Consider the following 115,343-nt stretch of genomic DNA (forward strand, 5'->3'; position numbering starts at 1 on the left):
GAATTGTACAAAGATGTATATGTACAACAAGACTATCCATTTATTTTAGATTAATACTCTTTAACTTGATAATATAATAAAGAATGGCTGAAGTAGTAAGAATGCCGAAAATGAGCGATACAATGACCGAAGGGGTCATCGCGAAATGGCACAAAAAAGTTGGTGATAAAGTAAATTCTGGTGATTTAGTAGCTGAGATTGAAACAGATAAAGCTACGATGGACTTTGAGTCTTACCAAGAAGGAACTCTTTTATATATTGGTCCTAAAGAAGGCGAAGCAGTAGCTATTGATGCTGTTATTGCTGTTTTAGGTGAGCCAGGTGAAGATTTTCAAGCATTGTTGAGCGGTGATGCGCCTGCAGCTGAAAAAGCACCGGAAAAAACAGAAGAAAAAAAAGCAGAAGAAGTTTCTGGTCCAGAATCTTCGGCTAGTACTGTAACTCCTGAGGAATTGGGATGTACGGTAATTACAATGCCTTTGTTAAGTGATACCATGAAAGAGGGTGTCATTGCGCAATGGAACTTCAAAGTTGGTGATACGATTAAATCTGACGATGCTATTGCTGATGTAGAAACTGATAAAGCGACAATGGAAGTTACAGCTTATGCTGATGGTACTTTATTATATGTTGGCCTTGAAGCTGGACAAGCGGCAAAGGTTAACGACATCATCGCGATCGTTGGTCCTGCAGGAACTGATATCACACCTTTGTTAAATCAAAAATCTGCACCTGCAAAGGCAGAAACTGCTGAAGCTCCTAAAGCTGACTCAGCTGCTGCTGTAACTGCCGCACCGGTAGCATCGACTTCAAGCGATGATTCTCGTGTGAAAGCTTCTCCTTTAGCACGTAAAATTGCACAGGAAAAAGGTATCAACTTAAGTGATATCAAAGGTTCTGCAGATGGTGGCCGTATTGTGAAGAAAGACGTAGAATCATTTGTTCCTGTTGCTGCACAACCTGCGGAAACAAAAGCTGCAGCCGCTCCTGCAACAGAAGCAAAAGCAATCACTTTACCTACATTTGTTGGTGAAGAGCGTTATACTGAAAAACCAGTTAACCAAATGCGTAAAACTATTGCGCGTCGTCTAGCAGAGTCATTGTTTACAGCTCCACACTTCTATTTGACTGTATCAATTGACATGGACAATGCAATGGCTGCTCGTGCGCAGATTAATGAGGTTGCTCCAGTAAAAGTTTCTTTCAATGATATCGTTGTAAAAGCTGTTGCTGTTGCCTTGAAAAAACATCCTGCCGTAAACTCTTCATGGCAAGGTGATAAAATCCGTTTCAATGAGCATACCAACATTGGTGTTGCAATGGCTGTTGAAGATGGTTTATTAGTTCCTGTTGTGCGTTTTGCAGATGGTAAATCATTGTCGCATATCTCTGCAGAGGTGAAAGACTTCGCTCAAAAAGCGAAAGCTAAAAAATTACAGCCTGCGGACTGGGAAGGATCTACATTTACAGTGTCCAACTTAGGTATGTTTGGAATTGACGAATTTACATCCATTATCAACTCACCAGATGGAGCAATCCTTTCTGTTGGTGCTATTCAAGCAGTTCCTGTTGTTAAAAACGGTGCTGTAGTTCCTGGTAATGTAATGAAAGTGACATTGGGTTGTGATCACCGCGTGGTCGATGGTGCAACTGGAGCTGCATTTTTGCAAACATTAAAATCTTTGGTTGAAAATCCAGTAAGATTATTAGCATAATCCTTTAGTTGAGGAATTAAAAGCCACTTTAGTAATAAGGTGGCTTTTTTTATGGCCTTAATTGGTTAATCTTATGATAGGGAAAAGTTTTTTTACCTATAGTTTTCCATCGTTATCCATTTGTTTGAAGTAAGCCCAGGTTGTCCGTTGCTAGAGTGAAAGAGACTGCGCACATAAAAAAGGTAACATATCCGATGAATATCAATTATTGTGGTGAAAAATTCGTTTTTTTATACTAAAATCTTCATTTTAGCATTATTATCAGTAGGCTGGTCCTTCTATTACGAGCTTCAATAATTTGATGTTGTTTAGAACAAAGGAAATAGGAGGTATTTATTGATAAACAATACATAAAACACAAAAATCCGGGAGACTTAGTATAGTGAAATTATTTTTTTTAAAGGGAATGGTCGCTCTTTTGATGGTATCTACAGTGGCTTGTAGTTCAAAAGAGAAAAAACAGAAGGAAGCAGCAATAGCGCAGGCAAAAGTAGATAGCACAAGACTCGTCTATAATCCAAATAATGCAGATCAGAAAATCGATGCTTTTATGAAAAACCTTCATTCAAAAGCTGCATTCAATGGGAACGTTCTTGTTGCTAAAGATGGGAAAATCTTATATCAGAATACATTCGGCTGGGCCAATTACTTAAAACGGGATAGTCTAAAAATAGATGACAAATTTGAACTCGCTTCAGTTTCTAAACCGTTAACAGCTGTCGGAATTTTGAAGTTAGTGGAGGCAGGAAAGCTACGTCTCGATCAAACGATCAATGACTTCTATCCGGATTTTCCTTATCCTGGTATTACCATAAAAATGTTATTGACACACCGCTCGGGATTACCTAATTACGTTTATTTTTCGGAGGAACATTGGCCTGATCGCAAGAAAGGAATGACAAATCAAGATGTGATGAAAATGCTGACCGAATTTAAGCCTAATCGCTATGGTGCGCCAGGAGGCCGTTTCTTTTACAATAATTCGAACTTTATGGTCTTAGGGGCCATTATTGAAAAGATATCAAAGCAAGATTATGCGACGTATATGAAAGATAGCGTATTCAATGTTGCCGGAATGACAAATACAGCCGCACTCTCTAAGGCCGTGTATGATAAAATTCCGACCAACGTTATCGGGCATGATAAGGTATGGCGAAGATCGGTGGTGCAAAATTTTCAGGATGGACCGCTTGGTGACAAAGGAATTTATAGTACAGTGCGTGACCTTTATCGTTTTGATCTGGCTTTGAGAGATGGACGATTGTTAAAGCAGTCAACATTGGATTCAGCATACCGAGGATATCCCGATGCCAAAAAGGGAATTTTTAGCTATGGTTATGGTTGGCGTACCTTTGAGCATGGTAATGATCATATCGTATACCATACAGGCTGGTGGCACGGTTTTAGACATATTTATGTAAGAGATTTAAAAAGAAACATTGTTATTGTTTTACTTTCTAATATGACCAATGGAAGCTTGGTCAAATTGGATGAGCTTTATAAAATCATGGGAATGCCGGTATTGCGTAAAAATGCCTATAGCACCCATGGTGATTTTATCATCGATGAGTAATTTCTGAGCGATGCTACTCGGAGCATTTAGATTATCTTTTTTATCGTAAACTAGAATGCAGAGAAGATAATCTAAATGCCTTGAGTGAGCGTGTAATAAGTAAATACAAAAGATATATAAAGGGATGAAAAAAACATTGATTTTGGGTGCTAGCACCAATCCATCACGTTATTCGAATAAAGCGGCAAATATGCTTCATAAACATGGGCATGCAATCGTCAATATTGGCTTGAGTGGAGGAGAAGCCGCTGGAGTTGCCATTGAAAAGAAAGGTGAGATCTATACAGATATTGATACGGTGACAATGTATCTTAGCGAGCCTAATCAGAAAGAATATTACGATTATATATTAGCGACGAAGCCAAAAAGAATAATATTTAATCCAGGTGCAGAGAATTCAGCATTGGAACAGCTCGCGATGGAGCATGGTATTAAGACAGAAAGAGCCTGCACTCTTGTTTTGTTGAGTACAGGGCAGTTTTAGATTTTGGATTTATGAAGCAACTCAACCGACAGATACTTCGTGATAAAATAATTTGTAAGTCCCACGGTATTGCTGTCGAGATTTAGGCTTGACACTTTTATGTCACAATGTTCCTTCAATATTGCCATGGTATAAGAATTGATGGCTTGCTGTATCGGAATCGTGATCAGTTCATTTGCTTTTGCAATTTTCCCCCCCAATACGATCAATTCGGGGTTGAGGAGCTGTATCAAGGATGCAAATGCTTTCCCTAGATTTGTCCCTAGTTTTGAAATCTGGTTTATTGCAAATTGATCACCTTTGTTTGCAGCTTCAATAATATGCGTTGGTGTTAAATGTTGTAATTCATCGGGTTGCAATTCGTTTAATTTAGTCAGCTCTCCTTTCTGGATTTCCTGTTTCGCATTGTTGACTAAAGCAATTCCGGAAGCTACGGTTTCCAAACAACCTCTTTTCCCACAGTAGCATAGTTCGCCATTATCGATAAAGGGCATATGTCCCACTTCGCCGGAGTAGCCATCACGTCCCAGATAGACTTCGCCATTGGACACAATTCCTAAACCAATCCCCCAATCCATTAAGATAATTAAACTGTTTTTTGTGTTTTTTGCCAATCCAAATTTCAATTCAGCATAAGCAGCGCCTTTGACGTCATTGAGAATGAAGACCGGTTTTTTATATATACGCTCAAAGTAACTTGTTATGGATTGATTGTCGTCATGTAAAAAAGTCTCGTTGGTACCTTCTTCAGCGTTGATTAGCCCAGGCATACCAATGATAATCCCTGTTAGGTTCTCGATATCAACTGATTTATCGATAAGATATTGATCAACGATTTGTGTGATAGCAGCTAGATTTTCTCCATTGCGAGATAATTCATTATCCAGCTCAACAGTTTCAGCAATAATGTTCTGGTTGTTGTCCATTATGCTCATCGTGATAGAGAAACGTTGGAGCTCAATCGAAAGCACCTGAAACAATCCATCACATAGCTTATATAAATTGGGTTTACGTCCGCCAATAGATTCTCCTTTGTCAAATTGACGGATAAAATCATCTTCCAGCAACTCTGCAATGAGGCTATTCACCGTAGGCAGGCTTAAATAGAGGTTTTTTACAATGTCATTTACCGATACAGATCCTAATTCGGCTATTAATTTTATAATGGAGATTTTATTGAACAGATTTTTCTTTTCAGGTTTACTCTCCAATTTTTTGTTAATCAGTAAGTTTACGGCTTTAGTCATAAAACATCATATTTTGAAATAGAATCCTCAGGGCTTTAATTTAGCAAAAGTTTTGGAATCATTTGGTTATTTTTCTCACTTGACAAACAAGTGGGCTAATTAGCAAAAAGGGGATAAGATTCCTTATCCCCTTTCTACGTATAAGTTAAGACTATTTGAGTTTTTTTACTCGAATATCTTTAAAGAATACTTCGGTACCGTGTCCAAGGAACCCGATATGACCAGAGGTTCGTTTAAGTCCAGGATGTTGTTTGCCATCCAAGGTTCCGTTTTTGCTTGCCTCGGCGATATCCGCATCAACAATAACAGCGCCATTTAGTGTAACTTTGATACGATTTCCTTTCACGACTATTTCCTCGGAGTTCCATTCACCTACAGGTTTTAAATGACCTTTTTTGGCAGGAACAACACCATAAATCGAACCGTGATATTGGTATTGCTTCAAGTCTTTATAAACATCTGCGCCATCATCAAGTACCTGGATTTCCATTGCCTCATATGCGGCGTCCCCCTCTAGAGGAGCCCTTATTCCCACACCATTGTTGGCACCAGGGGTCAATTTGAAGTCGAAGCGATAAATGAAGTCTGCGTATTCTTCTTTTGTGTAGAGGTTTCCACCAAATTTTGCATTTGGATACACCCAGATATAACCTTCGTCATTGATGACATAGGCTTGGTTTTCTGTCCACTTGTCGAGGTTTGTTCCATCAAAAAGTACTTCAAAACCTTCTTTTTTCTCTTGATCGCTCAATTTAAAGATTTGCTTTCTTGGGAATTCCTTGATAAAAAGATCTCTATAATAAACAACTGAACCATGCGCTTGTAACTCAATTTGTTCGGTAGGGAAAATGGATTGGTTTCTATCCCAATAGTTTTCAAGAGGAATATTATCGGTTACTAACTGTCCATTTAACCAAACCGTGACTTTATCGTCTACCATTTTGATTTTAAACGTATTCCATTCGCCGGTAGCATTGTCGGCAACCTTCAATGGTTTGCTTTCATTTTTCTGGTTGTTATATAATCCACCAGAGCCAACTTGGGCACCGACTCTTGTATTCGCAATATCCCAAATCTGTACTTGTGGAGTACCTCTCAAGTAAATACCGGCATCACCTTCTATACCACCATAGTTCTCCAATTTCCAATCTACAAGCATTTCAAAATCGCCATATTTTTTTACGGTAGCCAGGTTATCTCCTTTACCACTGAAGATAATTTCGCCATTGGATGCTGTCCAGCCTTTGCGCATGATGTCATCGGCTTTAGCTTGTTCTGCTGCTAAAGTTTTCTCGTTCATCTTACTACGTTTGATCGGATCCGCTACCAAACCTTTCCAGCCACTTAGGTCTTTACCATTGAACATCGAAACGTAACCCTCTTTGATGGGCATTTCAGCGAGATAGCGAACAACGGCTTCTTTAAGGTATCCACTTTCACTACCCGACAATTTACCGATTACCTGTTCAAGAACCTCTCTGACCTTTTTTCCATAGAACTTGTTGTCCATTGCAATGTTCATTGCTACATTGGCAGCAGTTCCGCCCAGTTGTGCATCGTTCATTAAGTCGGCGGCAAAAACTAAAGACTGGTATGTTCCTGTAGGTTGTAACGCCGATAATGCTGCTTTTTTCTGATCTGCTGTTTTGGCAACGCTGAATGCATCTCTTAATAACAACGTTTTCTGTTCAGGCGTATTCGAAGAAGAAGAAATTGATTTAATTAATCCCCGGTATACCGTATTGAACAGATTATCGTCTTTTTCTGTTCGGGAAAGAGATACCAATTCTGGAAGTGCGTTGGAGGAAGACCAGCCAGCCAAAGATTCAATTGCTGCTGACCGTAGACTTGTATTATTATTGTTAAGGTATGCAGTTACAGCTTTCAATGACTGTGCGTCACCAAGCCCAGCAAAAATAGGGAAATATTTAGCGGTATTAGGCGCTGCTGATTTCGCTATATTAGTTGCTAGTTTTTCTGTTAATCCTTTTGAATTTGTGCTTGACTGAATCACATTGACAATGGCACGCTGCAATAGAACGGCAGATTTATTATCTGTCGTATTGTTTAGCCTATTGAATAGTTCTTCTAAATCCGACTCCTGGGCAACATTGGGAAGTGCTTTGTTGATCGCTTCTTCGACAGCAGGATTTGAACTCTTTATTGCTAATACAGCTTTGGATGACGCATTGTTGGAACGTTTACTTAAAATATCCAGTAATTGAATCTTTTTGTCGTCATCTACCGTGGCGAGCGCATTGTTGACATCGGTAACAACATTTGCATCTTTAGATGATAGGATCAACGCCTTTACCGAATTGTTGAACTGTTGATCTGTGTTGAGAGCCTGGATTAAAGTATTGGTTTCTTTTCCCTGTGATAGTGTATTTAGTGCACTTAATCCAGCTAATTTAGTTACTGGAGATTGTGTTTTATTTACTAACGCCTGGATTAGTTTTAAACTGCTTGCCGAACCATTGTGGGCTAAGTAGTTCAATACACTTTCTTGAACTTCAGGCGTACCCTTGCTTGCTAAAGCAAGCAAGCTTTTTGCGTCGCTGCCCTTTCCGTATTTTCCGAGTAATTGTAAAGCAATGTTACGGTAAGCACCATTATCGCTCTTAACTGCTGCTAATAAGTTCTTTTGTTGTTTCGCCGGGTCAAGAGTTGTCAATAATTTAAGCGATGCAATTTGACCGTTGATTGATTTGGCTTTTTGGGATTCTTGGAAAAATTTGTTCAGAAACTTGATTGCATCTTGATCATGCTTATTGTCGATCAATGCTTGGGCATAGTCGATACCAAGACCAACCGCATCAAATTTGTCATAGCTGTAACCTGCAGCAGTTAGTTTTTCCTGAAATAGCGATTCAGAAGCTGTGCCACCTATTTTGCTTAATGCGATTAATGCTGTCCGTTGAAAACCGTCCGAATTATATTTTTTGGTCAATCCCAAAATAGCATTTTCAGCATTTTTATCCTTTAAATCTCCGAGTGCAGTAACTAAGGCAATAGCAGTTTTCTCTGTCGTTGACGCAGCTAAAGCTTTTTCTAATGCTGCTGTCGACTCAGGGGTACGAATAGATACCAGAGTTCTCGCTGCAGCATCGGCAAGATAATCGTTTGCCAAGCAATTTGCGACAGCGGGTATAGCGGTATTATCTGCACATTGACGTAATAGGCGTAGTGCAAAGACCTGATTTGTTGGTTCACTCAATTGCGAGATGGATTTTGCCAAACCTTCAACAAAAACTCTTTTATGCTGTTCTTTACCTGGTTGATTTACATAGAATGAATAGCTGTTTGCTGCAAATTCTATCGGAGCATTATTGCTTCCCGGTGCTTTAAGTCCCTTGAGGAAAGTGACAACGTCGTCAGACGAAAAACCTTCCAACTCATGCATGGCAAGCAAAAATTTTTCTTTTTCTTCGGCAGGCTGCTGTGCCAATACGTCTGCTATTTTGGTTGCAGTCGTTCTATTTTGTGGTTGCTGAGCGTAAGTTGCACTAGATATAAGAAGCAATACAGTCAGCGAATTGAATATTCTTTTCATTGGGATTTCTTTTTAAATAGACCAAGGGCCTCTCATTGGTTGGTGAATCAATCTATTTGCGGCGTCATCATTAATAAATAGCTCGTTTTGAGAGTCGTATTTTAATGATCTGTTTAGTCGCAATGCTGCTAACCCCATGTTGACCAAAGTACAAGAACGGTGTCCATTGATTTCATTCAGTGCAAACTTTTCTCTTGTGCGCACAGATTCCAGGAAGTCGGTAATCTGTGGTGCTGGTTCAGGATATTGTGCAAGTTTTCTTTCCAAATCTGGTATATCTGATTGAAACCCTCGATATAATTTACCTTTTGGACCTTCAATATAGGCTGCCTTTTCATCTTTCGCTTCACCATCTAGAATGATCTGACAACCATCGGCATAGGTAAATGTAATTCGTCTCCATGTGCCCACGGCATCCGGATGTTGCTGCGGAGCATCAACGTCAACAGTAACGGGACTTTCGTTGTCTTTTCCTAAGAAGTATTGAACAGGATCCATATAGTGTTGTCCCATATCTCCTAGGCCGCCGCCATCATAATCCCAATATCCTCTAAAGGTCGTATGTACACGGTGCTTATTATAAGGTTTGTATGGTGCTGGGCCTAGCCAAAAATCGTAGTCAAGTTCCGCTGGTACTTTCTCTTCCGGTAGGTTTTCCTTTCCTACCCAATAAAATTTCCAGTCAAAGCCCGTATGTTTGCTTATCGTCACTTTCAAAGGCCAACCCAACATCCCTGTATCAACTAATTTTTTGATTTTGCTTACGGGAACATTCATTCCATAAAAATCATCCTTAAAACGAAACCAGGTATTTAAACGAAAGATATTACCATGCTGTGCAATGGCTTCTTTCACTTTTTTACCTTCACCGATAGTGCGTGTCATCGGTTTTTCACACCAGATATCTTTTCCTGCTTTTGCCGCTTCAATGGACATCAGTCCATGCCAATGTGGCGGAGTAGCAATATGTACGATATCTACTTCCGGAGATTTAATCAACTCCCTAAAGTCATGGTATTCCTTCACACCACCGCCTAAGTCTGCTTGTGCTGCCGCCAGATGGGTTTTGTCCACATCACAAATAGCTACTGTTTTAGTTCCGGCGTAGCCAAAGTGTCCACGCCCCATATTGCCGACACCAATTACACCTTTGGTTAGATGGTCGCTCGGAGCAAGATAGCCCTGTCCTCCGAGTACAAAGCGTGGTACAATAGAAAATGCCGCAGCACCGACCACGGATTTTTTTATGAAATCACGCCTTGATGAATTCTGTTCTTTCATTTTGGTTGGATTAGTTGTTTTATAATTGATCCACTATTAGGCTGTTAAAAATAACGGCATTGGATATTTAATCTTAAAAATAGATAAAAAACTGATAAATGTAAACTGATAACTAAAATTTTACGTATTGTTTATTTGTGTTTTATTAAAAAATAACAAAAGAATGCTGCTGAATTCATTTCTTTCATATATAGCCACCCCATTATTGCCTATGCTTTGTTGTTTTATCTGCTAAATTGTTACATTTCAGCTTGGTAACCGACCTGTGGATAGATTCGGAAAGCCCTACCGATCAATTTTTCTCAATCGTTTTCGTAAAAGAGGCTTGATTTCAGTCGAATAATCCAGCATCTTTATGGTCGCTCTGATAGCATTAAATCCTAATGATGAATCTAAGAATACTATTTTTTCTCATTTGCGCGCTATTCCAGTCGATTTCTGGTTCAGCACAATTTAGAATTCCCGCATTGGGTCATACCATTTATGAAGGTGTATTTACCGGGAATGGTCTACTGGGAACAATGACTTATTTAGCCGGTAAGAATTCCATGCGCGTTGATATTGGGCGAACTGATGTTTATGATCATCGCGCGAATTCGGCCGATAAATTGTTTGATCAGGCGCGTATGTCGTTAGGTCATTTTGAAATGGAATTTGAAAGCCCGATTGTACAGGCACAAGGAGAAATTTATTTAAAAGATGCTTATGCAGAGGCGAAAGTCAGCACGGATAAGGGCATGATGAGAATTCGGACAACCACCTTATCGAATGACAATATTATCTTGCTGGAGGTATTTAAAAAAGATTTTAACGGGAATTACCAGCTTACATGGAAACCCGACGAAGCCATCAGCCCAAGGATGGGATTCAGCTATACGCAAAAACCGAAAAACTATCCGACAAATCCAAAAGGCAGTTTTGGTACACAAGGCGGAATTAAATATTTTGACCAGCCTCTCTTAGCGGGGGGAGGGTATGTAACGGCTTATTGGAGCAAATCTGATAAAGAAGTGGATACCTATTTAATTACTGTAGATTATAGCCAGCATGGGACTGCTTATTTCAAAAAGGCGATTCATTATGTTCGGAATTTTAATGCGCAACAGTTAACGAAAGGACTGGCATCCCATCGCAAGTGGTGGACAAACTATTTTAAGGCATCGACGCTAGAATTGCCAGATACGGTTTATCAGCGGTTTTATGATATGCAACTTTATAAGCTTGCCAGTGCAACAAGGTCAGATAAACCCGCCATGGATTTACAGGGGCCATGGACGAGTCCAACTCCTTGGCCAGCTTACTGGCTTAATCTTAATATGCAACTTGCTTATTCACCAGTTTTCAAAGCCAACCAGCTCGGTATTGCAAACTCGTTGATCCAGATGATTGATCGAAATAAAGATAATTTAAGACAGAATGTTCCCGAGCCTTATCGCTATAATAGTTTGGCTGTAGGTCGCTCCTCGGGACCAAGTTTATGGAGTCCGGTTCTTCTGGCAAAAAATGTTGCGCTGGAAGGCGCTTCCGATGGAGAAAAAGAATTGGGAAATCTCGTTTGGCTTCTGCATAGTTATTATCAGTATTATCGAGCGACCCTTTCTCAGGAAGTATATGATCGCTTGTTCCCGCTACTGAAGGAAGCTATAAATTATCATTTGCACTTATTGCAAAAGGACCAACAGGGTAAATACCATATCGGGGTGAAAACCTATTCACCGGAATACCCTAAAGGTTATGCTTATGATACAAATTATGATCTTTCCATTTTCAGGTGGGGACTCAAGACACTTATAGAGCTGGATCAAGAAAGAGGCGGCAAGGATAAACTTTATGCGGTCTGGAAAGACGTGTTAGCCAACTTGATTGATTATCCACAAGATGCCGATGGCTTTATGATCGCAAGAGACCTTCCCTATGGTGAGTCGCATCGTCATTATTCGCATCTCATGATGATTTATCCGTTTTACGACATAAACTGGGATCAGGCAAATAACCAAGCGCTTATTGAACGTTCTATTGCACATTGGCAGAGCAAAAAGCAATGGTTACAGGGCTATTCATTTACGGGTGCTGCCTCAATGTATGCCATGATGGGGAGAGGAGATTCGGCTTTGGCTTCGCTGGATGTTTTGTTACAGAAATATATTAAATCCAATACACTATATGCCGAAAGCGGTCCGGTGATAGAAACCCCACTCGCAGCGATGGCGAGTATTCAAGAACTGTGTATGCAGTATTGGAATGGCATATTACGTGTGTTTCCTGCAATTCCTTCTAAATGGAAGGATGTTTCCTTTACCAATTTTTTGACAGATGGTGGAAATCTCGTATCAGCGGAGCGTAAAAATGGAAAAACGGTCGGCATCCAAATCCGAAGTCAATATGGCGGTCGTCTACGTTTAAAATCCGATATCGGAACACCAGAGGTAAAAATACAGGGAAAAGGTACGTTTACTGTAGCGCAAGATGGAATAATTGATCTGCAGCTCGATAAGGGAGCAGTCGCTTTGATCAACGCACATGGATAATCGAGCTTAGAGAAAGGAAGACAGGAAAAGCTGGATAGGCAGATGCTTTGAACCCACGCTCCATATTAAAATGGAGAAAAGAGCTGATTATTTAACTATAGAATTGACGCGCTCATGCGCTGACCAAATAAAAATAAACGAATAAAAAATAATGAAATTAAAACAACTTTCTGTGTTATTATTGGCCGTTTTGGGCACTTCGACTGTCGTTCAGGCCCAAACAGCAAAACCGAATCTATCCAAAGAGTTCATTCAGCAACAGTTAGATGCTGCAGCAAAGCAAATAAAAGTCCTGGTGAATGAAACGCCGGCAGAAAAGTTTCCAAAAACTTTCGAAAATGGGAAAGAGGTATTTTCTTCATCCAGTTGGTGGTGTTCGGGCTTCTATCCGGGGACATTGCTGTATTTATATGAAGGCACCAAAGATGAGGGATTATTAAAGAAAGCAACTGAGAAATTGACGTATCTGGAGAAAGAAAAGAACAACAAGGGTACGCATGACTTAGGATTTATGTTATTCTGTAGTTTTGGAAATGCACTTCGTCTCACGGGAGATACGCAAAAGTATGAGCCGATACTCAGCACTGGTGCGAATTCCCTAGCATCTCGCTATAGTCCCGTTACCAAAACAATTCGTTCTTGGGATCACGGATCATGGCAATATCCTGTAATCATTGATAACATGATGAATTTGGAATTTTTGACACAGGTATCTAAAATGACTGGAGATAAAAAATTCTATGACATTGCGGTAGCTCATGCCGAAACAACCTTGAAAAATCACTTCAGAAAAGATTATAGTTCCTACCATGTGATCGATTATGATAAGAAGACTGGTAAGGCTATTGGAAAAAAAACACATCAGGGTGCATTTGATGAATCGGCATGGTCAAGAGGGCAGGGATGGGCACTCTATGGTTATACGATGATGTATCGCGAAACCAAGAAGAAAGAATTTTTGAAGCAGGCACAGCAAATCGCAAAATATATCTTAAGTAACCCAAATATGCCTGCTGATCTGGTTCCTTACTGGGATTTTGATAAAGATAAAATTGCGCAGTCGGACAAAATGTATCCAAATAAGGACCTTCGGGATGTGTCGGCAGCGGCATTGTATGCATCGGCTTTATTAGAACTTTCGCAATACACAAAGGGAAGTGAGGCTGTGAACTATTTTAACAAAGCAGAAATTATTCTTAAAAACCTGTCGAAGGCGCCTTATCTTGCTCCTTATGGTCAAAATGGCGGTTACATTTTACAACATAGTGTTGGAGCGTTGCCATTGAATTCCGAAATCGATGTGCCTTTGACTTATGCAGATTATTACTATGTTGAAGCCTTGGTGCGTTATCAACGCCTATTGTCAGGAGAGCCAATGATCAAAGAGATCGCTAAATAGGACCATCAAAGAAAGCTTGTCGTTGATAAATTAACTCGTTTTAAGTACACAGGTATAGATAAAAAAAGAGATGTTAGAGACATCTCTTTTTTTATGGGATAGGATCTAGACTACTTTGAAATATCACTAAGTTTCAGTGGTCTGGCTAGAATTTGTTGTTTGCTCTGACGGATTGTATCCGAACTGTTTTTTAAATTCCTTACTGAAGTATTTCCTGTCGGAAAAGCCTACGGCATAAGCGATTTCACTGATATTCATTGCGGATGTTAGTAACTCTTTCGCTTTGTTTAGCCTATACGTTTTTACATAATTGTTGAGTGACAAATTGGATATGGCTTTTAGCTTGCGATAGAGGATTGGTGCGCTCATTCCCATTGTTCGCGCTATAAAATTGACATCAAAGCCATCTGATTGGATATTTTCTTCAATCAACTGATTTAGGGATGAGATAAATTGTGCATCGAGTTCATTGTAGAATATAGCCGTTTTGACTTCAAATTCCTTGCTTCTTTTCTGACTGACCGCTATGAGATTTTGTGCAGAAAGAAAAAGCTGTTTATTGTCGAAAGGTTTTGTCAAATAGATGTTTGCGCCATGCTCTAAGGCCAAAGTTTGGGAATCGTTGTCGGTTACAGCAGTCAGCAAGATGAATGGTATATGGCAGGTCGTCATATTTGTTTTAATGGCCTGGCATAGCTGAGCACCGTCCATGTAAGGCATCATCAGATCCGAAATAATCAGATCAGGGATATATTCCAATGCTTTAGAAAGGGCTTCCTCACCATTGACAGCAGTAATAATGCTGAAGCTCTCCTCAAATAGACTGACAACGGCTGCTAATAATTCGCTATTGTCCTCTACAATCAAGATGGTCTGCTTTAAGGAAATATCCAGCGTGCCTAAGTTCGTTGTGTTTGCTTCCTCTGTCTCTTTTGTTAATATTTCTAGCGGTATAACTCCGGTTTTTTGGTTTATTTGCTTGGGGAGACTAACAGTAAATACAGTCCATTGGCCTTTTTCATCATTCATCGTTGAGCAGCGAATATCTCCTTCGTGCTGCTGCACAATTTGTTTGGTAAGTGCTAGACCAATACCTGTTCCGATCACGTCATTAGCCTGTTCTTCACGATAGTACTCTTCAAATATTTTAAATTGGTTGTCGGTAGCGATACCGATACCATTATCGATAATACTGATCGCTATTGTGTGATCATTTTCGATAAGATCCAGATAAACTGTGCCATGTTCTGGTGTGTACTTGATCGCATTTGATAAGAGGTTAAACATGACTTTATCAAATTGTACAGTATCTATGGATTGTAGCCCCACAGCATCCAGCTGCCGGATATAGTAGTTGAGGTGTTTTGCTTTTGCAAGGTCATTTAATAGGTAGAATGTATCTTCTATATATTCCCGAAAAGAGATGTCTGTTTTCTTCAGTACAAAGTGTTTGTCATCGAATTTTTTAAAATCCAGTAGCTCGTTGATAACACCCAGGAGTTTACTGGCATTCTTTTTTATCCGTTTTACCTTGTTCTGGGTAGAAGTAAGATTGGCTGTTTCGGAAATAATTTCATCCAAAGGAGCCGTTATCAAAGTCAGTGGTGTACGGATTTCGTGGGATATCTGTGTGAAGAACTTTATTTTCTTTTCCTGTTCCCGTTCTGAGTTGATCAACATCTCACGTTCGACAACAAACTTGATAACAAAATGTACACCGAGAGTAAACAAGCCGGCATACAAAAGATAGGCCCACCAGGTCCTCCAAAAGGGAGGTTTAATATCGATATTGATCCGCAGGGGTATGCTGCTCCAGATACCATCGTTGTTACTGGCGAAAATGGTCAAGGTGTGCATACCTGTAGGAATATTGGTATATCGTATAGAGGGGGTATTTGTTTCAACCCAATCCTTGTCGAAACCTTCGAGCTTATAGCGGTATCTGTTCTTCTGCGGTTTGATGAAATTGGAACCTGAGAAATTAATCGTTACAAAGTTTTCATCGTGTCGGAGTTTGAGCTGGTAGCTGTTGGGGTCTGACGTTTTCTGTAAACGTCCGTAGTTCAATGGCGTGTCTTCGAGAAAGATATTTCGAAAGAGTACTTCGGGGATGTTCTGATTAAAGATAATTTTTCGGGTATCTAGAGAAACTACACCATTTAGTGTCGTGACGAATAGTGTTCCTGCTTTGCTGGCAAAGACTTTGGCACCAAGTAGATTTTTGACCGGTAAACCGTCATATTGATTCAGGAGGTAACGCTGTTTTGTTTTGGGATTGTAGCATATTAATCCATTTTTACTTGTAAGCCACACTTGATTGTTCACAATGATGGGCCAGCCTAAGGAATTGTTTGGAAAACGTGATATTTTGGTAAGCTTATCGTACTGATCAAGATGATAGAGATCTTCTTTTGACGTCAGCCAGATGTCACCATTCGGATGCACATAAAATCCACCCAGGGCTAATGTATCAAGCTGTTTTATTGGTCGTATGTTTGATTCATTCGGTTTTTTGCGAAAAAGTGTCCCGCCTCTAAGAAAATAGGTCTGCTGTTTATGATCAGCTTGGATATCATCAATTGTACCTGTTTTTAATGCAGCATGATACGTTGCAGGTTTTCCTGGCTCCACGATATAGAGCCCTTTGTTGGTTCCAAGGTAAATACGGTGTGTCGGATCGACGTAAATGCTGTAGATGTTATTTTTGAGATTTAGGAGTTCTTTTTCGAGGTAAAAATGCTGTGCATTTCCAGATTGTGCATCGATAATGGAATAGCCGCCGCCATATTGTGCCGCGTAGATTTTATTATCGCGAACATAGAGGTCCTTGATCAGGTTTGACTGGGTTAATTTTGATAAAGGTGAAGTTACTCCAGTTATTTTGTCAATTTTGTTGATTCCTTCTTCTTCTGTTCCGATCCAAAACGCATTTTCTGACTCAGCAAAACTGCCGGTGATATCGCTACTGAGGCTGAGAGCAGTGCGCGAACGTGTTGAGTAATGCTGTATGGGGATGAGATCGGGGTAGATGGCATTGATTCCTCCAAAATAAGTTCCTATCCAAGTGATCTGTTGGCGATCTATGAAGATATCATAGATGGAATTTTGACTCAATGAGTTTTTGACGGAGGTATTGTGTTTATAGTTTAGGAAATGTGGCGAGCCGTTAAAGATGGAGAGTCCTTTTAGTGTACCGATCAAGAGATCTCCTTGTTTGGTTGGGACTATTTTTCTGATGTTATTGCTCAGTAGGTTGCTGTTTGATTCTGTTAAGTTATTCCATTTTTTATCAATGAAGTTGTATTGGAATATTCCGTGCAATTTTGTGCCAACCCACAAGATACCTTGATGGAAATATTGGGCACTGAAAATACGTTCTTTTAACGGCAGCGGGGGAAACATCAGATTCTGGATATGGAAGATCTGATTATTTTGCCATGAAAAAGACTCGATGCCCTTATAACTTGCTACTGTATAGGTGTTGGGGCTGGTTTGGATGATCGATTGCACTCGGGGGCGGTCGAGGATTCTCTTGAGATTGTAGGAGCCAGCTGTCGGGATTGCCTGATAAAGCCCCTTGTCAGTGCATAGAAATATCTGGTCTGATAAAAACTGGATGTCGGTGATGACAATTTTTTCCTGAAAAGGTTTTCCTTGTTTAAATACAGCTTTACGTTTATCGATGTCGAAAATGAATAGTTGGGTTGCCGTAGCGATGAAAAGATGATTCTTTGCATTGATGCCAATCTTATTAATATAATCTACCTTTTTAAAGACGGTATCCTGTACCAAAATATTGGTGATATTCTGGGAGTCATATACAAATAGGTTGGCGCCACCACCGAACCAAAGTTTACCCTGTTTATCCTGCGCAATTGTTAATACTGCCTGTTTATCCAACACATTCTCCTGGCTCAGTGTCTCAAACTTAAGATCCTGAGCATGACAAAGGGAAATGATGGATATCAACAGCAGAAATTGTCGCGATAAAATAGGCAATATGTTCATGGTTATGGGGTATTTGGATCAAATTTAAGATTTTACCCCCAAATATTTATGAATTTCACCCCTCTTAATTTGCGTATAGGCCCATCTTTGACCTAGTTAAACAACCAATTTTTATTATAAAGCTAATTTCCTAAAGTATGGCAAAGTTTTACAAAGTTGGACTGTCTGCTATGATGATGTTTACTGTGGGTGCGAGTATGGCACAGCAGAAAATTTCGATTACGGGGCGGATTACAGACAGTCAAGGTGCACCTTTAGCGGGTGTAACGATTCGAGAAAAGGGTGGAAGTGCTTCTACTTCTACAAACGCTACTGGTACCTATTCATTGTCCGTGAGTTCTAGTGCGACAATTGTCATTTCTTATGTCGGCTATCAAAACCAAGAAGTTGTTGTCAATGGGCGCAATGTCGTCAATGTGACTATGGACGGCACAAGTTCGGTTATTGACGAGGTTGTTGTTGTGGGGTATGGAACACAGAAGAAATCTAATTTAACAAGTTCAGTTTCTACTATTGATCAAAAGACTTTAGAATCTCGTCCTATTTCTAATGTGATGTCGGCCATGCAAGGAGCCGCACCAGGGCTTGTTGTAACAAGGTCTGGTGGACAACCTGGAAGCGAAGGTTTTTCTGTTAATATCAGGGGTGATTTATCGACAGGGGGATCGAGTCCTTTAGTACTAATTGATGGCGTTCCTGGGTCATTGACGTATACAAACCCTGATGATATCGCTAATATATCAATCTTAAAAGATGCGTCCGCTACAGCAATTTATGGTTCGAGAGGGGCCGCTGGTGTCGTTTTGGTAACTACAAAATCTGGGCAAGGAAAACTAAAAGTGAATTACCAAGGAATGTGGACTGCGAAAAAGATGGGGTTATTCCCAGAACGGATTAATAGTTGGGAAGAAGCAGAAATGCAAAATCTTGCGCGTATTAATGCAGGGCAGTCTCCAGACTGGAGTCATGAATTAATTGCTTTGATGAAAGATCCAAATCAATACTATAGAGTAAATCCTACAAATCCAACAGCCTATCAATATTTTGGTAATTACAATTATCCTAAAATCCTATTAAAGGATAAGGCAACGCGTTTAAACCAGAACCTCTCGATATCGGGTAGTACTGATAAGGATAATTATTTGTTTTCATTAGGTTATGTAAGTGACAAGGGCATTTTTAGATATGGCCCTGACGATTATAAAAAATTGAATGGACGTTTTAATTATCATAGGGAATTATCAAAGATATTCAGCTTGGATTCCAAAATCATCTATAGCAGATCGGAAAGAAATTCGAGTGTTTTGGGAGCGAGTAACGATTATGGATTGATCTATAATATTGTTTCGTCGAGAAGTATTAGTCCTATATATCTTCCCGAAAGCGGCGATACAAAATATGCTGCAGGCAGTGCTGGGGGCGAAACTGTTGCGTTGTTGAAAGAGGGGGGACGTAATAATAATGTGGTTCATGAGATTGGTGGTAGTTTTGAGTTGGGAGCTAAAGACATCTTTACGGAGGGACTGAAATTACGTCTATTGTATAGTCCAAGGATATTAGTTGATAATGACAACAATACGCGTTTACCTGTCCCGATGTATAATCTGACTGGACAATCGGGCTGGGCTGGTGGCAACAACTTCAGTTTGAATCAAATTCTTAAAGGACGCGGGCAGGCTTTGACAAATAACTGGCAAGCAGTAGGGGAATATAATCGTACGTTCAGTGATAAACATGAAATATTAGCACGTGGAGGATATCGTTATGATGATTATCGTTATGATTATATTATTGCGTCAGCAGCGAATTTGCCAACAGATGATGTTTTAGCGTTAAGGCAAGCGGGGGATAAAAATAACACTTCTGTTAATGATAATATACAGACGAATACATTGATTTCTTTCTTTGGAACGGCACAATATGTTTTTGATAAAAGATATATCGTACAAGGAACCTTAAATAGGGAAGGAAGTTCTAGACTATCACCCGCGAATCGTTGGATTACATTGCCCGGTGTTTCTGCAGGTTGGCGTGTAAATAACGAATCTTGGTTTGGTGAAGCATCTAAAATATTTAATGAGTTGAAATTGCGGGCAGCTTGGGGTAAACAAGCGAATGATCCAAATAGTGATAATCCACGTGCAAACAACTACGATTACATCAATTCACTTTCTAAGGGGGACGCTTATCCGTTTAATAATGTTCGTAATACCTATTATTGGATTGGAAGCGCTGCATCGCCATTACGGACTTGGGAAAAGGTGACTAACACGGATGTGGGTTTGGATTTTGCGATGTTGAATAGAAAATTGGAAGGTTCATTTTCCTATTTCTGGCGTAAGACAAAAGGTACTTATGGAACTGTGACACAACCGGGAGTATTTGGAATCGGAAGTCCTAGTACAAATATCGGTGACTTTAAGTCATGGGGATGGGAATTGAGTCTAAATTGGAAAGACAAAATTGGACAGGATTTTAACTATTCGGTAGCAGCAAATGTATCAGATAACAATAATAAGGTTATATCATTCCTGAACAGAAGAAATTTGAGTGGTGGACTAGTCTCCCTTTTGGAGGGCTATGCTAAAAATTCAATCTTTGGTTATCGTACTGACGGTTATTTCCAAAGTGCCGAGGAAATAGCGAATAATAAGGTAAATCATCAGAATCCAACTCTAGGTCCTGGCGATATTCGTTATGTGGATATCAATGGTGATAATATTATTTCTTCGGGTAAAGGTAACTTAGACGATCCCGGTGATTTGGTTTATCTCGGTACCCAAAATCCACGCTATTCATTTGGTCTAAACCTAGCTTTTGAATACAAAGGATTTGATTTTAGTGCGTTTATTCAAGGTGTTGGTAAAAGAGAATTTTTATTACCATCGATCTTGACACTTCCTTATACTGAGAGTTGGCGTCAAGCTTGGGCGATACACAAAGATTATTGGACACCGGAGAATCCAAATGCAATGTTTCCTCGCCCTGTGATGGGAGGAGGAAGTAATACAAGAATATCGGATAAATGGGTAGTAAATGGTGCTTATGCTAGGATGAAAAATATTCAGTTGGGTTATACATTACCTAAAACCTTAACTACCAAGGTAAAGATAGATCGCTTACGAGTCTTTTTCTCAGGGGAAGATTTATTTGAATTCAAAAAATCATGGAACCCGTACTATGATCCTGAAACTCCCAACGGTCAAGCCTTTGGATATCCGTTCTTTCGCTCATTTACAGCGGGTGTAAATATCACATTTTAAACCGAAGAAAGTTATGAAAATACAAATAAAGAAATCAGAAATTCTTGTAAAGAGAGTTGCTAAATTGGGGGTGCTAATTGCGTCAGCCAGTGTTGTCTTCTCTTCATGTATGAAAGATTTGGATAATAAGTTTGATGAAACACAAGTAACTGATGCTTCTTTCTGGAAAACGGAGGCGCATTTGCTCATGGGCGTGAATTATCTATATACATTTTTACCTGGAATAGGTGAGAACAATGCAGCAAATTGGTCGGATGATTCGAGATCAACAGGTAACAATTCAATAAGTGACGGCTCTCGTTTAGTGCCAAGTAGCACGGGAGATTATACAGGGAACTATCAGCTAATACGTGCCGCTAATACTGTGGTGGAAAAAGCAGGTCAGATGAGCTTGAATCCAAGTATTATTAATAAGTATAGTGCAGAGGCACGTTTCTTTCGGGCGTACGCTTATGGTGAATTGCTAAAAAGATTTGGTGGAATGCCAATTATAACGCGCACTATGGGACTTGACGATGAACTTTTGCAGGCTCCGAGAGGCACACGTGAGGAGGTTGTTAATTTGATCTATGAGGATCTGGATTACGCCATCCAAAATTTACCGGAGGCTAAAGATACCAAATCTACGGATTACGGACGAATCAATAAGAGTGTTGCGCAAGCACTAAAAGTGAGAATAGCACTTTTTGAAGGAACCTTTGAAAAATACCATAAGATTGGGGATCCCAAAAAGCATCTTACAATAGCAAAAAATGTAGCGAATGATATTATTTCTACGGGTTATTTTAAGCTCTTTAATTACTCAGCTGACCCTGCAAAGAGTTATTATTATTTGTTCCAAAAAGAGGCAAACGGATATGCTAATAAAGAGAATATTTTGCCAAGATTGTATGGCAAGGATATGACGGACAAGATTTCGACACATAACTATAGCCGAAATCTAGAACAGGGAGCTATTACACCTACGCGTTATTTGGTGGATGCCTATCTATATGTAGATGGTTTGCCGAGAGAGGGTGCAAATAGATCTCCTTATTATAAGCCTAGTGTAAGTACATTGACAGAATTTGAAAATAGAGACCCTCGGTTGGCAATGACTGTTTTTAAAAGGGGAGATCTTTATATTAATGGAGCCAATTATCAGCCTATGTTTTCGTTCACTCAAACAGGATATAAAACTTTTAAATATTTTAATGCGGTAGATTGGAGGGAGCAAATAAGCTTTACCGAACACAAGGTCATTCGTTATGCAGAGGTATTATTGTCATATGCGGAAGCCGCATATGAATTGGATGGAAATATTTCAGATAGTGATCTTAATAGATCATTAAACCTAGTTCGCGAACGAGCAGGTATGCCTAAGCTGACTAATGCATTTGTTTCCGATCATCAGATGAATATGTTAGAAGAGATCCGTAGAGAGCGAAGAGTTGAGTTTGCGCTTGAGGGAGAACATCGCTATTGGGATATAATTCGGTGGAAAATAGCAGAGAAGGTACTGCCGTTGCCTACATTGGGTATTCAGTATTTTGAAAATGAATATGCGGAAAAGCCCTCCGTTAAACTCACTCCTGAGGGATATGTTATTGCTCAAACTGCTGCAACTAGAAAATTTGATCCAGCGAGAGACTATTTATGGCCTCTGCCGATTACAGAACTCGGTCTAAATCCGAATTTGCAACAAAATCCGGAGTGGAAGTAAAAGATCTAGTGTAAAAAAGCTGTTATCAATCGCTCATGCAATCGTTTGCTAGAGCGATTGATTTATTTAGGTTTGTTTTTTTAGGTTAAATTAAAGATTTTTAATGTTTTGTGCAGCATTATCAAGCTCACATTAATTTATAAACCATTATCGAATGAAGAGAAGATTCCTATTAAAATTGTTAGGCGGAGCTGGAGTTGGCGCATTAACTGCATCTCTACCAATAAAAGCAGAGGCAAGCAGTTTGGACAATAAGACAAGCGTTAACGAAAACGATCGCGCCTATTGGGTATCTGTCTTACATAAGATGGCTGCTCCAATATTAGGTAATATCAGCAAGCAGCAGTGGCGTAAAAATATGCCGATGGAGGTGAGCCCGACTTTTGATAGTAGGGACCCTGGAGTCGGATACCTAGAAGCGTTTGGACGTTTGCTGGCAGGAATGGCACCCTGGTTGGCATTACCGGATGACGTCACTGAGGAAGGAAAATTGCGAAAAAAATTACGCGATCAAGCATTACTCGGTATACAGTATGGTGTAGATCCTAAATCACCGGATTATTTTACCTGGCGAGGTCCGTCGTCTCAAACACTCGTAGATGCAGCACATCTTGCGCTGGCTTTTCTGAGAGCTCCAAAAGCTTTATGGGAACCATTGGACCCAATTACAAAGAAAAGAGTGGTCGAAGAGTTTAAACTGCTGCGTAAGATTAAGCCGAATGAGAGCAATTGGCTGCTGTTTGCTGCAATGACAGAAACATTTCTTTACAGCATAGGTGAGGAATGTGCGCGAGAAAAGATCGATTATGCCGTCAATAAATTTGATCAGGAATGGTATGTGGGAGATGGCTGGTATAGCGATGGCGCCCATTTTAGTTTTGATCACTACAACGGGTACGTAATCCATTGCATGCAGGTTGAGTCGCTGCGTCATAATATCCCAGCGGGTGGAAAATACAAAGAGATGTATGAGCGGGCATACAAACGGATGCAGCGTTATGCGCATCATTTGGAACGCATGATTTCCCCAGAAGGCCATTATGTTGTCGTTGGCCGTTCATCAACTTATAAGAATGCTGCTTTTCAGCCGCTAGCAACAGTTGCTCTAGAAAATAAGTTGCCCGAAGACATCTCGAAGGGTCAGGTCAGGGCAGCGTTGACGACTATACTTCGACATATTTATATTGACAAAACCTTTGCGCCATCTGGATGGCTACGTATGGGCGTGGTGGGTGATAAACAATCCAATCTCGCAGATTATTATACAAATGCAGGTTCAATGTATGTAGCTTCCTTGTCGTTTTTGCCATTAGGACTACCAGCAAACGACGAGTTCTGGACCTGTGCTCCACAACCATGGACCTCCCAAAAATGCTGGAATGCTGAGCAATTTCCCAAAGACTATTATGTAAGTTATTAAACGAAAAAGAATAAAAAGCAAAAGATTAAGGATTGGATAAAATGAAGATACAACACTATATTACGGGAGCTTTAATGATCGGGCTAGGAATGCAGGGAATTTCCTGTTCCAGTCAGCGAAACCTAGGAGCAGTGAAATTGGGACTTGACAAAGAATTTGTTCGCACAAATTTGGAAGATGCACATAAACAAATCGCCTACCTTGCCGCATCGATCAATGAATCGGATATGCCGACGACGTATAAAGATGGTAAATATGTGAATTGGGGTTCAAGTTGGTGGTGCTCGGGCTTTTATCCCGGTACAGTGTTATACTTATACGAGTATACCAAGGATGAAAAACTTTTGACGGAAGCAAAAAGCAAATTAAAAGAACTCGAGAAGGAAAAGAACAACAAGGGAACACATGATTTGGGCTTTATGTTGTACTGCAGCTTTGGGAATGCGTTACGCTTGACGGGAGATTCGGCTGCATATAAGGAAATTTTAAGTACTGGAGCAGCCTCGTTGGCAACACGCTTTCACGAAGCACCCAAAACTATCCGTTCATGGGACGGTGGAAAAAACTGGGATGGGCAGCCTTGGACCTATCCGGTAATCATCGACAATATGATGAACCTGGAGTTTTTGACGGAAGTTTCCAAGATGACAGGTGATAAGCGCTATCGTGATATCGCTATAACGCATGCAAATACAACAATGGTCAATCACTATCGAAAAGATTATAGTTCCTATCATGTCGTGGATTACAATCCAAAAGATGGACGTATTATTTCGAGAAAGACTGCCCAAGGTGCTTTTGACGAGTCTGCATGGGCTAGGGGACAGTCTTGGGGACTTTATGGTTATACGATGATGTACCGTGAGACCGGCGACAAGAAATATTTGGAGCAAGCGCGGCATATTGCGCAGTTTTATCTGAATCATCCCAACCTTCCAAAAGATCTAATTCCCTATTGGGATATGGACCAAAACAAGCTTACACCGGACAGTAAATATTATAGCCAAAAAGATCTTCGCGATGTGTCGACAGCTTCAGTAACGGCCTCGGCTTTGCTGGAATTGGCACAATACACAACAGGTAGTGAAAGCCAGCTCTATATTTCAAAGGCCGAGCAGATGTTGCGGTCTTTATCATCTAAACCCTACAAAGCAGATTATAAAGAAGCAGGGGGATATATCTTGAAACATAGCGTCGGTTCTATTCCACATAAAACAGAGGTAGATGTGCCTTTAACCTATGCCGATTACTATTATGTAGAAGCATTGGTGCGGTATAATCGATTGCTTGATGGCGAGAAAGTGATTAAACAATAGGCGATAAGGGACCTTTAAACTGTTCCTAAAATGAGTGTTGTTTTAGGGACAGTTTTAGCCGTTCGTGCACCCGGAAAAATGCCGTTCCAACCAACCCCATATTTTCATGGATCATCTCCTGTTATAATAGTCGCGATAGACACATCATATTTAGCGAGATCTGTCACTCGAATTGTCAGATCTATACCGCTCCGTTTATAAGTTACCAATAGCATAAATCTAATAAAGAATGAAAAGAACAAAGTAAAGTCAGATTTATTGAAATTGCACTGATTAGTGTTTTTTTAGAGGTCGGTAAGTTTTTGTATTTCAAGCTAGTACACTTTGGTTAAGTAATCATTTGGACGGATTTATAGATAGTAAACCTATTTTTTTACGGAAGATTTTTTAATGCGATGCGCCATGGATTTTTCGACCATAATTATTAACGATGAGGCATCATTCGCTAAGGATTGAGAAACTTTAGTCAATTTATCTAAAAGAAAGGAGGTCACTTATGATTTAGTTAAGGCAGAAGCCAATTGTTGATAAGCTATATCTCAAAAAAAGCTTATTGAAATAGTCAATTATTTATAAACACTTTTGAATTATGTTAAAAAAATCATTTGTAATAGCCTTTGCGTTATTTATTGTCACCGGTTTGTTCGTTCAAGCTAGAGATTTGAGTGTACCAGCTATAAAACTATCTAATAAACGAAATGTAATTTCTACAGAAAACGTTGGTGCAAAAAAAAATACCAAAACGAATATTAAAACACTAAGTAGCACATTCGACTTTTATGTGTATAACTTTAGTAATTCCCCTATTTATTTGACCTTTAGTGGGAATTTTCCAGGAGGAACCACACAGCATGTTGTAGTCCCTGCGAATACGCTTTCCTATCCCGTTAATATTCAAAGTGGAAATTATGATATTTATGCAAGTTGCCCTAGTTGGTTAACAATGTGGTATGCGATGAGTTGCGGTCATTCGGGCTCCGGACAATATTACACTTTCGAAAATGTCTATTTGAGCGATACTGGCTGTACATCATTAGATGTCGGAAGCAATTAAGATACACATAATAATTAATGTTGCTGTCTCAATGTCTTCATTGGGGCAGCTATTTTAAGGAAGCAGGGGGCTATATCTTGAAACATAGCGTCGGTTCTATCCCATATAAAACAGAGGTGGAGGTGCCTTTTTGATTAGTACAGATTTTAAATAAATATTATCCGTAGATAAATCGGATATTATACGCTTTCATCCGAATGAGGTCCCTATTAAGTCCGTATAAAGTCCCTATTAACTCCCTGTTATTTAATAAAATCCTATTAATTTATTGTTTTCCTTAACAGGAGTGCTCAGACTTAACTTTTGTAGCGTTAAAGCCTAGATTTTGTATCTTTATCCCTATGACCGATATCCAGAAGAGATTTGACCGTATACTCGCTATTTATATGCATCTGCAAGCTAAACCTGTTGTGACAGCTGCAGCGTTGGCAGAACGATATGAAGTGAGTCAGCGTACCATATATAGAGATATTCGTTCCCTGATGCAGGCAGGGGTACCTATTTATGGTGAAGCGGGAAGCGGTTATTCTTTGGTGGAGGGATATAAGATGCCACCTTTGCAATTTACAAGGGAAGAGGCATTGAGTTTTGTCGCAGCAGAGAAATTAGTTGAAAAATATACAGACCGGAATCTTGCTCATCATTTTACCACGGCATTGCTGAAAATGAAAGCTATATTACGGGGCAACGAAAAAGAACAGGTAGCCTTAGTTGGGGATAACTTTCTGGTGCGCGGTGGGCGTCATCAATTCAATGAGAAGCTAACCCATGGCACCAATATTCTGATCGAAAGCATCGCAGCAAAGAAATGTGTGGAAATCTATTATTCCAAACCTTCCGATAAGACTCCAGAAAGGCGTGAAATCGAAGCTGTGGGTATTTTTGTGGAGAGCAAGTTTTGGTATGTACTTGCTTTTTGTAGATTGCGACAAGATTATAGGCAATTCCGCTTGGATAGAATAAACAATATTAGAATACTTGCTGAAGATTTTGGAAAAGAGCATCCCGAACTATCTTTCTTTCTGAGTAAGCGGCATGAAGTGCCGACAACCAAAGTGGTGGTGCAAGTGGATAAAGAAATGGCTAGGTATATGGAGTGGGATCGTCACTATTTTGGTTTCCAAGAAGAAATTGTAACCGATAACTATGTGGAAATGCATTTTGACTGCATGAATATGGAGAATGGGTTTGCGCGCTGGTATCTGATGTTTGCGGATAAAGGTCGCATAATTGAACCCGAATCGCTAAAAGATGTTGTCAGAGGTTTGCTTTCATCTGCTTTGGAGCAAGTTTAGCTGTAAATGAAGTAATCAGGATTCTTTACTATGGTAAAGGAAAAACTTGTTCGGCGGAAAGGGAGGATGCCGAACAAGTTAAACTGTAAATTGTACTAAAAAGTTTTTGATCCATGTCAGGAGAAAACTTCCGTTGTCTGTATCAGTTATTAACCCCTTTCCCAAAAAAATGGTGGTTGGATACCCAGTAAGCGTAAATAGACAAAAGCTTGACCACGATGGTGGATCTCGTTGTCAATAAAATAAAATATGCTATGGATAATGGGGGATTTGTATTGTCCAAATAAATTGAACTCTTCGGCAAAACGTTCTTCTGAAATTTGATTGAACAGTTCACTGATCTGAGGAGTAGCTTCATCCCAAGCCTGCAGTAATTGTGCTTTGGTCGAATAACTGAGATTCTCGTTGAGTTTGCCACTTTTGTTGTTGACAATTTCCTGGAGACCTGGAACAGCAATACCCAGTAGCTCCTTAATCATATCTGCAAAAGTGCGCATGCCTTCTACCTTGTAATTGAACAATCCTTCTTCTGGAAATTTTTCAATAGTCTGTCTTGTTAGGTTTCTATGGCCTAGCCAATGTTGAAGTAGCTCGTTCTTCGAAATGATTTCTGTTTTCATGATTTTTGTATTTAAAATTTTAGTAAGCGATACATCACCTGACGTGTTGTATGACAGTTCAAAATTAGCGCAACTTATGACAGCTGTATGGCAGTATGGAGTTGGGTGCTAATTTTATTTTTTTTGGGGCATTATTCGATGTAAGGAATCTTGAAAGGACAAATCGTAAAAATAGGGGAGTGGTTTTAAAAGAAGTAGAAAATAAAAAAAAATAATTCACTAATTATTTGACAGTTATAAAAATGTTTGTAACTTTGCAGTCCCTTAATGGGAATAGTATGTCTTGAGCGAAGCCCTACTGCTTCGAAGGACTTTTAATTAATTAATTTACAACATGTCAGGTATTATTGGAAAAAAAGTAGGAATGACGAGCCTGTTTAACGCTGATGGGAAAAATATTCCTTGTACAGTGATTCAGGCCGGGCCGTGCGTGGTTACGCAGATACGTACGGAAGAAAAGGATGGCTACTCGGCAATTCAACTTGGTTTCGACGAAGCTAAGGAGAAAAACACGACAGCTCCTTTGAAAGGGCACTTTGCGAAAGCAAACACAACGCCTAAGCGTAAGTTGGTAGAGTTTAAAACTTTCCCAGATGCAAAACAACTTGGTGACGTAGTTGACGTTACACTTTTCGAGGAAGGCGAATTCGTAGATGTAGTTGGTACTTCAAAAGGTAAAGGTTTCCAAGGTGTAATGAAACGTCATGGATTTGGTGGTGTAGGTGGTGCGACTCACGGTCAGCACAACAGATTACGTGCTCCAGGTTCATTAGGTGCTTCATCATGGCCTTCACGCGTATTCAAAGGTATGCGCATGGCTGGTCGTACAGGTGGTGACAGAGTTAAAGTTCAAAACTTACAGGTGTTGAAAGTTTACGCTGAGCAAAACCTTATCGTTGTTAGTGGTTCCATTCCAGGAGCTAAAGGTTCTTATGTAATCGTAGACAAATAGTAGAGATGGAAGTTAAAGTTTTAAATTTATCAGGTAAAGAAACAGGTGCCAAGGTGCAACTTCCTGAGTCGGTATTTGGGTTAGAGCCTAACGATCATGCGATCTATTTGGATGTGAAACAATACTTAGCGAACCAACGCCAAGGAACTCACAAATCTAAACAACGTAACGAAATCGCGGGTTCTACTCGTAAATTACACAAACAAAAAGGTACTGGTGGTGCTCGTGCGGGTTCTATCAAATCTCCATTGTTTAATGGTGGTGGTCGTGTATTCGGTCCTCAACCTCGTGACTACTCGTTCAAATTGAACAAAAAATTGAAACAAGTAGCACGTAAATCAGCGTTATCTTACAAAGCAAAAGATAATAACATTGTGGTATTGGATGAAGTAAAATTCGATGCTATCAAAACTAAAAACTATGTTGCTTTAATAAATGCGTTGAACGTAGCTGATGAGAAAACATTGTTGGTATTACCAGCTTACGATGAGATTGTTTATAAATCAAGCAGAAACTTGAAAAAAGCAAAAGTTATTGTTGCAGCTGATTTAAATACATATGATGTATTGAACGCAACAAAATTATTGTTGACTACAGATTCTGTTAAAACTTTGGAGGAAGCATTAGCTAAGTAATATGGAAATTATTAAAAAACCTATCTTGACTGAGAAAGCTTCTTTGTTAACGGAAAAATTAAACCGTTACGCTTTCAAAGTAGATCACAGAGCAAACAAAATCCAGATTAAAGCAGCTGTTGAGGCTATGTTTGGTGTTACAGTTCTTGCTGTAAACACTGCAGTAGTAGCTGGTAAAGCAAAAAGCCGTTACACAAAAGCAGGTTTCGTATCTGGTAGAGCTCCTAAGTATAAAAAGGCTGTCATTACGATTAAAGATGGCGAAACTATTGACTTTTACAGTACTATATAATACAAAATGGCAGTTAAAAGATTCAAACCGGTAACCCCTGGTACTCGTTTTAGAGTAGGCGCTGACTACTCTGATGTTACTACAAACGTTCCTGAAAAATCGTTAGTAGTAAAAATCAACAAGAAATCAGGCGGTCGTAATAACTCCGGTAAAATGACTATGCGTTATCTCGGTGGGGGACATAAAAAAGTATACCGATTAATTGATTTCAAACGCGATAAAAAAGATATCCCTGCAAAAGTAGCTACTATCGAGTACGATCCAAATCGTACTGCTCGTATTGCCTTGTTGCATTACGCTGATGGTGAAAAACGTTACATCCTTGCTCCAGCTGGTTTAGTAGTTGGTCAAACTGTAATCGCAGGTGATAAAGTTGCCCCAGAAGTTGGTAATACATTACCATTAGCAAACATTCCATTGGGTTCTATCATCCACAACATTGAATTAAATCCTGGTCAAGGTGGTTCAATTGCTCGTTCGGCTGGTACTTATGCTCAATTGTCTGCTCGTGATGGTAAATATGCCATCATCAAATTGCCTTCGAGCGAAACACGTATGATCTTATTGACTTGTGTTGCTACAATCGGTTCAGTATCGAACCATGAAAGATCTAACCAAGTGTTAGGTAAAGCAGGTCGCAAACGTTGGTTAGGTCGTCGTCCAAGAGTTCGTGGTGTTGCGATGAACCCAGTAGATCACCCTATGGGTGGTGGTGAAGGCCGTACTTCAGGAGGTCACCCACGCTCACGTACAGGTGTATTAGCTAAAGGCTTCAAAACACGTTACAAGAAGAAAACATCGAATCGTTACATCATTGAGAGAAGGAAAAAATAATGGCTCGTTCAATTAAAAAAGGTCCTTATATCGATCACAACTTAGAAAGAAAAGTTCTTTCTATGAATGAAACTAACAAAAAGTCAGTTATCAAAACATGGTCTCGTAGATCAATGATTTCACCTGATTTTGTTGGCCATACCTTCGCAGTGCACAACGGGAATAAATTTATCCCTGTTTATGTAACAGAGAATATGGTAGGTCACAAGCTTGGTGAATTCGCGCCTACGCGTACATTCAGAGGCCACGCAGAAAAGAAAAAATAATAGGTAATGGAAGCAACAAAAAAACTTAAAAAGTCTGTCTTAATTAGACAACGTAAAGAGCAAGAGAAAGCTCAACAAGGAGGAGCTTCGGATGCCAAATTATTGAACTGCCCGACTTCGCCTCGTAAGATGCGTTTGGTGGTAGACTTAATTCGCGGTCAACGTGTTGAAAATGCAATTTACATTTTGAAACACTCAAGTAAAGAAGCTGCTGCTCGTGTAGAAAAATTATTATTATCTGCAATCAAAAACTGGGAAGCCAAAAACGAAGGTAAATCAGTGGAAGAAAGCGAACTATATGTAAAAGAAGTATCAGTAGGTGGTGGTCGTCAATTGAAAAGATTGCGTCCGGCTCCTCAAGGTCGCGGATACAGAGTTCGTAAACGTTCAAATCACGTTACGTTGGTAGTTGATAGCAAATTAAACGTTGAACAAAACTAATTTATTGAGAAATGGGACAAAAAGCAAATCCAATAGGTAGCAGATTAGGAATCATCAAAGGTTGGGATTCTAACTGGTTCGGAGGTAAAAACTATTCCGATAAATTAGTTGAAGACGAAAAAATCAGAAAATATCTTTCTGTTCGTATTGCAAAAGGTGGTGTAGCTAAAGTTGTTATCGAAAGAACTTTAAAACGTATCACTGTTACAATTCACACTGCTCGTCCAGGTATCGTTATCGGTAAAGGTGGTCAAGAAGTTGACAAGATCAAAGAAGAGTTGAAAAAACTGACTAAAAAGGATGTTCAAATCAACATTTTCGAGATCAAACGCCCTGAGTTAGATGCTAAGTTAGTAGCTGAAGGTGTCGCTAAACAATTAGAGGCGCGTATTTCATTCCGTCGTGCAATGAAAACTTCAATCGCTTCTACGATGCGTATGGGTGCAGAAGGTATCAAAATCATGTGTTCTGGTCGTTTAGGTGGTGCTGAAATGGCGCGTACTGAACAATACAAAGAAGGAAGAACTCCTTTACACACATTGCGTGCTGATATCGACTACGCTTTAGCTGAAGCATTGACTACATACGGTAAAATTGGTATCAAAGTTTGGATCTGTAAAGGTGAGGTTTACGGTAAACGTGACTTATCTCCAAACATTGGTCAAGCATCTGGTGTAAAATCACGTGGCAACCACGAAGGTGGTGGCGAACGTCGTGACAACCGTAACAACAAAGGTGGTCGCGGTGGAAACAACCGTGGTGGAAACAACCGTGGTGGAAGCAACCGTGGTCCGAAAAAAGATTAATAGTTATTTAGATTACAACAAAAACCTGCTGAAAAAGCAGATTTAAAAAGTATACGAACATGTTACAGCCAAAAAGAACGAAGTTCAGAAAGATGCAGAAAGGCCGCATGAAAGGTAACGCTTCTCGTGGAGCGGAGTTAGCTTTCGGTTCTTTCGGTATCAAAACAATGGAGCAAGCATGGATCACTAGTCGTCAAATCGAGGCAGCTCGTATTGCGGTTACACGTTATATGAAACGTGAAGGTCAAGTTTGGATTCGTATTTTCCCTGACAAACCTGTTACGAAAAAACCTGCAGAGGTACGTATGGGTAAAGGTAAGGGTGCTCCAGAATACTGGGTAGCAGTAGTACGCCCAGGCCGTATGTTATTTGAAGCAGAAGGTGTGCCTTTGGAAATTGCCAAAGAAGCTTTACGCCTTGCAGCTCAAAAACTTCCGGTTCAAACTAAGTTTGTGATTCGTAGAGACTACGTTGAAGCATAAAAATCTTGGTAATGTCATCATTTAAGCGTTAGGGCCGTTACCCCTAACGCTATATATAAAGCGATGATAACCCAAATAACAACTGAAAAAACATGAAAAATTCAGAAATTTTAGAATTATCTAATGAGGACTTAAAAGCTCGTCTTGTAGAAGAGAAAACAGCCCTTACAAAATTGAAATTTGCACATGCTGTTTCAGCTATTGAGAACCCTAACGTGATCAAAGCAGCACGCAAAACTATCGCTCGTATCAGTACAGAGATCAGTGCACGCAAAGCTGCAGCTAAAAATGAAACAGCCTCTGAGGCGTAAAATTTAAAGTCGAAATGGAAAGAAATTTAAGAAAAACAAGAATCGGCTTAGTAGTTAGCAACAAGATGGACAAGTCTATCGTGGTATCAGTGGAACGTAAAGTGAAACACCCGATCTATGGTAAGTTCGTTAAAAAAACTACTAAATTTAAAGCTCATGACGAAACTAATACCTGCGGTATCGGCGATACGGTATTAATTATGGAAACTCGTCCGCTGAGTAAAACAAAAAACTGGAGATTAGTAGAAATTATAGAAAGAGCTAAATAACATGGTACAACAAGAATCAAGACTTAATGTAGCTGACAATAGCGGTGCTAAACAAGTTTTAGTAATCCGTGTATTGGGCGGTACGCGCAAGCGTTATGCATCAATCGGAGATAAGATTGTTGTATCGGTGAAAAGCGCTATGCCTTCAGGAAACGTGAAAAAAGGTTCCGTTTCTAAAGCAGTAGTGGTTAGAACGAAAAAGGAAATCCGTCGTAAAGATGGTTCATACATCCGTTTCGATGATAACGCCGCTGTATTATTAAATAATAATGATGAACCACGTGGTACACGTATCTTTGGCCCTGTTGCTAGAGAGTTGCGTGAGAAACAGTTCATGAAAATTGTATCATTAGCACCGGAGGTTTTATAATTATGGCACAGAAAACAAAAACAACTACGCACAAAATCAAAATTAAAAAAGGTGATTTAGTGAAAGTTATCGCTGGTAACTCTAAAGGTGTTCAAGGAAAAGTATTAACTGTTTTAGTGGATAAAAATAGAGCTATCGTTGAGGGCGCTAACATCGTAAAAAAACACACTAAACCAAGTGCAGCTAATCCTAATGGTGGTATCATTGAGAAAGAAGCTGGTATTCACATCTCTAATTTAGCTGTTATCGATCCTAAAACAGGTGCAACTACACGTGTAGGTCGTAAGTTAAATGCAGATGGTAAATTAGTTCGTTACGCTAAAAAATCAGGGGAGGAAATTAAATAATGACTTACGTACCAAGATTAAAAGTGAAATATGCGGAGGAAATCCGTAAAGCACTTCAAGAAAAATTTCAGTATAAAAGTATTATGCAGGTTCCTAAACTTGAGAAAATCGTTGTTTCACAAGGCGTAGGAGCTGCAACAGCTGACAAAAAATTAATCGATAACGCTATCGCTGAGTTGACTTTAATCACAGGTCAACAAGCCGTTGCTACAAAATCGAAAAAAGATATTTCAAACTTTAAATTACGTAAAGGTATGCCTGTAGGGGCACGTGTTACTTTACGTGACAACAATATGTTTGAGTTCTTGGACCGTTTGGTAGCAGTATCGCTTCCACGTATTCGTGACTTCCGCGGTATCAACGATAAAGGCTTTGACGGACGTGGTAACTATAACTTAGGTATCACTGAGCAAATCATTTTCCCTGAGATCAACATTGACAAAATCAACAAGATCCAAGGTATGGACATCACTTTCGTGACTTCAGCTCAAAATGATGTTGAGGCTTTAGAATTGTTGAAACAATTCGGTTTACCATTTAAAAATCAAAATACTAATAACAATGGCTAAAGAAGGATTAAAAGCACGCGAAGTAAAACGCGCTAAATTGGTAGCTAAATATGCGGCAAAACGTGCAGAATTAAAAGCTGCTGGCGATTACGTTGCATTAGATAAATTGCCTAAAAATGCTTCTCCAGTACGTTTACACAATCGTTGTAAATTGACTGGTCGTCCTAAAGGATATATGCGTCAATTCGGTATCTCTCGTGTAACATTCCGTGAGATGGCTTTAGATGGCAAAATCCCAGGGGTGAAAAAAGCTTCTTGGTAATTAAAAAAAAATACTTAATTTTGCCCGGGCAATTCAACTGAGGATTGCCGGGGTTTTTGCATTTTAAAATTGTTTAACAGATAGAAGGTCCCATACCAATGGTTGGGAGGGAAACCGCTGTCACAAATTTTCATATATAATGACTACAGATCCAATTGCGGATTACCTTACACGAGTAAGGAATGCCATCAAGGCCAACCACAGGGTTGTTGAAATTCCTGCATCGAACCTAAAAAAAGAGATCACTAAAGTTCTTTTTGACAAAGGTTACATTGCTAATTACAAATTCGATGAGAATGGCGTACAGGGTACGATCAAAATCGCATTGAAATATAATCCAATTAGCAAAATTCCGGCTATTCGTACGTTGACACGTGTGAGTAAACCTGGTTTAAGAAAGTATGCAAGCGTTGATACTATGCCTCGTGTTTTGAACGGTTTAGGTATTGCTATCTTGTCAACATCGAAAGGTGTAATGACAGATAAGGAAGCTAGACTTCAAAATGTTGGTGGTGAAGTTTTATGTTACGTTTATTAATCTAGGTAAAAGCACAAAGAAATGTCAAGAATTGGAAAAGCGCCTATCGCTATCCCTGCTGGGGTAACTGTTACTATTTCGGACAAAAACTTAGTTTCAGTAAAAGGTCCTAAAGGCGAATTAACACAACAAGTTGACCGTGACATCACGATTGCTCAAGAAGAGGGTAATATCGTTGTAACACGTCCAACTGATCAAAAGAAACACAAAGCATTACACGGTCTATACCGTTCCCTGTTGGCTAACATGGTTCACGGTGTGACTGAAGGTTACAAAACTACGCAAGAGTTAGTCGGTGTAGGTTACCGTGCTTCAAGTACTGGTAATGTATTAGAGTTAACTTTAGGTTTCTCTCACCAGATTGTTTTTGTATTGCCAAACGAGGTTAAAGTATCAACTACTGCTGACAAAGGTAAAAACCCTACAATCACTTTAGAGTGTGCTGACAAACAATTGATCGGTCAGGTAGCGGCTAAAATCCGTGGCTTCCGTAAACCAGAACCTTACAAAGGAAAAGGTGTCAAGTTTGCAGGTGAAGTATTGAGAAGAAAAGCAGGTAAATCAGCTAAAAAATAATAATCATGGCAGGACAAAAAGCATCTCGTAGAGAGAGAATCAAAAAAGGAATCAGAAAAAACCTTGCTGGAACGTCTGAACGTCCACGTTTATCGGTTTTTAGAAGTAACAAAGGTATCTATGCGCAAATCATTGATGACAATGCAGGCAAAACATTAGTTGCTGCATCTAGCTTGTCAAAAGAGTTTGTTGCATCTGGTAACAAGGTTGATCAATCTAAAGCTGTAGGTAAATTGGTGGCTGAAAAAGCATTAGCAGCAGGTATTAATAAAGTAGTTTTTGACCGTAATGGGTACTTATACCATGGCCGTATCAAATCTTTGGCTGAAGGTGCTCGCGAAGGCGGTTTAGACTTTTAATCATAGAAAGAAATGGCATTAAGCAATATAAAAAGAGTAAAATCAAGCGAAATTGAATTAAAAGATCGCTTAGTAAGTATCCAACGTGTAGCTAAAGTTACTAAAGGTGGTCGTACTTTCAGCTTCTCTGCAATTGTTGTAGTAGGTGATGAAAACGGTATCGTTGGTTACGGTTTAGGTAAAGCTAAAGAGGTAACTGAAGCAATCACGAAAGGTATCGATGACGCAAAGAAAAATTTGGTAAAAGTTCCTATTATCAAAGGTACTGTTCCGCACGCACAATATGGTAAATATTCTGGTGGTTCAGTTTTGATTAAACCAGCTGTAGGTGGTACAGGAGTTTTAGCAGGTGGTGCAATGCGTGCAGTATTGGAGTCTGCTGGTATCAAAGATGTATTGGCTAAATCATTAGGTTCTTCTAACCCACACAACGTGGTAAAAGCAACTGTAACTGCTTTAGCAGATATGCGTGATGCGTATACAGTAGCACAACACCGCGGTGTCGATTTGAATAAAGTATTTAACGGTTAATTATCATGGCAAAAATCAAAATCACCCAGATAAAGAGCGTTATCGACAGAAGCGAGCGCCAAAAGAAAACTATTGAGGCATTGGGTTTGAAAAGAATCAACCACTCAGTAGAAGTTGAAGCTACTCCATCAATTATTGGAATGGTACGTAAAGTAAACCATTTAGTAGCTATCGAAACTATTTAATATTAGCATATGGAAGAGGTCTTTGGGCTTCTTCCATTACTTGTTATTAATAATCATTATTTTTTAATCGCTAGTACCTGTTTAGTGAGAGCGAAGGGCTAGCACAATTTAGTTTAAAAATGAACTTAAGTAATTTAAAACCTGCAAAAGGTGCAGTAAAAAGTAGCAAACGTATTGGCCGTGGTACTGGTTCTGGTCGTGGTGGTACTTCAACACGTGGTCACAAAGGTGCTGGTTCTCGTTCAGGTCACTCTACGAAAATCGGTTTCGAAGGTGGTCAAATGCCTTTGCAACGTCGTGTGCCTAAATTTGGTTTCAAAAACATCAACCGTGTTGAGTATAATGGTGTAAACTTAGATACTTTACAAGCGTTGATCGAGAAATACAATTTAACAGCTGTAGATTTCGACGCATTGAAAGCTCATGGTTTAGTGTCTAAAAATGACAAAGTTAAAATCTTGGGTCGCGGTGAGTTGAAAGCTAAAGTTGAAGTAACAGCGCACGCGTTTACTGCTTCTGCTCAAAAAGCTATTGAAGCTGCAGGCGGTTCTATCGTTAAAATTTAATAAATGAAGAAACTAATCACAACCTTAACCAATATTTGGAAAATCGATGATTTACGTACGCGTATTCTAAATACCTTACTTTTTCTTTTGATTTACCGTATTGGATGTCACGTGGTATTACCAGGTGTAAATCCTCATGCTTTGGCTTCTGGTCAAAAAGAGGGTTTATTGGGCTTACTGGATATGTTTGCGGGAGGATCATTCTCTCGTTCGGCTATCTTTGCTTTAGGGGTAATGCCATATATCTCGGCATCCATTGTTGTTCAATTGCTGGGCATCGCGGTTCCTTACTTCCAAAAGATGCAGAAGGAAGGGGAAAGTGGTCGTCAAAAAATGAATCAAATTACTCGCTATTTAACTTTAGGGATTACTTTGCTTCAAGCTTTTGCTTATGTACGTACTCAAATCGAGCCAAGTGCTAAGACAATAGCTGACCCATTATTCACTATTCTGACTGCTATAGTTTTGACAGGCGGTACTTTATTTGTGATGTGGTTAGGAGAGAAAATTACGGATAAAGGTATCGGTAATGGTATTTCTTTGATCATCATGACTGGTATTATCGCTCAATTGCCAAGTGGTATCACTGCGGAATGGGTTTCTAGAATGGCGAAAGGTGGTGGTGGTCCAATTCCATTGTTGCTTGAATTTGTAGCTTTGTTCTTTGTTGTGATCTTTACGATCTTGATCGTACAAGGTGTTCGTAAGATCCCTGTACAATACGCGAAGAAAATCGTTGGAAACAAGCAAGTCGGTGGAGTACGTCAGTATATACCGTTAAAGGTAAATGCTGCAGGTGTAATGCCTATCATTTTTGCGCAGGCAATCATGTTTGTGCCAATGAGTTTAGGACAGTTCTTCCCAAATCTTCAGTCGGAATTTTTGACTTCGTTGAGTAACTATACTTCTGTTGCATACAACGTGACATTTGCGGTGTTAATTATCGCATTTACGTTTTTCTATACAGCGATTATGGTGAACCCACAACAGATGTCGGACGACATGAAGAAGAACGGAGGTTTTGTACCAGGTATTAAACCGGGATTGGAAACTAGTAATTTTATAGACCGCGTAATATCAAATATTACATTTCCAGGTGCAATTTTCTTAGCGATCATTGCTATTCTACCTGCTATTGCAAGTTTGTTTGGTATTAACAATCAATTTGCGCACTTCTACGGTGGTACGTCATTATTGATTTTAGTAGGTGTGGTGTTGGATACTTTGCAACAGATCGAATCTCATTTATTGATGCGTCATTACGATGGATTAATGAAAACAGGTCGTATTAAAGGTCGTTCGGCCGCGTCTGTTGAGGGAATGGATCATTCGGCAATTTAATTTCTTTAGATGTCTAAAGTATTTTATAAGTCAGCAGAAGATATAGAGCAATTGCGAAAGTCAGCAGATGTGCTTTCGCAATTGCTTGGTGAAATCGCAAAAGTGATTAAGCCTGGGGTAAAGACTATATCTCTTGATAAATTAGCTTATGAGTATATTCATGATAACGGCGGAACGCCTGCGTTCTTAAATTATCAGGGATTTCCATATTCTTTGTGTATATCTGTCAACGATCAAATTGTACACGGCTTTCCAAGTGATTATGAAATTAAAGATGGAGATCTTGTTTCGGTCGATGGTGGTGTCAATCTGAATGGTTTTATCAGTGATTCAGCATACACCTTTGGTGTAGGTGAAATATCTGAAGAAGCACAGTTGTTACTGGATGTAACAAAGGAATCATTGTACAAAGGTGTTGAACAGGCGGTGGCTGGTAAACGTGTTGGGGATATTTCTTCAGCTGTTCAGGAGTATGTGAGCAAATTCGGATTCGGAATTGTTCGTGAACTGGTTGGACACGGAGTTGGTTATCACTTACATGAAAAACCTGAGGTTCCCAATTATGGAAAACGAGGTGCTGGTCCTAAATTGGAAGAAGGTTTGGTTATTTGTATCGAACCGATGATCAATGCAGGGCGTGCGGGTGTTCGTTTTTGGGATGATGGTTGGACAGTAAGTACAGTGGATGGGAAATTATCGGCGCACTTCGAACAGATGGTTGCAATCCGAAAAGGAGAACCAGATGTGTTGCTGACATTCGAACATGTAGAGAAAGTTTTGAACAAAAAGTAGTTGGTTTTCAATTATTTTTATTTATCTTTGCACTCCTGTTCGCAGGCTTTTAAATTAAATTTAATCGAGAATATATGGCTAAACAAGCCTCAATAGAACAAGACGGTATAATTAGAGAGGCACTTTCTAATGCTATGTTTAGGGTAGAGTTGGAAAATGGACATGAAATCATTGCCCATATTTCTGGTAAAATGCGCATGCACTATATCAAAATTTTACCTGGTGATAAAGTTAAATTGGAAATGTCTCCGTATGATTTGACTAAAGGAAGGATTACTTATCGCTATAAATAGCCGTAAGCCCTTGTATTAGTGCAAGCTTTTGAAAAAATAAATATCATGAAAGTAAGAGCATCAATAAAAAAACGTAGCGCGGACTGTAAGATCATCCGTCGTAAAGGTAAAGTTTTTGTAATCAACAAAAAGAACCCAAAGTTTAAACAACGTCAGGGTTAATTCATTAAAAAAATAATAGCTTAATATTATATGGCAAGGATAGCAGGTATTGATTTACCTAAAAACAAAAGAGGTGTGATCGGCCTTACCTATATTTTTGGTATCGGTCGTACAAGAGCTGAATATATCTTGGAAAAAGCTGGTATCAGCGAAGATGTGAAGGTACAAGAGTGGAATGATGATCAATTGGCAGCAATTCGTACCATCATTAACGACGAATTGAAAGTTGAAGGTGCATTGCGTTCTGAAATTCAATTAAACATCAAACGTTTAATGGATATCGGTTGTTACCGTGGATTGCGTCACCGTAAACACTTACCAGTTCGTGGTCAACGTACTAAAAACAACTCACGTACTCGTAAAGGTAAACGTAAGACAGTTGCAAACAAGAAAAAAGCTACTAAATAATAAATAAGAAATGGCTAAAACTAAAAAAGCTGCAAAAAAGCGTATCGTTGTTATCGAACCTGTAGGTCAGGCTCACATTAACGCAACGTTTAACAATATCATTGTAACTTTGACGAATAATCAAGGTCAAACTATTTCTTGGTCTAGTGCTGGTAAAATGGGTTTCCGTGGTTCTAAAAAGAACACGCCATATGCTGCTGGTCAGGCTGCACAAGACTGTGGAAAAGTTGCTCACGATTTGGGTTTACGTAAAGTTGAAGTGTTTGTTAAAGGACCTGGTGCTGGTCGTGAATCGGCAATCAGAACATTGCAAACAGTAGGAATCGATGTGACTACTATCAAAGATATCACTCCACTTCCTCACAACGGTTGTCGTCCTCCAAAACGCAGAAGAGTTTAATTAATTTAAAGATAAGATTCATCGGCTATAGGCTGATAGATACTTTAATTGTAAAAGAAAATGGCTAGATATACAGGACCTAAGTCCAAAATTGCCCGTAAATTTAGAGAGCCGATCTTCGGCCCAGATAAAGCGTTAGAAAAGAAAAATTACCCTCCTGGACAACATGGAGCTTCTAAACGCAGAGGTAAACAATCTGAATATGCTATTCAGTTGTTAGAAAAACAAAAAGCAAAATACACTTACGGTGTATTGGAGCGTCAGTTCTCAAACTTATTTGTTAAAGCTGCCTCTAAACAAGGTATTACAGGTGAGATCTTCTTGAAATTGTTAGAAGCTCGCTTGGATAACGTAGTTTACCGCTTAGGTATCGCTACTTCTCGTGCCGCTGCTCGTCAGTTGGTATCCCACAAACACGTTACTGTTAACGGCGAAGTTGTTAACATTCCATCATATAGCTTGCGTCCAGGTGACGTTGTAGCAGTTCGTGAACGTTCTCAAACACTTGAAGCCATCACAAATTCAGTTGCAGGTCGTACTGTAAATAAATTTTCTTGGTTAGAGTGGAATGCGAAAGAATTGACAGGTACTTTCTTAAGCTATCCAGAAAGAGCTGACATTCCTGAAAACATTAAAGAGAACTTAATCGTTGAGTTATACTCTAAATAATAAATAAAATAGAAGAATGCATAGTCCAATTTTTGGGGTATGCATCTTCTATTGTATTACAATTATTATTACAAATAAAACATTAAAAGAAAATAAATGGCAATTTTAGCATTTCAAAGACCGGATAAAGTTATCATGCAAAAATCTACGGATTTTGATGGTACGTTTGAATTTCGTCCATTGGAGCCTGGTTTTGGTGTAACCATTGGTAATGCTTTGCGCCGTATTCTATTGTCCTCTTTAGAAGGATATGCAATTACGTCGATAAGGTTTTCTGGCGTTTCGCACGAATTTTCAACGATCAAAGGTGTTGTTGAAGACGTAACTGAAATTATCTTGAACTTGAAACAAATTCGTTTCAAAAAAACAGGTGAGATTGGCGACAACGAAAAGGTATTTGTAGTAATCAATGGTCAAGAACAATTCTTAGCTGGTGATATCACAAAATTCTCTAATAACTTTACGGTCTTGAACCCAGACATGGTAATCTGTAACATGGATAATTCAGTGACAATTGAATTGGAATTGAGTATTGCCAAAGGTCGTGGATACGTAAATGCTGATGAGAATAAAGTTGTGGATGCTCCAGTAGGTGTTATCGCAATCGATTCGATCTTTACTCCGATCAAGAATGTTAAATATACCATTGAGAATTACCGTGTAGAGCAAAAAACTGACTACGAGAAATTGTTGTTGGATATCTCTACTGATGGCTCAATTCACCCCGAAGAAGCTTTGAAAGAAGCTGCTAAGATCTTAATTCAACACTTTATTCTATTCTCTGATGAGAATATGCTTCTTGAGTCTCAAACGAAAGAAGAAACTAAAGTTGTTGATGAAGAAATCTTACATATGCGTAAGATTCTGAAAACAGAATTAGTAGATCTTGATCTTTCAGTTCGTGCATTGAACTGTTTGAAAGCTGCAGATATTCGCACATTGGCTGAGTTAGTAACTTATGACGTGGCTGATATGTTGAAATTCAGAAACTTCGGTAAAAAATCGTTAAGTGAAATCCAAGAATTGGTTAAATCAAAAGGTTTATCATTCGGAATGAACTTGGCGAAATACAAATTAGACGAAGAATAATAATTTATTAAGCGACCACTAGTCGTAATTCCTTTTGGCTGTCTGAATAGGTGATTTTCACCTATTTGAACTATACAAAAACGGTACGGTTAGTATAATAAAATCAAAATGAGACACGGAAAAAAAGTAAATCACTTAGGCCGTACGGATAGCCATAGAAAAGCAATGTTGGCTAACATGGCGACATCATTAATCCTACACAAACGTATTACAACTACTTTGGCTAAAGCTAAAGCGTTACGTACGTATGTTGAGCCTTTGATTACTAAATCTAAAAACGACACAACACACTCTCGTCGTACAGTATTCGCTTATTTGAAAGATAAAGACGCAGTTTCTATCTTATTCCGCGAAATTTCTGAAAAAGTAGCTAACCGTCCAGGTGGTTACACACGTATCATCAAAATGGAAAACCGTTTAGGTGATAACGCAGAAATGGCTTTCATCGAACTAGTTGATTACAACGAAATCTACGGTAAAAAAGCTGCTGCTGCTGAGAAAAAAGCGACTCGTCGTCGTGGTGGTGCTAAAAAAGCTGCTACTGCCGAAACTGAAGCTCCTGCAGAAGTTAAAGCCGAAGTAGAAGGTGAAGAAAAAGTAGACGGAGAATAGTATTCTGCTGATCTAACATAAAAAAGTCCTCTTTTTAAGAGGACTTTTTTTATTTTATGACCATTCCTACCGTTATAACTAATATATTTGTATTGCTAAAATCTGATAGCTTTTTCTATTACAAGCTATTTCGTTTATCAATCTATAATTCATTAAGATGAAACCATTTGATGTTTATCCCATTAATCCCATTAACATAGTAAAAGCTAATGGATCAACGGTGTGGGATGCCGAAGGAAATGCTTACTTGGACTTGTATGGTGGCCACGCTGTGATATCGATCGGACACACGCACCCACATTATGTACAACGTATAACAGAGCAATTGAACCGCATTGCGTTCTATTCTAATTCTGTTGAAATTCCAATTCAGCGTGAACTTGCCCGATTGTTGGGGGAAGTGTCGGGAAAGGTTGATTATGATTTATTTCTTTGTAATTCGGGCGCAGAAGCGAATGAAAATGCATTGAAATTAGCTTCTTTTTATAACAAAAGAAAGAAGGTTATTGCATTTTCAAAAGCATTTCATGGACGCACATCGTTAGCTGTTGCTGCAACAGACAATCCGAGTATCGTGGCTCCTGTAAACGAGACGGACAATATTGTTTTTCTTCCTTTTAATGATGAAGAGGCTTTAACCAGCGCTTTCGCATCTTATGGTGAGGAAATTTCATCCGTTATTGTAGAGAGTATTCAGGGAGTTGGCGGTATTCGGGAGGCTTCAGTTTCTTTTCTTCGTTTGATTCGGTCTCTTTGTGATCAATATAATGCAGTTTTCATTGCAGACGAAGTACAATGTGGCTACGGCAGGACGGGCTTATTCTACGCCCAGGATTATTCCGGCGTCGAAGCTGATATTTATACCATGGCAAAAGGTATGGGCAATGGGTTTCCAATCGGAGCAATAAGTATATCGCCTAAATTTAAAGCTACTTACGGCAGTTTGGGTACTACCTTCGGGGGGAATCATCTTGCATGCGCGGCAGCTTTGGCTGTTTTGGAGGTCATCCAACAAGATCAGCTTATGGAAAATGCTGCACAAGTCGGCACCTATCTTATCAATGAATTGAAGCAAATAGAGGAAATTATTGAAGTTAGAGGTAGGGGATTAATGATCGGTATCGAACTTCCAGCCTCGTTGGGTCATGTGAAGAAGGATCTCTTGTTAAAGAACCGTATCTTTACGGGAGAGGCTAAGCCATTTGTGATTCGCTTATTACCTGCCCTGAATATGACGAAAGAGCATGCGGATCAGTTTTTATCTGCATTAAAGGAGCATGTAAAGGCCGTAACGGTTGCGTAAACCCCTAAATGCTGTCAAATTGGCCAATGGCTGTTTCAGCTTGTGGAAATTTGATTGCACTGTATTAGTTAAAATATATACTGAGTGTGACGCGCTTATTTATTGCCGTTGAAGATGCACTCGAATAAATAGATATAGATGAAAAAGTTTTTCTCTGTTAAGGATGTTTCCAGTGTAGCGGACGTTGTTCAAGAAGCGTTAAATTTGAAAGCTGCACCATATGACAATCAGGATCTTGGTCAACACAAAACGCTGGGACTTGTATTTTTGAATCCCAGTTTACGTACACGTTTGAGCACACAAAAAGCGGCGATGAATTTGGGCATGAATGTGATGGTTATGAATATGGATAAAGATGGTTGGGCTCTTGAAACACAGGATGGTGTTGTGATGAACGGGACAACTGTTGAACATATTCGTGAAGCCGCTGCTGTTATGGGCGAGTATTGTGATATTTTGGGACTTCGTTCCTTTCCAAAATTGAAAGATCGCGAAGAGGATTATAGTGAAGACTTATTCAACAAATTCATTAAATACTGTGGTGTTCCTGTTGTTTCCTTAGAAAGTGCAACGCGGCATCCGCTACAGAGTTTGACGGATATGATTACCATCACTGAGTATAAAAAGACCGAGAAACCAAAAGTGGTTTTGGCTTGGGCTCCGCATGTTAAGGCATTACCTCAAGCGGTACCTAATTCTTTTGCAGAATGGATGTGTAAAGCGCAAGAAGAGGGATTGGTTGATTTTACGATAGCTCAACCTATGGGCTATGAGTTAAGTGAAGAATTTACAGCCGGTGCAACCATATCTAATGATCTTGAAGAAAGTTTAAAGAATGCTGATTTTGTCTATGTGAAAAACTGGTCTTCTTATCAGGAATATGGCGAGGTATATGGTGTTGATGAAGATTGGATGATGGATAATAAGAAGCTGAAGCTGACAAATGATGCCAAAATCATGCATTGCTTGCCAGTACGAAGAGATCTCGAATTATCTTCAGAAATTTTGGATGGGCCAAACTCACTCGTGATTAAAGAGGCCAGCAACCGTGTTTGGGCTGCTCAGGTTGTTTTGAAACGTATGTTAGAGGATTTGGTATAGTACAATCCTATTGATTTTTGAAAAACTATTTTTATTGGGAAAAGTTGCGTAATGGCTAATAGTGTATTAAATATTATTAAAATTGGCGGGAATATTATTGATGATGAACGCCAATTGGATTCTTTTTTAGAAAAGTTCTCCGCATTATCAGGGAAAAAGATTCTTGTACATGGTGGAGGTAAAATTGCAACTCGTTTGGCTAGTGAACTGGGCATCGAAGCCCAAATGGTAGAAGGGCGGCGTGTGACAAATGAGGAAATGTTACGCGTTGTAACAATGGTATACGCCGGATTGACAAACAAGACAATCGTTGCGAAGTTGCAAAATTTGAAATGTGATGCTGTCGGATTAACCGGAGCTGATGGGGATGTCATTAAAGCGATAAAGCGTCCTGTAAAAGATATCGATTATGGTTTTGTAGGTGATTTGTTACATGACTCTGTAAATACCTTGGCCATCAAAAAGTTTTTGGAAGCGGGTTTTGTTCCTGTGTTTTCAGCTATTACACATAATGGCCTTGGACAATTGCTCAATACCAACGCGGATACAATAGCTTCTTCATTGGCGGTGTCTTTGGCTTCATTATATGAAACTTCTTTGGTTTATTGTTTCGAGAAGAACGGCGTTTTACGGGATGTAACAGATGAGAATTCGGTAATTCCAACGATTAAGTCGGAAGAGTTTGAACATCTTAAGGAATCCGGCGTAGTGAACGACGGGATGATCCCTAAGTTGCAAAATGCATTCAATGCTATAAATAAAGGTGTTCAAGAGGTCTATATTGGAAATGCTAATAATCTGCATTTGTTTCAACAAGGACAATTTGGCACTTGCTTGACATTAAAATAAAAATCTAACCTAAACCCAACGATCGCTATGAAAAAGGTCACCATTATCGGAAGCGGTAATATCGGTCTTTCTTTGGCAAAAGGACTTGTAAAAAGTGAATTTGCCCATGCTGCCGATATTACCTTGACGAGGAGAAATTTGAATGCACTGGCCGAAGAAGCGCGCCAAGGCTTCTCAATAAGTAATGATAATAAACTCGCTGTAAAGGGGGCTGATATTGTTGTTTTCGCAATCCTACCTCAACAACTAAAAAAGGTATTGGTGGAAGTGGCTCCTGTAATTGAAAAGACCAATCAGATTTTTGTCTCTATTGTGTCGGGAGTTTCTTGTGCCGATTTAAAAGCAGAGTTGGGGGCAGATGCCACAGTGATACGAGCAATGCCTAATACGGCAATTGCAATAGCGCAATCAATGACGTGTATCGCCAGCGACAATGCTTCAGACGACAGTTTGAAGGAGGTTGAGAAAATGTTTGAAACTGTTGGTTCAGTCGTTGTTATTAATGAGGACCTAATGACATCGGCGACGGCATTGTGTGCTTGCGGTATTGCATTTTTCCTACGTGCGATCCGTGCTGCTTCACAAGGTGGAGTTGAAATCGGATTTCATGCGCATGATGCATTAAAGATGGCGGTTCAAACTGCAAAAGGCGCTGCTGATTTGTTATTGCACACCAATGCTCATCCAGAAGGAGAGATTGATAAGGTAACATCACCGAAGGGCTGTACAATAGCGGGATTGAACGAAATGGAACATAATGGTTTTAGTTCTGCTTTTATAAAAGGAATTAAACTATCTGCGGATAAAGCAGGAGGACTATACCATGAAGGATAAGCAGGGCTTATTTGAAGATGCTCTGGCCCTTTTAAAACAATTAATTGGACTATCGTCTTTAAGTAAAGAGGAAGAGTTCACAGCGGATTTAATTGTTCGCTTCTTTCAGGAGCGTGATATCAAAACACATCGAAAAGGCAATAATGTCTGGGTATATAACGCTCATTATGATAGCACCAGACCTACGATATTACTCAACTCCCATCACGATACAGTAAAACCAAATACAGGTTATACAAGAGATCCTTTGGCGGCGACTGTAGAGGAAGGTAAATTGTACGGATTGGGGAGCAACGATGCCGGAGGCTGTTTGGTATCATTGATAGCTACATTTTTGTATTTTTACCAGCAGACGGACTTGAAGTATAACTTCTGTCTTGTCGCTAGTGCCGAAGAAGAGATCTCAGGTAAGAACGGTGTAGAATCTGTTTTGGATGATATCGGTTCAATTGATTTTGCAATTGTGGGTGAACCTACCTTATTGGATTTGGCAATTGCAGAAAAGGGACTGATGGTGTTGGATTGTACAGCATTAGGGACAGCTGGACATGCCGCACGTAATGAGGGCGATAATGCAATCTACAAAGCGATTAGGGATATTGAATGGTTTCAAAATTATACGTTTGAAAGGACTTCGTCAACCTTAGGCCCGATTAAGATGTCGGTGACAGTAATTCAGGCGGGATCACAACATAATGTGGTACCGGCTACTTGTAACTTTGTTGTCGATGTCAGAACCACAGATGCTTATTCGAATGAAGAGACGTTGGATATTATCAAGTCTCATGTAAAATCAGAGGTCACAGCGAGATCGACGCGTCTGAAATCTTCTTCTATTCCTGAAACGCATCCAATTGTCAAAGCAGGTGTTGTACTGGGGCGTAAGGTATATGGATCGCCGACGATGAGCGATCAGGCTCTTATTCCTGTCCCTTCTCTGAAGTTGGGGCCTGGTGATAGCGCTCGGTCACATATGGCGGATGAGTTTATCTATATCGATGAAATTAGAGCAGGGATCGATCTCTATATCGCCATGTTAAAAACGATAGTATAAAAAAAGCTTCCATTTTTTATGGAAGCTTTTTTTATACTAGACTAAGCTGATTTGACGTTTGATACTCTCCTCGAGAGAGATGATCGTCTCGGTACGTTGAATCCCAGGTACGGATTGAATATCTTCATTCAATACTTTTCTGAGGTGAACTGTATCTCTACAGATGATTTTTGCAAAAATACTGTATTGGCCAGTACAATAATGTAATTCGACCACTTCTTTGATTTCTTTCAATTTATCTACCGCATCTGCATATTGTGAACCTTTTTCAAGATAGATACCCAAAAAGGCCGTGATATCAAATCCGACTTTTTGAGGATTGATAATTAGATTTGACCCTCTAATGATACCTAATTCTTCCATCTTCTTCATTCTAACGTGAATTGTACCACCTGATACAATTAGCTTTTTTGCTATTTCTGTATAAGGAATAGAGGCATCGTTCATTAGAATAGACAAGATTTGGATATCCAAATTGTCTAGATCATAGTTTGCATATTGATTTTCCATTAACAATGGTTTTTGTGTTCATTAATTGGCCGTTGCATCAAAATCGGACCAATAGCTAAAATAATTAAATTTATTTCAAAATTACTAAGAATTTTCGGTTTATAGATGTAAATTTAATAAAAAATACTTATTCATATTGATAATGTTATATGTTTTTGATTGAAAGTGATTATAATTGTTTCATGGTGATCTTATTATAGGTTAAGTGATTGTTTTCATGTTTGATATCAGGATTATGATAAATTAATTTAGTATTGCCTTTTTAAGAAGTAGGAAATGCAGTTGGCCTATTAACAATCTAATCAGTTCGTATTTAGCGGTTGTTAGGTTAAAAATGTAGCCAACCGTGTGATGTTTGAGTAAACGAAAAATCAAATACGGAATAGCGATGGAAGAAGTTCAAGATGTAAAGATTTCGAAAAAGAAGCCGATTTTTGAAGTAGGGGAAGGACTTCATAAATACCTTAAGCTGTATCAGCGAGATGAAAAGTTGCCTATAGGATATAAGGATCTACTGAATTTTACGGAGACAGTACCTGTTATGGATAAATTTGGCAACGATACTTTTTGGGAGACTCCACTGTATCCACAATATCTCATTGACCAATTATATGACGGGTTGAAGGTGATTTATGCTAAATTGAAAGCATCAGGTAATACGCGAATCGTCCAGCATAAATATATTGATCGTGTCGAGTACTGCGGCTTTGGCAATACGAAACCCTTTCGTATTCGTATCGTGAACCGTTTAAATGATGTGTATGATTATTTTTACATCAAGCAGGCCGATGCATCAAGAATATATGGACTGGAGTTGGAAGAAATATTGTCGCCCAATCAGGTGAATTATATGGTAGACCATGATACCTTGGTTGAGGAACATATTGTTGGAATTCCGGGAGACACTTTTTCGAAAACACGTATGTTCTCGCCTGATTATAATCTGACCCGGATTTCCAAAGAATTTGTCAAGTTTAATGAGCGATGTATTATTACGTTGTTGGGGGATATGCGGGCATACAATTTCGTGATGCAGATTACACCAGATTTTGATGATTTCCAGTTTCGAATTCGGGCAATAGATTTTGACCAGCAGTTTTATGAAGGAAATCCGAAGGTATATATGCCGCAATTTTTTAAGGAGAATCTTCCCTATGTCAAACTGGCGATGGAACATCTCAATGAAAAAACAGTACTGCAATACCAACAAGAGGAGCGTTCCTCTATTGTGCATAGAGTTCGAAGCGAAAGACATCGGATCGCTGATCTGAGGGATGCCTCGCAAACGCAGGTGCTCTCGACCCAGGAGAATATCAAACAGTTACGTGAGGGCTATGCTGAATTTTATCAGAACAACTCCTACCTCAAGTGTAAAACGATGACGGATATTGTGGAATTGAATGTGAAGAATGTGATTCGTCAGGTGCAAATGTGATTACTTGATTCGATCCTTGTTATCTTTGATAAAGGCGGACCATCCCGTGTACGACTTACTGTTGCCTGATACTGCATTTTTCTGAAACGAGTGGCAGACAGCAATTGCCAATCCGTCGGTGGCATCTAAAAATTGTGGTGTTTCCTCAAATTTTAATAGATTTTTTAGCATAGCGGAAACCTGCTCCTTTGTCGCATTTCCATTTCCTGTAACGGATTGTTTTATCTTTCTTGGAGAATATTCAAAGATCGGAATATCTTGCGCCAGCGCCGCCGCCATAGCAACACCTTGAGCTCGCCCTAGTTTGAGCATGACCTGTATGTTTTTGCCATAAAATGGTGATTCAAGGGCTACGCAGTCGGGATTATATTCCTGCATTAAAGCCGAAGTTTTTTTGAAAATACGTTGTAGTTTTAGAGCATGATCGTCTAAATGTCCCATTTTGATGACCCCCATTGAGATCAAGGATATGTTATTGCCAACTTCTTTGATGATGCCATATCCCAGTACAACGGTACCGGGGTCGATCCCTAAAATTATTCTTTCTTTCGCCTTTTCCTTCTGCATATACAATATTACAAATTTTGCGTTTTATTCGCGGATTGCATTCGACAAAACTTAATCATTTGGCTAAAATTTAGTAACATTGCTCTCTAATTATCGAAAGTTGACTGGAAGACAAAAAAAATACATCAGTCTTTTATTGAAGATGCTGGTTTTCGCCCTGGCGACCTGGTATATTGCCGTGAAAGTATCTGATAAAAGTAATATTGCGAAGTTTAAAACCCTAGTAGCAGGTTTAGAACAACATTCTGTTGTTTGGACCCTGGTTTTGATCGTGGTGTTAATGCTTGTAAATTGGTTGCTTGAAGTCGTTAAATGGCAGTATCTTGCCTCTAAACTGGAACGTATTTCATTTTGGCAGGCCTTCCAATCCGTTTTTTGCGGACTTACCTGGGCTATTTTTACTCCCAATAGGATTGGAGAGTATGGTGGACGCGTTCTTTTTTTACAGCCTCAACATCGGGCAAAAGGAGCCGTGGCGATGGGCGTTGGATTATTTGCACAATTGGTGCTCACAAGCGTTGCGGGATCATTAAGTATCGCTTGGTTTATCTGTAAATTTCTCTCAACTCCTTTAACCGTACAATTTGGTGTATGGCTACTTGCAATTATTTATGCCGGAGGATTTGTCATCTTATATTTCAATGTAAAATGGATCGATTTATTGGTCGGCAAAATTAAGTTTTTGAAACGGATTAAGCCTTTCTTTGAAGTATTGGAACACTATTCAATGCGCGAGCTCCGTATTGTTCTTTTAAATTCTTTGGCGCGATTTGTCATTTTTACTTCTCAGTATATCATCTTGATGAAGCTAACGCTACCTGAGTTACCGCTTTTATCCATGGTTCTGATGATTTTTATCCTATTTTTTGTGCAGGCAGCGCTACCTACATTGGATATTTTTGATTTCAGTGTTAGAAGTTTCGTTGCAAGCAATCTATATAGTTATATTACCACACAGGAAATTGCTGTAATGGCTATTGTTTCCTGTATTTGGTTCGTCAATTTGATTCTTCCAGCTATATTTGGTTCTATTTTTGTTTTTAAGATAAATTTTTTCGGTGATACAAATTCTTAACTATTTATTGATCATTTTTGCCTGCGTATACGTAATTCTAGTTTTATGGATGCGCAGAGGCTGGTTCTTGCTTTCGGAGCCTAACAATACTGTTAGGCCAACAATGACTGTATCTGTCATTATCGCAGCGCGGAATGAGGAGTTAAATATTAGGCGCACCATTGAATCGATACTAGGGCAAAATTATCCTAGAGAGCTCCTGGAGTTAATTATTATCGATGACCATTCGGACGATAGTACGTCTTTGATTGTGAAAGAATATGAAGAAAAAGGTGTCAAGCTGATTCAATTGAACGAAAATGGCCGTTTGAATTCCTACAAGAAATTAGCAATTTCAAGAGCGATAGATTGCTGTCATGGCGAAATTATTATCACTACAGATGCTGACTGCCGCATGGGGTCGAACTGGCTAAAGACAGTTATCAGTTCATTTGAGAAAGAAGGTGCCTATCTACAATCTTCTCCAGTAGTGTATTCAGAAGAAAAGAGTTTTTTTGAACGACTGCAGACCCTGGAATTTTTGTATTTGATAGGTTTGGGCGCTGCAGGTATTGGTAATAAAAAACCAACGACCTGTAATGGAGCGAATTTGGCCTATCGAAAGGATATTTTTAAACAAATGGGCGGATTTAAAGGGATTGATGAGCTTGCATCCGGAGATGATGAACTTTTTTTACATAAGGTAGCAGAACAATATCCCGATCGTATAATCTTTTGTAAATCACAAGATGCCGTTGTTTATACAGATGCAAAACCAGATTTGAAATCATTCATTAGTCAGCGTAGACGCTGGGCTTCAAAAAGTACCAAATATAAAAATAAAGGTGTCATCGCATTGGGGATTTCCATTTGGTTTTTCAACTTATTGATATTGGTTGCTGCAGTTCTTGCGCTCTGTGGTGTGAAATTTGTTGCTTGGGTAGTACTGTTCGCGTTGTTATTGAAGATGACTGTCGAATTTCTTTTTATTCAACCTTTAACCAGGTTCGCAAGCAGAAATGAACTCTTATGGTATCTTCCTTTATTAAGCCTGGCTCATATCCTTTATCTAGCTTATATCGGCATATTGGGTAATGTTGGGAAGTATGACTGGAAAGGAAGGCAGGTCAAGTAGCTTACTGCAATTTTTCGACCTTTAGTTTTATAGCTTCCTCAGCTAATTTAACGATCTCTTCAATATTCTTGCCCTCCGTATCCAAAGGATTTAGAACCTCCCAGGTCATATGAAGAAATGGGGTTAATGGATACATCCCATATTGTACCATTTCATATGATCCTGTGATGGCGATAGGAACAACGAGTGCGTTCGGATTCTTCTTTAGTAATGTGGCAATTCCGCCAACATGAAAGGCCTTCATTTTTCCGGTTTTCGATCTTGTTCCCTCTGGAAAAATAAACGCGGACCAGTTTTTGGTTTTCATATTATTGGCAAGCTTCAATATCTCAGCAATAGACTGTTTGGGGTCATTGCGATCTATATTTGCGGCACCACCATGTTTTAAGTTAAAGGAGATGCTAGGTATACCGCTGGCAAGTTCAATTTTAGAAATAAATTTTCCATGAAACCTGCGTAAAAAATAGATCATTGGCGGAATATCAAAGGTGCTTTGGTGATTGGCTACAAAGACTATGGGTTGCCCTGTTGGAATATTTTTATTGTCGATAAACGTCACCCGATTGAATAGGGTGTAATAGCAGGCAACGAGACAGGCATTTAATATATCCACACTCTTTTTGTGTGCATTATATCCACCCAGCTTTAAACATAACCACTGTATAGGGTGGAAGATAATCAAGGATAAACCAAAACAAAACCAAAATATTATAGATAGGAAATAGCCTAAAAACTTCTTCATAAATGTTATTTAATGATACAAATATATCATTAAGCAGTGGTTTTTAAAAAATATTGATTTTATAGTGTTTTGTTTTAATATTATTAATGTTATATTTAATAATATTAATATAGTTATTATTTAATGAAAAAAATACCGGTTGATTGCCCTTGTTGTGAAGCGAAGTTAAAAGTCGCTAAATTGGTGTGTGACTCCTGTGAAACCGAAGTTGTTGGAAAGTTTTCATTACCCGTGTTAATGCAACTTACTGTTGAGGAGCAAGAATTTGTTCTGAATTTTTTGATACACTCAGGAAGTTTAAAGGAAATGGCAAACCAAATGGGAAAATCCTATCCGACAGTTCGTAATATCCTGGATGATCTGATTCAAAAAGTGAAAGCTCTTATGAATAAAAATAGTGTTGGCAGAAATAGAAATATTTAGTGGCGAGGGAAATCGAATGATTGATGAACAAAGAATGATGTCATGATGAAAAATAATACGCTTTTTACCGAAAGCCAATCTTTTTTTAGCTGGTTATTATGTTTGATCCTTTTAACGGTCAGTGTAGCCAGTTTTTCTGTGCACTGGCATGATATCTTGCAGTTGGATTTTGTTCCATTATTTCAATTACCAGGATTTTGGATCAATTTGGTATTGTGGGGGTTATTTGGCATACTACGATTAAAAACTATTATTCGTGAAGAGGGAATTGAAGTCTATTTTTTCCCATTTAATTTCTATCGTAAAAGGACGCTTTGGGCAGATATCCATGCTATTCAGGTACGAAACTATAACCCGATCGGTGAGTTTGGTGGATGGGGATTGCGGAGGGGGGTGAGAGGTTTGGCTTTTTCAGCTCGTGGTAATATGGGGTTGCAACTTACATTGGAAACTGGTAAGATATTACTTATTGGAACCCAAAATCCGGCTGCGATTGAACAGCTGAACTTATCTCAATTCTTAAAAAATGAAAGTTAAACAGATTTTTCAGAATCCATTTGCGGAATTCCCAGAGTGGAAGTTATTCTTTGCTGGTGTTATCGGATTTTTGTTATCAAGCTATGTTATTTATTTATCGGGCCAGCAGTTCAATGGTTTTATGCATTTCTATCAACCGGATAGGGTGATTTCGATATGGGCTGTATTGGGCGTTCATGCCTGTATGGTTTTGGCTCCTTTTACACTTCTTTACGGTACTGGGATGTTATTGAACAGAAAGACCAGAATCATCGATGTCATAAATGTCGTTCTGATTATACCATTTCCGCTCTATCTTGCCTTATTTTTAGGGAAATTGTTAAACCAGGACAAATTTACGGATGAAGTCTTAAAGGCAGTGCAAAGCGACGATCATACATTGGTTGGAGTTGATAAAACGGAGATGCTCTTGTTTGGCATGTTTGGAATCATCAGTTTGTTATTGCTATGCTATCAGTTCTATTTATTGGTTAAGGGTATGAATGTAGCCGTTAATAATAAGAAGATTGGAATCAGTATGGTATTTGTGGCATTATATTTTATATTGGATTTATGCATACAGTTTAATTTCTAGTAAAAAACGACAATGAGAAAAATTTTATACCTATTTATCATTTGTTTTCATTTTTCATGTACCCATGCGCAGACATTTGATGGCTCATGGAAGGGCGAGGTTGAGGTTTCAGGGCAGAAGCTGCTACTGGTATTCAATATTCAAAAAGATAGTGCAGGGAAGTGGAATGGTACCTTTGAGAGTCCGATGCAAACAGCGCAGAAATTTCCAATCAATCAAATACGTATTCAACACGATTCCATTTGGATGGATGTTAAGAATATAGGTCTTCTGTATGCGGGCTTTTTGGATCGGGATAAAGATGTTATGAAAGGGGTGATGAAACAAGGCCCCTTTGAATCTGCTATGATTTTAGTACGAAGCGAGAATGAACAGAGTGGGCTTTCTCGTAAGCAGGATGTTTTTCCTCCTTATAGCTATACGGAAGAGGAAGTTTCGTTTAAAAATAGTGCCGGCAATGCAGTTCTTACGGGTTCTCTGACTTATCCTAAAAATGGTGGACCATTCCCCGCATTGGTGTTGGTCAACGGTAGCGGTCAGCAGAATAGGGATTCTGAAGTGTTTGGTCACAGGCCATTTAAGGTGCTTGCAGATCATCTTACCAAAAACGGTTTTGCTGTATTACGTTACGATGATCGAGGGGTAGGCGGCTCTAAAGGAGAAGTGAATTTAGCGACAACAATTGATTTTGCCTCTGATGCCAATGCTGCAGTTGATTTTCTCAGCAAAAAAGCTATAGTAGATGTGGATAAAATCGGAATGATCGGGCATAGTGAGGGAGCCCTAATTGCCGAAATAGTGGCATCCGAGAACAGTAAGGTAAAGTATATTGCACTTTTGTCTGGCCCTGTGATCAAAGGAGATTCTTTACTGATCTTACAGAGTTATGCTTTAGGAAAAGCGGGCGGATTATCTGAAGCAGCATTACAGACCAATAAAGCAAATAATCGAAGATTGTATACTATTCTATTGGAAGATGCGCCACCAAAGGCATTGGCCGAATCGTTGGAAAAAGAACTTATTCAGCAAAATAACGGTAATCCCCTGACTGCTGATATGAAAATTAAACTCAGTCCAATGATGAGCCCCTGGTTTAGAACGTTTCTTCGTATCGATCCGGCTTATTATCTGAAGCAGCTAAAAATACCGGTTTTTGCTTCATTTGGCGGAAAGGACGTCCAAGTTCCTGCAAATGAAAACATTTATTGTCTCCAACACCTGCACTTAAAGACTACTGACGTCACCATTAAGGATTATCCCAATTTGAATCACCTTTTTCAGCATGCGCAAACTGGAAAAATCGAAGAATATTTTGAAAACTCAGAGAGTTTTAATGAACAATTGATGGATGACCTTACAAAATGGCTTAAATTGAAGACAAATTGATTTAATGAACTGAAGGCCGCGAGTTTTAGTATTTCTTTCCGGATCAAATAGGGGTAAAAGATCAGGGCCATTTAATGTTCTATTAAATGGCCCTGACTATATTACACCAACCTGACTATATTAGATCAAGGGATATTTTTTTGAAGGGCTTTCCAATTAAGGTGTTGTATTGGCTACAGGAAGTATTTTCCCATTGAAATAGTGATGTCCATTTTGAGCGAACTCTGCAATATAGCGTCCCATTTCAAAGGCTAAAGTACCCGCTTCAACACCCGGAAAAGCAGCCTCGAACATTTCGGTCTGAGCAGATCCTAAGGCTAGACAGTTCACTTTGATTCCTTTTTCCTTAAACTCCTCCGCTAAGCATTCTGTAAGCACTGCTAATGCGGCTTTGCTGGTTGAATATGCCGAAAGTCCGGGAAACTTCAATGATCCCTGAAATCCCCCCATACTGCCAATATTGACAATATGTGAGCCTGATGGCATCAAGGGAACAACGTTTTGTATCATATTTACATGTCCCATTACATTGGTTTGTAGCATTTCAGCAAAATCCTTTCCATCAGTTTCCATAAATGGCTTATTGATGAGTGCTCCAGCATTGTTTATCAAGATATCAACCTTATCAAATTTAGATTGGATGAAGGGAACAAGTGTAGTATAGTCATCGTAGACAATATCAAATTGAGCCGGGTATAAGGTGCCGCCATCATAGTTGAGCTGACCTGCAATTTCATGAAGTTTTCTCAGTTTGTCTGCTGATCTAGCCAAAGCAATGACTTTGTTGTCCTTTTTAGAGGTCAAATCCAACACCGCTTCAAATCCAACACCACTGCTTGCACCTGTAATAATAATATTTGCCATGTTTATTCTTCTAGTTTTTGACTTTGTTCAACTTCTTCTGCGGAAGGTAATTTGTCCTCTCCAATTGCTTGCGGATGAAAGATAAAATAAATTCCTGAAAGCGCGACGAGAGCGGAAATAATATAAAATAACAAGGTGATTAAAACCGCATTGTGTGAGTCGACGTGGAATATGCCCGCTCCCCACATGATCACAAGCTCACGCATCCCTAAACCACCCACTGAAAACGGAATGATTGAAACAAGAGAAGATGCAAGGAATAAAAATAGGTAAGGAGAAAATTTGCCGCTAAATCCTAGCGCATAAAGGATAAGAATTGCTGCAACAACTTGCATGGATTGCACACCGATTGCTTTTAAATGGGCTATTAAAAATGTAGCCTTGTATTCTTTAAAGAACTTGGTTACGATAAAGTAATAGAGAACGCTCCCTATTATAAATAGAATAACGGTCAGATAGTTTGGAATTCCGAGTTGTGGCATATAAGTAACTAGCGCTGCAATGATGAGGCACAGTGCCCATAATCCACTTAATCTATCTAAAAATAAGGCCGTAAATAATTTTCGTCCTTTAATATTGAATCGTTTCCTGAGGAAGAATATTTTATAACCATCTCCGCCAACACCGCCTGGTAAAATGAGGTTGTAAAATAGGCCAAGTTGATACAGTTTTAAATTATATTTTTCCGTAACATCTAAACCGATTGCCTTTAAAAAAGTCAATAAGCGCGAAGAAGAAATAAAAATTGAGATACTATAAGCAACTAAAGCAAAGAATAGATAGAGAGGATTGGAGTTGATGACGGCTTCTTTCAGATCCTTTAGCGATACCTTGCTAAATACCCAGTATAAGGCTCCTACAGTAACGACAATCTTTGCTATATTTTTGGCTATTTTGAGCCCCTTTTTTTTATCCATATAAATTATACATCCAATCTTGTTCGGCTGTAATTAGCGTTTTGGAGAATCCAAAGTTAGAAACTTTGGCGAATTGTGCAATTGGGCTTAAGCAATCGTTGGGTAAATTCTTGAATACAATAGTATCAAATATAAAATACCAAAGATAGTAGCAAGAGAAAATAGCCAATTTAGGTCAATTCTGTTATATTTGTGCTTGAGCACAGCGATCATTAATCCAATGATGAAGCAAAATAACAAGATAGGAGCTATGAGTGCTATCTTGTTCGTAAAAGCAAGGCTGATTTGATTCAATTTGCTTTTTGCTTCCTGTCCTAAAAAAAGCGGATAAGAAGCAAAGGCCAATAAAATGATAAATAACCTTAACAGCGTTTTTGCGATTATTTTGCTTATGGTATGATTTTTGGCTGTAATCTTCATGATTTGTGGATTAATTTACCCCAAAAATACAATTTGAAATTAAAATTTATACATATGAATCGATTCGTTTTATCATTAGCAACTGTTTTTGCTACGGTGACCTTATTTTCTTGTGGAGCACAAAAGCAAGGTACATCAACTGGAAATCCTTCTTCCAATACGAGTGCAGCTTCTGGTCCTAGCGCTTCGGATTGGAAATCCGCGGTAAAAGGAACGTGGACATTGAATACAATCGATAGAGAGAATTTACCTTCTTCATTCACGATCAAAAGTGTATTTGAAGAGGCTCCGGCAGAATGTTTCGTAGGTAGTACATGGAATTTTATTGGAAATGGGAAAGGATCAATTACATTTAATGCGCAAGGAACTTTATGTGCTCCAGGAGCATCACGTGAGATTTTTTGGTCTATCTATAACCCTGGAAAAGGCTTAGGAGAACCTCAGTTTCAATTTAAAAAGATTTATGCGGGCGATAAGGCGAAAAATGTCACAACAGGTTACCGCTTAGATTTATCTTATTCTGATGGGAATAAATTAGTTATGCGTATGCCATTGACTGTTGCGAATGGAGAAGCCTATCTAGTTTTTAACTTTACGCGCTCAAACTAAACGTAAACGATAAAAAAAGAATAACAGAAAGCTATAGGAATTCCTATGGCTTTTTTTGTTTAAAATTTAATACTTTTACACTCCCAATTCATTATGATTTATTTGCACTGTAGACGGATGAGTTTACGAATACGGTGACCGGCAAGTATTGAATGATAATCTTGTGCGTAGCTAAATTAATCGCGGATAAACTAATTGTATGTATGGATATGGGATAAATATCTAACGATTTCGTCAGGTATTGCTTAATCTAGAGAGAAACATGGCTGAACAAAACACGAAAACTGCTTTAATAACAGGTATAACAGGACAAGATGGTGCCTATCTAGCAGAATTCCTATTGAAGAAAGGATACAAAGTACACGGTTTAAAACGCCGCAGCTCTTTATTCAATACTGATCGTATTGACCATCTTTATCAAGATCCTCATCTCGACAATCGAAATTTCACATTGCATTTTGGTGATTTGACGGATTCAACCAATTTGATTCGTATTATACAAGAAACACAGCCTGACGAGATTTACAATCTTGCGGCACAATCTCACGTAAAGGTTAGTTTTGATACGCCAGAATATACTGCTAATGCAGATGGTATCGGTACATTGCGGATTCTTGAGGCGGTCAGATTATTGGGAATGATCGAAAAAACCCGTATTTATCAGGCTTCCACTTCCGAATTGTATGGATTGGTGCAAGCGGTTCCACAAAGTGAAACAACACCCTTTTATCCACGAAGTCCTTATGCTGTAGCAAAAATGTACGGTTATTGGATTACTGTAAATTACCGCGAAGCTTATAAGATGTATGCCTGTAATGGTATTTTATTTAATCATGAGAGCCCTGTAAGGGGAGAAACTTTTGTGACACGTAAAATTACCAGAGCTGTGGCAAAAATCGCGCTAGGGCTGCAAGATAAATTATATCTTGGTAATCTGTCCGCACAACGTGACTGGGGGCATGCCAAAGATTATGTAGAAGCGATGTGGTTGATTCTACAACAAGAAACCGCAGAAGATTTTGTGATTGCTACAGGTGTGACAACAACTGTTAGGGATTTTGTTCGCATGGCTTTTGCAGAATTGGGAATTGAAATTGAGTTCAGTGGCAAGGGAGAGCAGGAGAAGGGGGTAATTATCGATATTGACGAGGAACGCTTAGCTCAGTTAAATATTGATAAGTCGCTGATTAAATTCGGTCAGACTGTTGTCAAAGTTGATCCGGCATATTATAGGCCAACTGAAGTCGATTTACTTATTGGTGATCCGACAAAAGCAAATACAAAACTTGGATGGACGCCAAAATATGATCTTCAGATGTTGGTAACAGACATGGTACAATCCGATCTTCATCTGATGAGAAAGGAAGAATATTTAAAACAAGGCGGATTTGAAACCTTGAATTATTTTGAATAATTCATAATTGGTAAAAAAAAATAAAACTGGAATAATTTTTGTTTAAACATTCAATAGTATAAATTTATAGATTTATACCTATGAAAATGACAGTATATTATGATAAATTCAGAAGTTGTTTCGAGTAAGAAAGAAGAAGAAAAGAAGAAAGATTCTTCGAAGATTTACTTCTTTATCATTGCGATAGCAGCATTACTTGCAACAAACATATATTTTTATGTCAAGTTTAAGACCAATGGTGAAAAGGTCTATACACTTACAGTAGAAAAAGAAAATCTGCAGGTACAAATCGATCGTATTGAAGCTGAATTGGATAAAATTGATGTAGAAAATGTCCAATTGACGCCAGAGATGACTGTGCAGAAGGATGATTCTAGGGCGGAGATCGCAGTACTTCGTAAAAAGCTTGAAAATAAAAGTATTACTCCAAAAGATATTGATGATGCACAGCACAAGATCAATCAGCTTAAGAAGCAGGTGGATACTTATCGTGTAAATGTGCAACGGCTGATTCAGGAAAATCAAATTTTATCGAAGCAAAACTCCAATTTGAGCGAATCTGTAGTTGAAAAAGAAAAACAAATTACTTCTTTAGTTACATCAAATTCGGACCTGAAAGAGAAAGTTGCAACTGCTTCAGCATTGAAGGTTTCAAGTATCAGTATAAATGGACTTGAAGTCAAAAAGAATGGAAAGGAAGTCGTAGAAGAACGTGCTAAAAAAATCGATAAGTTAAAAATCAACTTTACCGTTGCTGATAATCCGTTAGCTAAAAGTGGAGAACGTGATATATATGTCAGAATTATCGATCCACAGGGAAATCTGGTCGTGCAAGGTGATAATATTTTCTATGTACATGGAGAGAAATTGCAATATACCTTTAAACACAATATTTTATTTACCAACAAAGGTGAAGATTATATCGTCTATTGGGCAGCAGAAGAGGGGTTCTCAAAAGGGGCCTATACGGTTTTGCTATATGAAGATAATGCAATCATGGGACGATCTACGGTTGTGTTACGTTAAAAATAAATGAACTATTAAACAAAAAAGCTCTNNAGAGCTTTTTTGTTTAATAGTACGCTGTTTGTGTTAGGCTGATCCTTGGAACGTCGTAAGAATAGGACTATTCCCATTTATCGTTCAGTTTTATGTAATCAATGTTTGAGATATAAGGAGCCTAACTGAACGCCCTAGTTTTATTTACATTACTTGAATGTGGTAGCCTCTTATTTATGTACTTGGAACGGCTCATCTTATTATTTAGATGCTTTGGGTGCAGTATCCTATCCGCTTTCTTGGATGTCTGATTACAGTTGATTTAAGATTCTATCTGTTGCAAAGGAAGCAGTATATGAAACGTTGTACCTTCGCCTTCTACAGTCTCAAAATAGATTTGCCCGTTACAGGCTTCAATTGTCTTTTTGACAAGAACTAGTCCTAAACCGTTTCCGGAACTCTTTGTCGTGAAATTAATCTGGAAAATTTTATCCTGCATCTCTTTGGGAATCCCATAACCGTTGTCTTTGATATCTATCTTGACAAATTTGTCTGAGTAGCGTTCAATGGAAATCTCGATCTTCATGTTTTTTCGTCCATAACCGCCCTCAATCGCATTTTTTATCAAATTATTGAAGGTTCTTAATAGCTCATTACCATCTGCTTTAACGATAAGGGTTCTGTGATCCGCATTGTTAATGAGACGAATACTTACATTTGGTGTATTGTTGTACAAGGAAATGGACTTTGTTACTTTCTCTACAATATTGATGTTTTCCATTACCGTATTTGGGAATTTTGCAAAATGTGAAAATTCTGAGGCAATATGCGTCAATGCATCGATTTGTTCGATGAATGAAGTGGAGAATTTATTGAAGCGATCCGGAAATTTAGGGTCCTCGTCTTTGTAAGATCTACGGAGTTGCTGAATGCCTAATTTCATTGGTGTCAACGGATTTTTGATTTCATGGGCAATCTGTTGAGCCATCTCACGCCAAGTTGATTCTCGCTCGGTATCTTTGATCTTATTAGCATAGTCCTCCAGCTTTATGATCATAAGATTATATTCTTTGATCAATGTACCTATTTCATCATTTCGTTGCCAAAACAGAGGCTCGTTGGGCTGCCCCAGGCGTAGTTGTGAAATCTTCTTACTGATGATGCTCAATGGATTGGTGACACTGTTGGCCACAAACGTCGCATAAAATCCAAAGCCTATAATAATCAGCGAATAAATGTTCACTATGGTATTTAAAAGAAGATTCTTATTGATATTTTCTTCCTTCTGAAGTGAGAAGTTTGGTATACCTATATAAGCCAGTGTATTATAGTTTTTATCCCTGATGGTGGCGTAGCTGGTCTCAAATTGGAAAGTGCCAATACGCTCATCTTCAATTGTCTCCGATTTTTTTAAGATGGAAAGATTTTTCAGTGCAGCCGGATTAATGAAAGTAGAGAAAAGCTCCAGATCGTAGATTCTACGCTGCGAACTGTAAAGTAACCTGCCTGATTTGGAATAAAGATTGAAGTCTTTGGAAATTGTTTCGGATAATGTCTTGAGAATACTAATCAGCTGCGTTTCGGTGGATGTTTCATCTGTGTAGGTCAACATATTTTCCATCCGTTTACCCAGCTCGATAATAAAGCGCTCTTTACTTGCTTTATTGTTATTATAAAGCTGCTTGTTGATACTTATATATGAAATTACCGCTGAAATAAGAATAGCCAGAATTACCGATGAGATGATGGAAGTCTGAATACGTGTAGAGTACTGTATTTTATTTACTATTTTGTAGAACTGATACTTTAAATTACGGAAAGTTAGCTTGGTATTTTTAAGAAAGATATAGAGTGATTTTATGAAATGGAAAAGCATGAAAATCATAAAAAATACCAAGAACAGAAATGAAGTCGTCGCTAGATAATCCCAAAAAGAAGGTTTTTGTTTACTGATAACGTATGTAGAGAATTTATTGGCAACATAAGCCATATGTAGGTATGCATCTCGGTCGAGTACTTGAATATATTCCCCTGGAACACCTTTCAGCCCCCTCAAATTGTTCTCGTAAGTATATTTCCCAAACTGTGTTATTAAGGAGCCGCCTTTATAGAGGGCTATCGAATAATCTCCTTTATTATAATATTGCGAATTGTTAATCCGCATATCGGTAAGGATTTCGGGATAGGGAACCGTATAGCTAAAATCTTTATTGGAAAGATTGACGATAACATTGACAATTCTATTTTGGTCAATGGTGACAGGGATGATGGAGAAGTATTCATGCGTACCTAATTCCGCACTGGAACGGTAAAAGTTCTGCGTGACTTTTATCGACTTGTTGATTACTTTTTCTCGATATTCATTGATCTTATTCTGACTGGCTGGATTGAGCGGAATATTATTCTGATCATAATAATATGCTTTGAACTCATATTTGGAAAGATAGCCACTAAAGTACTTTTTCTTGATGAAATCGTTGATCCCCTCAGTATTGGTATAGGGGAGACTGATATTAAATAGGTGTTTTAATTCTTGATCGTTTGCTAGGCTACTTTCAATATCGGAGAACAATGAAACAGCATTGACATCATCTTCTGATTGTAGGTTACTCAATAAGATCTTCATGTCAATTAAGTTCCGTTCCTGATAGAAACGAGCGTGCGTGATTGCACTTATGATTGCCCAAAGTATCAGTACGGCGATATAATTTGTTAATATATGTCGGTCGAAATACTTCTCGCCAAATGATTTAATCAGGATGATCAGTGCAAGTAACAAATTGACCAGGCTATTTTTCTCAATATAAAAGGAAATGATCAGGATGACAAAAATGACACATGCCAGTTGAATGTTGAGTAGCTGCGTCGGTTTTAACTCTAATTTTTTAAGAAAAAATAGGACAAGATCAATGTAGATGCTCAAGGCCAAAATACCCATGCCAACAATGCCTAAATCTACCCAACTTAGGAAATGTAAATCGACAAGTTTTGTGAAATCAAAATAGATGTTGTTGGAGTGCGTAATCAGGGTACCAGCGATGTCATACAATAGACCGAACGACAGGTATATACTTAGAATAAATCCGATTGCGATAGGAATTCTGAAGAGTCGGATGTTCTTTATCTTGTCGAAATTGAGCTCTTTGCGAATTGAATAGATAAATAGAATCAACCATAACACCAATATGGTGGTGGACATCACGGACCATATATTGGGGAAGAAGCGATTGTAAGCGTAATTGCGCGAATCGAAAATTGAAAATGTCGCGTTTTCGGACAGCAGATTCCATTTAAGATCGGTAAATTTGACGAGGCTAAATACCGATAATAGCAGTAATGCAGACCACCAGGCCCTTCCTGTCTTGGCCATATGTAGGCAGAGACTATTGAAGAAGATCAGTAATGCGATCCAGGCAAGTAGCCAACAGAAGAATTGCAAAATCGTATAGGCATTTTCATGCTCTCCGTCTTTTAGCTTAACAGAGAATAGATAAGACCCTTCATTGCTATAGATATTTTTAATGGTGACCGTGTCTGTATAGGAGGCAATGTCGATATTTCGAGAGTCGAAGAAGTTCCTCCGCAATGAGCTATTTAAATAGGGGTTGTTGTTATTTGTATAGCCTTTTACAATAATATAGGCGAGTATACTGATATTGCCAATTGTTTTTTTTCGAACAACGTAAGAACGGTTATCATCCTGAATAAAATTGGATTTTTCCGGAAATCCCTGATCTGTAATTGGCACAAATAAATGCGTGCTCCACATCTTCGGTTCATGGTCCTTAAAGAGAAATAAATAAACCTTCTCATTGGTTTTGAACTTTTCAAATGCCTGATAAACTGCTATTGGGTACTGATCGTAGTTTTTAAATGTTTTGAGCAGGAGTGAATCATTAAAAATTCGGTCGACTTTTTTCTCTTGTTGAGCGATATAATCATTGAGTGATTTTGTATCAATGTCCAGTATTTCCTTATTGGTAACAGATTCTTTAATGGTGATAGCTGTTCCTATAAAGCATAAAGTCAAGATAAGTAGGAGTAATCGAATTTTTATACCAGAATTCACGTTCGTCAATTTACATTATTGTAAATATAAAAAAAAGTCCTTGCTTTCTTAGGGCAAGGACTTTTATATTATTTTCTGAATAGCCTATTTTAATTGGCTAGAAAGAATCTTCAATCGGTTTCTTAAGCTTTGTTAACGCTATCGAAAACACGAAGGATTTTAATTGCTTATTAAGCGTGCGGTTCTTCTTGTCTGAAGATTTTAGCAGTCAAGTACTCACGGTTTAAGCGAGCAATGTTTGTTAATTTGATTCCTACAGGACATTCTGCTTCGCAAGCACCTGTATTGGTACAGTTACCGAAACCTTCAGCATCCATTTGATCTACCATTGCCTGTGCACGTTCGTAACGCTCAGTTTGGCCTTGAGGTAATAAGGCAAATTGAGATACTTTTGCAGACACAAATAACATTGCAGAAGCATTTTTACATGCTGCAACACAAGCACCACAACCGATACATGTAGCCGATTCAAATGCTTCGTCAGCGATACGTTTAGGAATCGGAATAACATTGGCATCAGGAACACCACCTGTATTAACATTTACATATCCACCAGCTTGTTGAATGCGGTCAAAAGCCGTACGGTCTGTTGCAAGGTCTTTCAATACAGGGAATGCAGCAGCTCTCCAAGGTTCAATCACGATAGTCTGTCCATCGTGGAAGCTACGCATATGCAATTGACATGTTGTTGTACCTTCTTTAGGACCGTGAGGGCGACCGTTGATGACTAATGAACACATCCCGCAGATACCTTCACGACAGTCGTGATCGAAATATATAGGATCTTCTCCTTTACGAGTCAATTCTTCATTGACAATATCAAGCATCTCTAAGAAAGACATATCATCAGCGATATCGTTTGCCTGATAAGTTACAAATTGACCTTTATCTTTATCATTTTTTTGACGCCAAACTTTCAGCGTTAAATTCATATGTTGTGCCATGATAATTTTCCTTCTTATTTATAACTTCTTTGTGTTAACTGAACGTTCTCGAATACCAAGTCTTCCTTGTGTAATTCCTCAGGTACATTGTCTCCTTTGTATTCCCAAGCAGATACATAGGCGAATTCATCATCGTTACGTTTTGCTTCACCTTCTTCAGTTTGGCTTTCTAAACGGAAGTGACCACCACAAGACTCCGCGCGTTGCAATGCATCGACTACCATTAACTCACCTAATTCTAAGAAGTCAGCTACGCGACCAGCTTTTTCTAAAGAAAGATTTAATTCTTCATTCTCTCCAAGGACTCTAACGTTTGTCCAGAATTCTTTTTTCAACTCTTGGATCAAACCTTGTGCTTTTTGTAAGCCTTCAGCAGTACGAGCCATACCACAGTATTCCCACATGATGAGACCTAGTTTTTTGTGGATATCATCAACCGTTTCAGTACCGTTTAAAGACAACAATTTGTTGATTTTGTCTTCAACTTCCTTACGTGTAGATTCGAATGCCGGATGGTTGTGATCTACTGGTGCGAATGAACCTAATTTAGCTAAGTAATCACCCACAGTGTAAGGAATTACGAAATAACCATCGGCAAGACCTTGCATCAATGCCGAAGCACCTAAGCGGTTTGCGCCGTGGTCAGAGAAGTTACACTCACCCAATGCATACAAACCTGGGATTGTAGTCATCAAGTTGTAATCAACCCATACGCCACCCATTGTATAGTGAACAGCTGGATAGATACGCATTGGTTGTTTGTAAGGGTTCTCGTCCGTGATTTGGTAGTACATGTCAAATAAGTTACCATATTTAGCACGTACAGCATCTTCGCCTAGACGACCGATAGCTTCTTTAAAATCCAAGAATACCGCAAAACCAGTTTTACCAACACCACGACCATCATCAACAGCTTCTTTTGCATTACGAGATGCCACGTCACGTGGTACCAAGTTACCGAATGAAGGATATTTACGCTCCAAGAAATAATCTCTGTCGTCTTCTTTGATGTCATTGGCTTTGATCTCACCTTTACGCAATCTTTCAGCCATTTCTTGAGTTTTAGGAACCCATACACGGCCGTCATTACGTAGAGACTCTGACATCAATGTCAATTTAGATTGGTGATCACCTGTTACCGGGATACAAGTTGGGTGAATTTGCGTATAACAAGGGTTTGCAAAGTAAGCACCACGTTTGTGCGCTCTCCAAGCTGCTGTAACGTTACATCCCATTGCATTTGTCGACAAGAAGAATACGTTACCGTAACCACCAGTACACATCAATACTGCATGTGCAGCATGCGTTTCGATTTTACCTGAAACCAAGTCACGAGTGACGATACCTTTAGCATGACCATCGATCATAACTAAGTCTAACATCTCATGACGCGTATACGATTTTACTTTCCCTTTTTTGATTTGACGGTTTAACGCTGAATAAGCGCCCAACAACAATTGTTGTCCCGTTTGACCACGTGCATAGAACGTACGGCTAACTTGCGCACCACCGAAAGAACGGTTGTCTAATAGACCTCCGTATTCACGCGCAAAAGGAACACCTTGAGCAACACATTGGTCAATGATGTTGACAGATACCTCAGCCAAACGGTAAACGTTTGCCTCACGTGAGCGGTAGTCACCACCTTTGATTGTATCGTAGAATAAACGGAAAACAGAGTCACCGTCATTTTGGTAGCTCTTTGCTGCATTGATACCACCTTGTGCTGCAATAGAGTGCGCACGACGAGGTGAATCTTGATAACAGAATGTAATTACATTATATCCTAATTCAGCTAAAGACGCTGCTGCAGATGCACCAGCAAGACCTGTACCAACAACAATAACGGTAAATTTACGTTTGTTAGCAGGGTTAACCAACTTAAGATTAAATTTATGATTTGACCACTTTTGGGCTAATGGGCCCGCTGGTACTTTTGAATCTAACATATCTCTTAATTTTATATTAATGAATAGAGCTGCTGCTCTATCTTAAAAGATTCTGAATTATTTAAAGAAGAAAAACAATGGCATTAATACAAAGCCAATTGGGATTAAAACTCCAAATACCCAAACACCTATTACTCTGATGATTCCAATATATCTTCTGTGGTTAAAACCTAAAGTTTGGAATGCAGATTGGAAACCATGAATTAAGTGGAATGCCAATGCTGCCATCGCAATAACATACAATGCGACCAATGCAATATTTTGGAATGCAAAGTCAACTTGCTTGTACAAATCTCTCGCTTTTAAGATTTGAACATTGTTTTCTACCGTTTCTTGGTAGTCGTGGAATTCAGAAGCTTGAAGTTCTCTCGCTGTGGTTTGTCCAGTTGCCAAATCAGTACGGTATTCGATGTACGGCACTTCATCATTGTGAAACTTCCACCAAAAATTAGACATGTGCGTAGCTAAGAATACTAAAATGACAGTACCTAAGATACCCATGTTGCGTGAATTCCACTTGCTGTTTGCTTGACCATCATATTTGGCATAACCAATAGGACGAGCGGCCTTGTTTTTCATCGACAATGTAATAGCGTAGATGACGTGAACAATGACCGAAGCATACAATAAGTAAGAAACAACTTTGATTGGTGTAAAGTGAGTCATAAAATAGGCGTACTTGTTGAACGCTAGACCCGCATCATCTTTAAATAATTGCAAGTTACCAACCAAGTGAACAACTAGGAATAAACATAGGAAGATTCCTGTTAAGCTCATGATTAGCTTCTTCCCAATCGAAGAACTGAAAACTGGCTTTGATTTACTCATTATCCTTGTAATTTAATTTGAATTAGGCAAATCTACTATTTGCTATTAAATATGATACCATTTTGACAAGAAAAAGCAATAATTTAGAACGGTTCTAAAGTTTATACAATTAAAAAGTCCGTTTTGAATAAAAACGGACTTTTCAATTGCATATAAACAAGGTTGGACGAACTATAGAATACTGAATAATCTATAGCCTAACCCGATACTCCACATATTGATTTTTGGATTTGCCTGACTCTCGTTATTGACTTTGTTTAAGCCCATTTCGTATCTAACATCGACACGTAAACTTGAAATGTCAGCTCCTACGCCAAATGCCCAAGCTGTACCACTTTTTTTGTAGTTATTGGGATTCAATTGGTCGATGACTTTATCTTGCTTATCATCTACTTTAAACGAAAATATTGGGCCAGTTTGAATTCTCGCGCCAATCGGCCCTAAGCCAAAACGTTTGCCCAATAATACTGGAACATCAACTGTTGTAAATTTAACATCTGTAGATTCCCCATTTTCAGCTTTCACTGTTGTGTTTTTACCTGTTAAGTACACCTCAGGTTGAATATGGAATCCCAAAACACCAACACGTCCATAAAGACCAGCTTGGTAGCCTGCTTTCGTGTCGGAATTGAAATATTTGCCATCGCTTTTAAGTTTGGAGAAGTTCAAACCTCCTTTTACACCCACCTCAAAACCAGGCAAAAGCTGCGCTTGTGCCGTTGCTACGCTACCACAAATCAAAAGTAATGCTGGTAAAATCTTTTTCATAATCTTTTATTTATGTATATATTGTATCTTTAAACAAACTTTTACAGTTCAGTAAAGATATACAAATTTTATACCTAAATCTGAGTTATGCTGAAAATTAACGAAGAACAGTGGCAAGTAGCCAAAGAAAAACTCCGTCGCAAGTACAACCACTTAAGTGATGAAGATTTAGCTTTTAAAGCTGGAGAGGAGGATAAACTGATTGATCGATTGTCTTCTCGTTTGGGCCGTAAACCTTCCTATGTTTTATTTACGATAGGTAAAGAGATCCAGGATATTAGTAGCAACCGATTATGAGTGATGCCATTAGTTGGACCGATTTTGAGAAAGTGGATTTACGGGTAGGAACTATTTTAGAAGTAAAGGACTTTCCGAAAGCTAAAAAGCCAGCCTATCAATTGAAACTTGATTTTGGAGATGAAATTGGTATTTTACAAAGTAGTGCCCAGATTACAGTACACTATAACAAAGAAGAGTTGATTGGAAAGCAAGTGGTCGCAGTTGTGAACTTTCCCAAAAAGCAGATCGCTAATTTCTTTTCGGAGTGTCTCGTGACCGGATTTGCCGACGAAAATGGCGATATTATTTTGACATCCGTCGACAAAAAATTACCAAATGGATCTAAACTTAGTTAAGTTTGTACCATGACATTTATAGATTTTGAAGGAACACAACTCATCGATAGTGACGAGTCGTTCATGCGTATGGCATTGAACGAAGCTAAGGTTGCATACGAAGAGGGGGAGGTACCTATTGGAGCAGTTATTGTTCATCGAGGACGTGTTATAGGGAAAGGTCATAATTTGACGCAGCGATTGAATGATGTGACAGCTCATGCTGAGATGCAGGCTTTTACAGCAGCTGCTAATTACCTTGGAGGCAAATACCTGGATGAATGTACATTATACGTTACCATAGAACCTTGTATTATGTGTGCCGGAGCGGCCTATTGGACACATATTGGTAAAATAGTCTATGGCGCCAAAGATGAAAAGCGTGGCTATTCTCATTTTCACGATAAAATATTACATCCCAAAACAGTCATTACACATGGTATTTTGCAGGAAGAATGTGCTGATTTGGTAAAATCATTTTTTCGTCAAAAACGGTAAGGAAATAATGGATTTATTGTAACACATAAAAACATAACCGTGTATATTGTGTTATATTTGTATGTATAAACGAAGTAATAAACATTTAAATTAAAATAGATATGGCATTTGAATTAGAAGCGTTACCATACGCAGCCGACGCATTGGAACCACATATTGACAAAACTACAATGGAAATCCACCATGACAGACACCATCAGGCATATGTGGATAACTTAAATAAAGCAATCGCAGGTACAGACGCTGAGAACTTATCGTTATTGGATATCATTAAAAATGTAAGTAAATATTCTGCAGCAGTACGTAACAACGGTGGTGGTCATTACAATCACTCTTTGTTTTGGAAAGTTTTAGGCCCAAATGCTGGTGGAGCTCCAACAGGTGAATTAGCCGAAGCAATCAATGCAACATTTGGTTCATTTGATGAGTTGAAAAAGCAACTTCAAGCAGCTGGTGCAACTCGTTTTGGTTCAGGATGGGCGTGGTTAATCGTTGGTGCTGATGGTAAATTAGCCGTAACTTCTACACCAAACCAAGACAATCCTTTGATGGATGTTGCTGAAGTAAAAGGAAATCCTATTTTAGGTATCGATGTTTGGGAGCACGCTTATTACTTGAAATTCCAAAATAAGCGTCCGGCGTATTTAGAAGAAATTTTTAATGTTATCAATTGGGATGCCGTAGCACAAAACTATGCTGCAGCAAAATAATTGAACATTTGATAGAACCATAGAAAAGCGACAATACTAATTTATTGTCGCTTTTCTATTTTATAAACAAAACCTCAGTTGTATTTGTTTATAAGACCATAGTAGAACACTACAGTATAATAGTTAACTCCACGATCATACCCGCTACTGATGAAAAATATTTTAATGCTATTAGCAGCACTTTTTATTTTAGGCTCCTGCCAGGGACAGCAGGCAAAAAAAGCTGATTTCTCGAAGTTACCGGCAAAAAATACGGCAAGTTTGGATACAGCGACATTTGCGGCAGGTTGTTTTTGGTGTACTGAGGCACAATTCAAAGAGTTAAAGGGGGTTGTACATGTTGTTTCAGGATATACTGGCGGATGGGTAGCAAATCCAAGTTATACGCAGGTTTGTACAGGGAGCACAGGGCATGCGGAAGCAACCAATATTATTTTTGATCCAAAAGTGATCAGCTACGACAAACTATTGGAGGCCTTCTTTGTCGCACATGATCCAACAGAGCTCAATCGCCAGGGGAATGATATCGGCACCCAATATCGCTCGGCTATTTTTGTGCACGATAAAGAGCAGCTTGACAAGACGCAGTATTATCTTTCGGCGTTAGAAAAAGAGCATGTTTTCAATAAACCTATTGTAACCGAAGTAGTTCCGGCAACAGTCTTTTATCCTGCAGAAGACTATCATCAAGATTATTACAGATTAAATGGGAAAGAACCATACTGCCAATTGGTGATTAAACCGAAATTGGAAAAATTTAAACGTATCTTTTCCAAGGTGCTCAAAGAGGGACAGTAACTTTGGGTATTCATAAAATTTGAGGTAATTTTACTTCTATTAACGCTATTTAGTATCATGCTAACAAGTTGAAACCATGGTTTCTCATGCAAATAATGGAACGAACAAACTTGATAGCTTCATGATTCATTGATAGCATTTTTTGGATGAATAATTAATAATTGTAATATGTCTAAAGGATTTTTTACAGTTCCTGTTCCTACCAATGAACCGGTGTATACTTACGCTGTCGGAACGAAAGAACGTAAATTGTTGAAAGCAGCAATTGATGAGGCACGTTCGAAACAAATCGATATCCCAATGTATATTGGTGGTAAAGAAATCACTACTTCTAAAAAAGTAAACCTAGCTCCTCCACATGACCACCAACATATTTTAGGTCAATACAATCAAGGCGATAAATCTCACGTAACAGATGCAATCAATGCTGCTTTGGCGGCAAAAAAGGATTGGGAAAATCTTACTTGGGAGGATCGTGCTGCAATCTTTTTAAAAGCTGCTGAATTAATTTCGGGAAAATACCGTTATGAGTTGAATGCTGCTACAATGTTGGGGCAATCGAAGAACCCCTATCAGGCAGAAATTGATTCGGCATGTGAGATTGTGGATTTCTTGCGTTTCAATGTACAGTACATGAGTGAAATCTATAAGCAACAACCTCCTATATCAGGTAAAGGTGTTTGGAACCGTGTAGAACAACGTCCTCTTGAAGGTTTTGTATTTGCATTGACTCCATTTAATTTTACAGCTATTGCGGGTAATTTACCGTCGTGTGTTGCAATGATGGGTAATGTTGTTGTATGGAAACCATCCAATACCCAAATCTATTCAGCAAATGTATTGATGAAAATTTTCCGTGAAGCTGGTCTTCCGGATGGTGTAATCAACTTGGTGTATGTTTCAGGTCCTGATGCAGGTGATGTGATTTTCCAACACCCAGATTTCGCAGGTATCCATTTCACTGGCTCAACAGGAGTATTCCAAGACATTTGGAAAACGATCGGTAACAATATCCACCGTTATAAAACATATCCACGTATTGTTGGTGAGACTGGTGGTAAGGATTTTATCGTTGTACACCCTTCGGCTGATTTGAAGGTTGCGAATACAGCTTTAGTTCGTGGTGCTTTTGAATACCAAGGCCAGAAATGTTCTGCTGCCTCACGTGCATATATTCCTAAATCATTGTGGCCAGCATTGAAAGAATCTATGACGAATGACGTAAAATCTTTTACAATCGGCGGAACAGAGGATTTCACGAACTTTTTCAATGCTGTCATTGATGAGAAGTCGTTTGATAAATTAGCGAAGTATATCGACAGAGCTAAAGAATCTAATGAAGCAGAAATTGTAGTTGGTGGTACATACGATAAATCTAAAGGATATTTCATCCATCCAACAATCATTGAGGCTTCAAAACCAGATTACGAGACCATGGTTGAGGAATTGTTCGGACCTGTGCTGACGGTATATGTTTACGAGGATGCTAAGTTTGAAGAAACGTTAGCTATTGTTGATACAACATCTATTTATGCCTTGACAGGATCAATCATTGCGCAAGATCGTTATGCCATTAATTTAGCAACAGATAAATTGAGACATGCTGCGGGTAACTTCTATGTGAATGATAAGTGTACAGGTGCTGTCGTAGGTCAACAACCGTTTGGTGGTGCTAGAGGTTCGGGTACAAACGACAAAGCAGGATCAATGATCAATTTGCTTCGTTGGGTATCTCCTCGTACAATTAAAGAGACGTTTAATCCAGATACAGATTATAGATATCCTTTCTTGGAAAAGGGAGAATAAAGAAGCTAGCATAACAGCTTTGTTAAAATAGAAAAGGCGCTTATAAAGCGCCTTTCTATTTTTTAAATAATCCCAATTCTGTTCCGTCGTCTCTAGTCATCCGAATATTCAATGACTTGTTGTTCCCGGCCACATCGATGATGGTTCTTTTCCCCACTTTTGGACCACCACCTATAAAGACAGGGTAATTGTGGTCTTTATCTGCTGGATAGTATCCATATTGATGGGTGTGGCCCGAGATCATGGCATCAATTTTATATTTCTGAAACAGGGGATGGAAACATGCTCTGTTATCCAGGGTGCCATGCCAGTCGTCCGAATGAAAAATTGGAATATGGCTAATGACAACAGTATGTTGAGCACGCTTTCTTTCTTTGGATTGGAGGACCTGTTCCAGCCATTGAGCCTGTTCTTTTCTGTAGTTATCGTAATCGACTGTTCCGGCGTATACCTCATGATTGTCAGGCTTGTCTTCGCCACTGTCTAGCATGATCCAAAAAATAGGCCCTCTTTTAAAGGCTTGGTAATACTTGTTGTCCGGATAACCAAAATATCGTTTGAAATTACGTGCGAAAGATCCCCTTGTCTCATGGTTTCCTCGATTCATGATGAATGGTTTGCTTGTCGCAAAAAATTCAATTGGCTTTAGCAATTTCTCTGTGATATCTTGCTGATTGGTGACATAATGAAATGAGTCTCCATTTATCACAAAGAAATCGTAAGGCGCGATATCCTGATTTGGGATAAGGTCATGATAACTGCTCTTTTCCTCATGTACATCGTTATATACAAGACAGCGAATCTGCTCTTGATCGCTCTTGGCTAATTTAGCCTCAAAAATAGGTGTTTCTATTTCTTGGCCATATACAATTTTATAAGGATCGAATTTTTGGACTTCCTTCGCCTTGATGCGATAGCGAAATGAGCGCGGCGCGTCCTCAATTGTAAAATGAAAAAAGTCAGTATTGGCGTTGATCATCCCATCTTCGGATTGGTAGATTTTTTTATGGACATTTCCTGCGTTATCGAGAATCTCGAGCCAAGCAAAAGCCTCTTTGCTCAAAATTGTAAAAATACTGACGCCTGTTTCCGTTTGATTCTGTAGATAGGCAGGTACGAGAAAACTGAACTCGCCTTCTGCCTCATTTGCTTCTTTTTCTTGCGCGACGCTTATATTCGGTAATGTAATCCCAGCCAGCGCCAGGACTTCTAAAAATCTTCTTCTGTTAAAATTCATATTTAAAGGTCACAAGTGGTTATTTAATATTTATCTCGACATATAATGGACGATGATCACTAGCGTATTTCTCGTCCAAAATTCGATGGTTAGAAAACCTTGCGGCAACTGTTTTATTGATCATGATATAATCAATTTCAGTAGTGGGTTTATCTTGAGGAAACGTAAATCCATTGGCAATACTGCTTTTTGTAAATATTTTGCTAAGTTCAATAATCGCTGGATCATTGGGCTCGGAGTTCAAATCACCGACAAGGATGGTGGGTAACTTTTCGTTTTTGAAGCGATTGGTGATGAATTTTGCCTGTTCGATTTTGTTTTTGTCTTTCAGGTCAAGGTGTGTATTCGCAAATAAGAGTTTCTTTTTGTGAATAGTGACTTCGATTACAGATAAACTACGTGTTTCGCTTTCCACAGGTGAGGGTAGAAGGTGTTTTTCTACACGTTCAATCGGATTTTTTGACAATATGGCGGTGCCATATTCACCTTTATCCAAGTCTATTCCTTTGGAAAATATATAGTGCATGCCTGTTAATTCGGCTAATTTCTTGGCTTGATTTTCAAAATATGATCTACCGAGATTAACATCGATTTCCTGAAGACCTACAATGTCAGCTTTGGAATTTTTAATAATCTTGGCAACCGTGTCAAGATTGATAATAGATTCTTTTTCAGTGGGTGGGTTTCCATGATGGATATTGAACGAGAGTACGCGTATTGTTTGTGCATGTAGATGGAATACTGAGCTTAGCAGTATTAGAAGGAATAGAATTAGTTTACGATTCATTGTTTATATTAAGTTTAGCATTTGGATGTCAGGCGTTTTTAATTAGCCTTTCTAAAATTAATAAAATCTATGAGTACAAATTGAAAACTTTGGACATGTAACAAAATAATCATCTAAGCACTTGAACTTTCGCAAAAAAATAGCCATCCTAAACAGGATGGCTACCTACATTATACTAATTTTTACAGGAACTAGTCTTCGTTTTCCTCGGTGTTAAGCATTGGATCTTCTCCTGTCACTTCAGCGCGGATTTTAGCTTCAAGTTCGTCCATTAAATCTGGATTGTCGAATAATAAGGCTTTAACAGCGTCTCGACCTTGTCCTAATTTGGTCTCACCATAGCTAAACCAGGAGCCTGCTTTTTTAATAATACCATATTCAACACCTAGATCAATGATTTCACCTACTTTAGAGATACCTTCACCAAAGATGATATCAAATTCCACTATGCGGAACGGAGGGGCTACTTTATTTTTTACAATCTTCACTTTTACGCGGTTACCCGATACTTCATCAGAATCTTTGATTTGTGATGTACGACGGATATCTAAACGTACAGAAGCGTAAAATTTTAAGGCATTACCACCAGTTGTTGTTTCTGGGTTACCAAACATGACACCAATTTTTTCACGCAATTGGTTGATGAAAATACAACAACAGTTTGTTTTTGAAATTGTACCTGTTAACTTACGTAAAGCCTGAGACATCAAACGAGCTTGAAGCCCCATTTTAGAATCGCCCATTTCGCCTTCGATCTCGCCTTTTGGTACCAAAGCCGCAACGGAGTCAATGACAATAACGTCGATTGCACCAGAACGGATTAGGTTATCAGCAATTTCTAAACCTTGCTCACCATTATCCGGTTGAGAAATCAATAAATTTTCTACATCTACGCCTAATTTTTGAGCGTAATATTTATCAAAAGCATGTTCAGCATCAATGATTGCTGCAATACCGCCTTTTTTTTGTGCCTCTGCAACAATGTGAGTTGCTAAGGTAGTTTTACCCGAAGATTCAGGTCCGTATATTTCAATGATACGGCCTTTTGGTACACCGCCAATGCCTAAGGCGATATCCAAGCCTAGAGATCCTGTAGAAATAGCTTCGATCGGCTCAACAGCAGTATCCCCTAACTTCATAATTGAACCTTTTCCAAAGTTCTTCTCCAATTTATCTAACGTCAGCTGTAAAGCCTTTAGTTTATCTGTGTTGCTCATATTTTTAGTATATATTTCTCAAAATTAAAAATTAAAAATCATAAACCAAATATTTTCACTAAAAAAATTAGCTTTTTGTTTCTGATATAGCTGAAACACTTTTTATATGGTGATTTTTTTCAAAGTATTTGCACATATAAGTAATAGGGCATTTCTCACACATTGGTTTTCGGGCCAGACATATGTAACGTCCGTGTAAGATCAGCCAATGATGAGCAATGGCAATTGTATCTTTGGGTAGATTTTTTACCAACTGTTTTTCTACAGCCAATGGCGTTGTCGCACGATAGGTTAGCCCAAGACGATTTGCAACACGAAAAACATGGGTATCTACGGCCATAGCCGGATTATGATAAACAACAGATGAAATGACATTAGCAGTTTTTCGACCTACACCCGGAAGTTTCACAAGATCCTCAATTTTTTCGGGTACAATGTTGTTGAACTTTTCAATCAGTAGTTGAGCCATTCCAACAAGGTGTTTGGCCTTGTTATTTGGATAGCTTACGGATCGTATATAGCTAAACACCTCGTCTACACTAGAAGCTGCCAAACTGTGTGCATCAGGGTAGCGTTCAAACAATTTGGGCGTGACTTGGTTGATCCTTTTATCTGTACACTGTGCAGATAAAATAACAGCGACCAGTAATTCAAACGGATTACTATAGTTGAGTTCTGTCTGTGCGTCAGGACTATTTTTGGAGAAATAATCTACGAAAGCCTTGTATCGTTCTTGTTTTAACATCGGTTCAAAACTAACCAAAATTTCCATCAAAAAAGAAATTTTGAAACCTACTACATGGTGAATACTCTGATTTTAATGTGCAAAACGGAAGGGAAGTCTCAACTGTTTTGGATCATAGATAAATCAAGACGATATTAAGGTTAAAAAATAAGGCCTAATCTCCCAGATTAGGCCTTTCTTTTTTCCAGTTGTTTCGAATATGCCAGGATATTCTCTACACTTCTTTTGCTTGGATGAAGCAACATTTTTGGTAATTGAAGTTTCAATTCATTTTCTATGTCCTCGTCTGTCATTACCTTCTCGTTTTGGGTTAGCAAATTTTGAACTTCGTTTTCTGATTGGGTAAAGTTTTCTACCATAAGCATCTGTTGTTTTGTCTCTGTAAGTTAAATAATTAAACGGACAAAAGATAGTTTTGGTATAAAAAACGAGAAAATATTTATTTTTTCTTTTTGTTGGTATATTCTTCTGCTTTTATAATGGCGTTATAAGCATTGACGATTCCTCCGGTGACCGAGATGTCCGCTAATCGAACCGTTTTGGTGGCATCTTCACCAACCTTTATCTGTACCAGTTGGTTCGGCTTTTCCACCGATTCCATAATAATCTGTTTGGTTTCCACCGCGCTCAAATTGGGATAATAAGATCGAATCATTGCCGCCAGACCAGCGACAACGGGCGCAGCCATACTCGTGCCCTGTTCTTCTTTATACTTGGAATCTGGTACCGTTGAGTTGATGTGGACGCCAGGAGCAAAAACGTCGACCGTTTTTTTGCCATAATTGGAAAAATCGGCTAATAGTTCATTGTCCAAATGAAGACCGGTTGCGCCTACGGTGATCCATGCATTGGCAACTCCGGTGGTATCACCTTTTCCATCCGTATAATACTTCATTGGAAAATTAGGTTCTATATCGTTATCTTCACTGTCATTTCCTGCGGCATGAACCATCAATACATCTTTGGATTCAGCATATCTGATGGCATCGTCTACGGCCTGCTTATTATGGGCATAACTTTTCCCAAAGCTCATGTTCAGTACTTTGGCTCCGTTGTCTGCAGCGTAGCGAATAGCATTTGCGACGTCTTTGTCACGCTCATCACCATCAGGGACGAGTCTAACCGTGAGTATTTTAACGTTATCCGCTACTCCATTGATACCGATATTATTATTGCGTTTTGCACCGATAATTCCTGCGACATGGCTGCCATGTAATGCATCTGGTCCCTTTACGTCCGCGTTGCCATAATGGCGCTCTGAAGCATCTTCATAATTATCGCCAACAATAGGTCGAGAATCGTATGCTTTGTTTAAATGATAATCAACTTGATTGTTGAAATATTTTGCACCTTCGGTGATATCATCAAAAAATTTGGCAAAGCCGCCGTTGTGGATTTCATCCTTTGCATAGCCCAGTGCGATGCGTTGCGTATTTGTGGTCGCTTTGAAATTGTCTATGTCCTCCTGTGTGATATCCTCGGGCTTTTTACCTATTTCACGTACCACAGCGTCTATGTTGCGTTTGAGCGCATCGTACGAAAATTGACCCATTTTAGCTTCTTCTAGCTTGTTTTTATATTTGGCAAGCATTTTTTGATAACTAGCGAAAGCTTTTCGACCAGCTTCATTGAGTTCTGTTGCCGCTGTGATGTTTGCAAACTTTTCGTCCAGTATCCTAAGCTGTCTTGTCAGTTCAAGGTTGTCAAACTGAACATCTTCTCCATTGGCGTTTCCAATAAAGTTCCAGCCATATTTATCATTGATATAGCCATTGCCATCATTATCTATACCATTTGCAAGACTATCCTTCACATTGATCCACACGACATCTTTGAGGTCCTCGTGATAAACATCCACACCTCCATCCAATACGCCAACGATGACTGGAGTGGATTTTCTCCCTTTCAATAAAGTTTTATACGTTTTTTCGGTACTGATTCCCATAACCCCATCCGTTTTATAGTCCAAATTAAACCAATTTGCTGGAATGGTATCCGATTGTCCGAAAGAGATAAGTGGCAATGAGCCTAAAGCAATTAGATATAGTGATTTTTTTAAATTCATATGTAAATAATTCTTAATGAAGTGTCTGCTTTCAATGATTGCCATGAACGCATTCCACCTGGTTATTCTCTCCTGTGTGTTTTAATTTTTTTCAAGAGCGTGCCTGCTCATTTATTCCTAACTATAGCAGAATAGCAAAGATAATGCTAATGCTTCTTCTGAACTGTTAATTTTTATTAAAAGTATTTATAATCCATATCTCTTATTAAACTGTTGACGAAATATCTTAAATTCAAATCTTTCTAGGAGGCTCCTGTTTTATGGGATGGTCCGGACAGCAGAATGAGAAAGCGTTTATATTAAATAGCGAATAAGAAAGGGAATGCAACAAAATAAAAAAATAGTTTGGCCTAATGTAATGGCCCCAATGGCAGCAGTTTACCCTCATGTAAGAAACATACATGATGATGCTGTGCGAGATGATTATTATTGGATGATTGATTACTTTAAAAAAGGAGAAAAAGCTCAAGAAGTTATTGACTATCTGGAAAAGGAAAACGATTACACCGGTTTGATGCTTCAGGATACAGTAGACCTACAGGAGGATCTTTTTCACGAATTGAAGTCCCGTATTAAGGAAAAAGACGAGTCGGTACCTTATTTCAAAAATGGCTACTACTATTATAGCCGTACGGAAGAGGGGAAACAGTATTTTAAATTCTGTCGGAAAAAGGGTACGCTTGAGGGCGAAGAAGAAGTGCTATTGGATGTAGATCAGCTTGCCCAAGGGCATGCATATTATACGGCAAAGGGATTTTCGGTTAGTCCGGATAATCGTTTGCTTGCCTTTAGTGTGGATACCGTATCCCGGAGGGAATATACCATATTTATCAAAAATATTGAGACCGGAGAAATTTATCCCGACCAGATAAAGAATACAGAGGGGGCAGCGATATGGGGAAATGATAACCTGACGTTGTTTTATACGGCTAAAAACTCTGTGACTTTACTTAGCGAGAGGATTATGCGACATACATTGGGCAGCGATACAAAAGCGGATGTGGCCGTGTATGAAGAGAAAGATAATACAAATTATATTGCTGTCGGGAAATCCAAAAATGGAAAATATATCATCATCAATTCTGAAGGGACATTGTCTTCAGAAATTTGGATATTGAATGCTGAGTTACCGCAGTCGGAATTTCGCGTTTTTCAGCCAAGGATACACAATGTTCTCTATTCGGTCATTGCATTGGACGATCGATTTTTAATTCTGACCAATGATGAGGCCATCAATTTTCAAATCATGCAATGTCCCTTAGATCGTACAGAGCGCGGTAACTGGCAGACATTCATCGATCATCGACCGGATGTATTGGTCAGCGATATTGAAGAGTTTAAGGGTTTTCTAGCTATTGCTGAACGAAAAAACGGATTGACTCAATTGGCAATTTATAATTTAAATAGTCAGCAACAGCACTATTTGGATTTTGGAGAAGTTACCTACACGGTATATCCGGCTATTAATGTTGAATACAACAGCGATAAGTTGCGATATGGCTATACTTCTTTAGTGACACCAAGCTCAGTCTATGAATATGACATGGCTAAGCAGGAGAAAGTATTGTTAAAGCAACAGGAGATTTTGGGTGGATATGACCAAGCTGCATATATCAGCGAGCGTGTTTTTGCAACGGCAAGAGATGGTATTCAGGTGCCGATCTCTATTGTTTATAAAAAAGGAACCAAACTTGATGGTTCAGCTCCATTGTTGCAATATGCCTATGGATCTTACGGGGCATCGATGGACCCCACTTTTTCGAGCAATCGACTGAGTTTGTTGGATCGTGGATTTATCTACGCTTTGGCACATATCAGAGGTGGAGAGGAAATGGGGCGGCAGTGGTATGAAGATGGGAAAATGATGCATAAGATGAATACCTTTTATGATTTTGTGGATTGTGGTAAATACCTGATTGATCGACATTATTGTACACCCGAACATCTTTATGCACAGGGGGGAAGTGCAGGAGGTTTGCTGATGGGCGTAGTCGCTAATATTGCGCCCGAGCTATATCATGGCATAATAGCTCAGGTACCGTTTGTGGATGTTGTGAATACCATGTTGGACGATACTATACCGTTGACTACAAATGAATATGATGAATGGGGCAATCCCAATGAAAAGGAAGCTTATAGTTATATGAAGGCCTATTCTCCATATGAAAACATTGAAGCAAAAGAATACCCCAATTTATTGGTCACAACTGGGCTTCACGACAGTCAGGTGCAGTATTTTGAACCAGCAAAATGGGTGGCTAAACTTAGGGCAACTAAAACCGGAGATACGGTTTTACTTTTAAAGACAGATATGGATTATGGCCACGGTGGGGCATCTGGTCGATTTGACTACTTAAAGGAAATTGCATTGGAATATGCTTTTCTCTTTAAATTAGAAGGTCTTATTTGAAATTATACAAACGAACAATAAAAAAGCGGCATTCGCCGCTTTTTTATTGTTGAGCATGATTAATGCTATCCTGTTGTTTTTGTAAACGCTCTTCCCGCTCGATCTCTCTCGAGTCGATCTGATGCTGTTGATAATTGTCCATGGCCACTTTACTGGCTTTCTGCGATACGTAAATCGCTAATAGGGCAACAATAGTAATGATTGCTATTCCCCAGGCATATTTATGTTTGTCCTGTTTGACAAGCCAATACATAAAGATAATGTAAGGGACAGCAAAAATAAGATAGAAAATTAAACTCGGTGACATACTATTCTCCATTAAATGATCCCTACAAAAGTATTGTTTTTGACTAAAAATAACGAACCGATAGGAAAAACAACAATTTCAATTGATAAAGCCTTAAACCTTTATACGTTTTGTTGTCAAATTAATATCGCTAATGTGCGCGGTCTATTGCCGGCTTATTGCGGATTAATTGCTTGAAAATGAAGCTTACAACGCGGTTTTGATGGTGGATTGTAAATTTTTGATTTTTGCAAAAAATCAATTAGAATATTGTGGAAAAGAAAAAAATATTTTTATACATTTGCATCGTCAGAAACAATTGACAGCGCATTAAAAAATGAAACAGAACAAAAAGAACGATTATTCTTATACTCAAGCTTTTGAGAAGTTTATGAGGAAGGTCTTCTGTGCTTTCATTTTTGTAGAAATACCTGTTTTACGCCTCCGACGACCTATACTACCTCGGGCTTGATTTGAGGTAGTGAATCTTTCCAAGCAAGACCATGATTGTCCGATGGTTTTGAATCCATTATTTTAATTTATTTAGTAACAAAACACGACAGTAGTTGTTGTTTTATTATTAGGGTCGTAAGTCAATGACTATATCAGATTTTTTAATTATCCCGGCTAAACCTGAGCATGCACATTATGCAGAGGTTATTTGCGACGAAATGTTCGAGTCTGCAAAGGCTCGTGGTACTGGTATTGCGCGTCGTAAACCAGAATACGTTGCCAACAAGATGAATGAAGGTAAAGCAGTGATTGCTTTACATAGAGATGGCCGATGGGCAGGTTTTTGTTATATAGAAACTTGGGGGCATGGTGATTATGTTGCGAACTCAGGTTTGATTGTCAATCCCGAATTCAGAAAAGTCGGTTTGGCAAAAGCGATTAAAAAAAGAGTCTTCGAACTTTCCCGTGAGAAATACCCTAAAGCGAAGATCTTTGGTTTGACAACCGGGTTTGCCGTGATGAAAATCAACTCAGAACTAGGCTATGAACCGGTTCCATATTCCGAATTGACCTCCGATGATGAATTTTGGAAGGGTTGTCAAAGTTGCGTGAATTATGAAATTCTGATGAGCAAGGACCGTAAAAACTGTATGTGTACAGCCATGCTTTGGGACCCCGAAGAGAAAGAACGTGAATTGCGAGAGAAGATCCAGCGCAAGCATGAAGCGAAAGAACGCTTGGAAAGAATTACACAAAAACAGTCTCTGCTAAAGCGTATACAGGCGAAGTTTTGGAAATCGGCCAATAAATTTATTGCCGTCAATTTTCCGAAGCATAACAAAGTCGCAAAAGGATATTAAGCTAAAGCTGAGCGATTATATTGAAAATAGATGTAACAGGTAACTGAAGACGTTCATAATAACAAGATCAGTTCAAGGTTCTCTCAACATAATAATAAAAAACCGAGTGAAACGAGCTTAAATCAGCCGTTGAAAACAAACACTCATAAAATAACATTCTAATGAAAAAAGTAGTTTTAGCATTTAGTGGCGGATTAGATACTTCATTCTGTTGTATTTATCTTACACAAGATTTAGGTTTAGAAGTTCATTCCGTAGTTGTAAATACAGGTGGTTTTTCGGATGAAGAATTAAAAAATATTGAAGAACGTGCTTATGCTTTAGGTGTGAAATCACATACAGCTATAGACGAAACGGCAGACTATTACCGCGAAACTATTAAATTTTTGATTTTTGGCAATGTGTTAAAAAATGCGACTTATCCATTGTCAGTATCTGCTGAGCGTGTATGCCAAGCAACCGCAATTGCAAACTACGCAAAGAAAATTGGTGCTGAATGTGTTGCTCATGGATCTACAGGTGCAGGAAACGACCAAGTACGTTTCGATATGATTTTCCAGACCCTGATTCCAGGAGTGGAAATTATCACCCCAATCCGTGATCTGCAATTGTCGCGTGAAGCCGAAATTGAGTATTTGAATAAGCATGGTGTAGAGTATTCTGCTGAAAAAGCAAAATACTCCATCAATAAAGGACTTTGGGGTACTTCTGTTGGTGGAGCAGAAACATTGACATCCAACCAATATTTGCCTGAATCGGCATGGCCAACTCCAGTGACTTCTTCAGAGCCACAACAAATTACAATCGATTTTGAAAAAGGAGAGCCTGTGGCCTTAAATGGTGAGAAAATGGCTTCTGTTAAAGTGATTCAAGAATTACAGGCAATCGCTCAACCATACGGTATTGGCCGTGATATCCACGTGGGTGATACCATCATTGGTATCAAAGGTCGTGTGGGTTTTGAAGCTGCTGCTTCTGTCATTTTAATTAAGGCACACCATGCCTTAGAAAAACATACCTTGACCAAATGGCAATTGTCTTGGAAAGACCAAATCGCTGCTTTCTATGGAAATTATATGCACGAAGGCCAAATGCACGATCCCGTTATGCGTGATATTGAAGCATTCTTGCAATCTTCACAAGAAACAGTGACTGGCCGAGTGATTGTTGAACTTCACCCATACCGTTTTGTCGTCATTGGTGTCGAGTCTGAACACGATTTGATGTCCAATAAATTCGGTAGCTATGGTGAGATGAATAAGGGCTATACAGGTGACGATGTGAAAGGTTTCTCCAAAATTTTTGGAAATCAAACCATCATTTGGCACAAAGTGAATAAAAAATAAACCGTGTTTTGTGCCCTGTATTTTTTCTTAACGTAAAATTGATAAGAAAAAATACAGGGCATAATGGGGGACAACACATCCCTAAATTCTAAATTCAAAAAAATGATAAGAGTAGGAATAATTGGTTCGGCAGGATATACTGGTGGTGAATTATTACGTGTATTGATTTATCATCCTGAGGTGGAAATCGTATTTGCTAATAGTGCTTCCAATGCAGGAAATAAGTTATATGAAGTTCACAATGATTTATTTGGCGATACTGAATTGACCTTCTCTTCCGACTATCACTCCGCGATTGATGTCTTGTTTTTATGTGTGGGCCATGGAGATGCACGCAAATTTTTAGATGCAAATCCGATCGATGCATCCGTGAAGATTATTGATCTTTCACAAGATTATCGTCTTCGTGCGAATACAGCTTTCCAAGGGCACCAATTTGTGTATGGGCTTCCAGAACTAAACAAAGAAGCAATCAAAACAGCGCAGTATATTGCAAACCCAGGATGCTTTGCTACAAACATACAATTGGCTTTATTGCCATTAGCGAGTAAAGGTTTATTACCGGATCAAATCCATGTTAATGCAACGACTGGATCAACAGGAGCGGGGCAAAAACCGGGTGCAACCACGCATTTTTCCTGGCGTAACAATAATCTTTCTGCTTACAAATCTTTTGAACACCAGCATTTACAGGAAATTTCAGAGTCTTTGGATCAGCTGCAAGCGGGATTTTTACCGGTGTCAGCAGGATCGTTGTTGGAACGTGCTGCAGCAAAAATTAATTTTGTCCCACAACGTGGAGATTTTGCCCGGGGAATTTTCTCGGCTATTTATGTAGACACCGATTTGTCTGAAGAGCAGGCCTACGCATTGTATGAGAGCTATTATGCCGCTCACCCTTTTACGCATATCAGCAAAAAAAATATCGACCTTAAGCAGGTTGTCAATACAAATAAAAGTATTATCCACCTCGAAAAGCACGGAAATAAGCTCCTTATTTTAAATGCGACTGATAATTTGCTTAAAGGAGCATCCGGTCAAGCTGTACAAAATATGAACTTAATGTGCGGTTTAGACGAGCGTACAGGATTAAACTTGAAAAGCGTTGGTTTTTAACCCTTTTTAGGATATTAAACAGCAATATTAACAAGTTGTGAATAACTTGGGGGGTCGTCCTGAAAGCGAAATAAGGTTTTCAACATTTTATTAATATCGTGTGGAAAAGTGAAGGGTAGCCCCTTCACTTTTTTTATGAATCGGTCTTTCGAAACGTACATTATCCAGTTATGAACAATGATTTGTCGTTTTTCAAAAAAACGGACTCTTATGTCGACAGCCTATTGAATCAGAGTGAATTGATAGGTTGGACTTTGATGATGGATATTATTTTTAGAAACTCAAAACTACCAAAAGGCCCGTTGCCGATAAACATTCGATGTCCAAATTGTTTGAATATGGTAGATATAGACCATCAGATGGATAAAGGATGCGTTCTTCAACTTCAAAATTACCATCTAACGTAAATGCAAATACGTTTTTGTGGTCTTGGCCAGTTTGTAATTCAAAATCATGTTTTCCAGCAAATGCACCGAAGTAGAACTGAAAATCAGTAGCTAAATCGGTGCCTACAGGATACATCTTGTTTTTCTCAAATGAAGATGTAAGTGGAAGATCCACGATATGAGGTAGTGTAGGTGTGTGTATTGTCGAATTAAGTCCAAATTCTTGAAAGGTCACTGGGCCTTCAGTTTCGGACGTTGCCCTTATATGAATTGCCGTACTATTTCCAGGATTGCATATTAAGATTGTCCCAACGGGTACCGTGTAGGTTTGGCCATTCATTGTTACAAGTAGATCCCCAATCAAAGGAATCAAAAGCGAGACCGTACCTTTATTGGTCGGGAGATCCAAAGTGCCTTGAGGCGCAACTTCCCAGTTATTGACCTGTTGAAGTCGACCAATAGACTCCCGGTGAGGAGAAGCAAAGGAACCATAATTGAGTGTGCTTCTGACTACATGGGTTCCGATGGATGTTTCCCCACGCTGTTCCGCGATATAGATTCTAATATCCTGCATGATCAGGCTGTTAAGCATTTACATGAATTGTCATTTTCATTTGGAAACCTTCAGATAAGGATCCTGTGACCGTAGACATTTCCTTGGTAACACCATCGCTGAATACGTTGTCGTTGGCATTATAGGTATAGCCTGAAACACCTTTTTTGTAACCATAAGATGAACCTGTATTATTGACTTCAAGACACAGGCTATCTTGAAAAGCGATTTGTGTCACTAATAGCGATTTACCGGTAGCATCATATACATGGACGTGAATATGTGTTGCTCGGCCTTGATACCAGCCCGGAAAGATGGTTTGGAAAGAAACAAGTCCATTGGCATTGGTAACTTGTCTACCACGATACCAATTGACAGACTGATAGTTGCTGGATTGCATTTGTGTTCCACCATATTGCGAGTAATTACCTTCCACATCACAATGCCATATATCCACTAAGGCACCTTCTAGTGCCGCACAGTTATTATTTGTATTGACAATAGTAATTAAACCGAGCATATTAGCCCCAATACCATCACCTTTGCGTATATCTGAGCGGACATAACTTGAAGGTGTTTTTGTGGGAAAGGGCCCCTCGGTTTCAGATGGTGTTACACTACAGCTTGAATCGACATTGACGTCAGTGCCCTCGTCCGTGGTTGATGCGGTATCGTCTTTCTTGCAGGCTGCCCAGACCATTGGACCTGTAAATGCCAGCAATGATAAGGTTTTTATAAAATTTTTGCGTTCCATATCTCTTCTTTTTTATGAATGGAAGCAAGGTAGTGGACGGAGATGTAAAATAATGTTAAGTGTCGATAAAGAGGCTTATTGCATCGACGAATCACGTAAACATTTGATCACTTCATTATAGTACCCATCGCCGACTTTCAATGTGAAGTTGGGTAATTGTATTTTACGTTGTGAAAACGTAATGATGTGTTTGACCGCGATAACAAAACTGCGATGAATGCGGATAAACTGATTTGGCGGTAAACGATCCAACATGGCTTTCATCGTCGACAAAGTCAATATTGTTTTTCCTTGTATGAGATGAATTTTGATATAATCTTGCATGCTTTCCAAACACTCAATTTCATCAAGGTAGATTTTGATGCGTTGATATTCCACATTAACGATTAAGAAAGGGCGATGGCTCTGTGAAGCTGAACGTGTCATTGCCTTATCGATAGCCCGTTCAAAACGAGTGAAGTCAAATGGTTTGAGAAGATAGTCTACTGAATCAAGTTCAAATCCATCTATCGCATATTCTTTATGTGCCGTAGTGAAAATCAATAAGGGTCTTGGATTTAAGTTTTTTGCAAAATCAATACCGTTGATTTCGAGCATATCAATATCCAAAAAAATCAAATCAACACTGTTATTGGCGAGATACAACTTCGCTTCATGGGGGTTATTGAAGGTTCCAGCAAGCTGTATAGCGGGATGCTTTGCTGTGAACGTAGAAATAACACGAAGAGCCAATGGTTCATCGTCAAGAGCTATGCAAGTTAACATCGATTAAATTAAGATAGACTGCTTTATGTATACATAATCGTATAGCCTAATATAAAAACAATTTATGGAGAAATATAGAGGATAAGCTGAACAAAAAAAGAATGATCCTCCTGTTGGATCGTCAGGCGGTGCCTGTCGGCATAAAAATGTTCCAATAGACGTTGAACATTTTTAAGGCCTGTTCCTGTGCGGTGTTGTTCGGTTGACTGTGTAGCAATGCTATTCTTTACATTTAATGTGCAGGATGTTGGCGTTAGAATGACCTCAAAACTTAATTGGCAGGGCTCTATGGTGCTTAATCCATATTTGAACGCATTTTCAACAAAAGGAAGCAGCACAAATGCGTGTATCGTTTTAGGGTGTTCGAGCCCCGTATAGTGTTCACTGATCGAACAATTCGGGCCAATGCGTAGCTTTTGGAGATTGATAAAATCTTGTATAGCCTGGATTTCGATCTTGATGTCAATCGTATCACTGTGCCGTTCATCCATGTAATAACGCATTAATTGCGAAAGACGATGAATACTACTTGCGACGGCATCATCATTGGTCAGTGCCAATGCGTAAATATTATTTAAGGTATTAAACAAGAAGTGGGGGTGGACTTGCGCTTTTAAAAAGGAAAGTTCGGCCTTCATACGGTCTTGTTCGACCAATTGCATTTTTTGCTGCGTTTCCATCCAATAGGTTACGATTCTATAGAGCGCGGCAAGGCTAATAGTTAACAGGAAAATATACACAGAAGCGATATCGATAGGTTGTGGCCGTTGTCCCGGGGATTGCCCTGGACCTCGGTATGGGAAATGCCTAGCAGATGGTGGCGGTGGAAAATCAGGATGATGCCTAGGTGAAAATTCTCTGTCCCCAGGGGTCGGTAATTGTTGACGTCCAATACGCATCAGCCGGTCAAAGGGCTGAAGATAGCAAGCTAGTAACAAACCTGTCAAAATAATGGAGATTCCGTAACTGATAAATTTTCGATGCCTTATGCTGTATGGAATCAGTACATAGGCATTGACATAAAATAGGATTAAAAAACAGCCCGTGAAAATCCAAAATGCTGCTGCAATAAGCATTTCCTTGATTCCCAGTTGGCCGTTGTTAAAAAATAGTACTGGAAAAGACAAGAAAATAAGCCAGGCGAGCCCATGAATCAATATGGAGATTTGTCGTTGTCCTAAGATACGTTTTGACGTGCGATCAGCAGATTTGTCCATGGAGCATGCTATTTTAGCTTTTATTAAAGGGGACTCTGAACCTAAAAATACACAAAAAGATGATACTGTATTTTTAAAATATTAAAATACAGCATCTCATTTTATAATAGATCCTTTAATGGGAAAGGAACGATAGTCAATTATTGCTGTTTTTTTACACAATCGATTGATATACATTTCCTTTCTTTTTCTGTAAATCTAAGCCTTATCTTCATCAAATAATCCAGTTTCACAAACCGATACCATCTTGATTCAATAATAAAGTGCTGCAGAACGATAGCTGAAAAATTGAATTTCGGAACTAATAAAGAAGTCGGTTTCGCGAAGTATTCGAGTATAATAGCATCTCGAGTTTATGACGAATATGAATAACCATAGGTAGTGTAACTAACTTAAGGTTGATATATAAATTGATAAAAAAAATAAAGTATGAAAAGAAAACACTTTATCCAGTATCTCTTTATGGGAGCTTTATCCTGTCTTTCGATAAGCAGTATCGCGCAGACTGTAGGGAAGACTTATGCCGTTCCTCTAGCGGGGAATGCTTTCATTACCGCAGGACAAGCGGGTGATGTGGAAATTTCCGGTCATAATGGCCTTGTAAAATGGTCAAGCAATCAGGAAGTGGCATCGGTTTATTTTCGGGCTCAGAAAGCAGGGAAATTGACATTAAAGCTGAAAGCGAAAAATGATGCTGGGAAATCTAAAATAGAAATTGACGCACTAGGGAAAAAAGCTGTTGTAGATGTTGAAGGCACTGAACTTGCCGAAACAGCTCCTCTGTCTATTGTAGTAAAGGCCCCCGGTTATGTTCGGGTCAACCTAAAAGGAGTCAGTAAATCGGGCAGTAATTTTGCTAACGTGACAGAACTACTTGTTAGCGGCGAAGCTGCGTCAGAAGGACTTATTTACTCTGATAAGCCTGATTATTACTATTGGTCCCGGAGAGGACCTTCCTGTCATCTTAATTATACCGTTCCTACGGAGGGGAATGTGAGTTACTATTATAATGAAGTAACCGTTCCTCAAGGTGAAGATAAAGTTGGTTCCTATTTTATGGCGAACGGTTTCGGAGAAGGCTATTTTGGTATACAGGTTAATTCAGAAACCGAACGGCGTATTTTATTTTCCGTATGGAGTCCTTTCCATACAGATGATCCGAAAAGTATTCCGGACGAGCAAAAAATCCATCTGCTAAAAAAAGGAAAGGATGTGCATTCGGGCGAGTTTGGAAATGAAGGGTCAGGCGGGCAGAGTTACCGTAAGTACTTTTGGAAAGCAGGTATAACTTATAAGTTTCTCTTGAAAGGTGTGCCCGATGGAAAAGGGAATACCGATTATACGGCTTGGTTTTTTGTGCCTGAAGAGAATGCATGGAATGTGATCGCAAGCTTCAAACGTCCACAGACAAATACCTACCTGAAACGATTCCATAGTTTCTTGGAGAACTTTAGTCCGAATCAAGGCTACCTGGGTAGAAAGGTCGATTTTGGCAATCAATGGGTCTATGATGGGCAATGGAAAGCTGTACAAGCGGCTTCTTTCAGTGTCGATAATACCTATCGTGCAAATCAGCGCATTGATGCAATCGGCGGGATTACGAAAAATGGATACTTTCTCCGTAATGGTGGTTTCTTTAATGACATTGTTAAGCCAGGAAGTACATTTGAATTCATGAATAAAAATAGTGCTCCGAAAATTGATTTTGACAAACTACCTTAATCAAAAAGGAATAAAGACAATGTCTTATTGTTGCTCAAAGTTTATCCAAAACAAAAAAGAGTCGCATTTTAATGCGACTCTTTTTTGTTTTGTACAGCGCTGGATTTATTTTTCAGATAGTTTGATATCACGTTCTACCGAAACATTATCTCCTGTAACAGCGTTACCATCCTTATCTACTAGGGTCAATTTTACTTTATTGTTGCCCATTGGTAGCCCTTTTATCTCATACGGCCCCCATTTGTCCAATGTAAATGTCTGGCCATTGATATCTGCAATTACTTTGTTGCCGTCTGGAGCAAGTTTGGTATTGACTAGGTAAAAATCTAACAGTAGATTTTTTGTTTCATCTCCCTTATACTCGCCTTTAGGTCGAGAATAGAAAAGCGATGGTTCCTTTGGCGTTGCATCTGTCGTCAATTTACCCGTTGCATCAATCTTAAATTTTACCAATTTAGAAGCTTCAGTGGTTTTTATGGATTCATGATAGGATCTCGATAGAAACGAGAGTAGGTAATGTTCCGAATTTAACGGTACGGTTACGGAGTTCTCGGGCTTATAAAGAGCCGTATAAGGTTTATTGTCTAAAATAAAATGAATATGCTGTCCATCATGCGAATTCGCCATATGGGCGGCATGGGCATCATCGGTCATCTCAGTCAATTTGAAATTCTTAATCGCATATTTTACAGTTACTTTTGCGGAGTCTGTTCCTACCTTTTCTGCAGTGATCGAGGCGATCTGCAGATCAGCTCCAGGAAATTCTTTCGAGTCTGCAATGGGACTAACGGTGATAGAGTCCATTTTTTGTGCAGTATTTGTGTCGATACTGCTGCTTGAGTCAGCTCCACCTGTACTTTTCGTAGAAGAGTTGTTACATCCAATGGCGCCTACTAGGAGTGCTACTGCAGCAGTAATACCTGTAATTCTGTAATACTTCATAATTTTTTTGTTTAAATTTTTAATCATTCAGCATCTTAAGTAACAGTCTATATACCTATTTTGTTTGTAATAAGGTTAAAAATAGGCCGTTTGGGCTACTCATTGAAGTTTAATACACAGTGAATTAAATATTTTTAAAAAAATAGTCATATTAGATGTAATAAATCGATAAGCTGAAATGTCTTGATAATATAAAAGGCACAGGTGATACGGAGATGGGGCAAAAGCCGATTAGAAGATTAAAATAGCGTAAGTCTCAATATTGACGATAACATGAACCAAGAGCAATTTAAAAATACCGTTTTCATCCATAAGGATAAGCTATTTCGCTTTGCGAAACGGATCTTGGTTGATGATGACGAGGCTTTTGATGCGGTACAAAATGTGATGATGCGTTTGTGGCAATTAAAAGATCAGCTGCTTCAGTATAAAAATATGGAAGCCTTCTGCATGCAGAGTGTCAAAAATGAAGCGCTCAATCGTCTAAAAAAAGATAAGGTCAGGGCAGACTTTGTTGAGCAGCATCAGGTTGTTACCATGACGGAACATACTGTTGGGAATACGAAAGAAATTATCCTTGAAATGATCAATTCCCTTCCCGAAAAACAACGGCTTGTTATGCATCTGCGCGATGTTGAGGATTATGACATCGATGAAATCGGTGAAGTATTGGAGATGGGCGAGTCTGCGGTAAGAGTTAATCTGATGCGTGCTAGACAGAAGGTAAAAGAACAATTGACAAAATTATTCGATTATGAAACCATGAGGATTTATTCTGATAAGAAATAAACCCGATTGTTTCATCGTCTTTGAAAATAAGATGAACAGTGATGAAAGATAAGAAATTAAAAGAATTGGAAGAGAAGTACTTTAATGGCCAGTCGTCATTAGAGGAAGAAAGAGCATTGAAAAGCTCGGATGATGCTTTTTTTCAATCATTGAATCAGGAAAAGAATAGGACAATGGATTGGTCCTTTGAGGACTTCCAAAGTGAGATCAATGATGATAAGAAACGTATTATCTGGTGGAATAATAGCTGGATAAAATATGCAGCAGCAGCCATGTTGTTAATGGCTATTGGAATTGCACTATTCCTAAATCAGGAATCAACAATGCAAGTGCCGGTACTTGCCGAAAAGGAAACGCTAAAACCTGTGGACAAGAAGCCGATCGAACATCAAAATGCAGATGCAGGAGTTTCCAATGCTAATGATGGGACCCCTTCGCTGGAAAGCGGTAGGGCCTTACCGTTAGCAAAAACGTTCAAACGCCCTAAGGTTAAAAAACAAGCGAAGGAATGGACTGAAAAGACGCAAATAGTTGCTGAAGGTCTGCAGTCAGTCGAAAGCGCATCCTACCAGGCAGATTATGTTGTTTTGAATGGGAAGCCTGTCGCTAACGAACAGGAAGCTGTTGAATTGACCCTAAAATCTTTAGGCTTACTGGCAAATAATCTGGAAAATGGCGTAGATAAAGCAATGAATATAAAACAAATGTCGATAACGATTAACTAAAATAAAATGAAAGGTTTTTTAATAGCTTGCCTTCTACTTGTAGCAAGTATGGCAAATGCACAAATTTCAAAATTGGATAAACTTTTTGAACAATATCAAGGAAAAAAAGGTGTGACAACCCTCAAAATCGGGGCGCCGATGTTCAAGCTATTGGGTAATTTGAAAATAGACGATGAGGATATGCAGACAATTACACCGCTACTTAAGAATGTTAAATCGTTGCGGATGCTGATTGTTGAAGATGGAGAAGATAAAGCCTTAACGGGTATTATTCGGGGGGCAGTTTCAAATTTAAAATATGAAGAACTTATGTCGCTCAACAGCGATGGGCAAGATATCCGGTTCATGGTGGAAAATATGTCCGCAAATGCCGACATCCTAAACAATCTGTTACTTACAATCAATGGAGATGGGCAAAATCTATTTATGATCCTTGACGGGGCTATACCGTTGAAAGACGTGACTAGCTTGGTTAACGAAGGGAACAATAAAGTGAGTAAGAACAAAGGTGATAACAACAAAAAATAGAAAATTATGAAAAGATTACTAACCTTGTTGTGCCTAGTTGGCGTTCTTTTCTCTATGCAGTCATGCATGATAAAAAAAGCTTCCAATATGGACTTCGTCAGTCGGTCTAATGTATCTGACGATGCTGAGATTGTTGCCATTAATTTACCGATGTGGTTAACAAAACCCTTTATGAAAAAAGCCTTAAAGGATGATAATGATGAAGAGTCTCGTGCAATGGCTGAAATTGTAAAAAAATTAAAGAAGTTCAGAATGCTGACACTTTCAAATAATGATAAAACGAAGAATGCAAGAATTTTGGACGATTATCACAAGTTTTTAAAGAAGAACAAATTTGAGGAATTGTTAGTTATCAACACGGATGGACAGGAAATTTCGCTGAACGCGCGTATTGATAAGAATAATGTCATTCAGCGGGTTTCTCTGCTCGTTCATGATAATGAAGATGAAAGTGTATTTATGGATATCAAAGGTAAGTTTTCATTGGATGAACTTATCGCCGGACTAAATAAGATGAAATCGAAAGATAAGAAGTTAGCAAACAAACTGTAATAAGTACGTTGGTTCAAGCCGAAACTTCGACTAATCCATAAAAAAGCCCTCTCGTAATATACTGGAGGGCTTTTTTATAGTAGTTTGATTTTATGCGCTAAAGACAATGTTTAAAGCCTCGAAAATATGTGTTTTTGCCTGTTCAAGATCCGCTGCTGTATGTGCATCAGAAACAAAGCCTACTTCATAGCCTGAAGGACCAAAATACACGCCGCGATTTAACAACTCGCGGTGCATAATTTTATAAGATTCCATCGATTTAGGATCGATTTCACTCGCTTTTTTAATTTCGTGCTGTTCGGTGAATGCAAACCAAAAAATGGAAGCCACATGGAAAAGCTGAACTTTATACCCTTTTTCAGCAATATAAGTACGCATATCATTGACGAAAGCTTCTGTTTTGGCATTTAAATTTGTGTAGAAATCCTTTTGTGCCAAGATACCTAATGCAGCAATGCCGGCAGCCATGGCAACCGGATTTCCAGATAAAGTTCCGGCTTGGTAAACTGCACCATCAGGAGAGATACAAGCCATCAATTCTTTTGAAGCACCGTAGGCACCAACAGGCATTCCACCACCAATAATTTTTCCGTAGGTAATGATATCTGGTTGTACATCATAGTAAGCTGAAGCACCTTCGAAACCAATACGGAATCCCGTGATCACTTCATCCATAATTAACATTGCACCATGTTCTTTGGTGATATTTCGCAAGAAGTGAACATATTCTTTCGATTGCAATAATAGACCATTGTTTGCAGGTATACCCTCAATGATAACTGCAGCAATCTGACCTTTAAATTCTGCAAATGCAGCTTCTAAAGCTTGTTTATCGTTTAATTCAATAACAATGGTTTCGTCTGCAAATGCTTTAGGTACACCAGCAGAGGATGTCTCACCAAAAGTAACCAAACCAGACCCTGCTTTCACTAAAAGAGAATCGGAGTGCCCATGATAACAACCATCAAATTTGATGATCTTATCGCGTTTCGTATAACCTCTGGCCAAACGGATCGCAGACATTACGGCCTCAGTTCCGGAACTGACAAAGCGAATTTTCTCAATAAACCTATTGTTTTCGATAATCAGCTCTGCCAGCTGGTTTTCTAGCGCAGTAGGAGCGCCAAAACTTAAGCCTTTCCCAAGTTGTGCCGCTACAGCTTCACGAACTTGATCATTATTGTGCCCTAAAATTAGGGGACCCCATGAACAACAAAAATCGATGAATTCATTGCCGTCAGCATCCCAAAGATGTGCCTTATCGCCACGCTCAATAAATAATGGGGTACCATATACGGATTTGAAGGCCCTAACAGGAGAGTTTACGCCTCCAGGGAAATATTGTTTTGCTTTTTCAAATAGTTCAGCAGATTTTGCTCTTGAAATATCAGGTGCTTGCATAGTCTAAATAGTTGAATGCGAAATAAAACCTTTCTCCAATACTTCTTTGGAGTGATAGGATAAGATTGCTGTAGCGCCAGCACGTCTGAAGCTCAATAACGTTTCTAGTATGACGCGCTCATCGAGCCAACCGTTTTGGATAGCTGCTTTTAACATCGCATATTCTCCACTGACATTATATACTGCAATTGGTAGATCGAAGTTGTCTGCAAGAAGTTTAACGATATCCAAGTAGGGAAGTCCTGGTTTTACCATCAGAAAATCTGCTCCTTCCTGTGCATCAAGCTGTGCTTCGATAAGTGCCTCTTTTGCATTGGCAGGATTCATTTGGTAGGTCTTTTTATCGCCATGCTTGGGCGCTGAGCCTAAGGCATCTCGAAAAGGACCATAATAAGCCGACGCATATTTTGCCGTATAGGACATCAAAGAAACGTTTGTAAAACCATTATGGTCCAATAGTTCACGGATGTAACCGATGCGGCCATCCATCATATCTGATGGGGCTATGATATCTGCACCTGATTGCGCATGTGCCAAGGCCATTTTGCCCAATACCTCTAATGTCTCATCGTTTAGGATCTCACCGTTTTCGACAATTCCATCGTGCCCATCACTGCTGTAAGGGTCCATGGCAACATCCGTTACGATACAAGCCTCCGGAAAATTTTTCTTTACGGCAGCAATCGCACGTAAGTATAAACTTCCATCACGGTAGCTTTCTGTAGCATACTTGTCTTTTAAGGACTCTTCAATGTTAGGGAAAAGATCAAATGAACGTAAGCCCAACTTCAGGCAACTTTCCACTTCCTTCAATAGATTGTCTATTGAATAGCGATAGATGCCAGGCATCGATTTAACCTCAGTTTTTTGATTTTGCCCATCGACGATAAAAAGTGGGAAAATCAAATTTGACGCGTCTAAACGTGTCTCTTGAATCATGTCGCGAATCACGGCAGATTTACGATTTCTTCTCGGACGTTGTAACATTTTTTTTAATTATTTATTAACTAATACTCCAATCCAAAAACGGCTTCGGAAAGACCGATCTCATCTGGAGAATAAGGAAGTGTATAAGGCACATTCATTTCATCAAACTTTGCACCGGTGGAGCGGCCAATACAGATTACTTTCTGGCCAGGTTCCAATAGGTTGTCCGCAAAATAAGCTTCCACATTGCTTGGACTGGTAAAGACCAATACCTCCGCATTAGATGGATCTACATTTTCTTCTAAGACCGTTTCATATACCGGTATATTGATAATTTTCGTCTCCGGGCTTAATGCTTTTTGGATCGTCTCCAAAGATTCTTTCGCACGTGGAATAAGGACGGTACCACCATTGGCCAATTCAGCAAATTTCTTCGCAATTTCCTCCATATTGATGCCCTCACTGTCGCCAGAGAAATCAGCAACGCGGTCATATTTGCGCAAAATCTCTTCCGAGCCACGGCCAATGACACCAATCTTGGTCTTTTTGCTCAAACGTGGCTCTAAATTGAAAAAGTGCTCAATACCATTCTTGCTTGAAAATATAATCCAATCCACGTGTTTTAGGATAAAAGGATCCAATTTGTTGATGATGGGGAATATTTTGATCAAAGAGCGGCCCTCAATAGTAATATTGTGCTTGGCCATTGCTCTTGCGAAATAGGAATTTTCGTCTATCTCCCGGGAGATAAATACAGATTGTGGCAATTTTCTATCCTTTGCATATTTGCTGAAAATACGCTCCGCTAACCGTGTCGCATCGGTATCTCTAAGATAAACACGGTCAGGAAAATCTTCGCTTGTGTCAGCAATAGAGGCCCAAGCTTCGTATTCATCACCGCTTTTACGGCAATAACAGCCTAATGGCGCATGACATCCCGCGTCAAATTTATTTAATACCAAACGTTCTACGGAGATTGTTTTTGCTACTTCTTCATTGTTTAAGGGCTGTAAAGCGTCAAAAAGTTCCTTGTCAACTTCACGGATCTGAATAGCAAGTACTCCTTGCGCCGGTGCCGGGATAATTTCAACAGGAGGAATCTCTTCCACATGAAAATCTGTAATATCCATTTCAATACGGCTAATACCTGCCTTTGCAAGTACGATAGCATCGTATTGCTCATCACGTAGCTTCTGGATTCTTGTCTGTAAATTACCACGGAGATCGTCAAATTCTAGATCCGTACGTAGCGCCGAGATCTGCGCTTTTCTACGGTTGGATGATGTCCCAACAGTCGCATTGTGTTTTAATGAAAGACGTTTTTTGATATCCACACAATCTTTGTGGATAATCAATAATTCAGCGGGATCTTCACGCTCAGAAACCGCTGCAATGATCAATCCCGGAGGGTTGACCGTAGGTAAATCTTTGTGTGAGTGTACAGCTAAATCAATGGTCCCGCTTAAGAGCTCCTCTTCAAGCTCTTTGGTGAAAAATCCTTTGCCTTCTAATTTATCCAAACGAAGGTGTTGAATGATATCCCCTTGTGTTTTAATGACTTTTAATTCTGCTTCAATTCCGATTTCTGCCAATCGATCTTTTACAAAATTTGCCTGCCACATGGCAAGAACACTTCCCCGGGTACCAATAATTAGTTTTCTATTCACGTTAATTTTACTTTACCTATTAAAACAATCACAAAAATGTTCCCCCAGTAGCGACGTATTCAACTAGCACAGCATGTGTTTTAATTCAATTGAGCCCCGGAAATAAACAATTTCGGAAAAATGTGTTTAATACCATTTATCAGAACAAAAATAAATAAATAGAAGGAATATGTTGACACGTTACTGTCATTATATGTCAGGAAATAATTGATAAACCGAAATTTAAAGGAAACAGTCAAAGGATAGCTCGGGATGGACGCAGATTCATTCCGCTAATAGGCTTTGGTACAAAACCTAGGGAAGCAACAAAAAGTAATAGAATATAATTCTGTTCGAAGAGGAAGCTTAGTATTAGTTTTTTTCCGTTTCTGGAGTTTTAACCAAAATTTCTTTCGCCATAACCATTGGAACCTTGATGTATTTCTTTTCCATGTAGTTGATGACTTTTTCCAATACTTCTCTCGCTTCAGGGGTTAGGGCTTGAACCTCTTGAGCAAAAACCTCATTTAGCGCAAATGATTTAATTTCTTTAATCTTTTCAGGAACCTCACGCATAGCAACCTCTACACGTCGCTGTTTGATTAAAGGTAAAAATTCTTGGATATTGTCCTGTATAATCTTTTCGGCACTCTCCAATTCGTTATAACGCTCTTGGATGTTTTTCTCCGCAATAGCTTGTAAGCTGCTTACTTCGATATAATGAATCGGATTGTTTTGGAGAACTTCAGCATCAATATCATTCGGAACGGCTAAGTCAATGATTATTTTCTTATCCGTTTCTCCGTTTAATAAGGATTGATAAAGTGTGTTGTCAATAATGGAGGTCGGCGCACCTGTGCAAGTAATTAAAATATCAAAGCCTTCTTTGTACTGATCAATATCAGCTAGGGGATAAGCTTCAGCATTTAATTCTTCGGCTAAGGCCTTTGCGTTCTCTAGTGTGCGGTTGAAAATAACGAACTTAGCTTTTTGGTTCTTTTGGAAATATTTCGCTAAGTTCTGATTGGTTTCTCCAGAACCGATAATGACGATTCTAGGGTTTTCAACCAGTTTTAGTTCGCGCAATTTGCGATAGGCAAGCGAGACAACGGAAATTGGGTTTCTGGAAATTTTAGTATAGGTGTATACTTCTTTAGCCGTTTTTACGAGACGATCCATCATCAGACGTAGAAAATCTCCAGTAAAACCAGCTTCTCTACAACGATCATAAGCCCGACGTACCTGTGCCAAAATTTCTTTTTCACCAACAACAAGACTTTCAAGTGAACATGACATCCGAAGCAGGTGGTTTAAAGCATCCATACCCTCGTATTTGTTGACCTGTCCTAAATAACATTGTAGTCTCTCCTGAGGAACACAGAAGTTCAATTTTCCCATAAAATCAGCAATGAATTCATGGGTCAATTCGTGAGCACCATAAAATACAAACTCTACTCGGTTACAAGTACCAATATAAAAGATCTCTGGAATGTCTAGGCTATGCTTTAGATTGATGAGGCGACTTTCTAAATCCTCATTGCAGATCACTAGATTACCTAGATCTTTTAGTTCGACATGTTTATGAGTAAACGCTAATACTTTAAGATTTTTCAAAGCTCTAATCCCTCGCTTATATTTAACGGTACAAATGTAGCTTAAAAGCTTTGTGCTTGTGTCAAAAATCTGTCAAAGGGATTAATTTAGAAAGATTTTAAATAGCTGATTTTGATGGTTATATATCTGTAATTCAGGTGTTTGTTTTGCGTATCAATATCGAATGATTTTCGTCACGATCTGTCGTGACGAAAATTTTAAGCGATAAAATACGATAAACTACTCTTTAATACCTGTATTTGTAGTTGCAGAGTCGATGGTGACATCTTGCAATTCTTCCACATAAGGCTCCTCTTCAGAAGTGGTAGCTTCCTGAATTTCACTATCACTGTATTGGTAATAGCTGTCGAAGGTCTTGCTGCTTTTATTGTAAATTAATGCGTACTTGGAATTTTTATTCTTGACAATAATTCCATCAGCAGGAGCAGGTACTAACTTCATCTCATCCATAAAAATTTTTTGTCCCTTTTTGAAGCTGTTGATGAGTGGCAGTTCGCTTGAATATTCCTTCCAGAATAAAATATCGCCTTTTGCTGAAATGATCCAGATGGCACTGCTCTGGTAGTCGTTCTTTTCTACCAAAAAAGCCATTTCTTTATTCCAACTGTCTGAATCGTTGCGATCGGTAAAGTTACCATAACAGAAAACAGATTTAGCACGATCTTTTATGCGTGTAAACTTGTATATAGGTTTATCATCTACAGGTTCAAGGTAGTTATTACCCATGAATATCTTTGTAATACCCCTTCTATAGCGTAACGGGATATTATCGTATTCGGGAATCGTGAAGATTGCATTGTTCCAGTGTTGATAGTCTTCCAGTGAACTCCAACCATCAGCATCTTCCAGATCTTTGGGATCTGCATTGTCAAACCCTACAACAGCTGTCGCGGTACTATCCACCTGCAGGCCGTCGATAGCTTGTCGCTGGCTATAGTTGTAATATCCGCCACCCGCTAGGACAACCAATAGCACGACGCCAATAATGATATAGATCTTTTTCTTTTTATTAGGCTGTGCAGGTTGTTCTGCTGCGATTTCTTCAACTTCTCTTTTCATGTTTATTATTCGGCTTAAATGCTAAAAATTATATTCATCTCTTTTAAACAAGTGAAAACCAGATTTAAATGATTGATGATCTTTGGATTAGTCTTGTTTTTTATTTGTTCTAAGCGTTAATTGCGCTTAAAAATAGAATAATTTTTCAAAAAGTGAAATACAAGTTATATATGTGTCAATATTCAACTTATATTCGTAGCAGTTTTAAAGGAATTTGAACCATGATTATTATCAAAAAATACTTTGCCATTGTTGGACTAGTCATTTCTTTTTTGTCCAGCATGACACCATTCTTAAAAGTGCCTATTAAGGGAAATTGGAACTTATATCAGGTAGATGCCTACTTGTTCTTTATTACATTACTTATACTCGGGGTGACTGCCCTCTTGTTTTTTGTCCGTGCGGTTCGAGCTTATCAGTGGATGACCCGAGTGGCCGCCTGTTGGTACCTGTTGAGTATAACAGCGGTCTGGTTTAAGATCAATAATTATTTCGGCTGGGGATTTGCCGATAAATTGCTTTCTAAATCCCTGCACATGCGCTGGGGCTGGATTGTCTATTTGGTTGGCATCGTACTATTATTGTTGAGCACCAAGAAGGTTTCTGCGACGGCTGAATAAAATAAAGCCGTTTACCAAATAAAAATAAGCTAGATGAAATTCATCTAGCTTATTTTTTATTTGGACGATGTGGTATGAAATGATTTTTCAGCTTGTCCAGTCCTAAATCCTCTTCAATCTTATCCAGTTCGTAGGACCATATTTTTTCATCCAAAATTTCGTTGAGGACTTTTGGATTAGTTAGATCTACAGGACGTACACGCTGTTCTCTGTTGATTGGTGATGTCAGTTCCTGCAAACTGGCACTATGCCGTATGATCTGAAAACGGAAGGTAGGCCATTTCCCGACATTTGCAAAGTTGCCTGTATAAAACTGCATCGAATCGTGTGGCGGTATTTTATTGCTGAAAATACCTTTTACTTTATTCGCTGTAGCTTCAGCTACGGACACTAGGAGCTCAAAACTCGTTTCATTGATGATATGTAATTTGGCAAGTCCATCTTTGTGGTCTCCCGAAATTGCCAAAAGTATTCCTTTTTCGATAAATCGATGTGGTGTCAGTGGTGTCGCATGCTGGTCAAGTTCATCATCTGCTCGACGCATATTACCGAAGACAAGAGTGATTTTATCCATTGGCACCGGAATCTCAAAACCAGTGTCATCTGTAACGCCTACAATATCGTTGGGCTGCATGGATGTGATATGCCCCTCAATGGGCTCATCGACAAACCGTACTAAGTCGCCTATTCTAAATTTCATGTTTACTTTACTTTTGTGTCGATAATATATAATAGCTTCTCAAGATCCGAGTGATCATTGTATAAATGAAATCCAACACGGATCCCCGATCCTCGGGGAAAGCATTTTATGCCCTCATCCAGGAGAGTCTGATAATTGTCGGGGTTGATCTGAATATTGAAAATATTGCTCTGCGGACGTCTATTGATGATGCTGTCCAATAACAGTTTCCGGTCGGCAAGTTCAGCGCGGGCATCTGCAATTAACTTTTGGGTATAGGCCACTGTTTCGGAAAATCCCCATTCCTCCAATTGAAGAAGGGACTGCTGTAGCGTTCCGTGCGACAGGGTGTCCAGATGCCCTGGTTCAAAACAAAGTTGTACCACAGATTTATTCATCCATTGGTTGTTGAGGAAGCTGTAATTTTTTTGGATATCCGCATAAAGTATCGCTTTGAGTCTGTCACTTAAGAGAACAAAACCATTGCCAAAGCCAGCCATAAGCCATTTGTATCCACTGGATAATACAGCGTCAAAGCCCGAAAGCGTAAAATCAAAAAGATCTGTTCCCAAAAACTGGGTGCCGTCGCCTACAATCAACAAATCGGGATGCTGATGCTTCAATTCCTGTATGAAAGATAGGTCTATTTTTAATCCCGAAATATATTGAACAATGGAAAGGATAAGGACATCTGGTTTAAATGTTGCTATTGTGTCCAATAAATTCGTTTCCAGCTGTTCGTCCATCCTGACAAATTGATGTTCAAAACCGCTTATAATTGTAGGAAAATTAACCGAAGGATAATCATTGTCCAATAGCAGCACTTTCGATTGTTTCGGTAAACCTGCCAATAGCGCATTGAAGGCAAAGGAAAAACAACTTGATAAGAACACATTTTGGGAAGGGCAATTAAAGAATTTACCGAGCGTATCCCGACAGGCATCTAAAGTTGCACCTTGCTGTTCGCGTAAGGTAGTGTTCGCGTCAAAGAAATCTTGGTCTCTTTTGGAGCGCCAAGCCTTTGTTTCACGTGAAAGTAAGCCGGATCCTGGTGTCGTGAGGTAAGTTACGGCTGAAGCGATGTCAAAATGTTTACGATAGGGACTACTCATGTCTTTGGTCTTTTGTTAGTATTGCTAAATAATCTGTCAAGGAAAGGTATTCACCGCCCATGCTTTCCAAATGATCCGTGTGAAATTGGCAATCAATTAAACGTACTTCAATTTCTTGGGCGAGATAAATCAGGGCCGCTTTCGAAGCGTTGGGGACTTTTGAAAACATGCTTTCTCCACAAAAGACACCATTGATTAACACGCCATAAAGCCCGCCAACGAGTATACCACCTTGCCATACTTCCACCGAATGTGCATAACCTAGCTCCGCAAGTTTACTATATGCTTGGATCATGCCCTGGGTTATCCAGGTTCCAGCCTGATCTTTTCTATTGATAGACGCACAAAGCTGAATGACTTCTTTAAAGCTGCGGTCTATCGATAGAGAAAATGTTTTTTTCCGGAGTACACTCGCCATGCTTTTGCTGATCTTGACCTTGGAGGGATCGATCACAAATCTGGGGTCTGGGGCATACCAAAGTATGGGGCTGTCATCACTGAACCAGGGGAAAATTCCGTTACTATAGGCCAGTAGCAAACGATCTGGCGAAAGATCTCCACCTACGGCGAGTAAACCATCTTCTTCTGCATAACTTGGGTGTGGAAACTCCAGTCTGTTCGTATCCAGTTCAAATACCATGGTTGTTTAACAGGCTGCGATAGATAGCATTATTCTGGCTGACGCGGTTCTTTGCCGATCTCGTCAAATAGTTTGTCCATGTGTTCAACATATTCGTTGGTATCATCGAGGAAGAACTCCAATTGAGGAACAATCTTTACCTGGTTCTTAATTTTTGCTCCCAGTTTGTAGCGTATTTCAGATGTTTTGGAACGAATGGACTTCATATTTTCCTGTGCCGTTTTTGTGTTCAAAAAGCTTATGTAAACACGGGCAATTGCCAAATCAGGTGTAACACGAACCCGTGTAACCGTGATAAACGCTCCAGGAGCCCATGAATTACCTTCGCGTTGAAATAATGCTGCTAAATCCTGTTGAATCACCCCAGCAAAACGTTGCTGTCTCTTGCTTTCTGTTCCCATCGTATACGTTTTATGTTGAATATTCTCAATTATGTTAAACAAAAATAGCCAAAATTTCAATTAAAAGAGAAACTTGACTCGACATAAGAAAAAAGGCACATCTTGGTTTGACGTGCCTTTAAATTTCGATTCACAATTGGTTAGGTAATTTCTTTCAAGTTTTAAGACTTTGGGGTCTATCATATTTGGTTTGAAATTTCGGTGTATTTAAAGCGGTAAGTATTTACTAACCTTACCATCTTCTATTTTTTCATCTCCCTTACACTACAAACATAGGAATACTTAAAAAACTGACAAAATAACTTTTAAAAATAAAGTGAGTGGTTACTTATAATGTGTGTTTATCGCGATTTAACAAACTTTTAACATTTTATTTTTTTTGTAACAGTCTTTTTTTTCCACCTGATTTTTTGTTTTTCATCCAATTGTCCGAGTAAAATGTATGCAATCTTTGCATTGATATAACCATTTGCAATTGGTATTTTTGTAAAAATTGTATGTGATAGAATTATCAGAAGCTTCAATCAACACTAAACCGACCAAAGGCTTTTGATGATAACAGGATCAAAAAGAAATTATACGAATGAAAATCTGGCAAAAAAATATAGATGTCGATTCTTTTGTAGAATCGTTTACGGTGGGCAATGACCGCGTAATGGACCTGCAACTTGCTGCTGCGGATGTTTTGGGTTCATTGGCCCATACACGCATGCTGAATAGCATAAACCTGATGACCGATGAGGATCTAGCGCTTGTACAAAAAGAACTGAAAAATATCTATAAAGAAATTTTAGCCGGTGACTTTCGTATAGAAGACTCGGTAGAAGATGTGCATTCGCAGGTTGAAATGTTGCTTACACAACGTATTGGAGAGGCTGGTAAAAAAATTCACTCCGGCAGATCCCGTAATGACCAGGTTTTGGTCGACCTAAAATTATACTTTCGCTCAGAGATTCAGCATATCATCCAGAATACGGAGGCTCTTTTTAATGAATTGATCCAGCTCAGCGAGCGATATAAACATATTCTGATCCCTGGATACACCCACTTGCAAATTGCCATGCCTTCATCGTTTGGATTATGGTTTGGTGCGTACGCGGAAAGCCTTGTGGATGATCTGGAGATGATGCGTGCAGCATGGAAGGTTTGTAATAAGAATCCTTTAGGATCTGCTGCAGGGTATGGATCATCCTTTCCATTGAATAGAACGATGACGACACAATTGCTGGGATTTGAAGACCTCAATTACAATGTGGTTTATGCACAAATGGGAAGAGGGAAGACTGAACGTATCTTGGCACAGGGCATGAGTTCCATCGCGGCGACATTGGCCAAGTTTGCCATGGACGTATGTCTGTATATCAACCAAAATTTTGGATTTATCTCTTTTCCTGCACATTTGACTACGGGATCGAGCATCATGCCACACAAGAAAAACCCGGATGTCTTCGAGCTGATCCGTTCACGCTGTAATAAAATACAGGCCTTGCCAAATGAAATTGCGTTGATGACGACCAACCTTCCATCGGGTTACCATAGAGATCTTCAATTGTTAAAGGAAAATTTATTCCCAGCGTTTAAATCGCTCAATGAATGTCTTGAAATCGCAACCTTTATGTTGGAAAATATAACTGTAAAAGACAATATCCTGGACGATCCAAAATACGATTATTTGTTCTCTGTTGAAGTGGTGAACAATGAGGTCCTGAAAGGAGTTCCTTTCCGGGAGGCCTACAGGACTATTGGTATTGATATTGATGAAGGGCGTTTCAAGCCATCAAAAGAGGTAAATCATACCCACGAGGGAAGTATTGGAAATCTCTGCAATGATCAGATCCAACGTATGTTCGCCGAGGTCAAAGTAACTTTTGGTTTTGAAAAAGTCGAATCAGCATTGGATGACCTTTTAAAATAAAAAATATGCTGTAGCCCTACAGAGGAAATAGCACATCAACATAAAACGGCCGGTAAGCATGTGCTTATCGGCCGTTTTATGTTCTTATTTTTTTATGGAGAACTTAAAATGTGTCTCGGAGTCGAATGATTCGCCTGCTTTTAACAAAGTTGAAGGAAATTCCGCTTGATTGGGTGTATCCGGAAAATGCTGAGTTTCCAGACAGAATCCGGCATAAGGAAGATACTTGTAACCTCTTTTGCCAAAATCATTTCCGGTCATCCAGTTTGCTGTATAGAGTTGTACGCCCGGCTCCGTTGTAAAGACATCCAGCTGAATGCCCGTGTTTTTAGAATAGACTGTTGCACAAGGCTGCGAAATAGGCTGGTTGTTGACATAACAATGATCATATCCTTTGGCAGCGATCAATTGTTCGTTATTTGCAGTAATATCTTGCACAATAGGTTTGGGTATGCGGAAGTCGAAGGCGGTGCCCTCCACAGGTACTATTGCATTCGGTATCTGGTTGTCGTCTACAAATAAGACTTTATCTGAATTGATCTGAAGGATCTGCTGCAATACGTCGCCACTGCCTTCCCCATCCAGATTGAAGTACGTATGATTGGTCAGGTTGACGTGCGTATCGGCATCCGATTGCGCATGATATTTGATAATAATCTCGTTATTTCTGGTTAGGGTATAAGAAACCATAACTTTTAGATTCCCTGGAAATCCTTCTTCACCATCTTGGGAAACATAATAAAATTCGACGTGCGATTGATAAGTGACCCTTCTGTCCCAAACCTTATCATGAAAGCCCGAAATACCACCATGAAGACAATTATTGCCATTGTTTTGCGGAAGCGTATAGTGTTTTCCGTTTATTTCAAATTTGCCTTCAGCAATGCGATTGGCGAAACGCCCCGCTGTGCAGCCATGGTATTTCTCATCAGAATCCAGGTAGGCCTGAATGGAATCGAAGCCCAGTGCAACATCCACCAAATTTCCCTTGTTATCAGGTACCAAAATGCTGACAATACGCGCACCGTAGTCCGTTAAGAGTACTTGCATGCCCCCTTCGTTTTTTAATAAGAGCAAATGCGTGTTTTTGCCGTCAATTGTACCTTCAAAATGTTTTGGAATAAGTGTTTGATATTTCGTCATGATGAATCCCTATTGGTATTTAGGTTAAAGATACAGAATATAACCAGTATAAAAATGACTTTGACAACAGCTGTTTGTAAAATTTGTCATTTTGAAATGCAATCCAGGATACTGTTGCAAAAATGACTCCTGAACAGGTAAATAACAGCAGTAAAATATAGGGATATGTGCACAGTCATTCGGGGAATTTCTGAGCCGGTCTCCTATGATTATAATTGTATTTAAAGGCAAATTTATCTAAGTTTGCGCTATGTCTGAAAAAATGAATTGGAAAGATTTGCTCTCTGCAAAGCGCTGGGGTTACGAAGATCGGAGCGTAGATAGTTACCTGGTGGCCCGGTCGGAATTTCAACGGGATTATGATCGTTTGATCTTTTCATCCCCATTTCGGAGATTACAGAATAAAACGCAGGTTTTTCCACTTCCTGGCGCTGTATTCGTGCACAATAGGTTGACACATAGTTTAGAAGTTGCCAGTGTAGGACGCTCTTTGGGACGTATGTTTTATGCACAGTTGAAAGAGGAAAATCCAAACCTGGATAATGATTACCCTTTTTTGCAAGAAGTAGGAAATATTATCTCTGCGGCATGTTTGTCACATGACCTGGGCAACCCGGCCTTTGGTCACTCTGGTGAATCCGCTATTTCCACATATTTCACAGATGGCGATGGACGTAAATACCAAGAGCAGGTAACAGCCGAAGAATGGGCCGATCTGACCCACTTTGAAGGAAATGCCAATGCGCTACGGATTCTGACACATGCCTTTCAAGGAAAGGATCCCAAAGGTTTTGCATTGACCTATACTTCCCTGGCTTCCATTGTAAAATACCCCTGTCTGGCAATTGATGGCCACCTCAAGAAAAGCCATCATCGCAAGAAATATGGCTTTTTTACGGAAGAACAAAAAGCATTTGAGAAGGTTGCTAATGAATTGGGATTATTAAAAGATCCTTCCAATTCAAAGGGCTACCTAAGACATCCTTTGGTTTATCTCGTGGAGGCTGCGGATGATATTTGTTACAATATTATTGACTTGGAAGATGCACATCATCTTAAGATATTGTCCTATCAAGAAGTGGAAGAATTACTATTGCCGCTCTGTGGCAAAGAAAATCTTCGCGACAGGCTCGATGGATTGCTGGATACCCCAAGCCGTGTAGCATTGTTGCGTGCTAAAGCGATCAATACCTTGATTAAAGGATGTGTTGATGTCTTTGTACGTGAGCAGGACAAATTTCTGTCAGGAACTTTCGGATCAGCGTTAATGGATGCTTTAGATGAGGACATTGTTACACAAATGAAAAAAATCTCGAAGATTTCCATTGCAAAAATCTATAATGCGCCCACGGTTGTGCAAATTGAGATTGCTGGTTACCGGGTGATGGATGCCCTATTAAAAGAGTTTGTTCCGGCATACCTAAAGAAGAACAAGAACAATTACGATAAAAAGCTCGTTGCATTAATTCCTGAACAATTTTATACGGATAAACAAGATTCGTATTCCAAAATCCGTTGTGTATTGGATTTTGTTTCAGGTATGACTGACGTTTATGCCATAGAGCTGTATCGTAAAATTAAGGGAATAACAATACCATCCATAGAATAGGGACGTTTCAGGTAAAAGGGTAAAACATCAATATTAAATTGAGACAAGCTGTAATATCCGCGTGTATTATCCTAAAGTCTCGGATCGAAAATCTAACATCTTATATCTAAAATGAAGGTTGTAATTGCTGAAAAGCCCTCCGTGGCGCGTGATCTGGCTCGAGTGATGGGGGCGAAGGAAGTCAAAGACGGTTATATCGCCGGCAATGGCTATGCTTTTACGTATGCTTTTGGCCATTTGGTTCAACTCTGTACGCCACAGGCTTACGGATACAATTCGTGGACAATTTCAAATTTGCCGATCATTCCATCCACATTTAAGCTAGAATCGAAGAAAGTGAAGCGTGATGGCAAGCAGATGGATGATACCGGAGCAGTTAAGCAACTCAACACCATAAAATCCCTGTTGGAACAGGCCGAAGAAATCATTGTGGCTACCGATGCGGGACGGGAGGGTGAATTGATCTTTCGTAATATATACTATTTTTTAGGTTCTAAAGTACCTTTTAAACGCCTTTGGATATCGAGCCAAACTGATAAAGCCATTAAAGAAGGTTTTGCCAATTTGAAAGCAGGTACGGAATACGATAGCCTGTACATGTCTGCCCGTTCACGTTCGGAATCGGACTGGCTAATCGGTATCAATGCGACGCAGGCCATCACCTTGGCGGCCGGGAATAAAGGATTACTTTCTTTGGGCCGCGTTCAGACGCCAACCTTGGCCATGATCTGTTCGCGCTATCTGGAAAATAAAGACTTTAAACCCCAGGCATTCTATAAAATTCAGGCCGGTTTTGAAAAAGATAATATCAGTTTTAAGGCAACCTCCAATAAGATCGATAAAAAGGATGTCGCCGAGCAAACCATTGCGCGATTGACCGTTGGTTCCAATGCCCGCGTGGCAAAGGTGGAAGCCAAAGAAACAAAAGAGCAACCGCCCTTGCTATTTGATTTGACATCGCTGCAACAGGATGCAAATAAGAAGTATGGTTATTCGGCCGATCAGACACTGAGTATTGCGCAAACACTTTACGAAAAGAAGGTCATCACTTATCCGCGTACGGGTTCCCGTTACATCGGTGAGGATGTTTTTGAAGAAATTGGCGCACTTTTTCAACATTTGTCGGATACCGCAGATGAATCCATCTCGTCGATCGCAAAAAATCTGATCGGTGCAAAATTGAACAAACGTTCTGTCGATGACAAAAAGGTAACCGATCACCACGCCCTATTGGTGACGGATGAAAAGCCGGGTCCCATGCTCAAAGAGCAACAGAATGTTTACAATATGATCGCCAAGCGCATGGTGGAAAGTTTCTCGGAAGTATGTATAAAAGATATTACCACCGTGACAATTGATGCGCAGGGGGTTGAACTTATCGCCAAAGGTACTGTAATCAAGCAATACGGCTGGCGTCTTTCCGCGGAGCAGATCGAAGCGCCCGATGAAGATAAAAACAATGACGATCAGGATAATGAAAATGCGCAGTTACCGAAGCTGTTAGCTGAGGAATTATTGCAGATTCTGACCCTCGAACTTGCCGAACGTTTTACCAAAGCAAGACCCATACATACCGAAGCCTCCTTATTGAAGGCCATGGAAACTTCGGGAAAGGAAATTGAAGACGATGAAATGCGGCAGGCTATGAAGGACTGTGGACTTGGTACACCTGCTACACGAGCCGCAACCATCGAAACACTTTTCCAGCGGGATTATATTAAGCGCGACAAGAAAAAACTGATCCCAACGGAAAAAGGACTTGCGGTATACAATCTTGTAAAAGATCGTTCCATTGCCAAGGTAACCTTGACCGGTAAATGGGAGCAGAAGCTGGAGGAAATGCGAGCCAATAAAGTGTCCTATGATGTTTTTATGAAACATATTAAGGACTATACGGCCAAAATTACAAAAGAACTGTTGACGCTGCGGATTTCTCTCGCGCAAGAGGAAGTTAAACCTCAACAAAAAGGAAAGATAAAATGTCCGAAATGTGAGCAGGGATTGATTTTGCTCTACGATAAAGTAGCCCAATGCGACCATTATGCCCGTGGATGTGATTTTAAGATCTGGCGGACATTGAATGGTATCTTTCTCGACGAAAAAGAGATGAAGAACCTGTTGGAGAAAGGAAAAACCTCCGAGTTTAAAGGGGTAAAAAATAATGAGGGTGCTATTGTCACTGCGCCGCTTGTATTTGAAAATTTTAAGGTTAACGTGGGGTAAATGGTTTACCCCACGTTAACCTTAAAATTTTATTCCCGCTGCAGAATATCCTGTAAAGCACTTGAAATCGATGGAAACCTGAACGTAAATCCACTATTCTCCAGCTTTTCAGGTAATACCCAACGGCTTTTTAAAAGCAGCTCTGTCTCCGTGCCAATAAAAGCAGCACCTATTTCCAGCAGCCATTTGGGAGATGGTAGACCAATTTTACAGTTCATTACTTGTCGAAAAGTCGCCATAAAAGTTTTATTCGTAACGGGGTGGGGGGCCGCACAATTGACGACACCATCCATATCCGCATGATCTTTTAAGAACAAAATAATTTGAAAAAGATCTTCAATATGGATCCAGCTAAAATATTGCTGGCCATTTCCTTGTATGCCCCCTAGTCCAGCCCGGACAAGATTTTTAAAAGGCAGGATAACACCTCCATCCGCACCCAAAACAATCGCCATCCGAAGTGCCACCTGTCTTGTCTTTTCCAATTTGAAGTCGAAAAAAGTCTTTTCCCATAATTTGGCAACATCAACAGAAAAACCTGTTCCGATCTCCCCCGAACTTTCGGTCATCGGACGATCTTCGGCGTGCCTATAAATGGTTGCTGTACTGGAGTTGAGCCACAATTTTGGTGGATTGGTACAGCCTGCGATCAGCTCACCAAGAATCGTTGTCGTCTTTGTTCTTGAAGAAAATATTTCGGCCTTATTTTTTTCGTTATATCGACAGTTGACAGACTTTCCGGCTAGATTGATTAGCATCTCCGCATTTTCCAGTGCATCGGAAATGCCGGATCGATCGGTCCAAAGGATATTGCCCTGCCGACGGCCAATGACGATAACCTGGTAACCCAATGTTTGAAATCTCTCGCAAAGATATTGTCCAACAAAACCTGTTCCTCCAGCGATGACTATTTTATGCATGGCAAGTGTGTTTACAGTCCAGTTCATGATGCTACATCATTAATTTGATCAATTTAATTAATAAATCTCCACCGCTAGTATTGAAAATCTTGTTGGCAATAGTTTCGAGTTGATCCGTCAGATTTTGGATGTCCTTGACCGTTTTATGGAATTCCTTACCTTCTGCCGTCTGATCCTTCTCTGTATTTCGGCTGATATCCTTTAGAATATCCATAACGGGGTCAAGTTCTTTTTGCTTACGCATTACCGCAATTTTCATGGCCCATTTTAAGACTTCTTTCTCGGCAACAAAATATTCTTTTCTGTCGCCGGCAATATGCTTTTTGTAGACGATGCCATAATCGATCAATTGTCGGATACTCATATTGGCATTGCCGCGCGAGATCACCAACTTGTCCATAATCTCGTCTGTAGACATGGGATTGCTTGCCGAGAGGAGTAAGGCATGAACTT

At 39.2% G+C, this 115,343-nt stretch carries 115 protein-coding genes (2 of these 115 cut by a window edge); 75 read left to right on the forward strand and 40 right to left on the reverse strand.

Annotated features, from left to right (window positions below):
* From pdhA to B3600_RS24920, 4 genes are all read left to right on the forward strand, one after another.
* Positions 1-54: the 3' portion of a pyruvate dehydrogenase (acetyl-transferring) E1 component subunit alpha gene (gene pdhA / locus B3600_RS24905; protein ID WP_046674850.1), read on the forward strand. It extends 942 nt beyond the left edge of the window; 54 of the gene's 996 nt are visible here — the last part of the coding sequence; the start codon falls outside the window, past its left edge; it ends in the stop codon at positions 52-54.
* A 29-nt stretch (positions 55-83) separates the two neighbouring features.
* A complete protein-coding gene (locus tag B3600_RS24910; RefSeq protein WP_115047021.1) occupies positions 84-1,715 on the forward strand; it encodes a pyruvate dehydrogenase complex dihydrolipoamide acetyltransferase in 1,632 nt (543 codons plus the stop codon).
* Between the two features lie 382 nt (positions 1,716-2,097).
* On the forward strand, positions 2,098-3,288 hold the full coding sequence (locus B3600_RS24915; protein ID WP_046674852.1) for a serine hydrolase domain-containing protein: 1,191 nt from the start codon (positions 2,098-2,100) through the stop codon (positions 3,286-3,288).
* A 124-nt stretch (positions 3,289-3,412) separates the two neighbouring features.
* On the forward strand, positions 3,413-3,772 hold the full coding sequence (locus B3600_RS24920; protein ID WP_046674853.1) for a CoA-binding protein: 360 nt from the start codon (positions 3,413-3,415) through the stop codon (positions 3,770-3,772).
* Here the strand turns inward: B3600_RS24920 and B3600_RS24925 are convergent.
* The 3 genes from B3600_RS24925 to B3600_RS24935 all read right to left on the reverse strand — a co-directional run bounded on the left by B3600_RS24925 (position 3,769) and on the right by B3600_RS24935 (position 9,853).
* Positions 3,769-5,019, reverse strand: coding sequence for an ROK family transcriptional regulator (locus B3600_RS24925; protein WP_286754805.1), 1,251 nt, complete (start codon positions 5,017-5,019; stop codon positions 3,769-3,771). The genes B3600_RS24920 and B3600_RS24925 overlap by 4 nt on opposite strands.
* Before the next feature lie 151 nt (positions 5,020-5,170).
* The gene (locus B3600_RS24930; protein ID WP_286754806.1) at positions 5,171-8,572 is read right to left on the reverse strand and encodes a family 16 glycoside hydrolase; all 3,402 of its coding nucleotides are present in this window, start codon (positions 8,570-8,572) and stop codon (positions 5,171-5,173) included.
* A 12-nt stretch (positions 8,573-8,584) separates the two neighbouring features.
* Complete coding sequence (locus tag B3600_RS24935; protein WP_046674856.1) at positions 8,585-9,853, reverse strand: Gfo/Idh/MocA family oxidoreductase; 1,269 nt, start codon at positions 9,851-9,853, stop codon at positions 8,585-8,587.
* Between the two features lie 383 nt (positions 9,854-10,236).
* On the opposite strand from B3600_RS24935, the gene B3600_RS24940 reads away from it, so the two are divergent.
* Positions 10,237-12,381, forward strand: coding sequence for a glycosyl hydrolase family 95 catalytic domain-containing protein (locus tag B3600_RS24940; protein ID WP_286754807.1), 2,145 nt, complete (start codon positions 10,237-10,239; stop codon positions 12,379-12,381).
* 151 nt (positions 12,382-12,532) lie between these two features.
* On the forward strand, positions 12,533-13,780 hold the full coding sequence (locus B3600_RS24945; RefSeq protein WP_286709450.1) for a glycoside hydrolase family 88 protein: 1,248 nt from the start codon (positions 12,533-12,535) through the stop codon (positions 13,778-13,780).
* Between the two features lie 126 nt (positions 13,781-13,906).
* Here B3600_RS24945 and B3600_RS24950 read toward each other — a convergent pair whose 3' ends face one another.
* Positions 13,907-17,788 (reverse strand): hybrid sensor histidine kinase/response regulator transcription factor, encoded by a 3,882-nt coding sequence (locus B3600_RS24950; protein ID WP_286754808.1) that lies wholly within the window; start codon positions 17,786-17,788, stop codon positions 13,907-13,909.
* A 137-nt stretch (positions 17,789-17,925) separates the two neighbouring features.
* Between B3600_RS24950 and B3600_RS24955 the strand changes: the two genes are divergently transcribed.
* The 6 genes from B3600_RS24955 (at position 17,926) to B3600_RS24980 (ending at position 27,838) form a co-directional block, all read left to right on the forward strand.
* Complete coding sequence (locus B3600_RS24955) at positions 17,926-21,051, forward strand: SusC/RagA family TonB-linked outer membrane protein (RefSeq protein ID WP_286754809.1); 3,126 nt, start codon at positions 17,926-17,928, stop codon at positions 21,049-21,051.
* Positions 21,052-21,064: 13 nt separating this feature from the next.
* Positions 21,065-22,753 (forward strand): RagB/SusD family nutrient uptake outer membrane protein, encoded by a 1,689-nt coding sequence (locus tag B3600_RS24960; RefSeq protein ID WP_286754810.1) that lies wholly within the window; start codon positions 21,065-21,067, stop codon positions 22,751-22,753.
* A 154-nt stretch (positions 22,754-22,907) separates the two neighbouring features.
* Positions 22,908-24,173 (forward strand): DUF2264 domain-containing protein, encoded by a 1,266-nt coding sequence (locus B3600_RS24965; RefSeq protein WP_112373927.1) that lies wholly within the window; start codon positions 22,908-22,910, stop codon positions 24,171-24,173.
* Positions 24,174-24,214: 41 nt separating this feature from the next.
* Positions 24,215-25,489 carry a glycoside hydrolase family 88 protein gene (locus B3600_RS24970; protein ID WP_286754811.1) on the forward strand — a complete coding sequence of 425 codons (1,275 nt, stop codon included), beginning with the start codon at positions 24,215-24,217 and terminating at the stop codon, positions 25,487-25,489.
* Positions 25,490-26,078: 589 nt separating this feature from the next.
* Positions 26,079-26,543 carry a hypothetical protein gene (locus B3600_RS24975; protein WP_112373925.1) on the forward strand — a complete coding sequence of 155 codons (465 nt, stop codon included), beginning with the start codon at positions 26,079-26,081 and terminating at the stop codon, positions 26,541-26,543.
* A gap of 341 nt (positions 26,544-26,884) precedes the next feature.
* A complete protein-coding gene (locus tag B3600_RS24980; protein ID WP_112373924.1) occupies positions 26,885-27,838 on the forward strand; it encodes a helix-turn-helix transcriptional regulator in 954 nt (317 codons plus the stop codon).
* 149 nt (positions 27,839-27,987) lie between these two features.
* Here B3600_RS24980 and B3600_RS24985 read toward each other — a convergent pair whose 3' ends face one another.
* Entirely contained in the window at positions 27,988-28,458 is a 471-nt protein-coding gene (locus B3600_RS24985; protein WP_286754812.1) for a DinB family protein, read from the reverse strand.
* Between the two features lie 334 nt (positions 28,459-28,792).
* Here B3600_RS24985 and rplC point away from each other — a divergent pair, with 334 nt between their 5' ends.
* The 34 genes from rplC to B3600_RS25155 all read left to right on the forward strand — a co-directional run bounded on the left by rplC (position 28,793) and on the right by B3600_RS25155 (position 48,956).
* Positions 28,793-29,410, forward strand: a complete 618-nt coding sequence (gene rplC, locus B3600_RS24990) for a 50S ribosomal protein L3 (protein ID WP_104385215.1) — start codon at positions 28,793-28,795, stop codon at positions 29,408-29,410.
* A gap of 5 nt (positions 29,411-29,415) precedes the next feature.
* Positions 29,416-30,045, forward strand: coding sequence for a 50S ribosomal protein L4 (gene rplD, locus B3600_RS24995; RefSeq protein WP_046674865.1), 630 nt, complete (start codon positions 29,416-29,418; stop codon positions 30,043-30,045).
* A gap of 1 nt (position 30,046) precedes the next feature.
* Positions 30,047-30,337: a 50S ribosomal protein L23 gene (gene rplW, locus B3600_RS25000; RefSeq protein WP_046674866.1), complete on the forward strand. Its 291-nt coding sequence runs from the start codon at positions 30,047-30,049 to the stop codon at positions 30,335-30,337.
* A 6-nt stretch (positions 30,338-30,343) separates the two neighbouring features.
* On the forward strand, positions 30,344-31,171 hold the full coding sequence (gene rplB, locus B3600_RS25005; protein WP_046674867.1) for a 50S ribosomal protein L2: 828 nt from the start codon (positions 30,344-30,346) through the stop codon (positions 31,169-31,171).
* Positions 31,171-31,437 carry a 30S ribosomal protein S19 gene (gene rpsS, locus B3600_RS25010; protein ID WP_002997495.1) on the forward strand — a complete coding sequence of 89 codons (267 nt, stop codon included), beginning with the start codon at positions 31,171-31,173 and terminating at the stop codon, positions 31,435-31,437. Before rplB ends, rpsS begins: the two co-directional genes overlap by 1 nt.
* Before the next feature lie 6 nt (positions 31,438-31,443).
* A complete protein-coding gene (rplV, locus tag B3600_RS25015) occupies positions 31,444-31,878 on the forward strand; it encodes a 50S ribosomal protein L22 (protein WP_046674868.1) in 435 nt (144 codons plus the stop codon).
* Positions 31,879-31,889: 11 nt separating this feature from the next.
* Positions 31,890-32,684 carry a 30S ribosomal protein S3 gene (gene rpsC / locus B3600_RS25020; protein ID WP_046674869.1) on the forward strand — a complete coding sequence of 265 codons (795 nt, stop codon included), beginning with the start codon at positions 31,890-31,892 and terminating at the stop codon, positions 32,682-32,684.
* 59 nt (positions 32,685-32,743) lie between these two features.
* On the forward strand, positions 32,744-33,166 hold the full coding sequence (gene rplP, locus B3600_RS25025) for a 50S ribosomal protein L16 (protein WP_046674870.1): 423 nt from the start codon (positions 32,744-32,746) through the stop codon (positions 33,164-33,166).
* Between the two features lie 92 nt (positions 33,167-33,258).
* Entirely contained in the window at positions 33,259-33,477 is a 219-nt protein-coding gene (gene rpmC, locus B3600_RS25030; RefSeq protein WP_046674871.1) for a 50S ribosomal protein L29, read from the forward strand.
* A gap of 14 nt (positions 33,478-33,491) precedes the next feature.
* Positions 33,492-33,746: a 30S ribosomal protein S17 gene (rpsQ, locus tag B3600_RS25035; protein ID WP_046674872.1), complete on the forward strand. Its 255-nt coding sequence runs from the start codon at positions 33,492-33,494 to the stop codon at positions 33,744-33,746.
* A gap of 1 nt (position 33,747) precedes the next feature.
* A complete protein-coding gene (rplN, locus tag B3600_RS25040) occupies positions 33,748-34,116 on the forward strand; it encodes a 50S ribosomal protein L14 (protein WP_046674873.1) in 369 nt (122 codons plus the stop codon).
* Between the two features lie 2 nt (positions 34,117-34,118).
* Positions 34,119-34,463, forward strand: coding sequence for a 50S ribosomal protein L24 (gene rplX / locus B3600_RS25045; protein ID WP_070570406.1), 345 nt, complete (start codon positions 34,119-34,121; stop codon positions 34,461-34,463).
* Positions 34,463-35,032, forward strand: coding sequence for a 50S ribosomal protein L5 (rplE, locus tag B3600_RS25050; RefSeq protein WP_046674875.1), 570 nt, complete (start codon positions 34,463-34,465; stop codon positions 35,030-35,032). Before rplX ends, rplE begins: the two co-directional genes overlap by 1 nt.
* The gene (gene rpsN / locus B3600_RS25055) at positions 35,025-35,294 is read left to right on the forward strand and encodes a 30S ribosomal protein S14 (RefSeq protein ID WP_028071569.1); all 270 of its coding nucleotides are present in this window, start codon (positions 35,025-35,027) and stop codon (positions 35,292-35,294) included. The genes rplE and rpsN overlap by 8 nt, the downstream gene beginning before the upstream one ends.
* A gap of 136 nt (positions 35,295-35,430) precedes the next feature.
* Positions 35,431-35,832: a 30S ribosomal protein S8 gene (gene rpsH, locus B3600_RS25060; RefSeq protein WP_223584601.1), complete on the forward strand. Its 402-nt coding sequence runs from the start codon at positions 35,431-35,433 to the stop codon at positions 35,830-35,832.
* 21 nt (positions 35,833-35,853) lie between these two features.
* The gene (gene rplF, locus B3600_RS25065) at positions 35,854-36,408 is read left to right on the forward strand and encodes a 50S ribosomal protein L6 (RefSeq protein WP_088160090.1); all 555 of its coding nucleotides are present in this window, start codon (positions 35,854-35,856) and stop codon (positions 36,406-36,408) included.
* Positions 36,405-36,767 carry a 50S ribosomal protein L18 gene (gene rplR / locus B3600_RS25070; protein WP_172462327.1) on the forward strand — a complete coding sequence of 121 codons (363 nt, stop codon included), beginning with the start codon at positions 36,405-36,407 and terminating at the stop codon, positions 36,765-36,767. Before rplF ends, rplR begins: the two co-directional genes overlap by 4 nt.
* A 12-nt stretch (positions 36,768-36,779) precedes the next feature.
* A complete protein-coding gene (rpsE, locus tag B3600_RS25075) occupies positions 36,780-37,298 on the forward strand; it encodes a 30S ribosomal protein S5 (RefSeq protein WP_112373920.1) in 519 nt (172 codons plus the stop codon).
* A 5-nt stretch (positions 37,299-37,303) separates the two neighbouring features.
* A complete protein-coding gene (gene rpmD / locus B3600_RS25080; protein WP_046674880.1) occupies positions 37,304-37,483 on the forward strand; it encodes a 50S ribosomal protein L30 in 180 nt (59 codons plus the stop codon).
* A 119-nt stretch (positions 37,484-37,602) separates the two neighbouring features.
* The gene (gene rplO / locus B3600_RS25085) at positions 37,603-38,049 is read left to right on the forward strand and encodes a 50S ribosomal protein L15 (RefSeq protein ID WP_046674881.1); all 447 of its coding nucleotides are present in this window, start codon (positions 37,603-37,605) and stop codon (positions 38,047-38,049) included.
* Positions 38,050-38,052: 3 nt separating this feature from the next.
* A complete protein-coding gene (secY, locus tag B3600_RS25090) occupies positions 38,053-39,390 on the forward strand; it encodes a preprotein translocase subunit SecY (protein ID WP_046674882.1) in 1,338 nt (445 codons plus the stop codon).
* Between the two features lie 9 nt (positions 39,391-39,399).
* Entirely contained in the window at positions 39,400-40,182 is a 783-nt protein-coding gene (gene map / locus B3600_RS25095; protein WP_046674883.1) for a type I methionyl aminopeptidase, read from the forward strand.
* Positions 40,183-40,256: 74 nt separating this feature from the next.
* Entirely contained in the window at positions 40,257-40,475 is a 219-nt protein-coding gene (gene infA / locus B3600_RS25100; protein ID WP_002997456.1) for a translation initiation factor IF-1, read from the forward strand.
* Positions 40,476-40,520: 45 nt separating this feature from the next.
* On the forward strand, positions 40,521-40,637 hold the full coding sequence (gene ykgO, locus B3600_RS25105; RefSeq protein ID WP_013665024.1) for a type B 50S ribosomal protein L36: 117 nt from the start codon (positions 40,521-40,523) through the stop codon (positions 40,635-40,637).
* 30 nt (positions 40,638-40,667) lie between these two features.
* A complete protein-coding gene (gene rpsM, locus B3600_RS25110) occupies positions 40,668-41,045 on the forward strand; it encodes a 30S ribosomal protein S13 (protein ID WP_112373918.1) in 378 nt (125 codons plus the stop codon).
* Positions 41,046-41,055: 10 nt separating this feature from the next.
* Positions 41,056-41,445 (forward strand): 30S ribosomal protein S11, encoded by a 390-nt coding sequence (gene rpsK / locus B3600_RS25115; RefSeq protein ID WP_046674885.1) that lies wholly within the window; start codon positions 41,056-41,058, stop codon positions 41,443-41,445.
* Between the two features lie 60 nt (positions 41,446-41,505).
* The gene (gene rpsD, locus B3600_RS25120; RefSeq protein ID WP_046674886.1) at positions 41,506-42,114 is read left to right on the forward strand and encodes a 30S ribosomal protein S4; all 609 of its coding nucleotides are present in this window, start codon (positions 41,506-41,508) and stop codon (positions 42,112-42,114) included.
* Between the two features lie 96 nt (positions 42,115-42,210).
* Positions 42,211-43,203 (forward strand): DNA-directed RNA polymerase subunit alpha, encoded by a 993-nt coding sequence (locus B3600_RS25125; RefSeq protein WP_046674887.1) that lies wholly within the window; start codon positions 42,211-42,213, stop codon positions 43,201-43,203.
* A 108-nt stretch (positions 43,204-43,311) separates the two neighbouring features.
* The gene (gene rplQ / locus B3600_RS25130) at positions 43,312-43,815 is read left to right on the forward strand and encodes a 50S ribosomal protein L17 (RefSeq protein ID WP_070570394.1); all 504 of its coding nucleotides are present in this window, start codon (positions 43,312-43,314) and stop codon (positions 43,813-43,815) included.
* Between the two features lie 157 nt (positions 43,816-43,972).
* Entirely contained in the window at positions 43,973-45,118 is a 1,146-nt protein-coding gene (locus tag B3600_RS25135; RefSeq protein ID WP_115047043.1) for an aspartate aminotransferase family protein, read from the forward strand.
* 138 nt (positions 45,119-45,256) lie between these two features.
* The gene (locus B3600_RS25140) at positions 45,257-46,219 is read left to right on the forward strand and encodes an acetylornithine carbamoyltransferase (RefSeq protein ID WP_286754813.1); all 963 of its coding nucleotides are present in this window, start codon (positions 45,257-45,259) and stop codon (positions 46,217-46,219) included.
* 51 nt (positions 46,220-46,270) lie between these two features.
* On the forward strand, positions 46,271-47,068 hold the full coding sequence (argB, locus tag B3600_RS25145; protein ID WP_115047047.1) for an acetylglutamate kinase: 798 nt from the start codon (positions 46,271-46,273) through the stop codon (positions 47,066-47,068).
* 27 nt (positions 47,069-47,095) lie between these two features.
* Complete coding sequence (gene proC, locus B3600_RS25150) at positions 47,096-47,902, forward strand: pyrroline-5-carboxylate reductase (protein ID WP_286754814.1); 807 nt, start codon at positions 47,096-47,098, stop codon at positions 47,900-47,902.
* The gene (locus B3600_RS25155; protein WP_286754815.1) at positions 47,892-48,956 is read left to right on the forward strand and encodes a M20 family metallo-hydrolase; all 1,065 of its coding nucleotides are present in this window, start codon (positions 47,892-47,894) and stop codon (positions 48,954-48,956) included. Before proC ends, B3600_RS25155 begins: the two co-directional genes overlap by 11 nt.
* Before the next feature lie 36 nt (positions 48,957-48,992).
* Here B3600_RS25155 and B3600_RS25160 read toward each other — a convergent pair whose 3' ends face one another.
* On the reverse strand, positions 48,993-49,466 hold the full coding sequence (locus B3600_RS25160) for an Lrp/AsnC ligand binding domain-containing protein (RefSeq protein ID WP_046674894.1): 474 nt from the start codon (positions 49,464-49,466) through the stop codon (positions 48,993-48,995).
* A 388-nt stretch (positions 49,467-49,854) separates the two neighbouring features.
* Here B3600_RS25160 and B3600_RS25165 point away from each other — a divergent pair, with 388 nt between their 5' ends.
* Entirely contained in the window at positions 49,855-50,901 is a 1,047-nt protein-coding gene (locus B3600_RS25165) for a hypothetical protein (RefSeq protein WP_046674895.1), read from the forward strand.
* On the opposite strand, the gene ruvC is transcribed toward B3600_RS25165, so the two are convergent.
* Positions 50,902-51,468 carry a crossover junction endodeoxyribonuclease RuvC gene (ruvC, locus tag B3600_RS25170; protein ID WP_046674896.1) on the reverse strand — a complete coding sequence of 189 codons (567 nt, stop codon included), beginning with the start codon at positions 51,466-51,468 and terminating at the stop codon, positions 50,902-50,904. It abuts the gene before it with no gap.
* Positions 51,469-51,568: 100 nt separating this feature from the next.
* On the opposite strand from ruvC, the gene B3600_RS25175 reads away from it, so the two are divergent.
* Together B3600_RS25175 and B3600_RS25180 are read left to right on the forward strand one after the other, a co-directional pair.
* Positions 51,569-52,543 (forward strand): lysylphosphatidylglycerol synthase domain-containing protein, encoded by a 975-nt coding sequence (locus B3600_RS25175; protein WP_070570381.1) that lies wholly within the window; start codon positions 51,569-51,571, stop codon positions 52,541-52,543.
* On the forward strand, positions 52,527-53,657 hold the full coding sequence (locus B3600_RS25180; protein ID WP_070570379.1) for a glycosyltransferase family 2 protein: 1,131 nt from the start codon (positions 52,527-52,529) through the stop codon (positions 53,655-53,657). Before B3600_RS25175 ends, B3600_RS25180 begins: the two co-directional genes overlap by 17 nt.
* A gap of 1 nt (position 53,658) precedes the next feature.
* Here B3600_RS25180 and B3600_RS25185 read toward each other — a convergent pair whose 3' ends face one another.
* A complete protein-coding gene (locus B3600_RS25185; RefSeq protein ID WP_046674899.1) occupies positions 53,659-54,399 on the reverse strand; it encodes a lysophospholipid acyltransferase family protein in 741 nt (246 codons plus the stop codon).
* A gap of 123 nt (positions 54,400-54,522) precedes the next feature.
* On the opposite strand from B3600_RS25185, the gene B3600_RS25190 reads away from it, so the two are divergent.
* From B3600_RS25190 to B3600_RS25205, 4 genes are read left to right on the forward strand one after another with little or no spacing between them, the layout of a single operon-like run.
* On the forward strand, positions 54,523-54,822 hold the full coding sequence (locus B3600_RS25190; RefSeq protein ID WP_112373913.1) for a DUF2089 family protein: 300 nt from the start codon (positions 54,523-54,525) through the stop codon (positions 54,820-54,822).
* A gap of 42 nt (positions 54,823-54,864) precedes the next feature.
* The gene (locus B3600_RS25195; protein ID WP_286754816.1) at positions 54,865-55,359 is read left to right on the forward strand and encodes a hypothetical protein; all 495 of its coding nucleotides are present in this window, start codon (positions 54,865-54,867) and stop codon (positions 55,357-55,359) included.
* On the forward strand, positions 55,349-55,933 hold the full coding sequence (locus tag B3600_RS25200; RefSeq protein WP_070570371.1) for a hypothetical protein: 585 nt from the start codon (positions 55,349-55,351) through the stop codon (positions 55,931-55,933). Before B3600_RS25195 ends, B3600_RS25200 begins: the two co-directional genes overlap by 11 nt.
* A 12-nt stretch (positions 55,934-55,945) precedes the next feature.
* On the forward strand, positions 55,946-57,319 hold the full coding sequence (locus B3600_RS25205) for an alpha/beta hydrolase family protein (RefSeq protein ID WP_286754817.1): 1,374 nt from the start codon (positions 55,946-55,948) through the stop codon (positions 57,317-57,319).
* Between the two features lie 156 nt (positions 57,320-57,475).
* On the opposite strand, the gene B3600_RS25210 is transcribed toward B3600_RS25205, so the two are convergent.
* From B3600_RS25210 to B3600_RS25220, 3 genes are all read right to left on the reverse strand, one after another.
* On the reverse strand, positions 57,476-58,183 hold the full coding sequence (locus B3600_RS25210; RefSeq protein ID WP_286754818.1) for an SDR family NAD(P)-dependent oxidoreductase: 708 nt from the start codon (positions 58,181-58,183) through the stop codon (positions 57,476-57,478).
* A gap of 2 nt (positions 58,184-58,185) precedes the next feature.
* Entirely contained in the window at positions 58,186-59,100 is a 915-nt protein-coding gene (locus B3600_RS25215) for a lysylphosphatidylglycerol synthase transmembrane domain-containing protein (RefSeq protein ID WP_286754819.1), read from the reverse strand.
* 87 nt (positions 59,101-59,187) lie between these two features.
* Complete coding sequence (locus B3600_RS25220) at positions 59,188-59,520, reverse strand: hypothetical protein (RefSeq protein WP_046674904.1); 333 nt, start codon at positions 59,518-59,520, stop codon at positions 59,188-59,190.
* Between the two features lie 54 nt (positions 59,521-59,574).
* On the opposite strand from B3600_RS25220, the gene B3600_RS25225 reads away from it, so the two are divergent.
* The 3 genes from B3600_RS25225 to B3600_RS25235 all read left to right on the forward strand — a co-directional run bounded on the left by B3600_RS25225 (position 59,575) and on the right by B3600_RS25235 (position 62,569).
* Positions 59,575-60,129, forward strand: coding sequence for a lipocalin family protein (locus tag B3600_RS25225; protein WP_046674905.1), 555 nt, complete (start codon positions 59,575-59,577; stop codon positions 60,127-60,129).
* Between the two features lie 262 nt (positions 60,130-60,391).
* Positions 60,392-61,543 carry a GDP-mannose 4,6-dehydratase gene (gmd, locus tag B3600_RS25230; RefSeq protein WP_046674906.1) on the forward strand — a complete coding sequence of 384 codons (1,152 nt, stop codon included), beginning with the start codon at positions 60,392-60,394 and terminating at the stop codon, positions 61,541-61,543.
* 99 nt (positions 61,544-61,642) lie between these two features.
* Positions 61,643-62,569, forward strand: coding sequence for a hypothetical protein (locus B3600_RS25235; protein ID WP_112373909.1), 927 nt, complete (start codon positions 61,643-61,645; stop codon positions 62,567-62,569).
* 295 nt (positions 62,570-62,864) lie between these two features.
* Here B3600_RS25235 and B3600_RS25240 read toward each other — a convergent pair whose 3' ends face one another.
* The 5 genes from B3600_RS25240 to B3600_RS25260 all read right to left on the reverse strand — a co-directional run bounded on the left by B3600_RS25240 (position 62,865) and on the right by B3600_RS25260 (position 71,100).
* On the reverse strand, positions 62,865-66,611 hold the full coding sequence (locus B3600_RS25240; RefSeq protein WP_286754820.1) for a HAMP domain-containing sensor histidine kinase: 3,747 nt from the start codon (positions 66,609-66,611) through the stop codon (positions 62,865-62,867).
* A 170-nt stretch (positions 66,612-66,781) separates the two neighbouring features.
* A complete protein-coding gene (locus B3600_RS25245) occupies positions 66,782-67,555 on the reverse strand; it encodes a succinate dehydrogenase/fumarate reductase iron-sulfur subunit (RefSeq protein ID WP_175441957.1) in 774 nt (257 codons plus the stop codon).
* A 14-nt stretch (positions 67,556-67,569) separates the two neighbouring features.
* The gene (locus tag B3600_RS25250; RefSeq protein ID WP_070561950.1) at positions 67,570-69,504 is read right to left on the reverse strand and encodes a fumarate reductase/succinate dehydrogenase flavoprotein subunit; all 1,935 of its coding nucleotides are present in this window, start codon (positions 69,502-69,504) and stop codon (positions 67,570-67,572) included.
* Between the two features lie 57 nt (positions 69,505-69,561).
* Positions 69,562-70,332 (reverse strand): succinate dehydrogenase cytochrome b subunit, encoded by a 771-nt coding sequence (locus tag B3600_RS25255; protein ID WP_112373907.1) that lies wholly within the window; start codon positions 70,330-70,332, stop codon positions 69,562-69,564.
* A gap of 171 nt (positions 70,333-70,503) precedes the next feature.
* On the reverse strand, positions 70,504-71,100 hold the full coding sequence (locus B3600_RS25260) for a porin family protein (protein WP_046674910.1): 597 nt from the start codon (positions 71,098-71,100) through the stop codon (positions 70,504-70,506).
* Positions 71,101-71,187: 87 nt separating this feature from the next.
* Here B3600_RS25260 and B3600_RS25265 point away from each other — a divergent pair, with 87 nt between their 5' ends.
* The 6 genes from B3600_RS25265 (at position 71,188) to pruA (ending at position 75,526) form a co-directional block, all read left to right on the forward strand.
* Entirely contained in the window at positions 71,188-71,397 is a 210-nt protein-coding gene (locus B3600_RS25265; RefSeq protein ID WP_112373906.1) for a hypothetical protein, read from the forward strand.
* A complete protein-coding gene (locus B3600_RS25270; RefSeq protein WP_112373905.1) occupies positions 71,394-71,735 on the forward strand; it encodes a tRNA-binding protein in 342 nt (113 codons plus the stop codon). The genes B3600_RS25265 and B3600_RS25270 overlap by 4 nt, the downstream gene beginning before the upstream one ends.
* A 9-nt stretch (positions 71,736-71,744) precedes the next feature.
* Complete coding sequence (locus tag B3600_RS25275) at positions 71,745-72,212, forward strand: nucleoside deaminase (RefSeq protein ID WP_286754821.1); 468 nt, start codon at positions 71,745-71,747, stop codon at positions 72,210-72,212.
* 101 nt (positions 72,213-72,313) lie between these two features.
* Positions 72,314-72,922: a superoxide dismutase gene (locus B3600_RS25280; RefSeq protein ID WP_070561962.1), complete on the forward strand. Its 609-nt coding sequence runs from the start codon at positions 72,314-72,316 to the stop codon at positions 72,920-72,922.
* Positions 72,923-73,072: 150 nt separating this feature from the next.
* Positions 73,073-73,720: a peptide-methionine (S)-S-oxide reductase MsrA gene (gene msrA / locus B3600_RS25285; RefSeq protein WP_286754822.1), complete on the forward strand. Its 648-nt coding sequence runs from the start codon at positions 73,073-73,075 to the stop codon at positions 73,718-73,720.
* 168 nt (positions 73,721-73,888) lie between these two features.
* Entirely contained in the window at positions 73,889-75,526 is a 1,638-nt protein-coding gene (pruA, locus tag B3600_RS25290; protein ID WP_070561966.1) for an L-glutamate gamma-semialdehyde dehydrogenase, read from the forward strand.
* Between the two features lie 55 nt (positions 75,527-75,581).
* On the opposite strand, the gene B3600_RS25295 is transcribed toward pruA, so the two are convergent.
* The 6 genes from B3600_RS25295 to B3600_RS25320 all read right to left on the reverse strand — a co-directional run bounded on the left by B3600_RS25295 (position 75,582) and on the right by B3600_RS25320 (position 81,577).
* Positions 75,582-76,763, reverse strand: a complete 1,182-nt coding sequence (locus B3600_RS25295; protein WP_286754823.1) for a metallophosphoesterase family protein — start codon at positions 76,761-76,763, stop codon at positions 75,582-75,584.
* A 19-nt stretch (positions 76,764-76,782) separates the two neighbouring features.
* Entirely contained in the window at positions 76,783-77,550 is a 768-nt protein-coding gene (locus B3600_RS25300) for an endonuclease/exonuclease/phosphatase family protein (RefSeq protein WP_286710089.1), read from the reverse strand.
* 191 nt (positions 77,551-77,741) lie between these two features.
* Entirely contained in the window at positions 77,742-78,767 is a 1,026-nt protein-coding gene (gene recA, locus B3600_RS25305) for a recombinase RecA (RefSeq protein WP_286754824.1), read from the reverse strand.
* 67 nt (positions 78,768-78,834) lie between these two features.
* Positions 78,835-79,512: an endonuclease III gene (nth, locus tag B3600_RS25310; RefSeq protein WP_070562044.1), complete on the reverse strand. Its 678-nt coding sequence runs from the start codon at positions 79,510-79,512 to the stop codon at positions 78,835-78,837.
* Positions 79,513-79,679: 167 nt separating this feature from the next.
* On the reverse strand, positions 79,680-79,871 hold the full coding sequence (locus B3600_RS25315) for a hypothetical protein (protein WP_139144906.1): 192 nt from the start codon (positions 79,869-79,871) through the stop codon (positions 79,680-79,682).
* Between the two features lie 80 nt (positions 79,872-79,951).
* Positions 79,952-81,577 carry a S8 family serine peptidase gene (locus B3600_RS25320; protein WP_286754825.1) on the reverse strand — a complete coding sequence of 542 codons (1,626 nt, stop codon included), beginning with the start codon at positions 81,575-81,577 and terminating at the stop codon, positions 79,952-79,954.
* A gap of 367 nt (positions 81,578-81,944) precedes the next feature.
* Here B3600_RS25320 and B3600_RS25325 point away from each other — a divergent pair, with 367 nt between their 5' ends.
* Positions 81,945-83,987: a S9 family peptidase gene (locus B3600_RS25325; RefSeq protein ID WP_286754826.1), complete on the forward strand. Its 2,043-nt coding sequence runs from the start codon at positions 81,945-81,947 to the stop codon at positions 83,985-83,987.
* Positions 83,988-84,030: 43 nt separating this feature from the next.
* Here B3600_RS25325 and B3600_RS25330 read toward each other — a convergent pair whose 3' ends face one another.
* On the reverse strand, positions 84,031-84,294 hold the full coding sequence (locus B3600_RS25330; RefSeq protein ID WP_046674987.1) for a hypothetical protein: 264 nt from the start codon (positions 84,292-84,294) through the stop codon (positions 84,031-84,033).
* Between the two features lie 575 nt (positions 84,295-84,869).
* On the opposite strand from B3600_RS25330, the gene B3600_RS25335 reads away from it, so the two are divergent.
* From B3600_RS25335 to argC, 3 genes are all read left to right on the forward strand, one after another.
* Positions 84,870-85,586: a GNAT family N-acetyltransferase gene (locus tag B3600_RS25335; RefSeq protein WP_070561978.1), complete on the forward strand. Its 717-nt coding sequence runs from the start codon at positions 84,870-84,872 to the stop codon at positions 85,584-85,586.
* Between the two features lie 161 nt (positions 85,587-85,747).
* A complete protein-coding gene (argG, locus tag B3600_RS25340; RefSeq protein ID WP_070561980.1) occupies positions 85,748-86,932 on the forward strand; it encodes an argininosuccinate synthase in 1,185 nt (394 codons plus the stop codon).
* A gap of 102 nt (positions 86,933-87,034) precedes the next feature.
* Positions 87,035-88,048 (forward strand): N-acetyl-gamma-glutamyl-phosphate reductase, encoded by a 1,014-nt coding sequence (gene argC, locus B3600_RS25345; protein ID WP_286754827.1) that lies wholly within the window; start codon positions 87,035-87,037, stop codon positions 88,046-88,048.
* A 273-nt stretch (positions 88,049-88,321) separates the two neighbouring features.
* Here the strand turns inward: argC and B3600_RS25350 are convergent, their stop codons facing one another.
* From B3600_RS25350 to B3600_RS25365, 4 genes are all read right to left on the reverse strand, one after another.
* On the reverse strand, positions 88,322-89,008 hold the full coding sequence (locus B3600_RS25350; protein WP_286754828.1) for a hypothetical protein: 687 nt from the start codon (positions 89,006-89,008) through the stop codon (positions 88,322-88,324).
* Between the two features lie 10 nt (positions 89,009-89,018).
* Positions 89,019-89,741: an intradiol ring-cleavage dioxygenase gene (locus tag B3600_RS25355; protein WP_070561986.1), complete on the reverse strand. Its 723-nt coding sequence runs from the start codon at positions 89,739-89,741 to the stop codon at positions 89,019-89,021.
* Between the two features lie 75 nt (positions 89,742-89,816).
* Positions 89,817-90,506: a LytR/AlgR family response regulator transcription factor gene (locus tag B3600_RS25360; protein WP_070561988.1), complete on the reverse strand. Its 690-nt coding sequence runs from the start codon at positions 90,504-90,506 to the stop codon at positions 89,817-89,819.
* A gap of 62 nt (positions 90,507-90,568) precedes the next feature.
* The gene (locus tag B3600_RS25365; RefSeq protein ID WP_286754829.1) at positions 90,569-91,723 is read right to left on the reverse strand and encodes a sensor histidine kinase; all 1,155 of its coding nucleotides are present in this window, start codon (positions 91,721-91,723) and stop codon (positions 90,569-90,571) included.
* 429 nt (positions 91,724-92,152) lie between these two features.
* Here B3600_RS25365 and B3600_RS25370 point away from each other — a divergent pair, with 429 nt between their 5' ends.
* Positions 92,153-93,445: a DUF3472 domain-containing protein gene (locus tag B3600_RS25370; protein ID WP_286754830.1), complete on the forward strand. Its 1,293-nt coding sequence runs from the start codon at positions 92,153-92,155 to the stop codon at positions 93,443-93,445.
* Between the two features lie 105 nt (positions 93,446-93,550).
* On the opposite strand, the gene B3600_RS25375 is transcribed toward B3600_RS25370, so the two are convergent.
* On the reverse strand, positions 93,551-94,387 hold the full coding sequence (locus tag B3600_RS25375) for a hypothetical protein (protein WP_112374060.1): 837 nt from the start codon (positions 94,385-94,387) through the stop codon (positions 93,551-93,553).
* Between the two features lie 273 nt (positions 94,388-94,660).
* Here B3600_RS25375 and B3600_RS25380 point away from each other — a divergent pair, with 273 nt between their 5' ends.
* The 4 genes from B3600_RS25380 to B3600_RS25395 are packed head-to-tail and all read left to right on the forward strand — an operon-like array spanning position 94,661 to position 96,981.
* Positions 94,661-95,176: an RNA polymerase sigma factor gene (locus tag B3600_RS25380; protein ID WP_286710087.1), complete on the forward strand. Its 516-nt coding sequence runs from the start codon at positions 94,661-94,663 to the stop codon at positions 95,174-95,176.
* 41 nt (positions 95,177-95,217) lie between these two features.
* Positions 95,218-95,901: a hypothetical protein gene (locus tag B3600_RS25385; protein WP_286754831.1), complete on the forward strand. Its 684-nt coding sequence runs from the start codon at positions 95,218-95,220 to the stop codon at positions 95,899-95,901.
* Between the two features lie 6 nt (positions 95,902-95,907).
* Positions 95,908-96,429: a DUF4252 domain-containing protein gene (locus B3600_RS25390; RefSeq protein WP_286754832.1), complete on the forward strand. Its 522-nt coding sequence runs from the start codon at positions 95,908-95,910 to the stop codon at positions 96,427-96,429.
* 6 nt (positions 96,430-96,435) lie between these two features.
* The gene (locus tag B3600_RS25395; protein ID WP_083295802.1) at positions 96,436-96,981 is read left to right on the forward strand and encodes a DUF4252 domain-containing protein; all 546 of its coding nucleotides are present in this window, start codon (positions 96,436-96,438) and stop codon (positions 96,979-96,981) included.
* A 90-nt stretch (positions 96,982-97,071) separates the two neighbouring features.
* On the opposite strand, the gene hemL is transcribed toward B3600_RS25395, so the two are convergent.
* From hemL to B3600_RS25420, 5 genes are all read right to left on the reverse strand, one after another.
* Complete coding sequence (gene hemL, locus B3600_RS25400) at positions 97,072-98,382, reverse strand: glutamate-1-semialdehyde 2,1-aminomutase (protein WP_286754833.1); 1,311 nt, start codon at positions 98,380-98,382, stop codon at positions 97,072-97,074.
* Positions 98,383-98,385: 3 nt separating this feature from the next.
* Positions 98,386-99,369 carry a porphobilinogen synthase gene (hemB, locus tag B3600_RS25405; RefSeq protein WP_046674929.1) on the reverse strand — a complete coding sequence of 328 codons (984 nt, stop codon included), beginning with the start codon at positions 99,367-99,369 and terminating at the stop codon, positions 98,386-98,388.
* A 20-nt stretch (positions 99,370-99,389) separates the two neighbouring features.
* On the reverse strand, positions 99,390-100,976 hold the full coding sequence (hemC, locus tag B3600_RS25410) for a hydroxymethylbilane synthase (protein ID WP_286754834.1): 1,587 nt from the start codon (positions 100,974-100,976) through the stop codon (positions 99,390-99,392).
* Between the two features lie 351 nt (positions 100,977-101,327).
* Positions 101,328-102,569 (reverse strand): glutamyl-tRNA reductase, encoded by a 1,242-nt coding sequence (gene hemA, locus B3600_RS25415; RefSeq protein WP_286754835.1) that lies wholly within the window; start codon positions 102,567-102,569, stop codon positions 101,328-101,330.
* Between the two features lie 219 nt (positions 102,570-102,788).
* The gene (locus B3600_RS25420) at positions 102,789-103,628 is read right to left on the reverse strand and encodes a hypothetical protein (protein WP_286754836.1); all 840 of its coding nucleotides are present in this window, start codon (positions 103,626-103,628) and stop codon (positions 102,789-102,791) included.
* A 221-nt stretch (positions 103,629-103,849) separates the two neighbouring features.
* Here B3600_RS25420 and B3600_RS25425 point away from each other — a divergent pair, with 221 nt between their 5' ends.
* A complete protein-coding gene (locus tag B3600_RS25425; protein ID WP_070562007.1) occupies positions 103,850-104,248 on the forward strand; it encodes a hypothetical protein in 399 nt (132 codons plus the stop codon).
* Positions 104,249-104,297: 49 nt separating this feature from the next.
* Here the strand turns inward: B3600_RS25425 and B3600_RS25430 are convergent, their stop codons facing one another.
* From B3600_RS25430 to rbfA, 4 genes are read right to left on the reverse strand one after another with little or no spacing between them, the layout of a single operon-like run.
* On the reverse strand, positions 104,298-104,948 hold the full coding sequence (locus tag B3600_RS25430; RefSeq protein ID WP_070562009.1) for a hypothetical protein: 651 nt from the start codon (positions 104,946-104,948) through the stop codon (positions 104,298-104,300).
* Positions 104,949-104,950: 2 nt separating this feature from the next.
* On the reverse strand, positions 104,951-106,039 hold the full coding sequence (locus B3600_RS25435; protein WP_286754837.1) for an aminotransferase class V-fold PLP-dependent enzyme: 1,089 nt from the start codon (positions 106,037-106,039) through the stop codon (positions 104,951-104,953).
* Positions 106,032-106,679, reverse strand: a complete 648-nt coding sequence (gene aat, locus B3600_RS25440; protein WP_286754838.1) for a leucyl/phenylalanyl-tRNA--protein transferase — start codon at positions 106,677-106,679, stop codon at positions 106,032-106,034. The genes B3600_RS25435 and aat overlap by 8 nt, the downstream gene beginning before the upstream one ends.
* 29 nt (positions 106,680-106,708) lie before the next feature.
* On the reverse strand, positions 106,709-107,080 hold the full coding sequence (gene rbfA, locus B3600_RS25445) for a 30S ribosome-binding factor RbfA (RefSeq protein ID WP_070562015.1): 372 nt from the start codon (positions 107,078-107,080) through the stop codon (positions 106,709-106,711).
* 583 nt (positions 107,081-107,663) lie between these two features.
* On the opposite strand from rbfA, the gene argH reads away from it, so the two are divergent.
* A complete protein-coding gene (argH, locus tag B3600_RS25450) occupies positions 107,664-108,995 on the forward strand; it encodes an argininosuccinate lyase (RefSeq protein WP_286754839.1) in 1,332 nt (443 codons plus the stop codon).
* A gap of 84 nt (positions 108,996-109,079) precedes the next feature.
* Here the strand turns inward: argH and B3600_RS25455 are convergent, their stop codons facing one another.
* The gene (locus tag B3600_RS25455) at positions 109,080-110,138 is read right to left on the reverse strand and encodes an aldose epimerase family protein (protein WP_115047070.1); all 1,059 of its coding nucleotides are present in this window, start codon (positions 110,136-110,138) and stop codon (positions 109,080-109,082) included.
* A gap of 250 nt (positions 110,139-110,388) precedes the next feature.
* Here B3600_RS25455 and B3600_RS25460 point away from each other — a divergent pair, with 250 nt between their 5' ends.
* Entirely contained in the window at positions 110,389-111,747 is a 1,359-nt protein-coding gene (locus B3600_RS25460) for a deoxyguanosinetriphosphate triphosphohydrolase (protein ID WP_286727371.1), read from the forward strand.
* A 111-nt stretch (positions 111,748-111,858) separates the two neighbouring features.
* Complete coding sequence (locus B3600_RS25465) at positions 111,859-113,970, forward strand: type IA DNA topoisomerase (RefSeq protein WP_112373886.1); 2,112 nt, start codon at positions 111,859-111,861, stop codon at positions 113,968-113,970.
* Between the two features lie 29 nt (positions 113,971-113,999).
* Here B3600_RS25465 and B3600_RS25470 read toward each other — a convergent pair whose 3' ends face one another.
* Both B3600_RS25470 and B3600_RS25475 read right to left on the reverse strand, forming a co-directional pair.
* The gene (locus B3600_RS25470) at positions 114,000-114,917 is read right to left on the reverse strand and encodes a TIGR01777 family oxidoreductase (protein WP_286754840.1); all 918 of its coding nucleotides are present in this window, start codon (positions 114,915-114,917) and stop codon (positions 114,000-114,002) included.
* Between the two features lie 4 nt (positions 114,918-114,921).
* A protein-coding gene (locus B3600_RS25475; protein ID WP_201303460.1) for a GbsR/MarR family transcriptional regulator crosses the window boundary here: on the reverse strand, positions 114,922-115,343 show its 3' portion. 85 nt of this gene lie beyond the right edge of the window; only the last 422 of its 507 coding nucleotides appear in the window; the start codon falls outside the window, past its right edge; it ends in the stop codon at positions 114,922-114,924.

The organism is Sphingobacterium sp. UBA2480, from assembly GCF_002341965.1.
Classification (GTDB): domain Bacteria; phylum Bacteroidota; class Bacteroidia; order Sphingobacteriales; family Sphingobacteriaceae; genus Sphingobacterium; species Sphingobacterium multivorum.

Bases quoted from the DNA above. Each gene is read 5' to 3' on its own strand.
- B3600_RS24960 (WP_286754810.1), top strand. From the start codon at position 21,065: ATGAAAATACAAATAAAGAAATCAGAAATTCTTGTAAAGAGAGTTGCT.
- rplE (WP_046674875.1), top strand. From the start codon at position 34,463: ATGACTTACGTACCAAGATTAAAAGTGAAATATGCGGAGGAAATCCGT.
- B3600_RS24910 (WP_115047021.1), top strand. From the start codon at position 84: ATGGCTGAAGTAGTAAGAATGCCGAAAATGAGCGATACAATGACCGAA.
- B3600_RS25255 (WP_112373907.1), bottom strand. From the start codon at position 70,332: ATGAGTAAATCAAAGCCAGTTTTCAGTTCTTCGATTGGGAAGAAGCTA.
- rpsE (WP_112373920.1), top strand. From the start codon at position 36,780: ATGGCATTAAGCAATATAAAAAGAGTAAAATCAAGCGAAATTGAATTA.
- rpmD (WP_046674880.1), top strand. From the start codon at position 37,304: ATGGCAAAAATCAAAATCACCCAGATAAAGAGCGTTATCGACAGAAGC.
- B3600_RS24935 (WP_046674856.1), bottom strand. From the start codon at position 9,853: ATGAAAGAACAGAATTCATCAAGGCGTGATTTCATAAAAAAATCCGTG.
- B3600_RS25225 (WP_046674905.1), top strand. From the start codon at position 59,575: ATGAATCGATTCGTTTTATCATTAGCAACTGTTTTTGCTACGGTGACC.
- B3600_RS25350 (WP_286754828.1), bottom strand. From the start codon at position 89,008: ATGCAGGATATTAGAATCTATATCGCGGAACAGCGTGGGGAAACATCC.
- ykgO (WP_013665024.1), top strand. From the start codon at position 40,521: ATGAAAGTAAGAGCATCAATAAAAAAACGTAGCGCGGACTGTAAGATC.
- B3600_RS25215 (WP_286754819.1), bottom strand. From the start codon at position 59,100: ATGGATAAAAAAAAGGGGCTCAAAATAGCCAAAAATATAGCAAAGATT.
- B3600_RS25330 (WP_046674987.1), bottom strand. From the start codon at position 84,294: ATGTCACCGAGTTTAATTTTCTATCTTATTTTTGCTGTCCCTTACATT.
- B3600_RS25250 (WP_070561950.1), bottom strand. From the start codon at position 69,504: ATGTTAGATTCAAAAGTACCAGCGGGCCCATTAGCCCAAAAGTGGTCA.
- B3600_RS24955 (WP_286754809.1), top strand. From the start codon at position 17,926: ATGGCAAAGTTTTACAAAGTTGGACTGTCTGCTATGATGATGTTTACT.
- B3600_RS25190 (WP_112373913.1), top strand. From the start codon at position 54,523: ATGAAAAAAATACCGGTTGATTGCCCTTGTTGTGAAGCGAAGTTAAAA.
- B3600_RS25390 (WP_286754832.1), top strand. From the start codon at position 95,908: ATGAAAGGTTTTTTAATAGCTTGCCTTCTACTTGTAGCAAGTATGGCA.
- rplC (WP_104385215.1), top strand. From the start codon at position 28,793: ATGTCAGGTATTATTGGAAAAAAAGTAGGAATGACGAGCCTGTTTAAC.
- B3600_RS25140 (WP_286754813.1), top strand. From the start codon at position 45,257: ATGAAAAAGTTTTTCTCTGTTAAGGATGTTTCCAGTGTAGCGGACGTT.
- B3600_RS25355 (WP_070561986.1), bottom strand. From the start codon at position 89,741: ATGGAACGCAAAAATTTTATAAAAACCTTATCATTGCTGGCATTTACA.
- B3600_RS25435 (WP_286754837.1), bottom strand. From the start codon at position 106,039: ATGAGTAGTCCCTATCGTAAACATTTTGACATCGCTTCAGCCGTAACT.
- B3600_RS25470 (WP_286754840.1), bottom strand. From the start codon at position 114,917: ATGAACTGGACTGTAAACACACTTGCCATGCATAAAATAGTCATCGCT.
- recA (WP_286754824.1), bottom strand. From the start codon at position 78,767: ATGAGCAACACAGATAAACTAAAGGCTTTACAGCTGACGTTAGATAAA.
- B3600_RS25155 (WP_286754815.1), top strand. From the start codon at position 47,892: ATGAAGGATAAGCAGGGCTTATTTGAAGATGCTCTGGCCCTTTTAAAA.
- B3600_RS24945 (WP_286709450.1), top strand. From the start codon at position 12,533: ATGAAATTAAAACAACTTTCTGTGTTATTATTGGCCGTTTTGGGCACT.
- B3600_RS25165 (WP_046674895.1), top strand. From the start codon at position 49,855: ATGGAAGAAGTTCAAGATGTAAAGATTTCGAAAAAGAAGCCGATTTTT.
- B3600_RS25460 (WP_286727371.1), top strand. From the start codon at position 110,389: ATGTCTGAAAAAATGAATTGGAAAGATTTGCTCTCTGCAAAGCGCTGG.
- pruA (WP_070561966.1), top strand. From the start codon at position 73,889: ATGTCTAAAGGATTTTTTACAGTTCCTGTTCCTACCAATGAACCGGTG.
- B3600_RS25375 (WP_112374060.1), bottom strand. From the start codon at position 94,387: ATGAAGTATTACAGAATTACAGGTATTACTGCTGCAGTAGCACTCCTA.
- B3600_RS25210 (WP_286754818.1), bottom strand. From the start codon at position 58,183: ATGGCAAATATTATTATTACAGGTGCAAGCAGTGGTGTTGGATTTGAA.
- infA (WP_002997456.1), top strand. From the start codon at position 40,257: ATGGCTAAACAAGCCTCAATAGAACAAGACGGTATAATTAGAGAGGCA.
- B3600_RS25370 (WP_286754830.1), top strand. From the start codon at position 92,153: ATGAAAAGAAAACACTTTATCCAGTATCTCTTTATGGGAGCTTTATCC.
- B3600_RS25430 (WP_070562009.1), bottom strand. From the start codon at position 104,948: ATGAAATTTAGAATAGGCGACTTAGTACGGTTTGTCGATGAGCCCATT.
- B3600_RS25265 (WP_112373906.1), top strand. From the start codon at position 71,188: ATGCTGAAAATTAACGAAGAACAGTGGCAAGTAGCCAAAGAAAAACTC.
- argH (WP_286754839.1), top strand. From the start codon at position 107,664: ATGAAAATCTGGCAAAAAAATATAGATGTCGATTCTTTTGTAGAATCG.
- B3600_RS25235 (WP_112373909.1), top strand. From the start codon at position 61,643: ATGATAAATTCAGAAGTTGTTTCGAGTAAGAAAGAAGAAGAAAAGAAG.
- B3600_RS25125 (WP_046674887.1), top strand. From the start codon at position 42,211: ATGGCAATTTTAGCATTTCAAAGACCGGATAAAGTTATCATGCAAAAA.
- B3600_RS25245 (WP_175441957.1), bottom strand. From the start codon at position 67,555: ATGGCACAACATATGAATTTAACGCTGAAAGTTTGGCGTCAAAAAAAT.
- B3600_RS25420 (WP_286754836.1), bottom strand. From the start codon at position 103,628: ATGAAAAGAGAAGTTGAAGAAATCGCAGCAGAACAACCTGCACAGCCT.
- map (WP_046674883.1), top strand. From the start codon at position 39,400: ATGTCTAAAGTATTTTATAAGTCAGCAGAAGATATAGAGCAATTGCGA.
- B3600_RS25325 (WP_286754826.1), top strand. From the start codon at position 81,945: ATGGCAGCAGTTTACCCTCATGTAAGAAACATACATGATGATGCTGTG.
- argG (WP_070561980.1), top strand. From the start codon at position 85,748: ATGAAAAAAGTAGTTTTAGCATTTAGTGGCGGATTAGATACTTCATTC.
- B3600_RS25280 (WP_070561962.1), top strand. From the start codon at position 72,314: ATGGCATTTGAATTAGAAGCGTTACCATACGCAGCCGACGCATTGGAA.
- B3600_RS25425 (WP_070562007.1), top strand. From the start codon at position 103,850: ATGATTATTATCAAAAAATACTTTGCCATTGTTGGACTAGTCATTTCT.
- argC (WP_286754827.1), top strand. From the start codon at position 87,035: ATGATAAGAGTAGGAATAATTGGTTCGGCAGGATATACTGGTGGTGAA.
- secY (WP_046674882.1), top strand. From the start codon at position 38,053: ATGAAGAAACTAATCACAACCTTAACCAATATTTGGAAAATCGATGAT.
- B3600_RS25295 (WP_286754823.1), bottom strand. From the start codon at position 76,763: ATGAATTTTAACAGAAGAAGATTTTTAGAAGTCCTGGCGCTGGCTGGG.
- gmd (WP_046674906.1), top strand. From the start codon at position 60,392: ATGGCTGAACAAAACACGAAAACTGCTTTAATAACAGGTATAACAGGA.
- B3600_RS24925 (WP_286754805.1), bottom strand. From the start codon at position 5,019: ATGACTAAAGCCGTAAACTTACTGATTAACAAAAAATTGGAGAGTAAA.
- rpsQ (WP_046674872.1), top strand. From the start codon at position 33,492: ATGGAAAGAAATTTAAGAAAAACAAGAATCGGCTTAGTAGTTAGCAAC.
- B3600_RS25300 (WP_286710089.1), bottom strand. From the start codon at position 77,550: ATGAATCGTAAACTAATTCTATTCCTTCTAATACTGCTAAGCTCAGTA.
- B3600_RS25275 (WP_286754821.1), top strand. From the start codon at position 71,745: ATGACATTTATAGATTTTGAAGGAACACAACTCATCGATAGTGACGAG.
- B3600_RS25320 (WP_286754825.1), bottom strand. From the start codon at position 81,577: ATGAATTTAAAAAAATCACTATATCTAATTGCTTTAGGCTCATTGCCA.
- rplO (WP_046674881.1), top strand. From the start codon at position 37,603: ATGAACTTAAGTAATTTAAAACCTGCAAAAGGTGCAGTAAAAAGTAGC.
- rpsM (WP_112373918.1), top strand. From the start codon at position 40,668: ATGGCAAGGATAGCAGGTATTGATTTACCTAAAAACAAAAGAGGTGTG.
- B3600_RS25260 (WP_046674910.1), bottom strand. From the start codon at position 71,100: ATGAAAAAGATTTTACCAGCATTACTTTTGATTTGTGGTAGCGTAGCA.
- B3600_RS25195 (WP_286754816.1), top strand. From the start codon at position 54,865: ATGATGAAAAATAATACGCTTTTTACCGAAAGCCAATCTTTTTTTAGC.
- hemB (WP_046674929.1), bottom strand. From the start codon at position 99,369: ATGTTACAACGTCCGAGAAGAAATCGTAAATCTGCCGTGATTCGCGAC.
- B3600_RS25395 (WP_083295802.1), top strand. From the start codon at position 96,436: ATGAAAAGATTACTAACCTTGTTGTGCCTAGTTGGCGTTCTTTTCTCT.
- B3600_RS24930 (WP_286754806.1), bottom strand. From the start codon at position 8,572: ATGAAAAGAATATTCAATTCGCTGACTGTATTGCTTCTTATATCTAGT.
- B3600_RS24965 (WP_112373927.1), top strand. From the start codon at position 22,908: ATGAAGAGAAGATTCCTATTAAAATTGTTAGGCGGAGCTGGAGTTGGC.
- rplD (WP_046674865.1), top strand. From the start codon at position 29,416: ATGGAAGTTAAAGTTTTAAATTTATCAGGTAAAGAAACAGGTGCCAAG.
- rpsK (WP_046674885.1), top strand. From the start codon at position 41,056: ATGGCTAAAACTAAAAAAGCTGCAAAAAAGCGTATCGTTGTTATCGAA.
- B3600_RS25160 (WP_046674894.1), bottom strand. From the start codon at position 49,466: ATGGAAAATCAATATGCAAACTATGATCTAGACAATTTGGATATCCAA.
- proC (WP_286754814.1), top strand. From the start codon at position 47,096: ATGAAAAAGGTCACCATTATCGGAAGCGGTAATATCGGTCTTTCTTTG.
- B3600_RS25270 (WP_112373905.1), top strand. From the start codon at position 71,394: ATGAGTGATGCCATTAGTTGGACCGATTTTGAGAAAGTGGATTTACGG.
- rplF (WP_088160090.1), top strand. From the start codon at position 35,854: ATGTCAAGAATTGGAAAAGCGCCTATCGCTATCCCTGCTGGGGTAACT.
- rpsD (WP_046674886.1), top strand. From the start codon at position 41,506: ATGGCTAGATATACAGGACCTAAGTCCAAAATTGCCCGTAAATTTAGA.
- argB (WP_115047047.1), top strand. From the start codon at position 46,271: ATGGCTAATAGTGTATTAAATATTATTAAAATTGGCGGGAATATTATT.
- B3600_RS25380 (WP_286710087.1), top strand. From the start codon at position 94,661: ATGAACCAAGAGCAATTTAAAAATACCGTTTTCATCCATAAGGATAAG.
- B3600_RS24920 (WP_046674853.1), top strand. From the start codon at position 3,413: ATGAAAAAAACATTGATTTTGGGTGCTAGCACCAATCCATCACGTTAT.
- B3600_RS25455 (WP_115047070.1), bottom strand. From the start codon at position 110,138: ATGACGAAATATCAAACACTTATTCCAAAACATTTTGAAGGTACAATT.
- rpsS (WP_002997495.1), top strand. From the start codon at position 31,171: ATGGCTCGTTCAATTAAAAAAGGTCCTTATATCGATCACAACTTAGAA.
- rplN (WP_046674873.1), top strand. From the start codon at position 33,748: ATGGTACAACAAGAATCAAGACTTAATGTAGCTGACAATAGCGGTGCT.
- rplV (WP_046674868.1), top strand. From the start codon at position 31,444: ATGGAAGCAACAAAAAAACTTAAAAAGTCTGTCTTAATTAGACAACGT.
- rpsC (WP_046674869.1), top strand. From the start codon at position 31,890: ATGGGACAAAAAGCAAATCCAATAGGTAGCAGATTAGGAATCATCAAA.
- nth (WP_070562044.1), bottom strand. From the start codon at position 79,512: ATGTTAAAACAAGAACGATACAAGGCTTTCGTAGATTATTTCTCCAAA.
- hemL (WP_286754833.1), bottom strand. From the start codon at position 98,382: ATGCAAGCACCTGATATTTCAAGAGCAAAATCTGCTGAACTATTTGAA.
- B3600_RS25335 (WP_070561978.1), top strand. From the start codon at position 84,870: ATGACTATATCAGATTTTTTAATTATCCCGGCTAAACCTGAGCATGCA.
- rpmC (WP_046674871.1), top strand. From the start codon at position 33,259: ATGAAAAATTCAGAAATTTTAGAATTATCTAATGAGGACTTAAAAGCT.
- rpsN (WP_028071569.1), top strand. From the start codon at position 35,025: ATGGCTAAAGAAGGATTAAAAGCACGCGAAGTAAAACGCGCTAAATTG.
- B3600_RS25200 (WP_070570371.1), top strand. From the start codon at position 55,349: ATGAAAGTTAAACAGATTTTTCAGAATCCATTTGCGGAATTCCCAGAG.
- B3600_RS24985 (WP_286754812.1), bottom strand. From the start codon at position 28,458: ATGAAAACAGAAATCATTTCGAAGAACGAGCTACTTCAACATTGGCTA.
- rplW (WP_046674866.1), top strand. From the start codon at position 30,047: ATGGAAATTATTAAAAAACCTATCTTGACTGAGAAAGCTTCTTTGTTA.
- B3600_RS25135 (WP_115047043.1), top strand. From the start codon at position 43,973: ATGAAACCATTTGATGTTTATCCCATTAATCCCATTAACATAGTAAAA.
- rplB (WP_046674867.1), top strand. From the start codon at position 30,344: ATGGCAGTTAAAAGATTCAAACCGGTAACCCCTGGTACTCGTTTTAGA.
- B3600_RS25360 (WP_070561988.1), bottom strand. From the start codon at position 90,506: ATGTTAACTTGCATAGCTCTTGACGATGAACCATTGGCTCTTCGTGTT.
- B3600_RS24970 (WP_286754811.1), top strand. From the start codon at position 24,215: ATGAAGATACAACACTATATTACGGGAGCTTTAATGATCGGGCTAGGA.
- B3600_RS24940 (WP_286754807.1), top strand. From the start codon at position 10,237: ATGATGAATCTAAGAATACTATTTTTTCTCATTTGCGCGCTATTCCAG.
- msrA (WP_286754822.1), top strand. From the start codon at position 73,073: ATGAAAAATATTTTAATGCTATTAGCAGCACTTTTTATTTTAGGCTCC.
- B3600_RS25205 (WP_286754817.1), top strand. From the start codon at position 55,946: ATGAGAAAAATTTTATACCTATTTATCATTTGTTTTCATTTTTCATGT.
- B3600_RS25220 (WP_046674904.1), bottom strand. From the start codon at position 59,520: ATGAAGATTACAGCCAAAAATCATACCATAAGCAAAATAATCGCAAAA.
- rbfA (WP_070562015.1), bottom strand. From the start codon at position 107,080: ATGGGAACAGAAAGCAAGAGACAGCAACGTTTTGCTGGGGTGATTCAA.
- rplX (WP_070570406.1), top strand. From the start codon at position 34,119: ATGGCACAGAAAACAAAAACAACTACGCACAAAATCAAAATTAAAAAA.
- B3600_RS24980 (WP_112373924.1), top strand. From the start codon at position 26,885: ATGACCGATATCCAGAAGAGATTTGACCGTATACTCGCTATTTATATG.
- B3600_RS25365 (WP_286754829.1), bottom strand. From the start codon at position 91,723: ATGGACAAATCTGCTGATCGCACGTCAAAACGTATCTTAGGACAACGA.
- B3600_RS24950 (WP_286754808.1), bottom strand. From the start codon at position 17,788: ATGAACATATTGCCTATTTTATCGCGACAATTTCTGCTGTTGATATCC.
- rplP (WP_046674870.1), top strand. From the start codon at position 32,744: ATGTTACAGCCAAAAAGAACGAAGTTCAGAAAGATGCAGAAAGGCCGC.
- B3600_RS25465 (WP_112373886.1), top strand. From the start codon at position 111,859: ATGAAGGTTGTAATTGCTGAAAAGCCCTCCGTGGCGCGTGATCTGGCT.
- rplQ (WP_070570394.1), top strand. From the start codon at position 43,312: ATGAGACACGGAAAAAAAGTAAATCACTTAGGCCGTACGGATAGCCAT.
- B3600_RS25185 (WP_046674899.1), bottom strand. From the start codon at position 54,399: ATGAAGAAGTTTTTAGGCTATTTCCTATCTATAATATTTTGGTTTTGT.
- ruvC (WP_046674896.1), bottom strand. From the start codon at position 51,468: ATGCAGAAGGAAAAGGCGAAAGAAAGAATAATTTTAGGGATCGACCCC.
- aat (WP_286754838.1), bottom strand. From the start codon at position 106,679: ATGGTATTTGAACTGGATACGAACAGACTGGAGTTTCCACACCCAAGT.
- B3600_RS25315 (WP_139144906.1), bottom strand. From the start codon at position 79,871: ATGGTAGAAAACTTTACCCAATCAGAAAACGAAGTTCAAAATTTGCTA.
- B3600_RS25385 (WP_286754831.1), top strand. From the start codon at position 95,218: ATGAAAGATAAGAAATTAAAAGAATTGGAAGAGAAGTACTTTAATGGC.
- B3600_RS24975 (WP_112373925.1), top strand. From the start codon at position 26,079: ATGTTAAAAAAATCATTTGTAATAGCCTTTGCGTTATTTATTGTCACC.